The 115343-nt window shown below is 67.7% G+C and carries 92 protein-coding genes and 1 tRNA gene (2 of these 93 running past the window's edge); 44 read left to right on the top strand and 49 right to left on the bottom strand.

Features of this window, described 5'->3' with window-relative positions; all coding sequences use genetic code 11:
- From HEP75_RS05585 to HEP75_RS05575, 3 genes are all read right to left on the bottom strand, one after another.
- Nucleotides 1-274, bottom strand: partial view of a hypothetical protein gene (locus HEP75_RS05585; RefSeq protein ID WP_185825732.1) — the 5' portion only. It extends 1325 nt beyond the left edge of the window; 274 of the gene's 1599 nt are visible here — the first part of the coding sequence; the start codon lies at nucleotides 272-274; its stop codon lies beyond the left edge, outside the window.
- Nucleotides 275-381: 107 nt separating this feature from the next.
- A complete protein-coding gene (locus HEP75_RS05580) occupies nucleotides 382-843 on the bottom strand; it encodes a GNAT family N-acetyltransferase (protein ID WP_255424009.1) in 462 nt (153 codons plus the stop codon).
- 46 nt (nucleotides 844-889) lie between these two features.
- Nucleotides 890-1369, bottom strand: coding sequence for a DUF3574 domain-containing protein (locus HEP75_RS05575; RefSeq protein WP_185815530.1), 480 nt, complete (start codon nucleotides 1367-1369; stop codon nucleotides 890-892).
- A gap of 239 nt (nucleotides 1370-1608) precedes the next feature.
- Between HEP75_RS05575 and HEP75_RS05570 the strand changes: the two genes are divergently transcribed.
- Nucleotides 1609-4047, top strand: a complete 2439-nt coding sequence (locus HEP75_RS05570; RefSeq protein ID WP_185825731.1) for a TonB-dependent receptor — start codon at nucleotides 1609-1611, stop codon at nucleotides 4045-4047.
- Between the two features lie 179 nt (nucleotides 4048-4226).
- On the opposite strand, the gene HEP75_RS05565 is transcribed toward HEP75_RS05570, so the two are convergent.
- Nucleotides 4227-5009 carry a hypothetical protein gene (locus HEP75_RS05565; protein WP_185825730.1) on the bottom strand — a complete coding sequence of 261 codons (783 nt, stop codon included), beginning with the start codon at nucleotides 5007-5009 and terminating at the stop codon, nucleotides 4227-4229.
- A 119-nt stretch (nucleotides 5010-5128) separates the two neighbouring features.
- Complete coding sequence (locus HEP75_RS05560; protein WP_185825729.1) at nucleotides 5129-5689, bottom strand: hypothetical protein; 561 nt, start codon at nucleotides 5687-5689, stop codon at nucleotides 5129-5131.
- A gap of 701 nt (nucleotides 5690-6390) precedes the next feature.
- Here HEP75_RS05560 and otsB point away from each other — a divergent pair.
- The 3 genes from otsB (at nucleotide 6391) to otsA (ending at nucleotide 10354) form a co-directional block, all read left to right on the top strand.
- The gene (gene otsB / locus HEP75_RS05555) at nucleotides 6391-7143 is read left to right on the top strand and encodes a trehalose-phosphatase (RefSeq protein ID WP_185825728.1); all 753 of its coding nucleotides are present in this window, start codon (nucleotides 6391-6393) and stop codon (nucleotides 7141-7143) included.
- A gap of 68 nt (nucleotides 7144-7211) precedes the next feature.
- Nucleotides 7212-8993, top strand: a complete 1782-nt coding sequence (locus HEP75_RS05550; RefSeq protein ID WP_185825727.1) for a glycoside hydrolase family 15 protein — start codon at nucleotides 7212-7214, stop codon at nucleotides 8991-8993.
- Nucleotides 8990-10354: an alpha,alpha-trehalose-phosphate synthase (UDP-forming) gene (gene otsA, locus HEP75_RS05545; protein WP_185825726.1), complete on the top strand. Its 1365-nt coding sequence runs from the start codon at nucleotides 8990-8992 to the stop codon at nucleotides 10352-10354. The genes HEP75_RS05550 and otsA overlap by 4 nt, the downstream gene beginning before the upstream one ends.
- A gap of 377 nt (nucleotides 10355-10731) precedes the next feature.
- Here the strand turns inward: otsA and HEP75_RS05540 are convergent, their stop codons facing one another.
- Nucleotides 10732-11076: a hypothetical protein gene (locus HEP75_RS05540; RefSeq protein WP_185825725.1), complete on the bottom strand. Its 345-nt coding sequence runs from the start codon at nucleotides 11074-11076 to the stop codon at nucleotides 10732-10734.
- 13 nt (nucleotides 11077-11089) lie between these two features.
- Nucleotides 11090-12121 carry a peptidoglycan recognition family protein gene (locus HEP75_RS05535; protein WP_185825724.1) on the bottom strand — a complete coding sequence of 344 codons (1032 nt, stop codon included), beginning with the start codon at nucleotides 12119-12121 and terminating at the stop codon, nucleotides 11090-11092.
- Nucleotides 12122-12638: 517 nt separating this feature from the next.
- Here HEP75_RS05535 and HEP75_RS05530 point away from each other — a divergent pair.
- Nucleotides 12639-15068 carry a membrane-bound PQQ-dependent dehydrogenase, glucose/quinate/shikimate family gene (locus tag HEP75_RS05530; protein WP_185826509.1) on the top strand — a complete coding sequence of 810 codons (2430 nt, stop codon included), beginning with the start codon at nucleotides 12639-12641 and terminating at the stop codon, nucleotides 15066-15068.
- A gap of 315 nt (nucleotides 15069-15383) precedes the next feature.
- Nucleotides 15384-17240 (top strand): methyl-accepting chemotaxis protein, encoded by a 1857-nt coding sequence (locus HEP75_RS05525; RefSeq protein ID WP_185825723.1) that lies wholly within the window; start codon nucleotides 15384-15386, stop codon nucleotides 17238-17240.
- 71 nt (nucleotides 17241-17311) lie between these two features.
- Here the strand turns inward: HEP75_RS05525 and HEP75_RS05520 are convergent, their stop codons facing one another.
- The 4 genes from HEP75_RS05520 to rluD all read right to left on the bottom strand — a co-directional run bounded on the left by HEP75_RS05520 (nucleotide 17312) and on the right by rluD (nucleotide 20288).
- The gene (locus HEP75_RS05520) at nucleotides 17312-17755 is read right to left on the bottom strand and encodes a thiol-disulfide oxidoreductase DCC family protein (RefSeq protein ID WP_185825722.1); all 444 of its coding nucleotides are present in this window, start codon (nucleotides 17753-17755) and stop codon (nucleotides 17312-17314) included.
- Nucleotides 17742-18284 (bottom strand): DUF4166 domain-containing protein, encoded by a 543-nt coding sequence (locus HEP75_RS05515; protein ID WP_255424008.1) that lies wholly within the window; start codon nucleotides 18282-18284, stop codon nucleotides 17742-17744. Before HEP75_RS05515 ends, HEP75_RS05520 begins: the two co-directional genes overlap by 14 nt.
- On the bottom strand, nucleotides 18269-19042 hold the full coding sequence (pgeF, locus tag HEP75_RS05510) for a peptidoglycan editing factor PgeF (protein ID WP_185825721.1): 774 nt from the start codon (nucleotides 19040-19042) through the stop codon (nucleotides 18269-18271). The genes HEP75_RS05515 and pgeF overlap by 16 nt, the downstream gene beginning before the upstream one ends.
- Nucleotides 19043-19280: 238 nt before the next feature.
- The gene (gene rluD, locus HEP75_RS05505; protein ID WP_185825720.1) at nucleotides 19281-20288 is read right to left on the bottom strand and encodes a 23S rRNA pseudouridine(1911/1915/1917) synthase RluD; all 1008 of its coding nucleotides are present in this window, start codon (nucleotides 20286-20288) and stop codon (nucleotides 19281-19283) included.
- Nucleotides 20289-20403: 115 nt separating this feature from the next.
- Here rluD and HEP75_RS05500 point away from each other — a divergent pair, with 115 nt between their 5' ends.
- From HEP75_RS05500 to HEP75_RS05485, 4 genes are all read left to right on the top strand, one after another.
- A complete protein-coding gene (locus HEP75_RS05500; protein WP_185815519.1) occupies nucleotides 20404-21282 on the top strand; it encodes an outer membrane protein assembly factor BamD in 879 nt (292 codons plus the stop codon).
- 346 nt (nucleotides 21283-21628) lie between these two features.
- Nucleotides 21629-22582 (top strand): glycosyl hydrolase 53 family protein, encoded by a 954-nt coding sequence (locus HEP75_RS05495; protein WP_255424079.1) that lies wholly within the window; start codon nucleotides 21629-21631, stop codon nucleotides 22580-22582.
- A 61-nt stretch (nucleotides 22583-22643) separates the two neighbouring features.
- Nucleotides 22644-23381: an ATP-binding cassette domain-containing protein gene (locus HEP75_RS05490; RefSeq protein WP_185825719.1), complete on the top strand. Its 738-nt coding sequence runs from the start codon at nucleotides 22644-22646 to the stop codon at nucleotides 23379-23381.
- Nucleotides 23381-24877: a glycine betaine ABC transporter substrate-binding protein gene (locus HEP75_RS05485; RefSeq protein ID WP_185825718.1), complete on the top strand. Its 1497-nt coding sequence runs from the start codon at nucleotides 23381-23383 to the stop codon at nucleotides 24875-24877. The genes HEP75_RS05490 and HEP75_RS05485 overlap by 1 nt, the downstream gene beginning before the upstream one ends.
- Nucleotides 24878-25617: 740 nt before the next feature.
- Here HEP75_RS05485 and HEP75_RS05480 read toward each other — a convergent pair.
- Nucleotides 25618-26814: an aminotransferase class V-fold PLP-dependent enzyme gene (locus HEP75_RS05480; protein ID WP_185825717.1), complete on the bottom strand. Its 1197-nt coding sequence runs from the start codon at nucleotides 26812-26814 to the stop codon at nucleotides 25618-25620.
- Nucleotides 26815-26968: 154 nt separating this feature from the next.
- On the opposite strand from HEP75_RS05480, the gene egtB reads away from it, so the two are divergent.
- On the top strand, nucleotides 26969-28258 hold the full coding sequence (gene egtB, locus HEP75_RS05475) for an ergothioneine biosynthesis protein EgtB (protein ID WP_185825716.1): 1290 nt from the start codon (nucleotides 26969-26971) through the stop codon (nucleotides 28256-28258).
- Nucleotides 28255-29238, top strand: coding sequence for an L-histidine N(alpha)-methyltransferase (egtD, locus tag HEP75_RS05470; RefSeq protein WP_185825715.1), 984 nt, complete (start codon nucleotides 28255-28257; stop codon nucleotides 29236-29238). The genes egtB and egtD overlap by 4 nt, the downstream gene beginning before the upstream one ends.
- Before the next feature lie 153 nt (nucleotides 29239-29391).
- On the opposite strand, the gene HEP75_RS05465 is transcribed toward egtD, so the two are convergent.
- From HEP75_RS05465 to sucC, 5 genes are all read right to left on the bottom strand, one after another.
- Entirely contained in the window at nucleotides 29392-31029 is a 1638-nt protein-coding gene (locus tag HEP75_RS05465) for an NAD+ synthase (RefSeq protein WP_185825714.1), read from the bottom strand.
- A 291-nt stretch (nucleotides 31030-31320) separates the two neighbouring features.
- Entirely contained in the window at nucleotides 31321-33423 is a 2103-nt protein-coding gene (locus tag HEP75_RS05460; RefSeq protein WP_255424007.1) for a pyrroloquinoline quinone-dependent dehydrogenase, read from the bottom strand.
- A gap of 320 nt (nucleotides 33424-33743) precedes the next feature.
- Complete coding sequence (locus HEP75_RS05455; protein WP_185825713.1) at nucleotides 33744-35651, bottom strand: acyltransferase family protein; 1908 nt, start codon at nucleotides 35649-35651, stop codon at nucleotides 33744-33746.
- 82 nt (nucleotides 35652-35733) lie between these two features.
- Nucleotides 35734-36606 (bottom strand): succinate--CoA ligase subunit alpha, encoded by an 873-nt coding sequence (gene sucD, locus HEP75_RS05450; protein ID WP_179566644.1) that lies wholly within the window; start codon nucleotides 36604-36606, stop codon nucleotides 35734-35736.
- Nucleotides 36607-36629: 23 nt separating this feature from the next.
- Nucleotides 36630-37793 (bottom strand): ADP-forming succinate--CoA ligase subunit beta, encoded by a 1164-nt coding sequence (gene sucC, locus HEP75_RS05445; protein WP_179566646.1) that lies wholly within the window; start codon nucleotides 37791-37793, stop codon nucleotides 36630-36632.
- A 299-nt stretch (nucleotides 37794-38092) separates the two neighbouring features.
- Between sucC and HEP75_RS05440 the strand changes: the two genes are divergently transcribed.
- The gene (locus tag HEP75_RS05440) at nucleotides 38093-39706 is read left to right on the top strand and encodes a HAMP domain-containing sensor histidine kinase (protein ID WP_185825712.1); all 1614 of its coding nucleotides are present in this window, start codon (nucleotides 38093-38095) and stop codon (nucleotides 39704-39706) included.
- A gap of 73 nt (nucleotides 39707-39779) precedes the next feature.
- Complete coding sequence (locus HEP75_RS05435) at nucleotides 39780-41168, top strand: sigma-54 dependent transcriptional regulator (RefSeq protein ID WP_185822434.1); 1389 nt, start codon at nucleotides 39780-39782, stop codon at nucleotides 41166-41168.
- Nucleotides 41169-41261: 93 nt separating this feature from the next.
- On the opposite strand, the gene pilB is transcribed toward HEP75_RS05435, so the two are convergent.
- Complete coding sequence (gene pilB, locus HEP75_RS05430; RefSeq protein WP_185825711.1) at nucleotides 41262-43001, bottom strand: type IV-A pilus assembly ATPase PilB; 1740 nt, start codon at nucleotides 42999-43001, stop codon at nucleotides 41262-41264.
- A gap of 150 nt (nucleotides 43002-43151) precedes the next feature.
- Between pilB and HEP75_RS05425 the strand changes: the two genes are divergently transcribed.
- The 4 genes from HEP75_RS05425 (at nucleotide 43152) to HEP75_RS05410 (ending at nucleotide 48226) form a co-directional block, all read left to right on the top strand.
- The gene (locus HEP75_RS05425) at nucleotides 43152-44009 is read left to right on the top strand and encodes a glycosyltransferase family 2 protein (RefSeq protein WP_185825710.1); all 858 of its coding nucleotides are present in this window, start codon (nucleotides 43152-43154) and stop codon (nucleotides 44007-44009) included.
- 241 nt (nucleotides 44010-44250) lie between these two features.
- Nucleotides 44251-45399, top strand: coding sequence for a glycosyltransferase (locus HEP75_RS05420; protein WP_185825709.1), 1149 nt, complete (start codon nucleotides 44251-44253; stop codon nucleotides 45397-45399).
- Nucleotides 45400-46308: 909 nt separating this feature from the next.
- Nucleotides 46309-47007 carry a class I SAM-dependent methyltransferase gene (locus HEP75_RS05415; protein WP_185825708.1) on the top strand — a complete coding sequence of 233 codons (699 nt, stop codon included), beginning with the start codon at nucleotides 46309-46311 and terminating at the stop codon, nucleotides 47005-47007.
- Between the two features lie 7 nt (nucleotides 47008-47014).
- Nucleotides 47015-48226, top strand: coding sequence for a hypothetical protein (locus HEP75_RS05410; protein ID WP_221899305.1), 1212 nt, complete (start codon nucleotides 47015-47017; stop codon nucleotides 48224-48226).
- Here the strand turns inward: HEP75_RS05410 and HEP75_RS05405 are convergent.
- The 4 genes from HEP75_RS05405 to HEP75_RS05390 form a co-directional block, all read right to left on the bottom strand.
- Complete coding sequence (locus HEP75_RS05405) at nucleotides 48213-49373, bottom strand: DegT/DnrJ/EryC1/StrS family aminotransferase (RefSeq protein ID WP_185825706.1); 1161 nt, start codon at nucleotides 49371-49373, stop codon at nucleotides 48213-48215. The two genes, HEP75_RS05410 and HEP75_RS05405, sit on opposite strands and share 14 nt — an antisense overlap.
- Before the next feature lie 90 nt (nucleotides 49374-49463).
- Entirely contained in the window at nucleotides 49464-51368 is a 1905-nt protein-coding gene (locus HEP75_RS05400) for a hypothetical protein (RefSeq protein ID WP_185825705.1), read from the bottom strand.
- Nucleotides 51369-51411: 43 nt separating this feature from the next.
- Nucleotides 51412-51834 (bottom strand): pilin, encoded by a 423-nt coding sequence (locus tag HEP75_RS22395; RefSeq protein ID WP_185825704.1) that lies wholly within the window; start codon nucleotides 51832-51834, stop codon nucleotides 51412-51414.
- 82 nt (nucleotides 51835-51916) lie between these two features.
- On the bottom strand, nucleotides 51917-52321 hold the full coding sequence (locus tag HEP75_RS05390) for a pilin (RefSeq protein WP_185825703.1): 405 nt from the start codon (nucleotides 52319-52321) through the stop codon (nucleotides 51917-51919).
- A 382-nt stretch (nucleotides 52322-52703) separates the two neighbouring features.
- On the opposite strand from HEP75_RS05390, the gene HEP75_RS05385 reads away from it, so the two are divergent.
- The 3 genes from HEP75_RS05385 to coaE are packed head-to-tail and all read left to right on the top strand — an operon-like array spanning nucleotide 52704 to nucleotide 55467.
- Entirely contained in the window at nucleotides 52704-53963 is a 1260-nt protein-coding gene (locus HEP75_RS05385) for a type II secretion system F family protein (protein WP_185825702.1), read from the top strand.
- 6 nt (nucleotides 53964-53969) lie between these two features.
- Nucleotides 53970-54833, top strand: coding sequence for an A24 family peptidase (locus tag HEP75_RS05380; protein ID WP_046978035.1), 864 nt, complete (start codon nucleotides 53970-53972; stop codon nucleotides 54831-54833).
- A 13-nt stretch (nucleotides 54834-54846) separates the two neighbouring features.
- Nucleotides 54847-55467, top strand: a complete 621-nt coding sequence (gene coaE / locus HEP75_RS05375; protein WP_185825701.1) for a dephospho-CoA kinase — start codon at nucleotides 54847-54849, stop codon at nucleotides 55465-55467.
- A 247-nt stretch (nucleotides 55468-55714) separates the two neighbouring features.
- On the opposite strand, the gene HEP75_RS05370 is transcribed toward coaE, so the two are convergent.
- The 4 genes from HEP75_RS05370 to rimK all read right to left on the bottom strand — a co-directional run bounded on the left by HEP75_RS05370 (nucleotide 55715) and on the right by rimK (nucleotide 59357).
- Complete coding sequence (locus HEP75_RS05370) at nucleotides 55715-57055, bottom strand: HAMP domain-containing sensor histidine kinase (RefSeq protein ID WP_185825700.1); 1341 nt, start codon at nucleotides 57053-57055, stop codon at nucleotides 55715-55717.
- Entirely contained in the window at nucleotides 57048-57725 is a 678-nt protein-coding gene (locus HEP75_RS05365; protein ID WP_046978044.1) for a response regulator transcription factor, read from the bottom strand. The genes HEP75_RS05370 and HEP75_RS05365 overlap by 8 nt, the downstream gene beginning before the upstream one ends.
- A gap of 14 nt (nucleotides 57726-57739) precedes the next feature.
- Nucleotides 57740-58198 (bottom strand): hypothetical protein, encoded by a 459-nt coding sequence (locus HEP75_RS22260; protein WP_255424006.1) that lies wholly within the window; start codon nucleotides 58196-58198, stop codon nucleotides 57740-57742.
- Nucleotides 58199-58463: 265 nt separating this feature from the next.
- Nucleotides 58464-59357 carry a 30S ribosomal protein S6--L-glutamate ligase gene (gene rimK, locus HEP75_RS05355; protein ID WP_185822423.1) on the bottom strand — a complete coding sequence of 298 codons (894 nt, stop codon included), beginning with the start codon at nucleotides 59355-59357 and terminating at the stop codon, nucleotides 58464-58466.
- Between the two features lie 294 nt (nucleotides 59358-59651).
- Here rimK and HEP75_RS05350 point away from each other — a divergent pair, with 294 nt between their 5' ends.
- On the top strand, nucleotides 59652-61949 hold the full coding sequence (locus tag HEP75_RS05350; RefSeq protein ID WP_185825699.1) for a TonB-dependent receptor: 2298 nt from the start codon (nucleotides 59652-59654) through the stop codon (nucleotides 61947-61949).
- 516 nt (nucleotides 61950-62465) lie between these two features.
- Here the strand turns inward: HEP75_RS05350 and HEP75_RS05345 are convergent.
- Nucleotides 62466-64553, bottom strand: a complete 2088-nt coding sequence (locus tag HEP75_RS05345; RefSeq protein ID WP_185825698.1) for a phospholipase C, phosphocholine-specific — start codon at nucleotides 64551-64553, stop codon at nucleotides 62466-62468.
- Nucleotides 64554-64827: 274 nt separating this feature from the next.
- On the opposite strand from HEP75_RS05345, the gene HEP75_RS05340 reads away from it, so the two are divergent.
- Complete coding sequence (locus tag HEP75_RS05340) at nucleotides 64828-65988, top strand: serine hydrolase domain-containing protein (RefSeq protein WP_221899304.1); 1161 nt, start codon at nucleotides 64828-64830, stop codon at nucleotides 65986-65988.
- A gap of 409 nt (nucleotides 65989-66397) precedes the next feature.
- On the opposite strand, the gene HEP75_RS05335 is transcribed toward HEP75_RS05340, so the two are convergent.
- Together HEP75_RS05335 and HEP75_RS05330 are read right to left on the bottom strand one after the other, a co-directional pair.
- Nucleotides 66398-66471, bottom strand: a tRNA-Gly gene (locus HEP75_RS05335).
- Nucleotides 66472-66742: 271 nt separating this feature from the next.
- Nucleotides 66743-68563 carry an autotransporter domain-containing protein gene (locus HEP75_RS05330; protein WP_185825697.1) on the bottom strand — a complete coding sequence of 607 codons (1821 nt, stop codon included), beginning with the start codon at nucleotides 68561-68563 and terminating at the stop codon, nucleotides 66743-66745.
- 154 nt (nucleotides 68564-68717) lie between these two features.
- Here HEP75_RS05330 and thiS point away from each other — a divergent pair, with 154 nt between their 5' ends.
- From thiS to HEP75_RS05310, 4 genes are all read left to right on the top strand, one after another.
- On the top strand, nucleotides 68718-68918 hold the full coding sequence (gene thiS / locus HEP75_RS05325) for a sulfur carrier protein ThiS (RefSeq protein WP_003477142.1): 201 nt from the start codon (nucleotides 68718-68720) through the stop codon (nucleotides 68916-68918).
- 55 nt (nucleotides 68919-68973) lie between these two features.
- Nucleotides 68974-69768 (top strand): thiazole synthase, encoded by a 795-nt coding sequence (locus HEP75_RS05320; protein WP_221899303.1) that lies wholly within the window; start codon nucleotides 68974-68976, stop codon nucleotides 69766-69768.
- Between the two features lie 10 nt (nucleotides 69769-69778).
- Nucleotides 69779-70564, top strand: a complete 786-nt coding sequence (trmB, locus tag HEP75_RS05315) for a tRNA (guanosine(46)-N7)-methyltransferase TrmB (protein ID WP_185825695.1) — start codon at nucleotides 69779-69781, stop codon at nucleotides 70562-70564.
- A gap of 66 nt (nucleotides 70565-70630) precedes the next feature.
- The gene (locus HEP75_RS05310) at nucleotides 70631-72499 is read left to right on the top strand and encodes an SLC13 family permease (RefSeq protein WP_185815499.1); all 1869 of its coding nucleotides are present in this window, start codon (nucleotides 70631-70633) and stop codon (nucleotides 72497-72499) included.
- 7 nt (nucleotides 72500-72506) lie between these two features.
- On the opposite strand, the gene HEP75_RS05305 is transcribed toward HEP75_RS05310, so the two are convergent.
- Entirely contained in the window at nucleotides 72507-72848 is a 342-nt protein-coding gene (locus HEP75_RS05305) for a Rieske (2Fe-2S) protein (RefSeq protein ID WP_185825694.1), read from the bottom strand.
- Between the two features lie 197 nt (nucleotides 72849-73045).
- Between HEP75_RS05305 and HEP75_RS05300 the strand changes: the two genes are divergently transcribed.
- The 5 genes from HEP75_RS05300 (at nucleotide 73046) to HEP75_RS05280 (ending at nucleotide 77281) form a co-directional block, all read left to right on the top strand.
- Entirely contained in the window at nucleotides 73046-73318 is a 273-nt protein-coding gene (locus HEP75_RS05300) for a hypothetical protein (RefSeq protein WP_185815497.1), read from the top strand.
- A 120-nt stretch (nucleotides 73319-73438) separates the two neighbouring features.
- Entirely contained in the window at nucleotides 73439-74146 is a 708-nt protein-coding gene (locus HEP75_RS05295; protein ID WP_185815496.1) for a fumarylacetoacetate hydrolase family protein, read from the top strand.
- 102 nt (nucleotides 74147-74248) lie between these two features.
- Nucleotides 74249-74668, top strand: a complete 420-nt coding sequence (mscL, locus tag HEP75_RS05290; RefSeq protein WP_185815495.1) for a large-conductance mechanosensitive channel protein MscL — start codon at nucleotides 74249-74251, stop codon at nucleotides 74666-74668.
- Between the two features lie 63 nt (nucleotides 74669-74731).
- Nucleotides 74732-76144, top strand: a complete 1413-nt coding sequence (locus tag HEP75_RS05285) for a M28 family peptidase (RefSeq protein WP_185815494.1) — start codon at nucleotides 74732-74734, stop codon at nucleotides 76142-76144.
- A gap of 66 nt (nucleotides 76145-76210) precedes the next feature.
- Nucleotides 76211-77281 (top strand): LacI family DNA-binding transcriptional regulator, encoded by a 1071-nt coding sequence (locus HEP75_RS05280; RefSeq protein WP_185815493.1) that lies wholly within the window; start codon nucleotides 76211-76213, stop codon nucleotides 77279-77281.
- Nucleotides 77282-77808: 527 nt separating this feature from the next.
- Here the strand turns inward: HEP75_RS05280 and HEP75_RS05275 are convergent.
- Together HEP75_RS05275 and HEP75_RS05270 are read right to left on the bottom strand one after the other, a co-directional pair.
- Complete coding sequence (locus tag HEP75_RS05275; RefSeq protein ID WP_343203503.1) at nucleotides 77809-79239, bottom strand: carboxylesterase family protein; 1431 nt, start codon at nucleotides 79237-79239, stop codon at nucleotides 77809-77811.
- 71 nt (nucleotides 79240-79310) lie between these two features.
- Complete coding sequence (locus HEP75_RS05270) at nucleotides 79311-80150, bottom strand: TrmH family RNA methyltransferase (protein WP_185815492.1); 840 nt, start codon at nucleotides 80148-80150, stop codon at nucleotides 79311-79313.
- A 581-nt stretch (nucleotides 80151-80731) separates the two neighbouring features.
- Between HEP75_RS05270 and HEP75_RS05265 the strand changes: the two genes are divergently transcribed.
- Nucleotides 80732-81796 (top strand): hypothetical protein, encoded by a 1065-nt coding sequence (locus tag HEP75_RS05265; protein ID WP_185815491.1) that lies wholly within the window; start codon nucleotides 80732-80734, stop codon nucleotides 81794-81796.
- Between the two features lie 83 nt (nucleotides 81797-81879).
- On the opposite strand, the gene HEP75_RS05260 is transcribed toward HEP75_RS05265, so the two are convergent.
- The 3 genes from HEP75_RS05260 to HEP75_RS05250 all read right to left on the bottom strand — a co-directional run bounded on the left by HEP75_RS05260 (nucleotide 81880) and on the right by HEP75_RS05250 (nucleotide 85802).
- On the bottom strand, nucleotides 81880-83397 hold the full coding sequence (locus HEP75_RS05260; protein ID WP_185815490.1) for an alanine/glycine:cation symporter family protein: 1518 nt from the start codon (nucleotides 83395-83397) through the stop codon (nucleotides 81880-81882).
- A 437-nt stretch (nucleotides 83398-83834) separates the two neighbouring features.
- A complete protein-coding gene (locus HEP75_RS05255; RefSeq protein WP_185815489.1) occupies nucleotides 83835-84674 on the bottom strand; it encodes a C1 family peptidase in 840 nt (279 codons plus the stop codon).
- A gap of 573 nt (nucleotides 84675-85247) precedes the next feature.
- Nucleotides 85248-85802 carry a GNAT family protein gene (locus HEP75_RS05250; protein ID WP_185815488.1) on the bottom strand — a complete coding sequence of 185 codons (555 nt, stop codon included), beginning with the start codon at nucleotides 85800-85802 and terminating at the stop codon, nucleotides 85248-85250.
- A gap of 249 nt (nucleotides 85803-86051) precedes the next feature.
- Here HEP75_RS05250 and HEP75_RS05245 point away from each other — a divergent pair, with 249 nt between their 5' ends.
- On the top strand, nucleotides 86052-86798 hold the full coding sequence (locus HEP75_RS05245) for a polysaccharide deacetylase family protein (protein ID WP_185815487.1): 747 nt from the start codon (nucleotides 86052-86054) through the stop codon (nucleotides 86796-86798).
- Nucleotides 86795-87916 (top strand): glycosyltransferase family 4 protein, encoded by a 1122-nt coding sequence (locus tag HEP75_RS05240; RefSeq protein WP_185815486.1) that lies wholly within the window; start codon nucleotides 86795-86797, stop codon nucleotides 87914-87916. Before HEP75_RS05245 ends, HEP75_RS05240 begins: the two co-directional genes overlap by 4 nt.
- Nucleotides 87917-88029: 113 nt before the next feature.
- Here the strand turns inward: HEP75_RS05240 and HEP75_RS05235 are convergent, their stop codons facing one another.
- From HEP75_RS05235 to cysD, 3 genes are all read right to left on the bottom strand, one after another.
- Nucleotides 88030-88455, bottom strand: a complete 426-nt coding sequence (locus tag HEP75_RS05235; protein WP_255424004.1) for a hypothetical protein — start codon at nucleotides 88453-88455, stop codon at nucleotides 88030-88032.
- Between the two features lie 171 nt (nucleotides 88456-88626).
- Nucleotides 88627-90612: a sulfate adenylyltransferase subunit CysN gene (gene cysN, locus HEP75_RS05230; RefSeq protein WP_185815485.1), complete on the bottom strand. Its 1986-nt coding sequence runs from the start codon at nucleotides 90610-90612 to the stop codon at nucleotides 88627-88629.
- Nucleotides 90612-91520 (bottom strand): sulfate adenylyltransferase subunit CysD, encoded by a 909-nt coding sequence (gene cysD, locus HEP75_RS05225; RefSeq protein WP_185815484.1) that lies wholly within the window; start codon nucleotides 91518-91520, stop codon nucleotides 90612-90614. The genes cysN and cysD overlap by 1 nt, the downstream gene beginning before the upstream one ends.
- A gap of 204 nt (nucleotides 91521-91724) precedes the next feature.
- Here cysD and HEP75_RS05220 point away from each other — a divergent pair, with 204 nt between their 5' ends.
- The 3 genes from HEP75_RS05220 to HEP75_RS05210 all read left to right on the top strand — a co-directional run bounded on the left by HEP75_RS05220 (nucleotide 91725) and on the right by HEP75_RS05210 (nucleotide 96178).
- Entirely contained in the window at nucleotides 91725-93596 is a 1872-nt protein-coding gene (locus tag HEP75_RS05220) for an assimilatory sulfite reductase (NADPH) flavoprotein subunit (RefSeq protein WP_185825693.1), read from the top strand.
- A gap of 123 nt (nucleotides 93597-93719) precedes the next feature.
- On the top strand, nucleotides 93720-95441 hold the full coding sequence (cysI, locus tag HEP75_RS05215) for an assimilatory sulfite reductase (NADPH) hemoprotein subunit (protein ID WP_185825692.1): 1722 nt from the start codon (nucleotides 93720-93722) through the stop codon (nucleotides 95439-95441).
- Nucleotides 95438-96178: a phosphoadenylyl-sulfate reductase gene (locus tag HEP75_RS05210; protein WP_185825691.1), complete on the top strand. Its 741-nt coding sequence runs from the start codon at nucleotides 95438-95440 to the stop codon at nucleotides 96176-96178. The genes cysI and HEP75_RS05210 overlap by 4 nt, the downstream gene beginning before the upstream one ends.
- 629 nt (nucleotides 96179-96807) lie before the next feature.
- Here HEP75_RS05210 and HEP75_RS05205 read toward each other — a convergent pair.
- The 3 genes from HEP75_RS05205 to HEP75_RS05195 form a co-directional block, all read right to left on the bottom strand.
- On the bottom strand, nucleotides 96808-98271 hold the full coding sequence (locus HEP75_RS05205) for a PepSY domain-containing protein (RefSeq protein ID WP_185825690.1): 1464 nt from the start codon (nucleotides 98269-98271) through the stop codon (nucleotides 96808-96810).
- Complete coding sequence (locus tag HEP75_RS05200) at nucleotides 98271-100331, bottom strand: TonB-dependent receptor (protein WP_255424003.1); 2061 nt, start codon at nucleotides 100329-100331, stop codon at nucleotides 98271-98273. Before HEP75_RS05200 ends, HEP75_RS05205 begins: the two co-directional genes overlap by 1 nt.
- Nucleotides 100332-100399: 68 nt before the next feature.
- Nucleotides 100400-100765 carry a DUF2946 family protein gene (locus tag HEP75_RS05195; protein WP_185826503.1) on the bottom strand — a complete coding sequence of 122 codons (366 nt, stop codon included), beginning with the start codon at nucleotides 100763-100765 and terminating at the stop codon, nucleotides 100400-100402.
- A 385-nt stretch (nucleotides 100766-101150) separates the two neighbouring features.
- Here HEP75_RS05195 and HEP75_RS05190 point away from each other — a divergent pair, with 385 nt between their 5' ends.
- From HEP75_RS05190 to HEP75_RS05175, 4 genes are all read left to right on the top strand, one after another.
- Nucleotides 101151-101483, top strand: a complete 333-nt coding sequence (locus HEP75_RS05190) for a metalloregulator ArsR/SmtB family transcription factor (protein WP_185825689.1) — start codon at nucleotides 101151-101153, stop codon at nucleotides 101481-101483.
- A gap of 35 nt (nucleotides 101484-101518) precedes the next feature.
- Nucleotides 101519-101944, top strand: a complete 426-nt coding sequence (gene arsC, locus HEP75_RS05185) for an arsenate reductase (glutaredoxin) (RefSeq protein ID WP_185825688.1) — start codon at nucleotides 101519-101521, stop codon at nucleotides 101942-101944.
- Nucleotides 101934-102671 (top strand): arsenical resistance protein ArsH, encoded by a 738-nt coding sequence (gene arsH / locus HEP75_RS05180; RefSeq protein ID WP_185825687.1) that lies wholly within the window; start codon nucleotides 101934-101936, stop codon nucleotides 102669-102671. Before arsC ends, arsH begins: the two co-directional genes overlap by 11 nt.
- A gap of 68 nt (nucleotides 102672-102739) precedes the next feature.
- Nucleotides 102740-103948: a GAF domain-containing sensor histidine kinase gene (locus tag HEP75_RS05175; protein WP_185825686.1), complete on the top strand. Its 1209-nt coding sequence runs from the start codon at nucleotides 102740-102742 to the stop codon at nucleotides 103946-103948.
- Nucleotides 103949-103992: 44 nt separating this feature from the next.
- Here the strand turns inward: HEP75_RS05175 and HEP75_RS05170 are convergent, their stop codons facing one another.
- Together HEP75_RS05170 and HEP75_RS05165 are read right to left on the bottom strand one after the other, a co-directional pair.
- Entirely contained in the window at nucleotides 103993-104580 is a 588-nt protein-coding gene (locus HEP75_RS05170; RefSeq protein ID WP_185822397.1) for a phospholipid scramblase-related protein, read from the bottom strand.
- 201 nt (nucleotides 104581-104781) lie between these two features.
- Nucleotides 104782-105765, bottom strand: coding sequence for a LysR family transcriptional regulator (locus HEP75_RS05165; protein WP_185825685.1), 984 nt, complete (start codon nucleotides 105763-105765; stop codon nucleotides 104782-104784).
- Between the two features lie 168 nt (nucleotides 105766-105933).
- Here HEP75_RS05165 and cobA point away from each other — a divergent pair, with 168 nt between their 5' ends.
- Nucleotides 105934-107151: a uroporphyrinogen-III C-methyltransferase gene (cobA, locus tag HEP75_RS05160; RefSeq protein ID WP_185825684.1), complete on the top strand. Its 1218-nt coding sequence runs from the start codon at nucleotides 105934-105936 to the stop codon at nucleotides 107149-107151.
- Between the two features lie 29 nt (nucleotides 107152-107180).
- Nucleotides 107181-108140 carry a cysteine synthase A gene (gene cysK / locus HEP75_RS05155; RefSeq protein ID WP_185815471.1) on the top strand — a complete coding sequence of 320 codons (960 nt, stop codon included), beginning with the start codon at nucleotides 107181-107183 and terminating at the stop codon, nucleotides 108138-108140.
- A gap of 516 nt (nucleotides 108141-108656) precedes the next feature.
- On the opposite strand, the gene xdhC is transcribed toward cysK, so the two are convergent.
- The 6 genes in view from xdhC to uraD are tightly spaced (at most 17 nt apart) and all read right to left on the bottom strand, a layout consistent with a single transcriptional unit that may run on beyond the window.
- Nucleotides 108657-109715 (bottom strand): xanthine dehydrogenase accessory protein XdhC, encoded by a 1059-nt coding sequence (xdhC, locus tag HEP75_RS05150; protein ID WP_185825683.1) that lies wholly within the window; start codon nucleotides 109713-109715, stop codon nucleotides 108657-108659.
- A complete protein-coding gene (gene xdhB / locus HEP75_RS05145) occupies nucleotides 109705-112035 on the bottom strand; it encodes a xanthine dehydrogenase molybdopterin binding subunit (RefSeq protein WP_185825682.1) in 2331 nt (776 codons plus the stop codon). The genes xdhC and xdhB overlap by 11 nt, the downstream gene beginning before the upstream one ends.
- Complete coding sequence (gene xdhA, locus HEP75_RS05140; RefSeq protein ID WP_185825681.1) at nucleotides 112028-113497, bottom strand: xanthine dehydrogenase small subunit; 1470 nt, start codon at nucleotides 113495-113497, stop codon at nucleotides 112028-112030. Before xdhA ends, xdhB begins: the two co-directional genes overlap by 8 nt.
- Nucleotide 113498: 1 nt before the next feature.
- On the bottom strand, nucleotides 113499-113864 hold the full coding sequence (gene uraH, locus HEP75_RS05135; RefSeq protein ID WP_185825680.1) for a hydroxyisourate hydrolase: 366 nt from the start codon (nucleotides 113862-113864) through the stop codon (nucleotides 113499-113501).
- Nucleotides 113828-115249 carry an FAD/NAD(P)-binding protein gene (locus tag HEP75_RS05130; protein WP_185826502.1) on the bottom strand — a complete coding sequence of 474 codons (1422 nt, stop codon included), beginning with the start codon at nucleotides 115247-115249 and terminating at the stop codon, nucleotides 113828-113830. Before HEP75_RS05130 ends, uraH begins: the two co-directional genes overlap by 37 nt.
- 17 nt (nucleotides 115250-115266) lie before the next feature.
- On the bottom strand, nucleotides 115267-115343 hold the final stretch of the coding sequence (gene uraD / locus HEP75_RS05125; RefSeq protein ID WP_185825679.1) for a 2-oxo-4-hydroxy-4-carboxy-5-ureidoimidazoline decarboxylase. Its footprint extends 415 nt past the window's final position; 77 of the gene's 492 nt are visible here — the last part of the coding sequence; its start codon lies off the right edge, out of view; the stop codon is at nucleotides 115267-115269.

Here is a 115343-nt window from a genome sequence, read left to right as displayed (position 1 = left end):
CCAGCGGCATCGCGGTGACGTCGCTGCGCCCGCTGCGCGCGGCCAGCCGGCGCGCCATCCAGGTGTAGAGCAGGTTGCCGATCAGCACGCCGAACGCGGTGCCGGGAATCATCCGCGTATAGATCACCTCGGCCGGGAATTGGAACAGGCCGACCAAGGCCAGGGTGATGAAGCCGAGGATCGACAGGTTGTCGACCACCAGGCCGAAGAAACCGTTGAGGTCGCCGGCGACGAACCAGCGCGGGCGCGACGAAACAGGAGCGTTGCTGGGCATGCGGGCGATGGCTTGGTGAGGGATCGATGGATGGTAATGGAAGCGGCGCTTGCGGATTGGCGCGCGAACAGGGATGCAGCATCCCGGCCTGCGCGCGTGCGACGCGGCTACAGCGTCAGATGCAGGAACTGGTTGAACGCGCTCGGCACGTAATCGGCGAACGCCGGTCCATTGCGGAAGCCGCGTCGCCGGTACAGGCCCTGCGCCGCCTCGAACGCCGCGCCGCTGCCGGTCTCCAGGCTCAGCCGGTGCAGGCCGGCAGCGCGTGCGGCGGCCACGATGTGCTCCAGCAGCGCCGCGGCCGCGCCCTGGCGCAGGAAATCCGGATGGGTGCGCATCGACTTGAGTTCGCCACCGCCGTCGTCGAGCACGCGCAACGCACCGACCGCGGCCAACGCCTCGCCGCGCCAGACGCTCCACACGGTCACATCCGGACGCTGCAATCCGGACAGGTCCAGCGCATACACGCTGCCCGGCGGCGACTGCGCATGCATCTGCTGCAGGTGATACGCGAGCAACGCACGCACCACCTCACCAGACAGATCGTCCCGGCGGATCGAAAACGTCACCGCCCCGCTGTTCCGAATCCCCAATCCCAACTCGCGAATCCCGGCTTCAAAACGACACCTCCACCGGCGACCGCGCCCACAGCACCGACTGGTGCCCGGTCGCCTGCTTCCACGCCAGCCGGATCGCCTCGATGTCGGCGCGGCGCTGCGGGGTGTCCTCGTGCAGGATCACCAGCACCTTGGTGCTGAGCCGGTTCGGCTCCTTGGCGCCGCGGAACAGCCACTGCCCGTAGGCGTCGAACACGGTCAGGCCATCGGGGAAACGCGGCGTGACCTGCTTGTCCAGGAACGCGCGCCATTGCGCCTCGCTGATCGGCTCGGCCTGCGGGCGATCGGCTGGGCCGCTCTCCTCGCCGACCCCGAAGTACAGCTCGCTGCGCACCCAGCCGCTGGCCTGCGCCGGCCGCGCGGCATCGCCCTGCATGGCGGCAGCGACCTTGGCCGGCGCGGTGGAAGCGGACGGCGCCACGCTGGCGCAGGCGGTCAGGGCCAGGAACACGGCAAGCAAGGGGGCACGCAGCAGCATCGGCAAGTCTCGGAAGCGGAACGGAAGGACGCGATGGTAGGCGACCGCGGCAACGTGCGCCCGATAACCGCCGGGCATCAGCTCATGCCGAACGCGGTGGCACGGACGGCTCGCCGCCGCGTTAACGATAAGATAATATATCGCTTCATCCGGATGGATGTACCCGAATTGTATTCCGCCTGCGCGGCACGGACGACCGCTGCAGCGGTCTTTGCGTCACCGCAGGAGAGAGCCCCCCCATGTCGTATCCGTTCGCCCGCCCGCTGAGCCTGGCCATCGCCCTGGCCCTGTCGGCCCCCGCCCTGGCCCAGCAAGCCGATCCCAGCACCGCGACCAACCTGGACACGGTGATCGTCACCGGTACCCGCGCCAGCGGCCGCACCGTGCTCGAGTCCACCGCGCCGGTGGACGTGCTCAGCGCCGAGGACATCCGCAAGGCCGGCGTGGTCAACGGCGAACTGGGCAGCGCGCTGCAGGCGCTGCTGCCGTCGTTCAACTTCCCGCGCCAGTCCAACTCCGGCGGCGCCGACCACATCCGCGCCGCACAGCTGCGCGGGCTCTCGCCCGACCAGGTGCTGGTGCTGGTCAACGGCAAGCGCCGCCACACCTCGGCGCTGGTCAACACCGATAGCAAGATCGGCAAGGGCACCACCCCGGTGGACTTCAACTCGATCCCGATCAGCGCGATCAAGCGCATCGAAGTGCTGCGCGACGGCGCCGGCGCGCAGTACGGTTCGGATGCGGTGGCCGGGGTGATCAACGTGATTCTCGACGACGATCCGGACAGCGGCGCGCTGGAAGCCAGCTTCGGCGCCAACCACACCGACGTGAAGCCGATCGACCGCACCGTCACCGACGGCCAGACCGGCTACGCCAGCGCCAAGGTCGGCACCCGCCTGGGCGACGACGGCGGCTTCTTCAAGGTCGGCCTGGAACTGAAGAACCGCGAGGGCACCAACCGCGCCGGCTACGACCAGATCCCGCCGTTCGAGGCGCAGACGCCGGCCAACCTGGCCCTGGCCGGCAAGCGCAACTACGTGCTCGGCGACGGCGCCAGCAAGGACCTCAACGCCTGGATCAACGGCAAGCTGCCGTTCGGCCAGAGCAGCGAGTTCTACTTCTTCGGCACCTACAACCAGCGCGACACGCAGGGCGCCAACTACTTCCGCTATCCCGACAGCGACGCCAACTGGACCGAGGTCTACCCGAACGGCTACCGCCCGGTGTCGCTAGGCGAGAACCGCGACATCCAGAGCGTGGCCGGCGCGCGCGGGCAATGGGGCGAGTGGGCCTACGACGCGAGTTTCGACTACGGCCGCAACGACTTCACCTACCGGTTGAAGAATTCGCTCAACGCCTCGCTCGGCCCGGGCAGCCCGACCCGCTTCAAGACCGGCGACTACGCCTTCGAACAGAGCGTGGCCAACCTCGACCTGAGCCGCAGCTTCGACGCCGCCGGCGCCACCCACACCGTCGGCAGCGGCGTGGAATTGCGCCGCGAGCACTACCGTACCCGTCCCGGCGACCCGGCCAGCTATGCCGCCGGCGCCTTCACCGATCGTCCCACCGGCGCCCAGGCCGGCGGCGGGCTGACCCCGCAGGACGCGGCCGACCTGTCGCGCAACGTCGCCAGCGCCTACGCCAGCGTGTCCAGCCAGTTCGGCGACAAGTTCTCCACCGACCTGGCCGCACGCTACGAGCACTACCAGGATTTCGGCGGCGAACTGACCGGCAAGCTGGCCGCGCGCTACGAGTTCGTCCCCGCGTTCGCGCTGCGCGGCGCGATCTCCAACAACTTCCACGCCCCGTCGCTGAGCCAGATCGGCTACGAAGCCACCTCCAGCGGCTACGACGCGGCCGGGCAGCTGCTGCAGGGCCGACTGCTATCGGTCAACAATCCGATCGCGCAGGCGCTGGGCGCGAAGGAACTGAAGCCGGAGAAGTCGGTCAACTACAGCCTGGGCTTCACCAGCCGCATCGGTCCGCACTTCGACCTGTCGCTGGACCTGTTCCAGATCGACATCGACGACCGCATCGCGCTGTCCGAAGACATCAGCGGCGATGCATTGACCGCGTTCGTGGCGCAGAACTTCGGCGTCACCGGCCTGCAGAGCGCCAGCTTCTTCGTCAACGCCGCCGACACCCGCACCCGCGGCGCGGAACTGGTCAGCAACTGGCGGCAGGCGCTGGGCGACGGCCAACTGCAGTTGACCGGCACCTGGAGCTACGCCAAGACCGAGCTGAAGAACGTGGTCGCCACGCCGGCGCAGCTGCTGGCGCTGAACCCGGACTACGTGCTGTTCGGCGTGGAGGAGAGCAACACCCTGACCGACGCCGCGCCGCGCACCCGCGCCCAGTTCGCGGTGAACTGGAACAACGACCGCTGGGCGCTGCAGACCCGGGTCAGCCGCTACGGCAGCGCCACCCGCGTGTTCGACTTCGGCGGCGGCTACGTGCCGCGGCAGACCTACGGCGCCGAGTGGCAGCTCGACGCCGAGGTCGAGTACCACATCACCGCGCAGTGGAGCATGGCGCTGGGCGGGCAGAACCTCACCGACAACTACTCCGACCGCTCCAACACCGACATCTATTACTTCGGCAACCTGCCCTACGACGTGCTGTCGCCGGTCGGCAGCAATGGGGCGTATTACTACGGGCGCGTGCGGTTCACATTCTGACGAAGGTGGGATTCGGCATTGGGAATTCGCAAGCGCGTCTCACGTCGGCGGGCAATGCGCCGACGTGAGCGCCGGGGCGCCAGCAAACCGATGGCCCTGCCCTCAGGGCCAGGCTCGCTTCCGCTCCGGATGCCCGCTGCCGCAACCGCGGAGGCGATGCGCTGCCAGCCGTGTCGCCGTCAGCGCGACACGGCTGCCTGCAACGCAGCCACGCCTGCCGGGTTCGGCCATCCCTCGAAGGAGTCGAGCACCTGTCCGTCGCGGACCACGTAGAAGGTCGGCGTGTCCAGACTGTCCAAGGCCTTCCAGTCCGCACGCAAGTACATTGGGTGCATCGGCAGGCGCGGATGCGCCGTGTTCCAGGCAAGGATGCCGTCGAGTGGCAGCGATGCATCTGGCGGCACGACCAACAACACGTTGTCGCGCAGCCAATGCAGTTCCGCTCGCTGCTCAATCTCCGACAAGGCACGGACCGAGAAGGCGCAAGCCGGATGGACCACGGCAACGATATGCGCACGGTGGGCGTCCGGATTCCATGCCTGCACCTGTGCATGCAGACGATCCTGTATCGAAAGCATGCGCCAGCCCTGGCGGGCATCGGCCCAAGAAACCTTCAACTGCGGCAACACCGGCAAGCCTGGCGCCGCGGCACGCTGACGCAGTGCGTTGGCTTCGGCATAGCGCGAGACGGTCGCCAGTGCGCCAGCATAGGCTTGCGCATGCCAGTTGGTCGAAACGCCGGCAGCCGCCAATTTGCGATACAGGCAGCCCAGTGCGTCGACGTCGGCGACATCGAGGGAATACAGTTCCGCGAACGCCGTTGCCCTGAAAAGATCATCGTTGTTGAAATCGCCAGCCGCCGCCTGAGAGCACGGATGAACATCGGCGGTCAGCCGGCGATAGAGACGCACCACCGCGTCGCCGCGCGATTGTCCGGTCTCGCCACGCAGTTGTGCGTTCAAGTCGGCCAACTGCCCATACAGCGTATCGGCAGGCGCATCCCCAGGCGCAGCGGATACAGCGGACGCGAAAAGCACCGCCACCCAGAAGATGGCGGCACCAACGCATGCTGCAAATCGCATCAGCAGTTACCCGTGCAAATTGAACCGATATTGCGCGAGCAGGTGGCGCGGCCGCTGCACCAGTAGTCGTTATGGTCCTCAGGGAGCGGAATGCCCGGCGTGCCGCTGCCGAAGGCGCGCATGATCTCCCGGTCGCTGTCGCTGTCGACCCGGATGTTCGGCATGAATTGCAGCGTCCCCTGCAAGCCGAACAGCGACAACAGCGCGTATGCCTGGCTGCCGGTCAGCTCCGACTCGATGTCGGCGTAGTAGAACGACGTGACGCCGCCTTCGTTGAACTTGAGCGAGTCGACGAAACGCGCACGCGCTGCGGGAGAAAGCGAATCGAGCGGCGAACCGCTGCCCTTGGGCGCAGCTAGGTACGCGGCAAGCTGTGCCGCTGAATGCACTGGAGCATTTTTTCGAAGGATTTTCTGTTGCTCGTTATAGTTGCTGCTGAGCTGCGCGGCCACATCCTCGGCGGCGCCATCGCCGACCTGGGCCGCCTGCAACGCGGCGGAATCGCCCAAAAAAATACCGAGGCCCAACACCATACAGGCGACAGTCAATTGCCATTTCATAAGAACTCCTTCCTCTACGAGTTGGAATAAATTAGCCACTATCCAACTTGGCCATGCAGCGGCCAGACCGACAGCCAAGCCGGCGGAAAAACGCTACTAGCGGGCACTTCTGCAAACAATTGGAACGGGCTCGGAAATTTCAATTTGTCTACGACGGGAGACGACCGCAGGCAGCCGATAGGAGCTGCGGGTTGGCGCGACGGCATGGACGCTTGCGGCCTGGCCATCGCGTATGACATGCCACTCACACCAGGCGTGGCATGCCGGCTTGGAAGCAGAAGACATCGGCTGTCGCTGAAAGCGAGCGACAAGCCATTAGAGAAGCGCACAGAATGCAGGTGCTAGCAGTGCAGCGAAGATCGGGGTGCGCAGACGCTTCATTTGGGAATCGTGCAGCGGTCTTCCTGCCAAGTGCAATTTATGCCCAAGCCGGGAAGCACGGCATCACAGGTCGCATGAAACTCATTTGGGAATGTCCAGGCCGGATGTCTCAGCAGTGGTCATAGCGATTGGCTTCGGTCGCAGCCTGGTCGGTGCCTGACTGGATGACGCCCAGGCAGTCCTGCTCCTCGAGTTCGGCGGGCGGGTGCGCTTCTTCGTCCTGTAAGGTCGGCACGAGTTGGGCACGCGTTCGCCCCTGCCACTCCCCCAATCCCGGCCACTCCACCTGGCCCTAACGCTGTCTCGTTCATCATGAACGGATGGCAGACGCGCTCCCCCTCCGACCGCCGCCGCCGCGCCTGGACGATGCCTGCGCATTGTTCCTGGACGTGGACGGCACCCTCATCGAATTCGCCGATCGTCCCGACGGCGTGCACCTGCTGCCCGAGGTGCGCGAGGCGATCGGCCGCATCAGCGACCGCCTGCATGGCGCGCTGGCGCTGGTCAGCGGCCGTCCGCTTGCGCAGTTGGACGCGCTGTTCGCGCCCCTGCGCCTGCCGGCCGCCGGCCTGCACGGCCATGAACTGCGCAGCGACGTGAACGCCCGCGCGGCGATGCCGGCCGACACCTCGCAATGGCTGCACGGCCTGCACCAACGCGCCGCGCACCTGCGCCAGGCGCATCCCGGCGTACTGGTCGAAGACAAGGGCGCCAGCCTGGCATTGCACTGGCGCGCCGCGCCGGAAGCCGGCGCGCAGGTCTTGGCCTTCGCCCAGTCACAGATCGAGGCGCTGCCCGGCTACCGCCTGCAGCCCGGCGACCACGTGGTCGAGTTCGTGCCCGAGGGCAGCGACAAGGGCCTGGCGCTGACCGCGCTGCTGCGGCAGCCGCCGTTCCAGGGCCGCCGCCCGGTGTTCGTCGGCGACGACCTCACCGACGAGTTCGGCTTCGCCGCGGCCAATGCCGCCGGCGGCTGGAGCGTGCTGGTCGGTACGCGCGAACACAGCGTGGCGACGTACGCCTTGCCCGATCCGCGCGGCGTACACGCCTGGTTGCGCGACAACGCCGCATGAGCACCGCGCCCAGCGGCAACGCCCCGCTTCGCCCCCTCCCCGACCGCGCACAAGGATCCGCTTCCTCCATGAGCTCCCCCACTCTCGACCTCGGCGTGATCGGCAATGGCAGTTTCGGCGCGCTGGTCGACAAGCAGGCCCGCGTGGTGTGGAGTTGCCTGCCGGCGTTCGACGGCGACCCGGCGTTCTGCGCGCTGCTGTCGCCGCGCGACCACGACGGCGGCGATTTCAGCATCGAACTGGAAGATTTCGCCGACAGCGAGCAGCACTACCTGGCCAACACCGCGATCCTGCGCACCGTGCTGCGCGACGCGCACGGCGGCGCGGTGGAAGTGATCGACTTCGCGCCGCGCTGGCGCAACAACGGCCGCTTCTACCGGCCGGTCAGCATCATCCGCCAGGTGCGGCCGCTGTCCGGCAACCCGCGCATCCGCGTGCTGGCGCGGCCGCTGGCCGACTGGGGCGCGCGCAAGCCGGAAAGCACCTGGGGCAGCAACCACGTGCGCTGGCTGCTGCCCGATTTCACCCTGCGCCTGACCACCGACGTGCCGGTGCGCTTCATCCGCGACGAACTGCCGTTCGTGCTCAGCCACCCGGTCAACCTGATGCTCGGCGTGGACGAATCGCTGACCCGCTCGCTGACCGGCTACATCCAGGAAGCGCAGGAACGCACCGAGGAATACTGGCGCGAGTGGGTGCGCTACCTGTCGGTGCCGCTGGACTGGCAGGACGCGGTGATCCGCAGCGCGATCACCCTCAAGCTGTGCCAGTACGAGGACAGCGGCGCGATCATCGCGGCGATGACCACCTCCATCCCCGAAGCGCCGGACACCCCGCGCAATTGGGACTACCGCTATTGCTGGCTGCGCGACGCCGCGTTCGTGGTGCGCGCGCTGAACCGGCTCGGCGCCACCCGCACCATGGAGCAGTTCCTCGGCTACATCTTCAACATCGCCACCACCGACGGCAGCCTGCAGCCGCTGTACGGCATCGGCTTCGAGGCGGCGCTGGAAGAACACGAAGTGCCGTCGCTGGCCGGCTACCGCGGCATGGGCCCGGTGCGGCGCGGCAACCTGGCCTGGATCCAGAAGCAGCACGACGTGTACGGCAGCGTGGTGCTGGCGTCCACGCAACTGTTCTTCGACCTGCGCCTGAAGGATCCCGGCGACAAGGACACCTTCCTGCGCCTGGAGCCGCTGGGCGAGCACGCGTTCGCGCTGCACGACGTCCCCGACGCCGGGCTGTGGGAATTCCGCGGCCGCGCCGAGGTGCACACCTACACCAGCGCGATGTGCTGGGCCGCCTGCGACCGCCTGGCCAAGATCGCCGCGCGGCTGGGCCTGGACGCGCGCGTCGCGTACTGGCGCGAACGCGCCGACCGCATCCACGCGCGGGTGCTGGCCGAGTCGTGGAGCGCCGAGCGCGGCCACTTCACCGACACTTTCAACGGCCATCGCCTGGACGCCTCGCTGCTGTTGCTGGCCGACATCGGCTTCATGGCCCCGGACGATCCGCGCTTCGTCGCCACGGTCGAGGCGATCGGCCGCGACCTCAAGCACGGCGACGCGCTGTACCGCTACGTGGCGCCGGACGATTTCGGCGCGCCGGAAACCAGCTTCACCATCTGTACGTTCTGGTACATCGACGCGCTCGCCGCGATCGGGCGCAAGGACGAAGCGCGCGAGCTGTTCGAGCGCATCCTCGCGCGCCGCAATCACCTGGGCTTGCTGTCGGAGGATCTAGCCTTCGACAACGGCGAGGCCTGGGGCAATTTCCCGCAGACCTACTCGCATGTCGGGTTGATCATCGCCGCGATGCGATTGTCGCGCAGCTGGCAGGAGGCTTCATGAGCAGACTCGTAGTGGTATCCAACCGCGTGGCGCTGCCCGGCGAGAACCGCGCCGGCGGCCTGGCGGTGGGCTTGCTCGCCGCGTTGAAGGAACGCGGCGGGGTGTGGTTCGGCTGGAGCGGCAAGACCGTGCGCGGCGACAGCGGCGCGATGCACGAGCAGACACAGGGCGACATCCGCTTCGTCACCATGGACCTCAACCGCGCCGACCTGGACGCGTACTACAACGGCTTCGCCAACCGCACGCTGTGGCCGCTGCTGCATTTCCGCCTGGACCTGGTCGACTACGACCGCGCCACCCGCGAGGGCTACCGCCGGGTCAACGCGATGTTCGCCGAGAAGCTGGCGCCGCTGCTGCGCGAAGACGACACGGTGTGGATCCACGACTACCACCTGATCCCGCTGGCCTCGCTGCTGCGCGAGCGCGGCATCGGCTGCCGCATCGGCTTCTTCCTGCACGTGCCATTCCCCTCGGCCGACCTGATCCAGGCCCTGCCCGACCATGCGCGGCTGTTCTCCGGCTTCTACGCCTACGACCTGGTCGGCTTCCAGACCCAGCGCGACGTGGACCGCTTCCAGGCCTACGTGCGCCTGTTCGGCGGCGGCAAGGTGATCAAGGCCGGCGTGCTGGAGGCGCCCGGCGGGCGCCGCTTCCGCGCCGAGAAATTCCCGATCGGCATCGACACCGAACTGATCGCGCAACAGGCGCGCGCGGCGGTGGCCAAGCCGGCGGTGCGCGACCTGCGCAGCAGCCTGCGCGATCGCCAACTGGCGATCGGCGTGGACCGGCTGGACTACTCCAAGGGCCTGCCCGAACGCTTCCTCGGCTTCGAGCGCTACCTGGAGCGGCATCCGGACCAGCGCGGCAGCCTGACCTATCTGCAGATCGCGCCGGTCTCGCGCGGCGACGTCACCGAATACAAGCAGCTGCGCAACCAGCTCGAACAGATCGCCGGGCACATCAACGGCGGCCACGCCGAGCCGGACTGGACGCCGCTGCGCTACGTCAACCGCAACTTCACCCACGCCACCCTGACCGGCTTCTACCGCGCCGCCCAGGTCGGCCTGGTGACGCCGCTGCGCGACGGCATGAACCTGGTGGCCAAGGAATACGTGGCCGCGCAGGACCCGGAGAATCCCGGCGTGCTGGTGCTGTCGCTGCTGGCCGGCGCCGCCGACGAACTGAAGGAAGCGCTGCTGGTCAATCCGCACGACCTGGACGGCGTCGCCGATGCGATCGCCACCGCTGCCTCGCTGCCCAAGGCCAAGCGCATCGAACGCTGGCAGACGATGATGGAGCACTTGCGCAAGAACGACATCGGCGTGTGGCGGCAGCGCTATCTGCAGGCGCTGGAGCGCTGAGGCTAGAAGTTCGGCGCGACACCGGTCGCGCCGAACTCGTCCGCATCGAACAGCACGGAGAGGCACTCCTGCACGGGCAAAACCTGCCGCTGCCGTATCGCTTCCTCAGCCTGCCGAACAATGCGCCGATACGTGCCGACGCCGGCGCCGCGACGCGCGCGACACCACAATACCTGCAGCCCCGGATGGGAAATCCGCAACCTACGCGCGACCGCCGACCTCCAGCAGACCTTTCGCGAACGCCCCGACCACGTGTCCTGTCGATTGCCGGCGCCCCGCACGATCCGCAGTTCGACGACGATTGGCCAGGCGGAGGCAGGGCGTGGAGATCGTCCACGCGGAACAGATGCCGAGGCAAACCGGACCGGCCTGCGCGATTACTGCCCTCCGGCCTCCGGCATCAACACCACGAACGGCTCGCATGCAGCTTGCGAGCATCCCAGCATCCGCGCCTGGTCGCCGTTGCGCCAAGTGCTGGTGCCCGCGGCGTTGATTTCGAACTCCCAGACCCGCCCTTGCGCCCGCACGCGGCCCTTGATCGAGCAGGGCAGCCAGTCGAAGTCGTGCAGCTCTCCCTCGCCCAGTTCCTTGCTCAGGCCGAAAAAGGCTTCCGCCTGCGTCCGGTCGAGCGACCACGCGCTGCACATCGCTTCCTCCTCGGCCAGCCTGGCGGCTCCGCGCGCAGGCTGGTAGACCGCCTTCGAAATCTCGAGGACGGTCAATTCCGACGCACCGCTATCTGCTCGGACCTGCGGGTGACACCCCAGGAGCATCGGCAGCAGGAGCAGCAGGCGCGACAGGCGTGTAAAGGCCTGCTCCTTCGCCAGGGGTTTTGCGCGAGATGACATCATGCTGATACACGTCATGGTCGTTTAGCCCGAAGTTGTTCTGCAACGTTCCCACCAGCCGTTGAATGGACGCCGTCTGCGCGGCTGTCGGCGGGTCCCAAGTTTTCGTTGCCGCGTCGTAGCGGCCGACGACCTCGATCCCGACACTGTCGCCGTTGGTCGGATAGCGCTCAGGATACGGCCGTGTGGATTCTAGGCCGCTGACCGCGCGCACCGCGGTCGCCCGCCACGCGGGCGTCGTGCCCCTGGCGGCATCGAGTTCACGCTGGTCGCCGGGCGTGATCGTCCCCTCCACTTCGCCGCGCGAACGCACCGGGCCCACGTGCCAGGCCTGTCTGTCAACGCTGACGGTTTGGTGGATGGTGCCGTCGGTGTCGATCAGGAAGTGGGCACCGGTCGCTTCCGCACGCGTCCGCCATGTACTCAGCGTGCTTGCTGCCGTGTTCGATTCGGTCCGGTGCAACACGATGCCATTCACCTGCGACATGGCGCCATGTTCGATTTTTGCGACCGGCGTGTGGGTGATGCCCGGATCGGTCAGGAAGCCATCCTGACCGATCGTGGTTTCGCGTCCGAACGGCGCCAGCGATTGCTGCGCGGGCCGCGAGGCTGCTTCCATCGGCACGCCGAATCGCAAGGCGGCAGGATCAGGATCGTGCGTGTGGTAACCCGCCCTCGGCAGCGCGAGCACGGAAGGGTGTCGCGCGCTCGGATCGCCCGCCACGACCTGACCGATATCACGCGCCGCCATATGCGGTTGCCGCGTGCGGATATCGGCGTACAAGGCAGCCGCCAGGTTGGCATTCTGCTCGGGCGTGCCACGATGCAGGTCCTGTACTCCAGTCAGTAGGCGCTGGTACATCTCGTGGTCGGGATGCAGCGGATCGCTGGGAAGTCGAACAGTCGGCGAATTGGCCATACAAGATCCTTCTTGGGTCGGCACAACATGACCAGGAGCATAGAGCACGGGAGCAGCGAGACTGTCAACAGCCTGGTCGCCTGAGCGCTGCCCGTATGCGACATGTGCGTGCTGAATCGGCTCCGCGCCACACGCACATGGAGCAGTTCCTGCGCCCTCGCTCACTCCACACAGGCGACGCACCGGCACGAAAGATCGGCGTGCGCCCCAGGCGACGCCCGTTCCCATCTTGCTGCCTGTTGCGCATCGCCGCCGAACAGGACGCAAGGTTCCGCCTGCCGTCACGGCTCGATGACCTGCATTCCTTAAAATTGAGCCACGCACCGCGCTTTTCTGCACCCTGGGAGGGGTAGCGCGGTGTTCTCGTTGTGCGCAGGACCACCGCCGATGCGGCCATGCCCTCGCCTGCCCCTCCACGACCCGCCTATGCCGCAGCACCTCCGCGACGCGCCCGGGTCCCTCTCGGACTCCCCATCCCATGAACGATCGCACTCCTACCCCAGGACCCGGCAGCTGGCTGTTCGTCGCCTATGCCGTGGTCATCGCCCTGATCGGCGCCGCCCTGGCCGCGATGGGCGGCCAACTCGTCGCCGCCGGCGGCTCCTGGTACTACCTGCTCGCCGGCCTGGCCCTGGCCGTGTCCGGCGTGCTGCTGGCGCTCGGCCGCCGCGCCGGGCTGTGGCTGTTCGGCCTGACCCTGGCCGCGACCATCGCCTGGGCGCTGGCCGAAGTCGGCCTGGACGGCTGGGCGCTGATCCCGCGCCTGGCGATGATCTCGGTGCTGGGCCTGCTGCTGTTGCCGTTCTGGAAGGTGGCACGCCGGCGCCTGGCGCCGCTGTCCGGGCTGGGGTATGCGCTGGTCACCGGCGTGCTGCCGGTCCTCGGCGCGCTGCTGGTATTCGTGCCGCTGTTCTTCCCGCGCACCGTCGAATTGGCCGACCCCGCGCTGGCCGCGCAACGGCCACAGGTCGCCTTCAGCCGCGCCGCGGTGAGCAGCCCCGACGGCAACGTCGCCGCCAACCACGACGCCGGCAACTGGACCGCCTACGCCGGCTCCAACCTGTCCAACCACTACAGCCCCGGCGCGCAGATCACCCCGGACAACGTCAAGGACCTGAAGATCGCCTGGGAATTCCATACCGGCGACCTCAAGCCCGCCGGCTCCAAGCTCGGCTACGCGTTCCAGAACACCCCGCTGAAGGTCGGCGACCTGGTCTACATCTGCACCCCCACGCAGAAGGTGATCGCGGTCGAGGCCAGCACCGGCAAGGAGCGCTGGCGCTTCGATCCCAAGACCAACCCCAAGGCGATGGCCGGCGTCGCCGCCACCACCTGCCGCGGCGTGTCCTATTTCGAGGCCACCACCCCGGTCGCCGAATGCGCCAAGCGCATCTTCTGGCCGATGGTCGACGGCCGCCTGGGCGCGCTCGACGCCGCCACCGGCAAGCTGTGCGAGAGCTTCGGCGACCACGGCTATGTGGATCTGAACAAGGACACCGGCAACACCAAGCCCGGCTTCGTCGGCCCGACCTCGCCGCCGGTGGTGATGCGCGGCGTGGTGATCCAGCCCACCGGCCAGGTCCGCGACGGCCAGGAACGCGATGCGCCGTCCGGCGTGGTGCGCGCCTTCGACGCGATCAGCGGCCAGCTGCGCTGGGCCTGGGACCTGGGCAACCCGTCCATCGACGCCGCGCCGCCCGCCGGCCAGACCTATACCCGCTCGACCCCGAACGTGTGGTCGCTGATGGCCGCCGACGACGAACTGGGCCTGGTCTACCTGCCCACCGGCAACGCCTCCGGCGACTTCTTCGGCAAGGGCCGCACCCCGCAGGAAGAGGAATACACCGCCTCGCTGGTCGCCGTGGACGCGGCCACCGGCAAGGAGCGCTGGCACTTCCGCACGGTCAACCACGACCTGTGGGACTACGACATCGGCCCGCAGCCGAATCTGGTCGATTTCCCGATTCCCGGCGGCGGCACGCGCCCGGCGGTGATCCAGGCCACCAAGTCCGGCCAGGTGTTCGTGCTCGACCGCGAGACCGGCAAGCCGATCATGCCGGTGCAGCAACTGCCGGTGCCGCAGGGCACCGACCACGGCGACTGGACCGCCAAGACCCAGCCGGTGTCGCCGGGCATGCCCAACACCGTCGGCGCGCCGAGCAAGGGCTACGAGACCATCGTCGAATCCGACGCCTGGGGCATCACCCCGTTTGACCAGTTGGCCTGCCGCATCCAGTTCAAGCAGCTGCGCTACGAAGGCATGTTCACCCCGCCCAGCCTGCAGGGATCGCTGTCGTTCACCGGCAACCACGGCGGCATCAACTGGGGCGGCGTATCGGTGGACCTGCAGCGCGGCATCATGGTGATGAACAGCAACCGCCTGCCTTACACCGAACACGTCTACCCGCGGCAGGAGATGAACGCACTGGGCGTGGTCTCGGTGTTCAACGGCAAGAGCAAGACCCCCGGCTACATGGCGCAGGAAGGCCTGGCCTACGGCGCGCGCAAGGAACCGTGGATGTCGCCGCTGAACACGCCATGCATCGCCCCGCCATGGGGCTACGTCTCCGGCGTGGACCTGCGCACCCAGCAGGTGATCTGGCGGCGTCCGCTGGGCACCGGCTACGACCAGGGCCCGATGGGCATCCCGTCGAAGATGAAGTTCGAGCTGGGCACGCCGAACAACAGCGGCTCGCTAGCCACCGGCGGCGGCGTCACCTTCATCGGCGCGGCGCTGGACAACTTCCTGCGCGGCTACGACACCCAGACCGGCAAGCTGCTGTGGGAAGTGCGGGTGCCGGCCGGCCCGCAGGCCGCGCCGCTGAGCTATACGGCGAACGGCAAGCAGTACATCGTCGCCGCGATCGGCGGCCACGACCGCATGGAAACCAAGCCCGGCGACAGCGTGATCGCCTGGACCCTGCCGGACGCCGCGCCGGCGAAGTAACGCCGGCCCGCTTCCGCTGGACCCGACCGGCCGTCGTAAGACGGCCGGTTTTTTGTGCCCGGAGCGCTGCCAGCCAGCGGCGGCGCGTTCGCGCATGTCCGCGTTGCGGGCGCAGCCGTCGCCGGGCGGTCTATTGCACTGCAGCAAAAAATACAGTGTTTTCAGCGACCTATCTCGCCTATTCAGGCGCGATATTTCCGACGAGCGGTCTTTACCGCGGTCAAGCCCGAGACCCTGCCGGCCGATACTGGAAGGCACATTCATCTATTTTTCGACGCGCACGAATTGCGCCGATCTCTCCAGCCGGTAGCCGCCATGACCTTGCCAGACGCCGCATCCCCTCGCCCAATCGGCGGCTCGCGCCTGCCCCCGCGCGCCTTGCTGTTCGCCCTGGCCTATGCGCTGGGCCTGTTGGCAATGGCGTTGTACGCGTTGCACCTCGGCCGCCAGCTCGGGCCGAACGGGCCGGCGCTGGCGCGGCTGGCGCCGGCGCTGGCCGCCGCGGCGCTGCTGGTGGCGGCGCTGTCCTGGGCCGGCACGCGGCGCGCGGCGCCGTCGCAGCGCGCGCTGCAGGCGGTGCAGGCGCTGGGCGAAGGCCGCTTCGAGCAACGCCTCGATCCCGCCGGCGATGCGGCCGACGCCGCGCTGCTGCGCGTGATACAGACGGCGCAGGCGCGGCTGGCCGCACGCCAGGCCGAGACCGAGGCCGAACTGCGCCGCGGCCGCTTCGTGCTCCAGGCGCTGGACGACCTGGACACCATGGTCCGCATCGCCGACGACGACGGCCGCGTGCATTTCGCCAACCGCAAGCTGCTGCAGATGCTGCGCGCGATCGAGCCCGACGTGCAGAGCTTCCGCCCCGAATTCAGCGCCGAGCAGTTCGTCGGCGGCAGCATCGGCGACATCTATCCGGACAGCCAAGCCGCGATCGACCGCATGCGCGCGCTGACCGGTTCCAAGCGCGTGCGCGCGCCGTTCTTCGGCCGCCAGATCGACTTCGTCTACAGCCCGATCACCGGCGCCGACGGCGTACGCCTGGGCACCATCGCGCAGTGGGAGGAAGTGACCGCGCAGGTCAATGCCGAGCAGGCACTGACCGCGGTGATCGACGCCGCCGCGCATGGCGATTTCAGCCGCCGCCTGGATACCGCGTCGATGGACGGCGTGCTCAAGTCATTGGCCGAGGGCGTCAACCGCATCTCCGATTCGGTGGAGAGCAACCTGGCGGCGCTGGCCAGTGCGCTGGCGGCGCTGGCCGAAGGCGACCTCACCCATCGCGTCGACGGCGACGCGCAGGGCGTGTTCGCGCGGCTGCGCGAGGACACCAACCGCACCGTGGCCAAGCTGACCGAGATCATCGTCGGCATCCAGGGCGCGGTCGAGGCGATCCGCCGCGCGGCGATGGAAATCGCCGCCGGCAACACCGACCTGTCCGACCGCACCGAGCAGCAGGCGGCCAGCCTGGAGGAAGCCGCCAGTTCGATGGAGGAACTGACCTCGGCGGTGAAGCAGAACGCCGACAACGCGCAGCAGGCCAACGGCCTGGTGCACGGCACCGGCGAGATCGCCCAGTCCGGCGGCAAGGTGATGGACGAGGTCGTCGCCACGATGAGCGCGATCAGCACCTCGTCGCGGCGCATCGGCGAGATCATCAGCGTCATCGACGGGATCGCGTTCCAGACCAACATCCTCGCGCTCAACGCCGCGGTCGAGGCCGCGCGCGCCGGCGAGCAGGGCCGCGGTTTCGCCGTGGTCGCCTCGGAAGTGCGCTCGCTGGCGCAGCGCTCGGCGGATGCGGCCAAGGAGATCAAGCATCTGATCGAGGACTCCACGAACAAGGTGACGCTGGGCTCGGGGCTGGTGAACCGCGCCGGCGCCACCATGCACGAGATCGTCGGCTCGGTGCAGCGCGTGACCGGGCTGATCGGCGAGATCAGCGCCGCCAGCGCCGAGCAATCCAGCGGCATCGAGCAGGTCAACCGCACGGTGATGCAACTGGACGAAGTGACCCAGCGCAATGCCGCGTTGGTGGAAGAAGCCACCGCCGCAGCGCGCAGCATGGAAGAACAGGCCGGCGGCCTGGCCACCGCGGTGGCGGTGTTCCGGATCGAAGCCAATCGCGCGCAGCCGGGCAGCGGCAAGGTCACCCCGCTGCTGCGCGGCGCCCGCTGAGCTGGGGCGTATGCGGCAAGCGGGTCCAGACGCGACGTCGCGCAGCTAGACCCGCAGCGGCCGCACGCCGCTCACTCCAGAAAGCGCGAGCGCTGCTGCGGATCGGGCAGGAAACACTGCGTCGAAGTGCCGAACCAGCGGTAGCGGTTGCGCGCCAGCACCCGATAGCCGGCATCGCGCCAGCGTCGCGGCAACAGAAGCAACACCGTCGCGACACGCCATGCGCCGCCGAGGCCGGCGATCACGCCGATCGCCGCGTCCGAATCGGTCAACGCACGCTGCGGCGTCAGCAGCAGGAACGACAGCGGGTCGTCCGGATCCAGCCCGTGGCCGACCAGCAAGGCGCGGCCGCTGGCCGATTGGATCGACGCGAACCGGTAGCGGCCGCGGCGGTCGAAGCGCAGCAGGAAACGCACCCAGCGGCTGCACAGCAGGCATACCCCGTCGAACACCACGATCGCGCTGTCGGCGCCCGCCGCGGGCACTGCGCCGCGCGCGGGGTCAGGCCGGTTCAAGCCAGCCCTTGTAACGGATGAATGGACCGATCCACGGCAGCGCCACCTCGACCAGAAACGCATAGCGGCCGTCGCGCTCGCTTTCGCGGCAATGCACGCCGGCCAGCCAGCGCCGCGGCAGCGGCAACACGCCGAACGCCCAGGCGCGCGCGGCGCTCCAGACGATCGCGGCCCCGTCCACGCGCAGCGCGAACTCGAATTCGACCGCGCCCAAGCGCTCGCGCAGCCGGCCGTCCTGCAGCCATAGCCGCGACGGCATCGCGTGCGTGCCGAAACGGCGCTGCCAGCGCTCGCCCTGCGCGTCGGCGCTGAAGGTCACCTCGATCGGCAGCGTGGCGCTGGCCGGCGGCAGGCGCGCCAACCACGCGCACAGCGGTAGCAACGGATGCCGGCCGCGGCGCACGTCGGCCTGGCCGCGGTAGCGCTGCCGCTGCGGCACCGAATGCAACGTGCGCAGCGCCGGCGGCAGCCGCGCGAACGCCGGCCCCAGCAGCTGCGCGAACAGCGGCGTACTCAGTGCGCGATCCACGCCAGCGTCGCCATGCGCCCGCTGCGGCGGTCGCGCCGATAGGAAAAGAAGCGCTGCGGGTCGGAAATCGTGCACAGGCCGCCGCCGTGCACCTGCGCCGGGTCGATCCCCGCGGCGGCCAGGCGCTGCCGCGCCAGCGCATACAGGTCCACCCGCCAGTGTCCGGGGCGGGTGGCGACGAAGGCGCTGGCCGCGGCCGGATCGTGGCCGAGGAAGGCATCGCGCACGTTCTCGCCGATCTCGTACGCCTGCGGCCCGGCGGCCGGGCCCAGCCAGGCCTGCAACTGCGTCGGCGGCGTGCGCAGGGCGGCGACGGTGGCTTCCAGCACGCCGCCAGCCAGGCCCTGCCAGCCGGCATGCGCGGCGCCGACTTCGCTGCCGTCGCGGGCGGCGAAGGTCACCGGCAGGCAATCGGCGGTCAGGATCGCCAGCACCACGCCGGGCACCGCGGTGACCGCTGCGTCGGCGGTCGGCTCGGCGTCGATGCCGGCCGCGGCGGGCGGCCGCTCGAAGCGCAGCACCTGCACCCCGTGCACCTGCCGCAGCCAGTGCGGCGGCGACGGCAGCGCCAGGCGCGCGGCGAGTTCGTCGCGGTTGCGCTGCACCGTGACCGGATCGTCGCCGTCGGCCGCGCTGCGGTTGCCCAGGTTGAACCGGTCGAACGGCGGCGAGGATGTCCCGGCGCCGGTGCGCAGCGTGGTCAGCGCGCGCACCCGCGGCGATGCCGGCCAGTCGGCGGCGAGGGCGAAGTTGGTCATGCGCATTCGGACCGTGTCGGAGCAGCGCCGGCAAACGCCGCGATCAGGCGCAGCATTGCGCTTCCGGCGGCGACAGCCCAGGCTGCGACCGCCGCGCGGGCGTAGCGGAAACCACTACGCCGGCCGCGCGTCCGCGCCGCCTGCACCGGCAAGCGAAGCCGTGTCGCCCATTCCCGCGCAGGTCCGCTCGGGAATGGCTGCAAGGCGTCCGGCCTGCCCTCGCCTACCGGCGCCATGCTCAGCGCCGCGCCTGCTCGGCGGCCAGCCGCGAATCGACGCGCAGCGCGGCCAGCAGGCGCAGCAGGTCGGCCGGCACCGCGGCGGTGGCGCGCACCAGCTCGCCATGGGTGGGGTGCTTGAACTCCAGCGTCTCGGCATGCAGCGCCTGGCGCTTGAAACCGCGCAATTCGGCGATCAGCTCCTCGGTCGCGCCCTTGGGCAGCTTCAGCGGGCCGCCGTACAGCGGATCGCCGATGATCGGGTGTTTCAGGTGCGCCATGTGCACGCGGATCTGGTGGGTACGTCCGGTCTCCAGGCGGCATTCCAGCGCGGTATGCGCGCGGAAGCGCTCGCGCAGCCGGTAATGGGTGACCGCGTCGCGGCCGTCCTCGCGCACCGCCATGCGCAGGCGGTCGCGCGGGTGGCGGTCGATCGGCGCATTGGCGGTGCCGCCGGAGACCAGCGGCCCGGCCACCACCGCCAGGTACTGGCGGTGCACGTCGCGCGCCGACAGCTGCGCCACCAGCGAGGTGTGCGCCGGCAGGGTCCGCGCCACCACCATGGCGCCGCTGGTGTCCTTGTCCAGGCGGTGCACGATGCCGGCGCGCGGCAGCGACGCCAGCGACGGATCGAAGTACAGCAGGGCGTTGACCAGGGTGCCGCTGGGGTTGCCGGCGCCCGGATGTACGACCAGCCCGGCCGGCTTGTTCAGCACGATGACCTGGTCGTCCTCGTACAGCACCTCCAGCGGGATGTCCTCCGGCAGCGCATGGGTCTGGGTCTCCAGCACCGCATGCAGGCTGGCGATCTCACCGCCGCGCAGGGCGTCGCGCGGCCGCGCCTGGGCGCCGTCCAGCAGCGCGTCGCCGGACTTGATCCATTCGGCCAGGCGCGAACGCGAGAATTCGGGAAACAGCTCGGCCAGGACCGCGTCGAAGCGGCGGCCGGCGGCGTGATCGGGCACGCGCGCCTGGCGCGGGCCGTCGGAGACGGCGTCCTCAGGGGTGTCCGGGAGGGTATTGGGCATGAAAAGGGCACGGCTACGTCGGAAAGGGAGGGTCACGGCGGCCATAGTCAGTCGCCGGACAGGCCACTAGGCTATCATCGCCCCTTCGTATTCCTGACGTGTCCTGCCCGAACCCATGATCCGACGCTCCGTCCCGCTCTCCGCGCACGTCCGTTTCATCGCCCTGATGCTGGTCATGGTCGTCGTGGCAACGGGTTGCCACCGCCAGAAGAACAAGAATCCCGAAGAAGGGATGCCGGTGGAACAGCTGTACCAGAAGGCGCACACGCAGATGCAGACCGGCAACTGGGCCGGCGCCGAGGGCAGCTTCAAGCGCCTGATCGCGCAGTACCCCTACGGCCAGTACACCGAACAGGCGATGATCGAGTCCGCCTACGCCCAGTACAAGGCCGGCAAGCACGACGACGCGGTGTCCAGCATCGACCGCTTCATCCGCACCTACCCGACCCACCGCAACATCTCCTACATGTACTACCTGCGCGGGTTGTCCAACTCCAACCGCGACACGGTGTTCCTGCGCCGGGTGTGGTCGCTGGACCCGAGCCGCCGCGACCTGTCCACGCCGCAGCAGGCCTACGCCGACTTCAACATCGTCGCCGAGCGCTATCCGAACAGCCGCTACGCCGCCGACGCGCGCCAGCGCATGATCGCGCTGCGCAACGTGTTCGCCCAGCACGAGCTGGACAACGCGCTGTACTACCTGCGCCGCAACGCCTGGGTGTCGGCCGCCGGCCGCGCCACCTACCTGCTGGAAACCTACCCGCAGAGCGCCTACCAGTACGACGCGGTGGCGGTGCTGGCCGACGCCTACACCCACCTGGGCAACAAGCCGCTGGCCGACGACGCGCGCCGGGTGCTGGAACTCAACGATCCCAAGCATCCGTGGCTGACCGGCCATTGGCCGAAGTACCCGTGGATGATCCGCAAGCTGAACCCGTTCGCCGGCGAGAAGTCCGCCTCCACCGGGCAGTCCAACTCGCAGATGGCCAACTGAGCCAGCCTGCCGGGTGCAAGAAAACAGGGGCCGTGAGGCCCCTTTTTCGTTTGGCCGCCAAGGCATGCCGGCGCGCGGTCGCCGGCCCGGCTGCGCCGCCTGCGTCCAGGCAGGACCGCGGCTGTCCGGGCAGCCGCCAGCGACAGCGGCCTGGACATGCGCCCCCGGCCACTGGCGCAGGCCGACACCAGTGGCGCGATCTGTGGTGCAGCGCCCAGCCGCTGCGCGCCGAGCGCAACCGCCGCTTGCTAGGCTCGACCGACCCACCCGCCGCCGCTGTGTCCCCACGGCACCGCCCGTCGCCACAGCGCTCGCCGGCCCTGCCAGGAGACGCGCCATGCCCCGCTTGTCCGCCCCACTGCTACTCCTGTTAGTCGCACTCGCCGCCGGCGCCCTGCCCGCCGGCGCCGCCGAGCGCAGCGCCGCCGCGCCGGCCATCGTGTTCGGGATCAACGGCCACGACGACCGCCCCGCCTATCCGCTGAGCCAAGCCGAGGCGGTGTTCCAGTTGCTCGACCGGCGCAATCTGCGCAGCTACCGCTTCGACGTGGACCCGCGCAACTTCGCCGTGCTCGACCGGCTGGTGGCGCTGTCGCGCCAGTACCGCATCGCCTTGCGGCCGATGGTGTACCCGATGTCGCGCGAGATCGGCTACCAGCTGGCGCGGCGCTATGCCGCCGACATCAAGCTGTGGGAGATCGGCAACGAGCAGGACTACAGCCGCGACGGCGCGCAGGCGCGCATCGATGCGATGACCGCGATGTACCGCGGCATGAAACAGGCCTCCGACGAACTCGGCGCCGGCCTGGAATTCACCATCAACATCACCGCCTGCAACAGCGACGACCATTCGGCGACCGCGCGCTGCCCCGGCGACCGCCGCGGCTCGCTGTGGTTCCTGGACATGGCCAAGGCCTCGGGTTTCGATTTCGACCACATCAGCTTCCACTACTACCCGTTCCACCACGATCGCGGTTACTGGATGGACCTGTACCTGGGGCAGATGCGCAGCGCGGCGCAGAAGTACGGCGGCAAGGTGTTCTTCAACGAGGTCAACTGCGCCGAGGTCTACGCCGGCAACAGCGACGGCGGCCATGCCGGCGACGGCGCCTGCTACGACAGCGTGGCGCAGATCGTGCGCACGCTGCAGAGCGACTACGCCGACGTGGTCGCCGAGATCAATCTCTACGAACTGCTCGACCAGACCAATCTGCAGGGCGTGGAAAGCCACTTCGGGCTGATGTACGACCTGGCGCGGCCGAAGCCGACGTTGCAGCTGCTGACCGATTTCGCCGATTGAGCGCGCCAGCCGCGCGCTGCCTTCGCGCGCCATGCGCCGCGGCCCGGCTATGCTTGGGCGCATGTTCGAACTGCATCGGGTCACCCGCCGCTACGGCGACGCACTTGCGCTGGACCGGGTCGATCTGCGCATCGCCCCGGGCCGCACCACCGCGCTGATCGGGCCCAGCGGCGCCGGCAAGTCCAGCGTGTTGCGCATGCTGCTCGGGCTGGAATGGCCGGACACCGGCGAGGTGCGCTTCCAAGGCGAACCGCTGCGCCGGGACACCTTGTTGGCGCAGCGCCGCCGCATCGGCTACGTGATCCAGGAAGGCGGGCTGTTCCCGCACCTGAGCGCGCGCGACAACGCCGCCCTGCTTGCGCAGACCCTGGGCTGGGCGCGGCCGCGGATCGACGCGCGGCTGCACGAGCTGGCCTCGCTGTGCCGCCTGCCCGAGGCCTTGCTGGCGCGCTATCCGGCCGAACTGTCAGGCGGCCAGCGCCAGCGCGTGGGCCTGATCCGCGCGCTGCTGCTGGACCCGCCGGTGCTGCTGCTGGACGAACCGCTGGGCGCGCTCGACCCGATCGTGCGCCACGAACTGCAGACGCAGATGCGCGAACTGTTCGCGCTGCTCGGCAAGACCGTGGTGCTGGTGACCCACGACGTCGCAGAGGCCGCCTACCTGGGCGACACTCTGGTGCTGATGCGCAACGGCCGCGTCGTGCAGGAAGGCAGCGTGCGCGAGCTGCTGGATGCGCCCGCGGAGCCGTTCGTCGGCCAGTTCCTGCACGCGCAGCGCACGCTGGAGGATGCGCGGTGATGGCATCGGTGCGGCGCCGCGTTGCCGCGCTGCTCGTGCTCGCGGCGGCGCTCGCCCTGCTCGCCGGCAGCGCTGCGGCGGCGCCGGAGAAGGTGGTGGTTGGCTCGAAGAACTTCACCGAGGCGGTGGTGCTCGGCGAGATCGCCGCTGGCGCCGGACGTCAGGCCGGGGTGGAGGTCGAACACCGGCGCCAGCTCGGCGGCACCCGCATCCTGTGGCGCGCGCTGGAGCAGGGTTCGATCGACGCCTATGCCGAATACACCGGCACCCTGGCGACCGAATTGCTGCAACTGCCCGATGCCGACGATGCCGCGCTGCGCCGCGCCCTGGCCCAGCGCGGCCTGGCGATGAGCGCACCGCTGGGCTTCGACAATACCTACGCGTTCGGCATGCGCCGGCAGCGCGCGCAGGCGCTGGGCATCGTCCGCATTTCCGACCTGGCCGCGCATCCGTCGCTGAAGTTCGGGCTCAGCAACGAGTTCGTGTCGCGCGCCGACGGCTGGCCGGGGGTGCGCGATGCCTATCGGCTATCGCAGACGCCGACTGGGCTGGACCACGACCTGGCCTACCGCGCGCTGGACAGCGGCGCGATCGACCTCACCGACCTGTACAGCACCGACGCCGAGATTCCGGCACACGACCTGCTGGTGCTGCAGGACGACCGCCGCTACTTTCCGCGCTACGCCGCGGTGTTCCTGTATCGCAGCGACTTGGCGCAGCGCGCGCCGCGGTTCGTGCAGGCGCTGGATGGCCTGGGCGGACGCATCGACGCGGCGACGATGCAGCGGCTCAATGCCGAGGCGAAGCTGGACAAGCGTGCCGAAAGCGCGATCGCCGCGCACTGGCTGGGCATCGCCGCGCCGGCGCAGGACACCAGGCTGACGCGCCTGCTGCAACGCACGCGCGAACACCTGGCGCTGGTCGGCCTGTCGCTGGGCCTGGCCCTGCTGGTGGCGCTGCCGCTGGGCATCGTGGCGGCGTATCGGCCGCGGCTCGGCCAGGTCGTGCTGTCGTTGACCGGGGTATTGCAGACGCTGCCGTCGCTGGCGGTGTTCGTGTTCATGATCCCGCTGTTCGGCATCGGCGCCAAACCGGCGATCGCCGCGCTGTTCCTGTACAGCCTGCTGCCGATCGTGCGCAACACCCATGCCGGCCTGACCGGCATCGCCCGCGAGTTGCGCGAGACCGCCGCAGCGATCGGCCTGCCGCCGGGCACCCGGCTGTGGCGGATCGAGTTGCCGCTGGCCTTGCGCACCATCCTGGCCGGGATCAAGACCGCGGCAGTGATCAACGTCGGCACCGCCACCCTGGGCGCGCTGATCGGCGCCGGCGGCTACGGCCAGCCCATCCTCACCGGCATCCGCCTGGACGATATCGGCCTGATCCTGGAAGGCGCGGTGCCGGCGGCGGCGCTGGCGCTGCTGGTGCAGGCGTTGTTCGAGGGCCTGGAGCGCTGGCTGACCCCGCGCGGTCTGCGCCTGGCGGCGCGCCGCTGAAGCCGGCGCGTCCAGGCCGCCGCTCATCGGCGCGGCAGGGCAAGCGATCTGCGCTCAGCCCATCGATCGCACCGCGGTGCCGGCCAACGCTCGGCTTCGGAACCCGTCGGGACTAAAGTCCCTCCCACAGTGCACCCACCCGACTAGTCGCAAGTTCCTGTAGGAGCGGCTTCAGCCGCAACGAACGAAGTTGGAACCCGTGTGGTTTTGGCTATCTGTCGGGGCTGAAGCCCCTCCTACAAGTGCATCATCAGGCACCGCAGTCCCTGTAGGAGCGGCTTCAGCCGCGACGAACGAAGTGACAGACCTGCCCAGGCCGGTCACTGTCGGGGCTGAAAAACCTCCCCCCAGTGCACCCCAGCAAGCCCACCGCAAACTCCCTGTGGGAGCGACTTCAGTCGCGACGAGCGAAGTCGGAACCCGCGTGGTTTCGGCTATCTGTCGGGGCTGAAGCCCCTCCTACAAGTGCATCATCAGGCACCGCAGTCCCTGTAGGAGCGGCTTCAGCCGCGACGAACGAAGTGACAGACCTGCCCAGGCCGGTCACTGTCGGGGCTGAAAAACCTTCACCCCAGTGCAACCCAACAAGCCCACCGCAAACTCCCTGTGGGAGCGACTTCAGTCGCGACGAACGAAGTCGGAACTCGCGTGGTTTCGGCTATCTGTCGGGGCTGAAGCCCCTCCTACAGTGCACCCAGCAGGCTAGCCAAAAGTTCTTCCAGGAACGATCAAGCCACCGCTCACCCGCGCGCCGCAGCAACCATCTCCCGCGCCAGCCCACGCATCGCCTCCGGCGTCAGCTGCAGGTACGGCGCGATGCGCAACGCACCGTGGCGATGCGTACAGATCACCTGCGCGCGCTGCAGCCAGGGCAGCAACCCCTGCATTGCCGCTGCAGGCGGACGCAGCGCGCCAAGGTGCGGCGCATGCCCAGGCACGGTCCAATCGCCAGCACCCTGCGCCTGCAACTCATCCTCGAACGCCGCGCCGAGTTCGCCCAGCCGCGCCGCGATCCGCGCCGGCTGCCAGTGCTGCAGCTGCTGCAGCGCCGCAGTGGCCATCGCCAGCCGCAGCGGCTCGGCCACGCCGCCGGCATCGAAGCGGCGCGCGCCGGTGCGGAACGGCGGCGGCGCCTCGACCGGGAAATTCCAGTCGGCGCCGGGATCGCGGGCCTGCCAATGGTGTTCGATCGGCACGCCGTGCGCGCGCCAGTGCGGCGCCGCCCACAACCAAGCCAGCCCCATCGGCCCCAGCAGCCACTTGTGCCCGACCGCCACCACGAAATCCGGCCGCCACGCCGCCAGCCGCGCCGGCAGCACGCCCAGGCTCTGGCTCAGGTCCAGCACCAGCGCCGCACCCGCCGCATGCACGCGCGCGGCGATGCGGTCCAGGTCCAGCAGCGCGCCGTCGCGCCAGTAGGCATTGGGCAGTGTCGCAATGCGCACCCGCGGCTCCGCGTCCAAGGCCGCCAGCACCGCTTCGGTCCAGTCCTGTTGCGGCCCGCGCCGCACCACCGCCAGGTGCGCCCCGGTCTCGGCGCAGCGCTGCTGCCACAGCAACAGGTTCGACGGGAACTGGCCGTCGAGCAGCAGCACCGCCTCGCCGGCGGCCAACGGCAATTGCCGCGCTGCGGTGGCCAGGCCGTAGGCGGCCGAGGGCAGCATCGCCACGCCGTCGACGTCGCCTTCGAACAGCGTGGCGGCGGCCAGGCCGCGCAGGGTCTCGATCTGCCCGCGCCAAGCGTCGAAGGACAGCGTCCACGGCGCGATCGAATCGGCCAGCGCCGCCTGTCCGGCGGCAAGCACGCTGGCCAGCCGCGGGCCCTTGCTGGCGGTATCCAGATAGCGCACTCCCTCGGGGAGAACGAAGGCGTGCGCCGCCTCGGCAAGATCGAGCACGCCGGCCGGCGCGGCGGCGCCGGCCACGGATGCTGGCATGAATGCGTGGGATGGGTCTGGCGTGGACATGTGCGGTCGGGCCGGTTGGCGCGATCGGGAGAAGGAGGCTCCCATCGCATGAACAGGCGCTAGCGTAACGCGACGTTCCACTACGCATGACGGCATGTTCACGGTCTTCCCCTAAGCTTGCCCGATGCAAGCGACCTCCTCGGCGGCATCCCCCTCGCCCGCAGCGTCCAGCGTGCCGCTGGCGACGCGTTTCCGCAGCGTGCGCCAGCGCACCAGCCTGCTCGCCGCGCCGCTGAGCGAGGAAGACGCGATGGTGCAGAGCATGGACGACGCCAGTCCGGCGAAATGGCATCTGGCGCATACCACCTGGTTCTTCGAACGCTTCGTGCTGGCCGCCGACGCCGGCTACCGCGCGATCGATCCGCAGTGGGACTATCTGTTCAACAGCTACTACCAGAGCGTCGGCCCGATGCATGCGCGGCCGCGCCGCGGCGTGCTGTCGCGCCCGTCCATGGCGCAGGTACGCGACTACCGCGCCGAGGTCGAGGCGCGGGTGCTGGCGCGGCTGCAGGCCGGCGACCTGTCGGCGCAGACGCTGCAGGTGCTGGAACTGGGCCTGCACCACGAGCAGCAGCATCAGGAGCTGCTGCTGACCGACATCAAGCACGCGTTCTGGAGCAATCCGCTGGCCCCGGCCTATCGCGACGACCTGGCCATGGCGCAGGCGCCGGCGCGAACCCTGCGCTGGATCCAGCGCGACGAGCAGCTGTGCGAGATCGGCGCGCCCGGCTGGCCGGCGCACGCGGCCTTCGCCTATGACAACGAGTCTCCGCGGCACCGCGTGCTGGTGCCGGCGCATGCGCTGGCCAGCCGTCCGGTGAGCAATGCCGAGTACGCGCAGTTCATCGCTGACGGCGGCTACCGCAACGTCGCCCTGTGGCTCAGCGATGGCTGGGCGCGGCGCAACGCCGAGGACTGGCAGCGGCCGCTGTACTGGCATGCCGACGGCGTGCGCGAGTTCACCCTGGGCGGCTGGCGCGAGCGCGATCCGCATGCGCCGGTCTGCCACATCAGCCTGTTCGAAGCCGACGCCTACGCACGCTGGGCCGGCGCCCGGCTGCCGACCGAAGCCGAATGGGAACAGGCCGCTACCGGCGTGGCCATCGACGGCAATTTCGTCGATGCCGACGCGCTGCATCCGCAGTCCGCCGCGCAGGGCGAGGCCGGCCTGCAGCAGTTGTTCGGCGATGTCTGGGAATGGACCGGCAGCGCCTATCTGGCCTACCCCGGCTTCCGCCCGTGGTCGGGCGCGCTGGGCGAATACAACGGCAAATTCATGAACGCGCAGTGGGTGTTGCGTGGCGGCAGCTGCGCGACGCCGCACGACCACATCCGCGCCAGCTACCGCAACTTCTTTCCCTCCGATGCGCGCTGGCAATTCGCCGGCGTCCGCCTGGCCAAGGATCCCGCATGAACGCTGCGACCGCCCGCGCACTGACCGAAGCCGCGCTCACCGACCTGCATCCGCAGCCCGACGACATCGCCGCCGACGCGATCGCCGGGCTGTCGCGCAGCCCGAAGCAATTGCCGTCCAAATATTTCTACGACGCCGAAGGCTCGCGCCTGTTCGAAGCGATCACCCGCCAGCCCGAGTACTACCTGACCCGCACCGAGCTGGCCCTGCTGGAAGCGCGGATGCCGTCGATCGCGCAAGCGGTGGGGTCCGGCGCGCACGTGGTGGAGCTGGGCAGCGGCAGCGGGCGCAAGACCGAATTGCTGCTGGAAGGCCTGCGCGAGCCGGTGGCCTACACCCCGATCGAGATCTCGCGCGACATGCTGATGTCCAGCACTGCGCGCCTGGCCGAGCGCTTCCCGCGCATCCAGATGCTGCCGGTCTGCGCCGACTTCACCGCGCCGGTGGCGCTGCCGGCGCCGCAGCGCAGCGCGCGCCGCACCCTGGTGTTCTTCCCCGGCTCCACGCTGGGCAACTTCACCCGCGACGACGGCATCCAGCTGCTGCGCTCGATGCGCGAGACCATGCACCACGACGGCTGCGCGCTGATCGGCATCGATCTGGACAAGGATCCTGCGGTGTTGGAAGCGGCCTACAACGATGCGGCCGGCGTCACCGCCGAGTTCACCTTGAATCTGCTGCGCCGCCTCAACCGCGAGATCGGCAGCGATTTCGACCTGGCGCAGTTCCGCCACCGCGCGGTGTATGCGCGCGAGCGCCAGCGCATCGAGACCTTCCTGGTCAGCCAGCGCGCGCAACAGGTGCACGTGGCCGGGCACCGCTTCGACTTCGCCGCCGGCGAAGCGATGCAGGTCGAATACAGCCACAAGTACAGCGACCAGAGCTTCGGCGAAATGGCCGCAGCCGCCGGCCTGCGCGTCAGCCACGGCTGGAACGCGCAGGACGATGCGTTCGGGTTGCGGTTGTTGCAGGCGGTGTGATTAAAGCCGGGACTGGGGACTCGGAAAGCGGCGAATCCCAGATGCGGATGCTGCCGCGGCCCGCTCCTGTAGGAGCGGCTTCAGCCGCGACCCACACCCATCCATCCTGGAAACTGCAACGCAGCGCCGCAAGACCGCGACGTCGTCCTCCGCCTACGCCTGATACCCATTGGTGATCGGATAACGCCGTTCGCGGCCGAACGCGCGGCGCGACACCTTCGGTCCCGGCGCGGCCTGGTGCCGCTTCCATTCGGTGATGCGCACCAGCCGCACCACGTGATCGACCACCTCCGCGGCGTAGCCGGCGGCGACGATCTCGTCGCGCGATTCCTCCTGGTCGACATAGCGATACAGGATGCCGTCGAGCACGTCGTACGGCGGCAGCGAATCCTGGTCGGTCTGGTTGGCGCGCAGTTCCGCCGACGGCGGCCGCGCGATCACCGCCGGCGGGATCACCGGCGCGCCGCCGACCGTGTTGCGCCATTTCGCCAGCCCGAACACCTCGGTCTTGTACAGGTCCTTCAGCGGCGCATAGCCGCCGCACATGTCGCCGTAGATAGTGGCGTAGCCGACCGCGTACTCGCTCTTGTTGCCGGTGGTCAGCAGCAGCCCGCCGAACTTGTTGGCCAGCGCCATCAGGATCACGCCGCGGCTGCGCGACTGCAGGTTCTCTTCGGTGACATCGGGCTGGGTGCCTGCGAACAACGGACCCAGCGCCTGCAGCAGGCCCTCGAACGCCGGCTCGATCGCCACCGTCTCCAGCTTCACCCCCAGCGCGCGGCACTGCTCGTCGGCCAGGTCGTTGGACATGTCCGCCGTGTAGCGCGACGGCAGCCGCACCGCGGTGACGTTGTCCGCGCCCAGCGCGTCCACCGCCATCGCCAGCACCAGCGCCGAATCGATGCCGCCGGACAGGCCCAGCCACACCTTGGAAAAGCGGTTCTTGCCGCAGTAGTCGCGCAGCCCACGCACCACCGCGCGCCAGGCCAGCGCGTCCATGCTCTCGTCGCCGTCGTCGATCCAGCGCAAGGGAGTGAACGCACGCGTCTGCGTCGCGTAGTCCACCACCAGCCATTGGTCGGTGAACGCCGCCGCGGCCGGATGCACGCTGCCGTCGCCGTCGGCGACCACCGAGGCGCCGTCGAACACCAGCGCATCCTGGCCGCCAACGACGTTGAGATAGGCCAGCGCCACGCCGGTCTCGCGGGTGCGCTCGGCCAGCAGCGCGTCGCGCTGCGCATGCTTGCCGCGCTCGTAGGGGGAGGCGTTGGGCACCAGCACCAGTTCGGCGCCGTGGCGTGCGGTATCGGCCAGCGGCTCGGGGAACCACAGGTCCTCGCAGATCACCAGGCCGACCTGGGTGCCCTTGACCTCGAACACGCAGCTGCCGCCGTCCGGATCGACATCGAAATAGCGGCGCTCGTCGAACACCGCGTAGTTGGGCAGTTCGCGCTTGCGGTAGGTGGTTTCGATCTGCCCGCCGCGCAGCACGCTGGCCGCGTTGTAGACCACGCTGCCGGCGCTCTGCGGCCAGCCGACCACCGCCACGATGCCGTGCACGCGCACCGCGATGCGCTGCACCGCCAGTTCGCAATCGGCAAGGAAGCCGGGCCGCAGCAACAGGTCCTCCGGCGGATAGCCGCTGACTGCCAGCTCCGGAAACAGCACGATGTCGGCGCCGTACTCGTCGCGCGCTTCGTCGATCATCGCGATGATGCGATCGGTGTTCTGGGCCACGGCGCCGACCGGAAAATCGAACTGGGCCATGGCGATGCGAAGGGAAGAAGACATGGGCAACCTTGCAGAAGCGGGAGGGGGAAAAGCGCGGCGGTCGCGCCGATGCCAGCCGCCGACGGCGCAGCGCCAGCAGCAGCGGAGCCGACACATGCGCACGACGGCATGCGCAGTGTAGCGCCGCACCGCGGCCGACGATCCGGCTCGCCCATCTCACGCTATGCCCTTCGCCGGAGGGGTGCGCTGCGGGAGGGATTTCAGTCCCGACTGGCTCCGAAGCCTGCCGCTGACAGACTCCGCGTCGCGACTGAAGTCGCTCCCACAAGGAGCGGCATGTCGCGCATTGCCTCATCCGTTGCCGCGACTGCCAGCCCGCGCACGGCGCCGCCGGCGCCAACGCCGCCATAGCGCCACCACGCTCGCGAGCAGCGCCAGCGCGACGATGCCCAGGGTCGCCATGCGCGCGGCCACGCCGTGCTGGAACACCACCTCTTTGCCCTCGCCGTCGAGCGTATAGGCGACCACGTAATCGCCCATCGTGCCCATGCCCTCGCGGCCGCCGGCGGCGATCACCACGTACTGTTTGCCGCCCACCGCATAGACCGACGGTGTGGCCTGGCCGCCGGCCGGCAGCTTGGCATCCCACAGGGTATTGCCGCTGGCGCTGTCGAGCGCGCGCAGGCGCGAGTCGGCGGCCGCGGCGATGAAGGTCAGGCCGCTGGCGGTGGTCACCGCGCCGCCGAGCAGTGGCGTGCCCACGTCCAGCGGCAACCACGGCAACTTCTCTTCCAGCGTGCCGAGCGGGCGTTCCCAGGCGATCTTGCGCGTGCGCAGGTCCACCGCGACCAGCCGCCCCCACGGCGGCTTGACGCAGGGAATGCCGCGCGACGAGGCCAGCATGCCGCGGCGCATGTAGTACGGCGTGCCTTGCATGTCGTTGAACTGCTGGTCGGGATGCCGCGCGTGATCGGCCTCGCTGAAACGTTCGCGCGGGATCAGCGCCACCTGCATCGGCAGGTCCGACACCGGCATGATCGCCAGCTGGCGCTGCGGGTCCACCGCGATGCCGCCCCAGTTCACCCCGCCAGCCCAGCCCGGCAGCGCGATCGTGCCGCGCACGCTGGGCGGGGTGAACAGACCTTCCGAACGCAGCCCGGCGATCAGCGCCTCGCACTCGCGGCGCGCGCCCGGTGTCGCCCCCCAGGCATCGGCGGCGGTCAACGGCGTGTGCCGGGCCAGGCGCAGCGCCGGCTCGGGCATCGGCTGGGTCGGCGAGATGCGCTCGCCAGGCACGTCGGTGGCCGGCACCGGCACTTCGCTGATCGGGAACACCGGGCTGCCGTCGCGGCGGTCAAAGGCGAACAGGAAACCGGTCTTGGTCGCCTGCAGCACCGCCTCGCGCGGCCCCTGCGCGGTCTGCACCGTGGTCAGTACCGGCTGCGAGGCCAGGTCGTAGTCCCACAGGTCGTGATGCACCAGTTGCTGCGCCCACACCCGGCGGCCGCTGTGCAGGTCCAGCGCCACCAGCGAATTCGCATCGCGGTTGTCGCCGAGCCGCTCGCCGCCGTAGTAGTCGGGACTGGCCGAGCCGGTCGGCACGTACACCAGCCCCAGCGTCGGATCCACCGCCAGCGGCGCCCAGGCATTGCCGCCACCGACCGTGGCGGCCTGCTGCGGCTGCCAGCCGGCCGCGGCCGCGGCGGCCGGATCGCGCGGCACCGGATCCCAGCGCCACAGTTCGCGGCCGCTGCGCGCGTCGTAGCCGCGCACCACGCCCTGCTCCAGCGCATGCCCGCGGTTGTCGCCAATCGAGCTGCCCACCACCAGCACGTCGCCGGCCACCACCGGCGGCGAGGTCACCGCATAGTTGGCCCAGGCGTCGCCGGGCGCATCGTGCACGTCGATCCCGGTGTGCAGGTCGATCGTCCCGCCACTGCCAAACCCGGCGCAAGGCCGGCCGTCGACCGCGTCCAGCGCGATCAGCCGCGCATCCAGGGTGCCGAACACGATGCGCTCGCGGCACGCCCGTGACGCGGCCTGCGTGTCGCGCCAGAAACTCACCCCGCGCGAGGCCGGATCGCTGTAGTGCTTGCCGCGCGACACCTTGGCGTCGAACGACCACAGTTCGCGGCCGCTGGCCGCATCCAGCGCGAAGGCGATGCCGGTGCCGGTGACCAGGTACATGCGCCCGTCCAGCACCAGCGGATTGGCCTCGAAGCGGCGCCGTTCCGGATCCGGCAGGCCCGCGCCGAGTTCGCCGGTGCGGAACGACCAGGCGATGCGCAGCCGTCCCACGTTGTCCGGGGTGATCTGGGTCAGCGGCGAATGCTGGCCGCCGCCGGGCGCGCCGGCATAGCTGGGCCAGTCGCCCGGCGCCGCCGCACAGATCCCGCCGACGCCGAGCGCCAGTCCCGCCCCACACACTGCCGTTCGCCATCCGCTGATCACCATGCCGTTCCCGTCGCATCCGAAGTGCCGAGCAGTATCGGCAACACCCGCTCGTCCGCAGCGGCAGAGGGAGCACCCGGGTCGTCCCGGTGACCGGTGGTGGCCCGGCAGGGACGAATGGCAAGGCGGAAAGACCGGGTACTCGACTCACGCGCGCCGGCGGCCACGATCCGACCGCTGCTTACCGGCCGGGGTTCGAAACAGAAGTGACGGTGCGGTTGCTTCGTCCACGGCCAGGATCGCAGGCTAGGGCAGCTCATGGAGCCCATCGCACGCCATGGTGCGTCGGTCCGACGCCAGGCCGTGTATCACGCCGGCCACCTTCAATGGACAGAGGGCGGATCCAGTGCAGCCTCCAGTACTGGCGCCAGTTGCAGAACATAGTTCGCGTTGAGATGTTGGCCATCCCGATACAACAGCAAGCCGTTGCGCTCGGCCGAGCAGGTCTGCACTGGGCAGACCGCGTCTCCCAGATCGACCAGTCGCACCGCTGGATGGCCTGCGACAGCGGCCTGCAGCCGCGCGATGAGCGCGCTCGGCCGAGCCTGCCGCAACGGCACGCTGCATTCCTGCGCCAAGTTCCCGTGCTCTCCGCGATGCGCCAATGCGCACTGCGGGCCGTCGAACGGCAAAAGCGGCGTCGGCGCGAGCAGGATGGTGCGCTCCGAAGCGCCCTCGATCCGCGTCAGGAACCGGCGCGTCCCGCGCTCCCAATCCGCCGGATCGATCGCATAGGCAGCCGAAGAGCCCAGCACCAGCAATGTCGGCTGCCGCTCGTGCAGATACGCCACCACGCGATCCCGCCAACGCTCGCACTCGATGTAGCGTCGGTTGATCCGAGGATAGACAAATGGGTGATCGATCATCGGACACGACGACTTGGTCAGAACTACGAGGTTCCAGCCGCGCGCACGGGCGATGCTCTCCAACGCGGTCGACCATTGCGCCGCTACGCTGTCGCCCGCCAGCACCACGACCGGAGCGTCTTCGGACGTGGCACGAACCAGGGAGCAAGGGACGAGGCGGTCGGCATGGAACCATTCGTCACAGCCGGGCTGTCGGTACAGCGCCGGTGTGGTGAGGGTCGTCAGCAAGGCCTGGTTCCGCGTATCCGGTTGCTCAGGCACGAACGCCGCCTGCTCCCACACCATCGTCGCATAGGCCAACAGTGCCGATACCAGCAAGCCCGCCAGCACCCAAGTGGTTCCCTGGCCTCGTTCCATCATGCGAACGCGCTGTTCGACGAATCTCCAACTAAGCCAGGCGGGAACCAGCGACAGCGCCGCGGCTGCGAGCCCGACCGATGGAGTGCGGCCGACCAACGAAAATCCCAGGACCAGAACAGGCCAGTGCCAGAGATACCAGCTGTACGACAAACGACCGAGGAATCGCAGCGGTTTCACGTCCAGCCAAGCGTCCCGCCAGCCTTCCGGGCCGTTCAGCAACAGCAACGCAGCGGCCACCGTGGGCAACAGCGCCCACGCCCCCGGATACGAGATCCGATCCGGTGCCAGCCAGAGTGCGGCAACGACCAGCAGCATGCAGCCGACGGCACGAGCGGCATGGATCCGCCGCAGCGAAAGACGCGCCTGGCCGACAGAAAGCTGGACTCCCGCACCCAACGCCAATTGCCAAAGGCGACACGGCATCTGGTAATAGGCATGCAACGGCGCCAGCGCGGTAGCCGCTACCGTCAACACGAAACCCAGCACCACCAGCGTCCAGACCAGCGTCGTCGCGCCACGCCAGCGTCCGAGCTTCCAGGCAAGGCCGATGAGCGCGGGCCAGATCAGGTAGAACTGCTCCTCGGCGCTCAGCGACCAGGTATGCAGATAGAGATTGGCTTCGGTCCCTTGATCGAAATAGCCGGAATCGGCACCCGCGAAAAATATGTTCGACGCCCACAGTGCGGCCCAGCGCGCGGCTTCGGCTTGCGCACCCCAACTGCTCCTAGGCAGCAACCAGAGCGCAAGCGCCGCACTCGCCAGAAGCATGACGCCGAATGCCGGAAGCAACCGTCTGATGCGGCGTGCATAGAACTGCCGGACATCAATGCTGCCGGTCGCCTGCGATTCCTGCTGCAACAAGCCGGTGATGAGAAAGCCGGAGATGACGAAGAAGACATCCACGCCCACGTAGCCGCCAGGCAGAAAGAGAAGCTTGGCGTGGGCCAGCACCACCATCAGCACCGCGATGCCGCGTAGACCTTCGATCTCGTTACGGAACCTCACCCCTGCCCGCCCCCTTTTGACTCCGGACATAAGAAGGCCCGCACGAGGGCGGGCCTTCTGACTGCTACATCCAGACTTCGAATTACTTCACCAGCGAAGCGATCGCCGCGCCCAGGTCGCCCGGCGAGCGGACGGTCTTGACGCCAGCGGCTTCCATCGCCGCGAACTTGCCGGCAGCGGTGCCCGAACCGCCCGAGGCGATCGCACCGGCGTGGCCCATGCGCTTGCCCGGAGGGGCCGAGGCGCCGGCGATGAAACCGACCACCGGCTTCTTGACGTGGGCCTTGATGTACTCGGCACCGGCTTCCTCGGCGTCGCCGCCGATCTCGCCGACCATGATGATGCCCTGGGTCTGCGGGTCTTCGTTGAACAGCTTGAGGCAGTCGACGAAGTTCAGGCCGTTGATCGGATCGCCGCCGATGCCGATGACGGTGGACTGGCCCAGGCCGGCAGCGGTGGTCTGCTTCACGGCTTCATAGGTCAGCGTGCCCGAGCGCGACACGATGCCGATCTTGCCCGGCATGTGGATGTGGCCCGGCATGATGCCGATCTTGCACTCGCCCGGGGTGATCACGCCGGGGCAGTTCGGCCCGATCAGGGTCACGTCCGGGTGCGACTTCAGCACGTTCTTGACCCGCAGCATGTCCAGCACCGGGATGCCTTCGGTGATGCAGACGATGACCTTGATGCCGGCCGAGGCCGCTTCCAGGATCGCGTCGGCCGCGAACGGCGGCGGCACGTAGATCACCGACGCGTCGGCGCCGGTGGCGTCGACCGCTTCGCGCACGGTGTTGAACACCGGCAGGTTGATGTGGGTGGTGCCGCCCTTGCCCGGGGTCACGCCGCCGACCACCTGGGTGCCGTACTCGACCATCTGGGTCGCGTGGAAAGTCCCCTGCTGGCCGGTGAAGCCCTGCACGATGACCTTAGTATTCTTGTTGATCAAAACAGACATGAATTCTTCCTAGTCTCGTGGGTTCAGGCAGCGACAGCTGCGACGACCTTCTTGGCGCCATCGTTGATGTCGTCGGCCGGGGTGATGGCCAGGCCGGATTCGGCCAGCAGCTTCTTGCCTGCCTCGACGTTGGTGCCTTCCAGACGCACCACCACCGGCACCTTGACGTCCACTTCCTTGACCGCGGCGATGATGCCCTCGGCGATCATGTCGCAGCGCACGATGCCGCCGAAGATGTTGACGAAGATCGCCTTGACCTTGTCCGAGGACAGGATCAGCTTGAACGCCTCGGTCACTCGCTCCTTGGTGGCGCCGCCGCCGACATCCAGGAAGTTGGCCGGCGAACCGCCATTGAGCGCGATCACGTCCATGGTGGCCATGGCCAGACCGGCGCCGTTGACCATGCAGCCGATGTTGCCGTCCATGGTCACGTAGTTCAGGTCGTACTCGCTGGCGCGCACTTCGGCCTCGTCTTCCTGGGTCTTGTCGCGCATGGCGGCCAGATCCTTGTGGCGGAAGGTGGCGTTGTCGTCGGAGTTGACCTTGCCGTCGAGCGCGTACAGGTCGCCGCTGTCCAGGATCGCCAGCGGGTTCAGTTCGACCAGCGCCAGGTCCTTTTCGTTGAACAGGGTGTACAGGCCACCCATGATCTTGGCCAGCTGGTTGGCCTGCTTGGCGTTGAGGCCGAGCTTGAAGCCGATCTCGCGCGCCTGGTAGGGCTGCAGGCCTTCGACGAAGTTCACGTTGAGGGTCTGGATCTTCTCGGGGGTCTCGGCTGCGACCTGCTCGATGTCCACGCCGCCTTCCGACGAGGCGATGTAGGTGATCGACTGGGTGCCGCGGTCCACCAGCACCGACAGGTACAGTTCCTTGGCGATCTCGCCGGCCTCGGTGACCAGCACCAGGCTGATCGGCAGGGCCACGCCAGCGGACTGGTAGGTTTCCATCGAGGTGCCGAGCATCTTGGCCGCAGCGGCCTTGACGTCGTCGGTGGTCTTGCAGAACTTCACGCCGCCGGCCTTGCCGCGGCCGCCCGCGTGGATCTGGGCCTTGACCATCCAGGGGCCATTGCCCAAGGCATTGGCCGCTTCGACGGCTTCTTCGGGCGTGGACGCGACGCGTCCGGCCGGGACCGGGATGCCGTAGTCGGCAAACAGTTGTTTCGCCTGGTATTCGTGGAAATTCATGCGTCACCGTGGGAAGAGGAACGACCGTCCCGCAGCGATCCGGGCCTGGAAGGGCAGCCGGAATGGTACGGACGGGCCGCATATTGTGGCTGACCCTGGGCGGCGGCGCAAAAGCGCCGGTCCGGGCGCCGCCGCGGACGGCCCTGCGGACCTGGCCCGGCGAGGTCGCAACACGGCTCGGGCGGTAGTTAGCAGCCCGTCCCCGGCCATGCGCCGGCCGCCACCGGCGCGCCCCTGCCATCGCATTCCCCGGCGCGACGCCTATACTCGCGCCGTCCGTCGCCTGGCTGGAGTCCGGCTTGCCCACAAGCGCCTCGCTCATCGACCGCATCGAATCCATCCCGCGCCGCGAGCTGTATTTCTTCGCGCTGTACCGGGTGCTGGTGGCCGGACTGATCGCCGCGCTGGTGTTCAGCCCGTTGAGCGTGCTGGTCGGCGCGCCGCGCTTCCCGCAATTGGCGGTCGGGCTGGCCGGCGCCTACCTGCTGGTGGCGCTGCTGCTCCTGCTGTGGGGCCGCAACGAACGCCACCTGATCCCGATCGTGTTCTGCAGCGCGACCGCGGACATCGCCGCGGCCACCCTGGCCGCGCACGCGCTGCCGGCGGCCAGCGCCGGCATCGCGATGATGCTGCTGTTCAATGTCGCCGCCGCGGCGATGCTGCTGCCGTTGCGCTACGGCTTCGGCGTCGCCCTGACCGCGGCCGCGGCGACCCTGCTGGAGTACCTGTGGACCTCGCTGGACGGCGGCGAGAGCACCCGCAGCCTGGCCGAACTGGCCATGTTCGCCACCAGCTACCTGGCGGTGTCCTACATCTGCTACCAGATCGGGCAGCGCGCGCGCAGCAGCCAGACGCTGGCCGACCGGCGCGGCGCCGAAGTGGCAAATCTCTACGAAATCAACGAGTTGATCATCCGCCGCATGCGCACCGGGGTGCTGGTGGTGGACGCGCAGAACCGCGTCACCCTGGCCAACGAGGCCGCCTCGGCCCTGCTCGGCGATGCCGACGGCAACAGCGCCAGCGGCCGCCTGGACCTGCTCAGCGCCGCGCCGGAGCTGGGCAGGCGGCTGCAACGCTGGCGCAACGGCTGGAACCAGGAAGAGACCCCGCTGCAGCTGTCGCCGGACCAGCCCGAGGTGCAGCCGCGCTTCGCCCGGCTGCTGATGGAAGGCGACCTGACCCTGGTGTTCCTGGACGATGCGACGGTGGTGTCGCGGCGCGCCGAATCGCTGACCCTGTCGGCGCTGGGCCGCTTCTCGGCCAGCCTGGCGCACGAGATCCGCAACCCGCTGGCCGCGATCAGCTACGCCTCGCAGCTGCTCGAGGAGTCGCCGGCGATCGGCGATGCCGACCGCCGCCTGCTGCAGATCATCCACATGCAGTGCCAGCGCACCAACGGCATCGTCGAGAGCGTGCTGGGGCTGGCCCGGCGCGAGCGCTCCAATCCGGAGAACCTGGATCTGGGCGTGTTCGTGCGCCGCTTCGTCCTCGAATACCGGCAGACCCTGTCGATCGAGACCGACAGCCTGGAAGCGATCCTCGCCCCGCAGCCGGTGCACGCGCTGGTCGATCCCAAGCACCTGCACCAGATCCTCAGCGCGCTGGTGCACAACGCGCTCAAGTACGGCCGGGTGATGGAGGAACCGGCGCGGGTGCGGCTGCGCGTGGCGATGCAGGAACGCAACGCCATCGTCGATGTCATGGACCGCGGCCCCGGCATTCCCGAGACGGTCGCCGCGCAGCTGTTCCGCCCGTTCTTCACCACCTCCGAGCACGGCACCGGGCTGGGCCTGTATATCGCCCGCGAACTGTGCCGGGCCAACCAGGCGCGCCTGGAATACGTCCCGGTGCCGGCCGGCGGCGCCTGCTTCCGCGTAGTCCTGCCTGGTCCGCACACCATGCTCTCCGGTTGAGACGCACGTCGCCGAGACCCTGCCGCGTCGATAATTTGGCGCTACCCCCGCACCTGGGCTATCTTTTCCGCACATGAACGAAACCCGAAGCGCCCTGGTCGTCGACGACGAACGCGACATCCGCGAGCTGCTGGTGCTGACCCTGGGCAGGATGGGGCTGCGCATCAGCACCGCCGCCAACCTCGCCGAAGCCCGCGAACTGCTGGCCAGCAATCCCTACGACCTGTGCATCACCGACATGCGCCTGCCCGACGGCAACGGCATCGAGCTAGTCAGCGAGATCGCCCGCCACTACCCGCGCACGCCGGTGGCGATGATCACCGCCTTCGGCAGCATGGACCTGGCGGTGGAAGCGCTGAAGGCCGGCGCCTTCGACTTCGTCAGCAAGCCGGTGGACATCCACGTGCTGCGCGGCCTGGTCAGGCACGCGCTGGAACTCAACAACAGCGAACGCGCCGCGCCGCCGGCGCCGCCGCCGGAACAGGCCAGCCGCCTGCTCGGCGCCTCGGCGGCGATGGACGTGCTGCGCGCCACCATCGCCAAGGTCGCGCGCAGCCAGGCGCCGGTCTACATCCTCGGCGAGTCCGGGGTCGGCAAGGAACTGGTCGCACGTACCATCCACGAACAGGGCGCGCGCGCGGCCGGGCCGTTCGTGCCGGTCAACTGCGGCGCGATCCCGGCCGAACTGATGGAAAGCGAGTTCTTCGGCCACAAGAAAGGCAGCTTCACCGGCGCCCATGCCGACCAGGCCGGTCTGTTCCAGGCCGCGCACGGCGGCACCCTGTTCCTGGACGAAGTCGCCGAGCTGCCGCTGCCGATGCAGGTCAAGCTGCTGCGCGCGATCCAGGAGAAGTCGGTGCGCCCGGTCGGTGCCTCGATCGAAGTGCCGACCGACGTGCGCATCCTCTCGGCCACGCACAAGGACCTGGCCGACCTGGTCGCCGACGGCCGCTTCCGCCACGACCTGTACTACCGCATCAACGTGATCGAACTGCGCGTGCCGCCGCTGCGCGACCGCGGCGGCGACCTGCCGCAACTGGCCGCGGCGATCCTGGCGCGGCTGGCCAAGAGCCACGGCCGGGTCACCCCGCTGCTGTCGCCGTCGGCGCTGGACGCGCTGAACCGCTACGCCTTCCCCGGCAACGTGCGCGAACTGGAGAACATCCTCGAGCGCGCCCTGGCGATGGCCGAAGACGACCAGATCAGCGCCGCCGATCTGCACCTGCCGCAGCCCGGCAACAGCGCCCGCGCCGCCGCCGAAGCCGCCCCCGCGCTGCCGCCCGGCGTGGTCGACATCGACCCGACCTCCTCCGCCCTGCCCTCCTACATCGAGCAACTCGAGCGCGCCGCGATCCAGAAGGCGCTGGAAGAGAACCGCTGGAACAAGACCCGCACCGCGGCGCAGCTCGGCATCACGTTTCGTGCGCTGCGCTACAAGCTCAAGAAGTTGGGGATGGAGTAGGGAAGCCGGGAATAGAGAATGGGGAATGGAGAATCGGAAAAGCCTGCCTGCGCTTCTCCCATTCCCTAGTCCCGATTCCCTATTCCCGGCCTTTCAGTCCTTGGTAACGCGATTGATCTCGGCCAGGCTGGTGATGCCGGCGCGCGCCTTGATCAGCGCCGACTGGCGCAGGTCCTTGACCCCGATCTTCTGCGCCGCGTCGGCGATGTCCATCGCGTTGCCGCCCTGCAGCACGATCGCCGCGATCTCGTCGTTCATCGGCATTACCTGGTAGATGCCGGTGCGGCCCTTGTAGCCCTCGGTGCACTCGTCGCAGCCCACCGCCTCATACAATTGGATGCCGGCGGCGATTTCGGCCTCGGTGAAGCCTTCCTTCAACAGCGCGTTCTCCGGCATGGCCGGGGCCAGCCGCTTGCAGTTGTTGCACAGCCGCCGCGCCAGGCGCTGCGCGATCACCAGCGTCACCGAGCTGGTGATGTTGTACGGCGCGATGCCCATGTTCATCAGGCGCGCGATGGTCTGCGGCGCGTCGTTGGTGTGCAGCGTGGACAGCACCATGTGGCCGGTCTGCGCCGCCTTGATCGCGATCTCGGCGGTTTCCAGGTCGCGGATTTCGCCGACCATGATGATGTCCGGATCCTGGCGCAGGAACGAGCGCAGCGCCACGGCGAAGGTCATGCCGCGCTTGTTGTTCTGCTGCACCTGGTTGACCCCGGGCAGGCGGATTTCGACCGGATCTTCGGCGGTGGAGATGTTGCGGGTATCGTCGTTGAGGATGCCCAGCGCGGTGTACAGCGATACCGTCTTGCCCGAACCGGTCGGACCGGTCACCAGCACCATGCCGTAGGGCTTGTGGATCGCGTCCAGGAACAGCTTCTGCTGCTCCGGCTCATAGCCGAGCTTGTCGATGCCCAGCTTGGCCGCGCTGCCGTCGAGGATACGCAGCACGATCTTCTCGCCGAACAGGGTCGGCAGCGTACTGACGCGGAAGTCGATCTGCTTGCTCTTGGACAGATTGAGCTTGATGCGCCCGTCCTGCGGCACGCGCTTCTCGGCGATGTCCAACTGCGACATCACCTTCAACCGCGCCGCGATGCGCTGGTTGAGCTTGACCGGCGCCTTGGCCACGCTCTTGAGCAGGCCATCGATGCGCAGGCGCACCCGGTAATCGTCCTCGTATGGCTCGAAATGGATATCCGAGGCGCCGCGGCGGATCGCATCGACCAGCATCTTGTTCACGAACTTGACCACGGGCGTATCGTCGCCCTTGGCATCGACGCCGGTATCGCCGCCGCTGCCCATGTCTTCGTCGCCAGCACCGACTTCGAGGTTATCCATACCCTCGTCGTCGCCGCCCAGGCTGTTGCCGATCGCATCGTTGCTCGCCTGCCACTGCTCCAGCGTGCGCCGGATCTGGTCCTCGTCGACCAGGATCGGCTCCACCGTCAGATTGGTATGGAACTTGATGTCGTCCAGCGCCCGGGTCTGGGTCGGATTGCTGACCCCGACGAACAGCCGGTTGCCGCGCTTGAACAGCGGCAGCACCTGGTGCTTTTGCAGCAACTCCTCGCTGACCAGCTTCATCGCGTTCTGGCTGGCATCGAACACCGACACGTCCAGCAGCGGCATCCCGAACTCGACGGCATTGGCGGCGGCCAGCTGCGCCGCGGTGACCAGCTTCTTGTCCGAAAACCATTGCGGCAGCGGGATCTTGGCCTCGGCGGCATGCGCCATGGCGGTGCGCGCGACCGCTTCCTCCAGCGCGCCGTCCTGAACCAGGCGGCGCGCGATGCCGGTGATGCCGACCAGGTTGGCCGAGACAGCTGCGTTCATGTGAAAAGCCCCCATTCTTACCGACCAAAGATACTTCAATTCCAACGCAACCGCCTCTGGCGCAGCTACACAGCCGGCGTTGCCGCCACACGCCATGAATCCGGCCGCGACTGCGATTAACATAGCGAACGGGGAACTAGGGGTCGACCTTTGGACAAGATCAGCATCATCCTGCCGGCCAAGAACGAGGTGGCCGGCCTGTCGCGTACGCTGCCCCGGCTGCGTGAGGAAATGCCGGATGCCGAGATCATCGTGGTCGACGACGGCTCTACCGATGCGACCGCGCAGGTGGCGCGCGACCAGGGCGCCCGGGTCATCGGCAGCCCCTACTCGATGGGTAACGGCGCTGCGATCAAACGCGGCGCACGGGCCGCTACCGGCAACATCCTCGTGTTCATGGATGCTGACGGCCAACACGATCCCGGCGATATCCAGAAACTGCTCGCTGTGCTTGGCCAGGGCTACGACATGGTCGTCGGCGCACGCGACAGCAGCGGCCAGGCCAGCGTGCATCGCGGCCTCGCCAACCGCTTCTACAACTGGCTGGCGAGCCGCATGACCGGCTTCGAAGTGAAGGACCTCACCTCAGGCTTTCGCGCCGTCCGCGCTGACAGGTTTCGCGAATTCCTGCACCTGCTCCCGAATGGGTTCAGTTACCCCACCACCAGCACGATGGCGTTCTTTCGAAGCGCCTATCCGGTCGCCTACGTGCCGATCCCCGTCGCGAAGCGCGTCGGTAACGGCAGTCATATCCGCCCCATGAAGGACGGCATCCGCTTCCTGCTGATCATCTTCAAGATCGCCACGCTGTATTCGCCGCTGAAGCTGTTCGTCCCGGTCTCGATGGCGTTCTTCGCCCTTGGACTCACCTACTATGGCTACACCTTCGCGACGATGCACCGATTCACCAATATGAGCACCCTGTTGTTCAGTGCGGCGGTGATCATTTTTCTGATCGGCCTAATTTCCGAGCAGATTACCAATCTGACGTATAGACGCGACGCCTGAGCATGCACTCGCAGTGCTTTTTGCCTATGGTTGAAACGCCTTTCATAGATCCCTTTTCATCGGCAACGACTGCTCGGCAATTCGAGCCTAGGAATATAGATTGGCAGCATGCACACGCCCTGGCGCTAGACATGTTGTACCGACCGAGAAGGGTGAACATTGCTGCTGCAGATGCGCCAACCCGCCAGATGGACATTTGCGCACCGCCAGCTCCGAAGGATGGTCTTAAGGCCTACCGACCATGACAAAACCCTGCACCGTCGTGATCATCACCTCATCCTTTCCGACTTCGGGTGACGGAAGCGAAGCAGCCGGCGCATTTGTTGCTGACTTCGCCATTGAACTAGGCAAGTTAGTGAACGTGCGCGTCGTAGCACCAGGCCCCAAAAAAACCAAAGAACTATGGTGCGAAAGTATCGAAATCTTTCGTTACCCCACCCCCGAGCGTCCTCTATCAACCCTCAACCCATTGAATCCCGCTGACGCATGGAGGATTGCAAATGTGATGCGTGCTGGATATTTGGCGACCGAGGCGGCATTGGATGAGGGATGTGTGCAACATATTCTAGCGCTTTGGGCGCTGCCTTGTGGAGAATGGGCCAGATCCTGCGCGCAAAAATACGGAGTCAACTACTCTGTATGGACGCTGGGAAGTGACATATGGAGCCTGGGACGTATACCAATAGTTAGATCTTTCCTGCGCAAAGTACTCAGAAACGCCAAACACTGTTGGTCTGACGGATTGAAACTGGCTCACGATACCGAAGCCATAGCTGGGCGAGAAGTTCACCTATTGCCCAGCACACGGCGCACCTCTCGTAGCCGTAACCAGCCACTTAGCGAATGCCCGCCATACAGCCTGCTTTTCCTAGGCCGCTGGCATCCCAACAAGGGAATCGACCTTCTTTTTGAAGCCATTGACCTATTGACCGAGAATCAATGGAAGAGAATCAAAAAAATTCGGATTTGCGGTGGAGGCCCCCTGCAAAGGGAAGTCGAATCCAACATAAGGAGGCTGAGCGAAGCAGGCCGGCCCGTGCTTCTGAGCGGCTTCCTTGATCGCGAGTCAGCAGAGGAGGCAATAATCGATGCTGACTGGCTACTCATCCCATCAAGAATAGAGAGCATTCCAGTGGTCTTTTCCGATGCAATGAAACTAAAATGTCCAGTAATAGCCACACCCGTAGGCGATCTCCCTGCTCTTTTGCAGGGCAAAACTGGCGGGGTGGTTGCCAAGGATCTGAGCGCAAAGTCTTTCCATAAGGCCATGGAAGCTGCATTGCTTTCATCCCCTTATGATCTTTCGTCTGGAATTCGGGAACTCGCGGCCCAATTCGACATCTCCGACATTGCCGCGAAAGTGTACAGTTCGCTGGTGACTAATGACTGATCGACGCAGCCGCTGGCGATGGCTATTTGCTCCGCTCGCACTTGCCTCAATGATGTGGGCTGGCTGGCTGCTATGGGATTCACTTCCATCGCTGAGCAAGAGCATTCCGCGCCTGCGAATCGGCTGGCTGTCCCTAGCATTGATAGGAGTGCCAATATCCAGCTATTTGGCATTCGAGGGATTCCACACTCTGTTCAGGGAGATGCGACAAAATCTCTATAAGCGTACGACGTTGGCACATCTCTACTTTACCGGCCAACTGATGAAGCACCTCCCCGGACGCGTCTGGGGTATCGCCTATCAATCGGGCACAGGAACATCAGCCACTCTTGCGGAGTGGATCAGTGTCAACGCGACCTACATGGCATTAACTACAGCTTTCGCTATATGGATCTCTATTACGGTAGTCGGCACGATGCTCCATTGGTGGCTTGGACTCGCGTTGCTCGGCACAGGGTCGGTTATATATGCGTACTGCTGGCATCCCCGCCCCATTAATGCGGCACTTGATCTAGCAAGACGAATACCGAGCCGAGCCGTAGCCCGCCTATGCGATGCACTAAGGCCGTTCGCTACAGCCTCTGCGCGGCTAAAAGGGGAGGTTTGGGCCTGGCTCACTGCAAGCTGGCTAGTCTATTTGTTGGCGTGGTCTGCCTATGGTGTCGCTTGGCCCGGTCTAACCGCCGTCGATGGAATATGGTTGTGCGGCATATATACTGCCGCATGGTTCGTCGGGTACATCAGCCTGATAACTCCCTCTGGAATTGGCGTTCGAGAACTGATGTTCGTGCTGATGGCCAGTCACTTCCCTTCCGATGCGGTCGCTGGCCTAGCTGTCCTAGGGCGGATATCACTATTGATAGCAGACATTTCACTCGGATTGATCTTCGCGCCGTATCGGGTGCGCTCATGAGTGCCGACCGTGCAAACGTCCCAGCGTTTGACGACCATGGGAACAACTTAGCAGACCCCCATGATCGACTCGGAAGAAAAAGTGACTACATTCAACTATTACAGCAGCGGGCACTTGAGAAGTATTTGAAGCCTGGAACTGGCTACGCGTTGGACGTAGGGTGCGGACTAGGCCGGATGGGTGAAGCCCTGGGAAGAATCGGCTACAGCGTAGTTGGCCTAGATCCATCTTTACGCATACTCCGTGCGATGCCTGAGAAATCAAGATATGCAGGGATCCTCAATGCCTCGCTTCCTCAGCTTCCGTTCCGTGACGAATCATTCGATTTGGTCTGCCTTTTTGGAGTCGCGCGCATGACGCTCCTTTTAGGCAAGGCTGATATCTGCCGCAGCGCCCCCAGATTGGTCAAGCCTGGAGGACAGTTGGCGGTCATTGACAACCTTAAGGTTGGTGATGGGCGCTACCTCCAAGAGCCATGGTTCGACGAGACCTTTGCTCGTAACGGGCTGCGAAGAGTGCTAAAGCTACCGATCCGCAATAGCCGATGGCCGGTAGTCTATCTAATTCGATATGGGCTCATCCCAACACATTGGCTTGCGGCGATCGCAGAGTGGGAATTGAAGCGCATGGCAAAGAAGCGCATGCCATCTCGGCTTAGTTACTACAATTATCTTTTCATCTATGAAAAATCGTGATCTCCCCGTGCCCGAACTTCTGATTATAAGTGGAGGATCAGAGATTGTTGGGCTAGCCTTGGCTGAAGCAGCCCATATCGCAGGGAGAAACTATGCGGTTTTCTCTCTAGTGCCTCACAGCCTATTAAAAAATGCGCCTGGCTGTATCGACTTCATGGACCTCTCGCCTCTGTTAGAAGACTGGAACGCACTCCAAGACGGTTTCCTTAAGGCGCTAATGCACGCAACCGCTCTGGCGGGAGAAAAGCTACCCATCTTTCCTACGGAAGATGGCGGACTTCGCCTGCTAAACGAATGCCGAGATGATGTCCTGAGATATGGCGAGTTTTCGCGAGCTCGAGCCCTAAAAATGGGAGGACTCGACAAAGCAGAACTAGTCGAATTTTCACTGAAGCATTGCGCAAGCGACTATCTCGCCACTTCAATCGTGCTGGATGGCCCCGAGCAGGCGATCCTTGCCCTAGAAAAACTCGGGCCGGACGCCATCTTCAAGCCGGCCTTAAAGCCTATACACATGGACTTGTCTCCGCTTGGCGGAGGCGGTACGAAAGTAGTTACAAGGCAAGACCACAAGGAAAATGCGTCTTCTATAGTCAATCGCCTCACCAGAGCATGGTCAGTTAGCGAACGTTGGATTGCACAACCTCGTCTCGTCACAGGGTCAAGTCAAGAGCGAAGCGTCTGCGCAGTTCGTGATACCAATGGTTACGTCCACGCCAACCAAGTAGTTGAAAAGGCCAAGCATCCCGCAATGGGGGGAACGGCTTATTGGGTCTCCACCGAAGAAACGACAGATCTTCTTTCCCCGGCAAGCAATCTTATGGAAGCACTGGAAATAGTAGGTATCTGCGAGCTCGCGCATCTACCAGACGGGAGCGGGAAACCGCATATGATTGAGTTAAACACCAGGCCATGGCTACAAATCGGCCTGATTGAAAGTGCCGGAGTTCCGATTTTGGACAAAGCAATCTTGGCTTTGCGCGGAAAAAGCTTACCGAAAGAATCAACTTCCGCCAAGAATCATCAATGGGTCCAAATTGAACGATTTCTAATGGCACTCATTACCGGAAGTTGCCCACCGGCGCTCGCATTACAGATCCTAGGCTCGCTCACCAAAGCGTCAACCACAATAGCCGGCTTTGGAACCTCATCTCCCGGAATAAAACAACGACTGATCCGAGGCCATCTTCGCAGGATCTTCAGAACTACATCAAAATAGAATGCACTGCGTCAATAACACGACCAACATCCCCATGCGTAAGCTTTGGAGAAAGGGGAAGACTGACAGTATTGCGCCCTATCTCCATGGCGTTCGGCCACGCCTCAGGCTTCCAACCAAATCGCCCCTGATAATATGGGTGCTCAGGAACCGAAAGATAATGCACGCCAGTGCCAATTCTTCTAGCGTTCATTTCCCCCAGGAATGCATCCCGAGATATTCCGCATTTTTTCGGATCGATCATCACCGTAAAGAGATGATAACCGTGCACCGTATTCAGCGCAGGTGGAAGCGGCAAAGTGATCGGCAGATCCGAAAGCTCCTCCATGTATCGGCTCCAAATTAACTGTCGGAGTCGCCAGCTGGGCGCCACCCTTGCCAACTGATGAACTCCAATGGCAGCCTGCAAATCCATCATGTTGTACTTAAAGCCGGCCTCCACTACTTGATAGTGTTTGTACCCATCATCACCAAATCGATGCCAAGCATCTTTACTCATCCCATGCAACGCTAGAACGCGCACCCTAGAAATGGCACTTTCGTTCTTTCCAATAACCATCCCGCCTTCGCCAGTGGTAATATTCTTTGTCGCGTAAAAACTGAAGCAACCAAAGTCACCAAAGGTACCGGCTTTCCGGCCATGGAATTCCGTTTCGATGGCGTGAGCGCAGTCCTCTATCACTATTAACCCATGCCTTTCAGCGACTTTCATGACCTCATCCATCTCGCAAGGCCTGCCGGCAAAATGAACAATCAGGATAGCGCGCGTTCTTGAGGTAATCGCACGTTCAATAGCCTCAGGGGAAATGCACTGCGTCCGCAGGTCTACATCCGCAAGCACCGGAGTGAGCCCCGCATGGATTATCGCGTTGACAGTGGCGCAAAAAGTCAATGGCGTAGTTATCACCTCTGCCCCTGGCTCCAAGCCAGCCGCAATCATGCTGACATGCAGTGCCGCAGTGCATGAGTTAACCGCCGCCACATGAGAAGCATCGACTCCTTTATAGAACGAGAATTCGGATTCGAAGCGAGCAACCCGGGGGCCGGTTCCAAGCCAGCTCGACTTCATGCAAGCAACAACCTCCTCAATCTCTTCCTCTTGGATTAGGGGAGACCCAAAAACGAGAAAATCATTCGCCGCTGTCATTTTATCATCTCAACTGCGTGATTAAGCGCGACACTCATACGCTTGGCCTTGGCCGCACGTCCCTAGTTACTTGGGAAAAGTTACTTCATTTTATTGCGCCGTTGTCGACGGCGACTTGCCAACAGGCAACTCACCCGCTTCAAAGAGCCCAAGCTGTCTACCACGCAAGAAGACTTTCTCAGCTTGCCGCACGTGCCCATCTTTCAACAATCCCGAAAGGACGATATGTGCATAAGCCTTGTCGTTCGTCGAATGATTTAACGCCTCGACAAACATCCTGTCTGCCAGATTCTCATCTCGCAGATATCTCAACGCATAGTCCCCGAACTGGGCATATAGAAACGCTTGTTCTGGCTTTCTGTCCAACAATGCCATATATGCACTGGACAATTTAGAGTCGTCGAGCTGCACGCCCTCATATCGCTGCTTCAGCAATCCACTTACCGCCATCAGTTCTTCAGGCGAGAGCGGCCGACTCCTTACTTTCCGAGTCAGAGTCTCCCACCAAGCATCTTCCACTGGCTGCCCGTGCACAGCCGCCATTAAGATCAAGCCCTGCTCGGCCAGAGGCGAGGACCCAGGCAAGCTCGCAACGCGCTCAAACTGCTGCCTACCCATGCTGTAAAACGGCGAGGTCGGATCACCATTGGCCATGGCGACTAGCAGCGCAGCAAGATCGCTCCCAGCACGAGGGGAGTTCGGATTTATGTCAACCAGTTCATTACGCAGCAAGAGCTCGTTGCCCCAAGTCGCTGAGCGGATCAAAGAAAGGCACGTCACCGTTATTAGTACCGCCCCCAAAGCGACGTACTTGAGTGCGGGACCATCTCGAAGCCGGATTCTGCTGACCAGATCACCGATTGCCAGCAAGACCCCCAGAATAGCGAAATAGTTGCGATGTTCAAATGCCAACTCTAGATTGAGTACATTGCTTGTCAAGAAATGCGCAGAAAAGAACCAAAGAATGCCGAGCGAGAAAAGCGGCATTTTTTTTCGAACAATCCAAGCGGCGGCCAAAAGGCTGAGAAGCAGGGCACCACCCAGCGCAGTCGTTGCGGGAGAGAATAGACCCGTGGACTTCGGATATGCATCATAGTAAAAGGGCAGCCGCGAAGGAATCGGCAGCACTATTTGCCCGAGATACATTGGGATTATTCTAAGCTGACTCAGCAGACGCTCGATCAAGCTGAAGCTACGATTGCTGAAGGCCCCATCCGCGATCGCGGACGGAATTATCCACGCAAAAAACACGATAGCGCCAAGCGTCGCGACCAGAAGATAGAATAGCTTGTAGAACCGGGTTATTCGCGCGTCCTGTGCATCAAAGCACAAGACAGTCAACTCCAGCGCGAGCACGTACAAGGGAAAAAGTGCAGCCGTCTCTTTTGAGGCCAAACCTACTCCGGCGACCATGGCCGAAAGCAATACAAACCAGCTACCGCTCCCACCTTCAATCTGCCGGCGACGGCCAGCAACGTACAATATCAATCCGGCAAGCACGAATGTAAGCGAAAGAATTTCCATTCGCTGCACGACGTAGAGAACAGTCGACACCTGCAGCGGATGTATTGCCCAAAAAATAGCCACTACCGCGCAAAACACAACACTATTATGTCGACTTAGCGACCGGGCCTTCACGAGGCTCAAAAGTAAAGCAAACACTAAAAGCGCATTAATGCCGTGAATGACCACTCCGGTTAGCTTGTAGGCCCAGGGGTCATCGCCAGAGAAATAGTAATTTATTGCAAAACTCACAGTAGCTAGCGGCCTGCCTATTTTCCCTGGCTCGTACGCCTTGGCTGCCTCGATCAAACTCGACAAATCCAAACGCTGCGCGTGAATTCTGGCATTGGTTACAATATTCGAGTAGTCATCAAAAACAAAAGGGCCAGAAAGACCTGGCCAGTACACAAGCATGGCTGCCAATGCAACGATCACGCCCATCGGCCAAAAAAGCCATCCAGAACCACTCTTTTCAAGAATTATTTTAGGCATTATTTACCTATCCAGAACCATTTCGACGCGCGAGTGAGCCACGTTAGCTGCAACCATCGGGCCGATAGCTTGCTGGCAATCCGCCGGCATCACAAGCCCAATATCCAGAGGCACTACGCAGCAACCTGATGTCTCTGCCTGCGACTCCATCGTTGCCGCGCAAAGTGCACGATATCGATCCCTCGCCAGTCGCCGAAAGCAAGGCCGTTGTCGTAGAGCAGCGCGGTGTGGATGCTTGCAACCCGATATAAGCGGCATCCACGTCTGCAGCGTGTCCTTCATTGAGCGCCAACTCGACGCCCATTTTTCCACCCCTGATTTCGTCGAGCCCTGCCACAACTTGCGATCTGCTCACATACATTGCGTACCCCTGCAACGCGATGGCGGCCAAGATCGCGACGATAGCGACAACAATCATAAGTTCCACCAGAGTGAAACCATGTATTTTTTCTTTTGAAACGCCCATCTCGCTCCCCCCTAGGCTCGATGACGGCTTATCGGTAAAAAAAAAGGCCCCGCCACGGCGGGGCCTTTTTAGGCAACAATTATTACTGCGCGCAGGTGCTGGGACGGTACTTAGCATCCGCAGTGGTGGAACAGGTCCAGTTGCCGGAAGCGTTACGCGTCCAGGCAATCGTGGTGCCGCCCACACCGGCGCCACCAATCATGGTGCAGGTGATGTTGCCGGTGTCGCTCGGGCTGACAGTGATCGCGGAACAACGGCTGGTGGTGTTCTGCAGACCAACGGCGCTGCCCGTGGTGCCAAAACCGCTGCCTTCGTTGATCTTGACTTCGAACTGCGTCTTGCCCGGGGTGATGTCGGACAGGGCCGCGGTGACCTGCGACTTGCGCACGTAGTTCTGGTAGGCCGGCAGCGCGATGGCGGCCAGGATGGCGATGATCGCGACGACGATCATCAGTTCGATCAGGGTAAAGCCCTGCTGCTTCTTCATGGTGAATCCCCTAGAGATGGTGTGTAAGTTGGCAGACACTCGGCCCGCGGAGCTTGCTACCCCTCGAGCGCCGCGCGGCAGAGCGCCACGTGCGGGTGATACAAGCAGGCCGCGTGCCAACTTCCCCACGCGCGCCTTATGTTCCCCAGGAGCCATGATGCCCCATTGAATGCCGTCCGGTATGGGCAAAGAAAGAATTTGCGACGGGCTTTCCTCTCTGCCAGGATGGGTCACAAAGTGACGCACAGCGTCACACCGCCGAAACCTTGATCCTCTGCGCCCGGAGCTCGACTGTCCATTGAGCGCTGATGCCAGACGCCACGGAAACCGATACCATGCCTGGCATGTCCGCCTGGGGATGGCTGGACGGGGAGCACACCTGATGTCCGCAACTCGTAGCGCAGTACCCAAAGAGCCCGTCGCACGCAATACCAGCCAGCAGTTGCCGTTCGTCTGGGAAGGGACGGACAAGCGCGGCGTCAAGATGAAGGGCGAGCAGACCGCCAAGAACGCCAACCTGCTGCGCGCCGAGCTGCGCCGCCAGGGCATCACGCCCTCGGTGGTCAAGCCCAAGCCCAAGCCGCTGTTCGGCTCAGCCGGCAGCAAGATCAGCGCAAAGGACATCGCCTTTTTCAGCCGCCAGATGGCGACGATGATGAAGTCGGGCGTTCCCATCGTGGGGTCGCTGGAAATCATCGGCAGCGGGCACAAGAACCCGCGCATGAAGAAGATGGTGGATCAGGTCCGCACCGACATCGAGGGTGGCTCGTCGCTCTATGAAGCGATCAGCAAGCACCCGATCCAGTTCGACGAGCTTTACCGCAATCTGGTCAAGGCCGGCGAAGGCGCCGGCGTGCTGGAGACCGTGCTGGAGACGGTGGCGACCTATAAGGAAAACATCGAAGCGCTGAAGGGCAAGATCAAGAAGGCGCTGTTCTATCCGGCCATGGTCATGGCGGTGGCGCTGCTTGTGAGTTCGATCCTGCTAGTCTGGGTAGTGCCGCAGTTCGAGGACGTTTTCAAGGGCTTTGGCGCAGAGTTGCCCGCGTTTACCCAAATGATCGTGGCCGCGTCGCGCTTCATGGTCGCCTATTGGTGGATGCTGTTGCTCGTGCTGATAGGCACTATCGTCGGCTTCATCTTCGCCTACAAGCGCTCGCCGTCGATGCAGCACGGCATGGACCGGCTGATCCTGAAAGTGCCGATCATCGGCCAGATCATGCATAACAGCTCCGTAGCGCGCTTCTCGCGGACTCTGGGCGTGACCTTCCGCGCCGGCGTTCCGTTGGTGGAGGCCTTGGACATCGTCGCCGGCGCCACCGGCAACAGCGTCTACGAGAAAGCGGTGTTGCGCATGCGAGACGACGTCTCGGTAGGCTACCCGGTCAACGTAGCGATGAAGCAAACCAACCTGTTTCCGCACATGGTCATCCAGATGACCGCGATCGGCGAAGAGGCCGGTGCGCTGGATGCGATGCTGTTCAAGGTGGCCGAGTACTTCGAGCAGGAAGTGAACAATGCGGTGGATGCGTTGAGCAGCCTGATCGAGCCGCTGATCATGGTGTTCATTGGTACCATCGTCGGCGGCATGGTGATCGGCATGTATCTGCCCATCTTCAAGCTGGCCTCCGTCGTTGGATAAGCATTAATGGCATTTCTCGATCAACACCCCGGCCTCGGCTTTCCCGCCGCGGCGGGGCTGGGCTTGCTGGTAGGCAGTTTCCTCAACGTGGTGATCCTGCGCCTGCCCAAGCGCATGGAGTGGCAGTGGAAGCGCGATTCGCGCGAGATCCTGGAGTTGCCGGACATCTACGATCCGCCGCCGCCCGGGATCGTGGTCGAGCCGTCGCACTGCCCGCACTGCAAGCACAAGCTGTCCTGGTACGAGAACATCCCGCTGTTCAGTTGGCTGGCGCTGCGCGGCAAGTGCCGGCATTGCCATGCACCGATCTCGATCCAGTACCCGCTGGTGGAGATGCTGACCAGCCTGCTGGTGGTCGCCAGCGTCTGGCGCTTCGGCTTCGGTTGGCAGGGGTTCGGCGCGATCGTGTTCAGTTGTTTCCTGGTCGCGATGTCTGGGATCGACCTGCGCACCCGCTTGTTGCCGGACCAGCTGACCCTACCGCTGATGTGGCTGGGCCTGGTCGGCAGCATGGACAATCTGTACATGCCGGCCAAGCCGGCGCTGCTCGGCGCAGCGGTCGGCTATGTGTCGCTGTGGTCGGTGTGGTGGCTGTTCAAGCAGATCACCGGCAAGGAAGGCATGGGCCATGGCGACTTCAAGCTGCTGGCGGCCATCGGCGCCTGGTGCGGGCTGAAAGGCATCCTGCCGACGATCCTGATCTCCTCGCTGGTCGGTGCGGTGCTCGGCTCGATCTGGCTGGCGGCCAAGGGTCGCGACCGGGCCACGCCCATTCCGTTCGGGCCGTATCTGGCCATCGCCGGCTGGATCGTGTTCTTCTGGGGCACGGAAATCATCGACACCTACATGCGCTGGTCCGGGCTGCGCTGAGCGGAGCCACGTCTTGAGCGACTTCATCGTCGGCCTCACCGGCGGCGTGGCCTCCGGCAAGAGCGAACTGAGCCGGCGCTTCGAGGCCAAGGGTATCGTCGTGGCCGACGCCGACGTGACCGCGCGCGCGGTGGTCGCGCCCGGGCATCCGGCGCTGGCGCAGATCGTGATCCGTTTCGGTGCGCAGATCCTGCGCGAGGATGGCAGCCTCGATCGCGCCGCGCTGCGCCAGCGCATCTTCGAAGATCCCGTGGCGCGTCGCGACCTGGAAGCGATCACGCACCCGGCGATTCGTACGCTGATGCAGCAGGCGTGCCGCGAGGCCGCCAGCCCCTATGCCGTGGCGGCGATCCCGCTGTTGGCCGAAGTCGGCGCGCGCGCCGCGTATCCGTGGCTGGACCGGATCGTGGTGGTCGATGCGCCCGAGGCGCTGCAGCATGCGCGCCTGATGCAGCGCGACGGCATCACTGCCGAACTGGCGCAGCGGATGATCGCGGCGCAGGCCACGCGCGCGGCGCGGCTGGCGATCGCCGACGATGTGGTGGTGAACGATGGCGACGCCGAGCGGCTGCAGGATGCGGTGGATGCGGTGGATCGGCGTTATCGCGCATTGGCGGCGGCGAAGATCGCTTAGGCCGTTCCGATCGGTAGGCCTTGCGAGCGTCGGGGCTGAAGCCCCTCCCACAGTGCATCCAGCGAGATGACCGCGAGCGCTTTTGGGAGCGACTTCAGTCGCGACGAGCGAAGCGGTCTACCCGACGGCTTCGGACAAAGTCGGAGCTGATACCCCAAGGCCAATCGGAGTCCTTAGATCTATCTGCATCAAGTGCGGCGGCAGCAAGCCCCCAAGCACGCCGCGGACTGGTCCTGCGAAGCCTACCTCACCCCGCCGCCGGCCTGAACCACAGCGTCGCCACCACGCCCTTGGACACGCCCGGGCGCACGTTGACCTGCCAGCCGTACAGATCGCACAGGCGGCTGACGATCGACAGGCCGATGCCGCCGCCCTGCGAGTGTCCGGCGTGAGTACCGCGATAGCCGCGCTGGAACAGTTTGGCCGCGTCTTCCGCGCTCAGGCCGGGGCCGGAGTCGATCACCTGCACAGCATCGCTCAGCACCCGCACCACCACCTGGCCTTCCTGGGTGTACTTGACCGCGTTGCCGATCAGGTTGCCCAGCGCCACCGACAGCGCCGACTCCGGTGCGTCGATGGTCAGGTTGCGCTCGCCTTCCAGCAACAGTTGCAACGGCTTGCCGCCCAGCTGCGCGCGGTGCGATTCGATCAGCTGCTCGGCGACCTTGGCCACGTTGCTGCTGCCCTGCCCACGCTCGTTGCGCGACAGCAGCAGCAGCGAGCCGATCAGGTCGCTGCATTGCTGTTCGGCGCGCTGGATGCGCTGCAGGCGCTGCAACACCTTCTCGTCGAGATTGGGACGGGTCAGCAGCAGTTCGGTGGCGCCGCGGATCACCGCCAGCGGCGTGCGCAGTTCGTGGCTGACGTCGGCGTTGAACTCGCGGTCGCGCTGCACGACTTCGGTGAGCCGGCCCGAATAGTCGTCCAGCGCCTCGGCCAGCTGGCCGACTTCGTCGTCGGGAAAATGCGGCGCCAGCGGCTTGGGATCGCTGCTGCCGCGGTAGGCGCGCAGCCGCGCAGCCAGATCGGAGACCGGGCGCATCACCCGCGACGCCGACCACCAGCCGATCACCAGCGACAACGCGCTGAACACCAGTACCGACAGGATCAGGGTGCGGTTGAGCTGCACCTCGCCCTGGATGGTCTGGGTCATGTCGTAGGCGAGGAAGAACCAGACGTCCGGGGTCTTGCGCACCGCGACCTTGTAGGAAAACGGCTTGCCCGATTCGTCGCGCCCGGAGACGGTGTGGATGCCGTCGGAGAAGTTGTACCACTCCGGCTGCTCGCGCTTGAGCGCCTCGAAGCGGTCGCTCTTGACCACCCGCCCGACCATCTGCTGCACCGGCATGTCGGGATTCTTCGACGGCTCGGAAAAATACCGGCGCGAATACTCGTCGATGTTGCGGTTCAACACCACTTCGACGAGCTGATTCTCCACCCGCGCGCGCGCCCAGTTGGTGGCGAACGCGAACAGTGCGGTCAGGCCGAAACCCAACAGCACGAAGGACAGGATGATGCGGCTGCGCAGGCGGCGGCGGTAGCGTCCGCGCCGCCGCACCGCCCGCGGCAACTCTCCAGCTTCAGGCATCGGGCGCGGCGATGCGGTAGCCGATGCCGTGGCGAGTCTGGATCATCGGCACCTCGAACGGCTTGTCGACCACCGCGCGCAGGCCGTGGATATGCACGCGCAACGAGTCCGAATCCGGCAGCTCTTCGCCCCACACGCGGGTTTCCAGTTCCTGCCGGGTCACCACCGCGGGCGAGGCCTCCATCAGCGCCTGCAGGATCTTCAGCGCCGTCGGGTTGAGCTGCAGCAGCTTGCCCTGGCGCCGCACTTCCAGCGTGTCCAGGTTGTATTCCAGATCGCCGGTCTCCAGCACGCGGGTGTGCACGCCCTTGCCGCGGCGCGACAGCGCGTTGAGCCGCACTTCCACTTCCTGCAGCGCGAACGGCTTGATCAGGTAGTCGTCGGCACCAGAATCGAAGCCTGCCAACTTGTTGTCCAGAGAGTCGCGGGCAGTGAGCATCAGCACCGGGGTCTGCTTGCGCGCTTCGTTGCGCAGCTTGCGGCACACTTCGATGCCGTCCATGCCCGGCAGGTTGAGGTCGAGCACGATGGCATCGAATTCGTGCACTACCGCCAAATGCAGGCCGGTGACGCCATCGGCGGCGAAATCCACCGTGTGCCCGCGGTCTTCGAGGTAGTCGCCCAGGTTGGCAGCGATATCGCTGTTGTCTTCGATCACTAGAATTCGCACCAACATTTACCCCGTCAGTCGTACTTGCCAGTTGGATTGCGCCGCATCAATTCCTGCGCATCCTCGTTGTCGCGGCGGCGTTCCGCCACGGTCTTGCATTGCGTTGTGGTACGCAGCGATCCGAGGACCGCTTCGCGCCTGCAGATCATCCGGCTGTCCGACGACGCCTTGGACAGCAGCGTATTGACCGTTTCCTGATCGTTGAACAGCACTACCTTGTCTTCCTCGCGCAGCGTATCGACGTCGGGATGGGAATTGAGCACCGTCGCCATGCGCGACAGCGCGGCTTCCACCTTGCTGCGATTTTCTGCACTGAGTTCGGAGTAGGTCTTGCCATCGTCCAACTGCTGGCGAATTGTACTGAGTTGCTGTGCGAACGATTTCTTCACGTTCATGGGCGCCTCACCTTTCGGTGCCGCCGCCGCACTGCACGCAAGCGCCATCCCCAGCATCAAACCGATCACCTTCTTCATCCCCGTCCCCTATGCGATTGGTGGTGTGAATCACAATGTAGCCGCCCCGCGAACGGGGCCGCAAGTTGCGTACGACGCAGGCTCGGGGTTGTGCCGACAGCAATGCCCCGCGCAAAGAAAAAGACCCAAGCGGCAAGGCCGCTTGGGCCGAAAGATATATCCCGATTACCGTTCCTGCTGAGGAGGGCAGAGCTGCGGTCCGAAGAAGCATACGCAGGCAGGAATTAAACCCGTGTTAAGCCAGAACGGAGAGCGGAACATCGCCCTAAGTTGCTGATTTCTTTCGAATCAGACTGGCTTCGAGATGCTCGATGACCTTGCCGGCGATGTCCAGCCCGCAGACCGCCTCGATCCCTTCCAGGCCGGGGGTGGAGTTGACTTCCAGCACCAGCGGGCCGCGCCGCGAGCGGATCAGGTCGACCCCAGCCACGCCCAGGCCCAGGGCCTTGGCCGAGCGCACCGCCACCTCCTGCTCGCCGCGGCTGGCGACCGCCAACTGCGCGCTGCCGCCGACATGCAGGTTGGAGCGGAAGTCCCCTTCCGGCGCCTGCCGGCGCATCGCCGCGACCACCTGATTGCCGACCACGAAGCAGCGCAGGTCGGCCCCTTCGGCCTCGCCGATGAACTCCTGCACCAGGAAATTGGCATACAGGCCGCGCAACGCCTCGACCACCCCGCGCGAGGCGCTGGTCTTCTCGGTGAGGATCACGCCGGTGCCCTGGGTGCCTTCGTTCAACTTCACCACATGCGGCGGCGGGCCCAGCATCGACAGCAGATCGCCGGTGTCGTCGGGGTTGTCGCCGAACACGGTCATCGGCATGTCGATGCCCTTGGCCGCCAGCAACTGGTGCGCGCGCAGCTTGTCGCGGGCGCGCAGGATCGCGTCGGACGGGTTGGGCGTACGTACGCCCATCATCTCCAGCTGGCGCAGCACCGCGGTGCCGTAACGGGTGACGGAGTTGCCGATGCGCGGGATCACCGCGTCGTAGCCGGTGATCGGCTTGCCCTTGTAGTGCATGGTGAAGGCGCCGGCGGCGATGCGCATGTAGCAGCGCAGCGGGTCGAGCACGCGCACCGTATGCCCGCGCTCGCGGCCGGCCTCGACCAGGCGCCGCGTCGAATACAGCTTGGTGTTGCGGGACAGGATGGCGAGCTTCATCGAGGCGCGACGGCGGTGGCTGGCTCGGCATCATACGTTGCGCCGTCGGCGCTGCGGGGCCGGCGCCATGCCGGATAGCTCGCGCGCGAACGTGGCGGCGGCGCGTGACCGGCGTTGGCATGCCCGCTCGGCCGTCGGCATCTGCAGACACGCTGTCCCACAGACGACACGGAACCGCCCCGAAACGTTCACAAAACCGTTGCATCGTGGCGAGCGGGCCGCAAGGCCGTGTGTTGGCTGTCACGCATCGCACGCCGGCCCCAACGCCTCCCCCCATTTTATTGGTGAATTTCGATGACCCCCACCTCCAGATCCTTGCGCCTGCATGCGCTGGTGCTCGCCGTCGCGTCCGCGCTGCCGGCCTTCGCCGCGCTGGCCGAGACCGCATCGGCCGACGCCGATGCCACGGCCACCAACGGCAGCAGCGACGCGACGATGCTCGATGCGATCACCGTGGTGTCCACCGGCACCACCCGCCAGGTGCAGCGCATCACCCGCGAGGACATCGGCATCACCGCGCCCGGCACCAGTGCGCTGAAGGTGCTGGACAAGCTGCCCGGCGTGCAGTTCCAGTCGGCCGATGCGTGGGGTTCCTACGAGTGGTCGACCGCGATCACCCTGCACGGTTTCGACCAGAGCCGCCTCGGCTTCACCCTGGACGGCGTGCCGCTGGGCACCATGAACTACGGCGTCAGCGACGGCCTGCAGGTGACCCGCGCGATCATCTCCGAGAATGTCGGCTCGGTGGAGCTGTCGCAGGGTGCCGGCGCACTGGGCACCGCCTCGAGCAGCAACCTCGGCGGCACCGTGCGCTACTACTCCGACGATCCGGACGCCACGCCGGGCATCCGCTTCAGCCAGACCTTCGGCTCCGATTCCACCCGCCGCACCTACCTGCGCGGCGACATCGGCGACATCAACGGCTTCTCGATGTACACCTCGATCGTGCACGGCGAAGTGGACAAGTGGAAAGGCTACGGCAACAACGAGTACAACCAGGCCAACGTCAAGGCGCTGTACCAGTGGGGCGACGGCAACCGCGTCAGCCTGTTCCTGGACAGCTCCAAGCGCAAGGAATACGACATCATGGACCTGTCGCTGACCTCGCAGAAAGCGCTGGGTTGGAACTGGGACTACCTGATGCCGGACTGGAACAGCGCGGTGCAGATCGCCAACGCGCTCAACGGCAACGGCAGCTACCCGGCGTCGTTGAACGCCCTGCCCGCCGACTACGGCAAGGCCGACGCCACCTACTACTCCGGCGCCGGCCTGCGCGACGACAACCTGGCCGCGCTCAGCGGCGCGTTCAACCTGGGCGGCAACGCCACGCTGAACCTGGCCGGCTACTACCACGACAACAATGGCGAAGGTCAATGGACCACGCCGTACCTGGCGTCCTCGGCCACGGTACCGCTGTCGATGCGCACCACCGACTATCGCCTCAACCGGCATGGCGTCACCGCGTCGCTGAACTTCACCGTCGCCGGCAACGAGATCGAGATCGGCGGCTGGTACCAGAACGCCAAGACCGTGCAGGAGCGCAATTACTTCCTGCTCGATGGCCCGTTCACCGATCTGTTCTACTTCAACAAGGCCGGCACCCGGTTCGAGCGCGGTTTCTCCCAGCACTACGAAACCGACACGCGCATGTTCTACGCGCAGGACACGCTGCGCCTGCTCGACGACCGCCTGACCGTGAACTTCGGCGCCAAGAAGCTGCAGGTGGACACCACCTCGCAGTCGCTGGTGCCGACCACCTCGTACGCGGTCGGCGAGATCAAGGCCGATTCGGATCTGCTGCCGCAGGTGGGCGTGAACTACAAGCTCGACGAGCACCAGGAAATCTACGCGTCCTACAACAAGAACATGGCCGGCTTCGGCTTCACTCCGTTCCAGGAATCGCAGGCGGCGTTCGATGCGATCAAGAGCTCGCTGGAGCCGGAGACCGCGCAGACCTACGAACTGGGCTACCGCGTGCGCGGCGACGCCATCGAGGCATCGCTGGCGCTGTACCACACCACCTTCGACGACCGCCTGCTGGTGACTTCGCCGTGCACCGCGATCCAGACCTGCGCGGCCACGCTCAACAACGTCGGCTCGGTACGTAGCCAGGGCGCCGATCTGGCGGTGATGTGGCGTCCGATCGCGCAGCTGCGCTGGCTCAACTCGCTGTCCTACGACGACTCCACCTACCAGGACGACTACCTCAGCGGCGGCGTGGTTGCCACCTCGGGCAAGCGCGTGGTCGGCATTCCGGAATGGATGTTCTCCAGCAGCCTGGCCTACGAAAACGCCGGCTGGCACGCGGCGCTGGACGGCAAGTACACCGGCCGCCGTTACATCAGCTACCTCAACGACTCGTCGGTGCCGAGCTACTGGCGCTTCGACCTGAGCGCGGGCTACGACTTCGGCGAAGTCGGCATGTTCCAGAACCTGGGCCTGAGCGCCAACGTCACCAATCTGCTCGACAAGCGCTACTTCGCCACCGTCGGCACCAACGGCTATGTGGTCTCCGATCCGAACGGCTACAACCAGACGCTGATGGCCGGCGCGCCACGGCAGTTCTTCGTCACCTTCAGCGGCAAGTTCTGAGTTGACGCCTCGCCAGGGAAGGCGATCGCGCCGCCGTTGCGGAAGCAGCGGCGGCGCCTTGCGTTTGAGCGCCGCAAAATCGCACGCATGAAGCCGCCATCTGGCGGCTTTTTCGATTGTGCGTGGTGATGTTGGAGGTCGCGCCGACGGCGACATCGGTCGCGGCTGAAGCCGCTCCTACAAGAGCCCACGCACCGCGCGTTCTTGTAGGAGCGGCTTCAGCCGCGACACAAGGTTTGAAGCGCCGTCTTATTGAAGGGACCGACAGCTAACCGACGACAGCGCGGCCGATCGCCGGATCGCTCATGCTCGGACGGCCCGTCTCGATATGTCCGGCCAGGCGCCGCCGCCACTGCGGCAGGGACGCGCTCGCGATCTCCAGGTCGTACTAGTGATGCTGCGCCGCCAAAGGCAGGCGCAGCACCCACAAGAACTCGGCACTGCGCGCTCTTGTAGGAGCGGCTTCAGCCGCGACACACGGCCTGGCCGCCACCTTCTTATTGATTGGACCGACAGCTAACCGGCGACAGCGCGGCCGATCGCCGGATCACTCATGCTCGGACGGCCGGTCTCGATATGCCCGGCCAGGCGCCGCCGCCACTGCGGCATGGACGCGCTCGCGATCTCCAGGTCGTACCAATGATGCTGCGCCGCCAAGGGAAAACGCAGCAGCTGACGTGCGCCAGCCGCGAGTTGAAGCGCCTGCTCCGCCCTATCGCGATAGCCATCGCGGATCTGCAGCCGGCACGCCTGCGCACCGGCATTGCGCAGCTCCAACAGCAGGCATTGGCTAGCGGCGTCGTAGTCGGCATCGGCCTGCAGCCCCACATCGTTCACGCCATCGCCATGAAACTCGCGCAGGAACCCATTGGGGCCATGCACGCGCAACGCGTAACCGGGATCGGTAGCCGCGCCGCGCCAGTCGCGCGCATCCTGCAACTCGCTGCCCGCCGCGATCGTGTAGAACCACGGGCCGGCGCTGCCGCCATCGGCATAGGCGTTCAGCGCGACGCCGACGCTGCTGCGGTTGACCATGCGCAACGTCGATTGCTGCGGGCCCGCCTGCAAGCGCACGTCGAAATCGTAGGGCAGCGCGCGCGCCGGGCGCTGGCCCGGCTCTTGCACCGGCAAGGCCTGCTGCTCGGGTCGCTTCGGCACCGGCAAGGCCGCGGTCGCGTCGACCCGGGCGATGAAGTCGCGGGTGTCCGGCAAGGCGACGCGGGCGTCGTCGTGCCCGGCGAAATCCAGCGCCGAAGTCAGGTCGCCGGCGATCGCGCGGCGCCACGGACCGATGTTGGGCTCGGCGACGCCGAAGCGGCGCTCCAGGAAACGGATCACCGAGGTGTGGTCGAACACTTGCGAATCGACCCAGCCGCCGCGGCTCCACGGCGACACCACCAGCATCGGCACGCGCGGACCGAGGCCGACCGGAACGCCGCGGTAGTCCTCGCCGCGCAGATCCACATTGCTGGCGCCGATGGCCGGATCGGTCGCCGGCAGCGCCGGCGGCACGTGATCGAAGAAACCGTCGTTCTCGTCGTAGTTGATCAGGAACACGGTCTTGGACCAGACCTCCGGCGAGGCCGCCAGCGTCTCCAGCAGGCGCGCGCTCAGCGATTCGCCATACGCCGGCGTGCCCTGGGGATGCTCGCTGAGCAGGTACGGCGCCACGATCCACGACACCTGCGGCAGGTTGCCGCTGCGCACGTCGCGTTCGAACGCCGCGATCAGGTGCTCGCCGCGCGAGGCCTTGGCGTTGTCCGCGGTGGAACCCGGCACGATCGCGCGGCCGCGCCGGTACAAGGGCGAGTTGCGGTCGAGATTGCGGAAATTGGCGAAGTATGGGTGGCTGTTGTCGCCGTAGTTGTCGAATTCCTGGTAGACCTGCCAGCTGACCCCGGCCTGCTGCAGACGTTCGGAATAAGTGGTCCACGTGTAGCCGGGAAACGCCGGGTTGTCGCGCGCCATGTCGGCGGTCCAGTTGCCGTCGTCGAGGTTGTTCACCGCCTGCTCGCCATCGTTGCCGACGCTCAGGCCGCTGGTGCCGGTGAACATGTACATGCGATTGGGATTGGTGGGGCCGAACAGCGAGGCGTGGTAGCCGTCGCAGATGGTGAAGGCGTCGGCCAGCGCGTAGTAGAACGGCAGGTCCTCGCGCTGGAAATGCCCCATGGTCATCGCCGTCTTCTGCGCGATCCACGCGTCGTGGTGCTTCCAGGTCTCGTGCGAGCCCTTCCAGTGGTGGTCGAGGCCCTCCATCGACTGCGCGCTGCTGGTATTGCCGTTCAGGCGGAACGGCAACACGTAGCGATCGCCGGCGCCAGCCTCGGGCTGGTACCAGACCGGGCGCCCACTGGGTAGCTGCAGCGGTCTTGGATCGTCGAAGCCGCGCACCCCGCGCAGGCAGCCGAAGTAGTGGTCGAACGAGCGGTTCTCCTGCATCAGGATCACCACGTGCTGCACGTCCTGCACGGTGCCGGTGACCCGCGCTGGCGGCACCGCCAGCGCGCTGCGGATGGCGCCGGGCAGCAGCGGCATGACCGCCCCCGCGCCGAGGGCCAGCGATGCACTGGCGAGGAAACGGCGACGACTGTGTTCGACCATGGGGGAGAAACCGGCGACGAGCATGCGCTCACTGACCGGCCAGCGTAGGCGCCGCAGATGAAGCGGGTTTGACAGGCCGCGCCGCGGCGGACGCGCAGGGCAACGACGCGCGCCATGGTCCGGTTATGCTCTTGGCCATCGGCGCATCGTCGGCTTACTGCGCTGGACCGAGACCGGATGAGGGGAACCGAATGGAAGTGGGTGCCCGTACTGCCATCATGTTTGGCGCCATCGCCTGGCTGACAGCGCCGCTCGCAGCAGCGCGATTGGCGCCATGGACGCCAGTAACTGTCGCGTCCGGCGCAGCGTGCTTCGCCGGCACCGATCATCCGGAGACGATGCCATGAGCGATGCCCCCATCATTGCGCCGATACCGCGGCGATCCTTCCTGGCCGCTTCCGGTGCGGCGCTGCTGCTGGCCGCGTTGCCTGGCCGCGCATCGGCGGCCGCGAAGGACGCGCCCGCCATCATCGACACGTGGGCGAAGGCGAACGCCTTCCAGGGCGTGGTCCTGCTCGCCCGCGGCGGCAAGGTCGCCTACGCGCGGCCCTTCGGCATCGTGGACGTGGAAGCGCAGCGGCCGGCGAAGCTCGACGACGTCTACGGCATCGCCTCGATCTCCAAATGGCTCACGACGCTGGCGGTGCTGCGCCTGGTCGAACGGCGCAGGCTCGACCTCGACCGGCCGATCACCGCCTGGCTGCCAGGCTATCGTGCCGACACCGGCGCCCGCATCAACCTGCGGCGCCTGCTGTCCAACAGCAGCGGCCTGACCGAGCAGTACGGCCCAGCCGCCAAGGCCGATCCATCGCTGATGACGCTCGAGCTGCCGGCCGCCGAGGCGGTACGCCGGTTCGCCAGTGCCGACCTCGCGTTCGAGCCGGGCGCGAAGTTCGACTACATCTTCGCCAACTGGATCGTCGTCTACGCCATCGTCGAAGCGATCGCCGACATGCCCTTCGCGGACGCGATCCGCAGCCTGGTCCTGAACCCGCTGGAGCTGCGTAATACCGGCACCGGCGCGGCGATCGCGACCGCGCCGACCACGGTGCCCTCCTATCGGACGCTGTCGCCGCCCGAGCGTCGCACCTACGACCGGCCAGGCTTCATCGCCGCGGCGGGCGGGTATTTCAGCAATGCACAGGACCTGATGCAGGCCGCGCACCGCGTCTACGACAAGGGCTTTCTGTCGCCAGCGTCGCTGCACCAACTCAACACGGTGGAAATGCCGGAGGAATATGCGCTCGGCGGCCGAGTGAAGACGCTGACGCTACAGGGCAAGCGCCGCACCTATGCCTGGGAAACCGGCAACACCGCCGGCTATCGCTCGCTGCTCGCGCACCGCCTGGACACGCGCGAAACGGTGGTGATCCTCAACAACAGCAGCATGTCGCAGCGCCAGCTCGACGAGTTCGCGATCGCTACGCAGTCCTGAGCGCGAGCGCTCGCCAGTTGCGGCGCGCATCCCGCGACACGCCGGAGCACCAGTGTGGAATGCAGGCCGGCTTCCTGTGATCGAGAACGCCTTCGAAAGCACGAGGCGGTGGGCGCTGGCACTGTGCCGCCATTGACGACGTATTCGAGGCCCGTAATCGATGCGGCACGCAGCCAGACCAGGAAAACGCTCAAGCCGCCAGCTTCTCGCGGCCAAGCCGGGCTGCCCACTGGGAAGATCGGGCACGAACAAGCGGATTCGGCTCAAGACATGCGCGATGCGCAGGCCCAGCGCAGGCATTCATCGATCAATACGACCGAGATCCGAGTGCGAAACGAAGTTAGGTTCCAAGGGCGCGCCTGGCAGCGAATTGCGGAGCGCGCAGATTTGCCGAGTGCCTTGCAACGACTGGAGCGGGCGAAGGGAATCGAACCCTCGTCAGTAGCTTGGGAAGCTACAGCTCTACCATTGAGCTACGCCCGCGTCGCCGGTGCAGTCTATTCGGTGGGCCGGCGGTTGCGCAAGAAATCGGTGTGACCCAGCGGCAGCGATGGTGCACCAGCACCCACGCTATCGCAATGCCGATACTTGCAGATGGGATTTTTGTGGGAGCGGCTTCAGCCACGACGCCTTATCGGTAAAGCGTCGCGGCTGAAGCCGCTCCTACAGTGCGGCGTTTTCGATGTCGCTGGGTGTGCTGTCCCCGTCGTGCCCGGCGCATGGCCGGGCACGACAGGCAGCAGCGATGCCGTGCTTAGAAGCTGCCGCCGAAGTTCACGAACAGCGAGGTGTCGTGCGCGCGGCTCTGGCCGGTGGTGGCGGCGATGCCGACATTGCTCTCCAGGCCCCACACCTTGGTCCGCGCGCCCAGCACCACCGAGGCGTAGTTGCGGTCGATGGCCAGGCCCGGCACCGCGTAGGCGCCCAGGTCGGGCATGGTCTGCAGCCACGCGGTGGCCTGCTCGCCCTTCTTGAACTCGTGGTCGTAGGTCGCCTGCAGGTACGGCTTCACCGCGCCGGCGTCGAGGCTGGCCTTCCAGCCGACGCGGCCGACCAGCGACTCGACGTCCTGGTCGTAATAGCCCAGCGCGCTGGAGTTCGGGTTGCTCTCGGTGTAGCCGTCGAGCTTGACCTTCTGCCAGATCGCCGCGGCCACCGGGCCGTGCTTGAACGCGCCCTCGCCGAACTCGTAGCCGCCCTGCAGTGCCGCGGTCAGGTTGCTGCCGTCCGGCGAGCCGTTGTGCTCGATGGTGGCCGCCGCCAGATTGACCTTGCGCTTGACGTCGTAGCTCAGCCAGCTGTAGCTGACCTGCGCGTTGACCCAGGCGTGCTCGCCATACCAGCCGGCGAAGCCGCCCAGGGTGCTGTCGTCCTGGGTGTAGTCGCCGCCGCGGTTGCCGAAGTCGGCATCCACGCGGCCGAAGCCGCCGAAGCCGCCGAACACCCACTCGCCGCGCGACCAGTCCACGCCGAACAGGCCGGCCGGGGCCAGGCCGTCGTACAGGTCGCCGTGCGAATAGCGCTGCATGTCGCCGCGCAGGTTGCCCCACCAACGCATGCCGTCCGCTTCCGGGCGGCCATCGACGTGCCAGGCGACCTGGTCGGCGCGCGAGCGGCCGGTGACCTCGGCCGAGTGGCTCAGCACCTGCTGCAGGCGCGGGCCTTCCAGGATCGACAGCGCGTACTGCGCGAGCAGCTCGTGAGTGCGGCCGGTGGGATGGATGCCATCGGCGAACACGTAGCTGTCGGCGGCGTCGGCGCTGACGTAGCTGGTCGGGTTGCAGGTCAGCGACTGCGCGGTGATCTGCGGCTGGCAGGCGGTGCCGGTGGAGTTGCTGAAACCGTAGGTGGACGGGCTGGCGATCACTTCCTGCAACAGGTGGAAGGTATCCACTGGAATCACCTGCAGCCCGGCGCTCTTCAGCCCGGCGAACAGCGCGCTGTTGTAGCTGCCGGCCAGCGCGGTGCCCTGTGCCATCGTCGTGGCGCCGCCGGCGCGGAAGCGCGGGGTGAGGCCGACATCGGGAATGGTGGTGACCATGACGTAGCGTGCGCCGGCGTTCTGCAGGTTGGCGACGATGCCCACCTGCGCGGCCACCGAGTTGCCGATCGTGGCCTGAGCCGGTGCGCCGGCCGCGACCGCGAGCAGGTCGTTGGCGCCGCCCCACACGCTGTACAGCGCGTTCGGGTCGGCCTTGCCGCCGTTGGCGGACAGGTAGTTGCTGGTCTGCGTCGCCAGCGACGGCGCCACGCCCAGCGCGCTGGGGTTGGCCACGCCGACGCGGGCATTGCCGGCCGCGTAGTTGTCGCCGATCTGGCCGTTGCCGTTGGCGTGGCCGTCGGTGTGGTAGTAGTCGGCGATGTACTGCGCCCAGACCCAGTCCGGATTGGTCGTGAACTGGCCGGTCACCGCCTGCGCCGAGGCCGGCAGCAGCGGCCGGTAGTAGCCGGCGTCGGTCAGGCTGTCGCCGAAGAACACGGTGCGGCTATAGGTCTGTTGCGCGAACGCGGGCGCAGCGGCGAGCACGATCGCGGCGGCCAGCAGCGAGCGGAGTGGACGGATGGACGAAGTCATGGATGCCCTCCCGGGCGATAATGAAGGTGACTCGGGGCACGGCCAGAACATACGCAGCCGCATGGCAGGCATGATTTCACCTCTGCCCCTCACGCTCACGTTGCACTGCCGCAATACATCGCGCGCCAGACGGCACGCACTGCACAATGATGACATGAACATCGAATTGAACGGTCAGGTCCGCCCGCTGCAGCCCCACACCACCGTCGCCGCCCTGCTGCTCGAGGAAGGGCTGGCGCAGCGCCGCGTCGCGGTCGAGGTCAACGGCGCGATCGTGCCGCGCGGCGCGCATGCCGAGCACGCGCTGCGCGACGGCGACCGGGTCGAGATCGTGCACGCGCTGGGCGGCGGCTGAATTCCGCGCGGCGTCCGACTCGGCAGCGCCGGGTGCGATGGGCGATAATCCGGCGATGAACGCTCACGCCCCCCACGACGCGCTGGTGATCGCCGGCAAGCCCTACCGTTCGCGCCTGCTCACCGGCACCGGCAAGTTCGCCGATCTGGAACAGACCCGGCAGGCCACCGAGGCCGCCGGCGCCGAAATCGTCACCGTGGCGATCCGCCGCTCCAACATCGGCCAGAACCCGGGCGAACCCAACCTGCTCGACGTGCTGCCGCCGCAGCGCTACACCATCCTGCCCAACACCGCCGGCTGCTACAGCGCCGAGGACGCGGTGCGCACCTGCCGCCTGGCGCGCGAGCTGCTCGACGGCCACAACCTGACCAAGCTGGAAGTGCTGGGCGACCAGCGCACCCTGTTCCCGGACGTGGTGCAGACCCTGAAGGCCGCCGAGATCCTGGTCGCCGACGGCTTCGAGGTGATGGTCTATACCAGCGACGACCCGATCCTGGCCAAGCGCCTGGAAGAGATCGGCTGCGTGGCGGTGATGCCGCTGGCCGCGCCGATCGGCTCCGGGTTGGGCATCCAGAACCGCTACAACCTGCTGGAGATCATCGACAACGCCAAGGTGCCGATCATCGTCGACGCCGGCGTCGGCACCGCCTCGGACGCGGCGATCGCGATGGAACTGGGCTGCGACGGCGTGCTGATGAACACCGCCATCGCCGGCGCGCGCAACCCGGTGCTGATGGCCAGCGCGATGCGCAAGGCGGTCGAGGCCGGGCGCGAGGCATTCCTGGCCGGGCGCATCCCGCGCAAGCGCTACGCCAGCGCGTCGTCGCCGGTCGACGGGCTGATCGGCTGAGGCCGCGCGCATGACCGATCCGTTCTCCAGCGCCGGTGCCAAGACCCCGCCCAAGCCCTTCACCATCGAGGAAGGCCGCCGCCAGGTACGCAGCTTCGTGCTGCGCCAGGGCCGCTTCACGCCTGCCCAGCAGCGCGCGTTCGACGAGCTGTGGCCGCGCTTCGGCCTGGACTACAGCGGCCAGCCGCGCGATCTCGACGCCACCTTCGGCCGCGCCGCGCGCAAGGTGCTGGAGATCGGCTTCGGCAACGGCGAGGCGCTGCGCTTCGCCGCGCGCCACGATCCGGCCCGCGACTACATCGGCATCGAAGTGCATGCGCCCGGCGTGGGTCGCGTGTTGAACGCGCTGGCCGCCGACGGCAGCGAGCACGTGCGCCTGTACCACCACGACGCGGTGGAAGTGCTGGAGCACGAGATCGCCGACGGCGCGCTCGACGAAGTGCGCATCTATTTCCCCGACCCGTGGCACAAGAAACGCCACAACAAGCGCCGCCTGCTGCAGCCGGCCTTCGCCGCGCTGCTGGTGCGCAAGCTGCGCGACGGCGGCCGCCTGCACGCGGCCACCGACTGGGCCGACTACGCCGAGCAGATGTGGGACGTGCTCGATGCCACCACCGGCCTGGTCAACCGCGCCGGTCCGCGCGGCCATGTGCCGCGCCCGGACTGGCGCCCGCAGACCCATTTCGAGACCCGCGGCCAGAAGCTGGGCCATGGGGTGTGGGATTTGCTTTACGACCGGGAATCGGGAACGGGGAATCGGGAATCGGAACAGCAACCGCCCCCGGCATCCGCGTAGCGCCAGCCTGCGTCAGACCATCGCTTCTGCCATTCTCCATTCTCGATTCCCCATTCCCGGCCCCGCATGGACACCGCGCTGACGCTGACCACCGATATGAAGCTCGTGCTCGGGCTGGTCGGCTTCACGATGGCGATGTTCGTGTTCGAGCGCATCCGCGCCGACGTGGTCGCGCTGGTGGTGCTGGTGGTGCTCGGCGTCACCGGGCTGATCGCCCCGGAAGAGCTGTTCAGCGGCTTCTCCGGCAACGCGGTGATGAGCATCATCGCCACCACCATCCTCGGCGCCGGGCTGGAGCGCACCGGCGCGCTGAACCGGCTGGCGTCGTGGCTGCTGCGCCGCGCGCACGGCGTGGAAGAGCGGCTGATGCTGCTGACCACCGGCATCGCCGGGCTCAATTCCTCGTTCATGCAGAACCCCTCGGTGATGGCGCTGTACCTGCCGGTGGCCTCGCGCCTGGCCGCGCGCACCGGGCTGACCCTGCAGCGGCTGCTGCTGCCGATCGCCGCGGCGATCGTGATGGGCGGCGCGCTGACCATGGTCGGCAACTCGCCGCTGATCCTGCTCAACGACCTGCTGCAGTCGGCCAACAACAACCTGCCCTCGGGCATGGCCACGATCGAGCCGCTGCGCATGTTCGCGCCGCTGCCGATCGGCGTGGCGCTGCTGCTGGCCTCGCTGATCTACTTCCGCGTGCGCGGCGACCGCACGCTGATGGAAGAAGAACAGCTGATCAACAACGGGGTCACCCCGGCGCGCACCGAGAGCTACTTCGCGCGCACCTACGGCATCGAAGGCGACGTGTTCGAGCTGATCGTCAGCGCCGACAGCCCGCTGGTCGGCATGACCCTGGGCGAGGCCGAGACGGTGCACGACGCGCCGCTGCTGCTGGCCCTGAAGACCGGCAACGACACCCGCCTGGCGCCGCCGGCGGACATGCGCATCTGGGTCGGCAGCGTGCTCGGGGTGATGGGCGCGCGGCAGCAGGTGGCCGATTTCGCGCAGAACCAGTTCCTGCGCCTGTCCTCGCGGCTGCGCAACCTCGGCGACCTGTTCAATCCCAGCCGCGCCGGCATCTCCGAGGCGGTGATCCCGCCGACCTCGCGCTTCATCGGCAAGAGCGCGGCCGAGCTGCGCCTGCGCAAGCAGGCCGGGATCAGCCTGCTGGCGATCAACCGCGACAAGCAGGTGATCCGCGAGGACGTACGCAAGGTGCCGCTGCGCGCCGGCGACATGCTGGTGTTCCACAGCATCTGGCAGGACCTGGCGCAGGCCTCGGAGAGCCGCGACTTCGTCGTCGTCACCGACTATCCGAAGGGCGAACACCGCCCGCACAAGTTCAAGATCGCGATGACGATCTTCGCCCTGACCATCCTGATCGCGCTGACCAGCAAGCTGCCGGTGGCGCTGACCCTGATGACCGGCGTGGCCGGCATGCTGCTGACCGGCGTGCTGCGCATGGACGAGGCCTACGCCTCGATCAACTGGAAGACCATCTTCATGATGGCCGGGCTGATCCCGCTGGGCTGGGCGATGGACAGCAGCGGCGCGGCGGCCTGGGTCGCCGGCCACACCATCGCGCGGCTGCCCGAGGGCGTGCCGGTGTGGGCGCTGGAGATCGCGCTGGCGCTGCTGACCACCGCGTTCTCGCTGGTCATCAGCCACGTCGGCGCGACCATCGTGATGGTGCCGATCGCGGTCAACCTGGCGCTGGCCGCCGGCGGCAATCCCACCGCGTTCGCGCTGATCGTGGCGCTGTCGGCGTCCAACAACCTGATGACCGCGTCCAACCCGGTGATCTCGATGATCACCGGCCCGGCCAACTACCAGCCGCGCGAACTGTGGCGCGTTGGCGCGCCGCTGTCGCTGATCTACACCTCAGTGGTGGTGCTGATGGTCAACCTGATGTCGATGGCCTGGTGGGGCGCGTTCTAGGCACCACTCACGCCAGGAACACCTGACCCTCGCGCACCGCTACCGGCACCGCGAGCAGGCTCTGGCCGCGGCACGGCCCGGACACGCAGCTGCCGTGCTGCAATTCGAACGTGGCGCCGTGCGCGGCGCAGACCACGTGCCCTTCGCGGCTCTTCAGGAACTGCCCCGGCGCCCAGTCGAGCCGCCGTCCCGCATGCGGGCACACGTTCAACCAGGCGCGCACGCCGTCGCCGTCGCGGTACAGCAGCAGCGATTCGATCTCGCCGCCAATCGAGGCCTCGGCTTCGATCAGGCTGCCAGACTCGATCTGCTCCAGTTGCGCCAGCACGGCGGAAGATGACTCGGTCATGGGAAACGGCGGCAACGCGGAAAGGGCCGCCATTCTTGCATGTCCGCGGTTCGCGCCCGCATCGCGCTTCACCTGGCGACGACATGCAACACATTGACCGGGCAAGTGTTAATTTTTCGCTTAACGAACTTTTCACTCCGTCACAGAAGACTGCGTCGATACTGCGCCCTCGGTTCCAACTGACACAGACTTCTGCCATGCGTGTACGCGCTTTCAATTTCGATCAGTTCCGGCATGTCTTCGCGCCGCGCAAGCCGCGCCATCCGCTGGTGAAACTGGCCGTCGGCTTGCTGGGCCTGGCGATCCTCGCCGGGCTGGTGTTCGTCAGCGTGTTCGTCGGTGCGGCGATGATCCTCGGCGGCATCGCGATGAAGCTGCTGAGCCAGCGCGGCAAGCGCCCGTCCGCGGCGCGCCAGCATGTGGTCGATGGCGAGTACCGCGTGTTGCGCAAGCCGGCGTTGCCGTTGTAAAGCCGGGATTGGGGAGTTGGGATTGGGGATTCGTGAAAGCGACATCCGCACGCCTGCCGGAGTCGGGTCGAACCTGACGCGCTAAACTGCCGCATCCCGTTCTTCTCTGGATGCGTGCCCATGAAAGACCTTTTCGCCGCTGCCGAAGCTCCGCGCGTGCCCGTGCGTGGGCTGGGGCTGTTTCCGGTGCATCGCATCTATTGCGTGGGTCGCAATTTCGCCGACCATGCACGCGAGATGGGTGCCAGCGCTCCGGCCTCCAAGGCCGAGCGCGGCCAGCCGACGTTCTTCATGAAGCCGGCCGATGCGCTGGTGATCGGCAGCGAATCCATTCCCTACCCGTCCGCGACCCAGGACCTGCACCACGAAGTGGAGCTGGTGGTAGCGCTCGGCCAGGATGCGCCGGCCGGCGTGCTCGGCGTCGAGGATGCGGCGTCGCTGGTGCTGGCCTATGGCGTCGGCCTGGACCTGACCCGCCGCGATCTGCAGGCCGCGGCCAAGGCCAAGGGCCTGCCGTGGGACATCGCCAAGGGCTTCGACCATTCCGCGCCGATCAGCGAACTGATCCCGGCCGGCGAAGTCGGCGCGCTGGAGGCGTTGAACCTGTCGCTGGAGGTCAACGGCCAGGTGCGCCAGCAATCGCTGCTCGACCAGATGATCTGGAACGTGCCGGAGATCCTGCACGAACTGTCCAAGCTGTTCGCGCTGCGCGCCGGCGACCTGGTGTTCATGGGCACGCCGGCCGGCGTGGCCGCACTGCAACCCGGCGATCGTTTCAGCGCGCGGCTGGAGAACGTCGCCGAGCGCCACGGCACGATCGTCGCGTGAGCGAACGCGCGGCTGCGTTGCGCAGCGTGATCCGCGGACGACGGCGATTGCGCTAGGCTTGCACCGCGGCGACAGGCCCGCGCAACGTTCGAGGAAGCTCCAATGGGCATGATCCGCGAGTTCAAGGAATTCGCCATGCGCGGCAACGTGCTGGACCTGGCGGTCGGCGTGGTGCTCGGCGCCGCGTTCGGCAAGATCGTCACCGCGCTGGTGGAGAAGATCATCATGCCGCCGATCGGCATGCTTGCCGGCGGCGTGGATTTCTCGCGCTGGGCGTGGACGCTGAAGGCGGCGACGGTGGACGCGGCCGGCAAGGAAGTGCCGCCGGTGGTGATCGGCGTCGGCGATTTCCTCAACACCATCCTCCAGTTCGTGATCGTGGCCTTTGCCATCTTCATGGTGGTCAAGGCGATCAACCGCATCGCGCGCAAGGAACCGCCTGCGCCCAAGGCGCCGAGCGAGGAAGTGCTGCTGCTGCGCGAGATCCGCGATGCGTTGAAGAACGACGCCACCCCGCAGTAAGTGCCGTGCGCAGGCGCGCCACGCGCTGCTAAGCTCGTGGTTCCCCCTGTCGCGGAGTCCTCCATGCGCCGTCTTGCCGTCGTCATCGCCGCCATGCTCGCTGCCGCGTCCGCCGCCGCGGCCGAGACCACCCGCATCCCGGATGCGGCGCTGTCCACCGCCGCCACGCTGCGCGAGCAGGCGCTGGCCGACGACACCGGTTGGAAGGTGGTCGAATCGCTGACCACCGAAGTCGGCCCGCGCATGGCCGGCAGCGAGGCCGATGCGCGCGCGGTCGCGTGGGCCACCGCCAAGTTCAAGGCGCTGGGCTTCGACAAGGTGTGGACCGAGCCGGTGACGTTCCCGAAATGGGAGCGGCGCAGCGAACACGCGCAAGTGCTCGGCGCCAATGCGCAGCCGCTGAGCGTCACTGCGCTGGGCGGCAGCCCGGCCGGCACGGTCGAGGCCGACGTGGTGCGCTTCGCCGATCTGGCCGCGCTGCAGGCCGCACCCGCCGGTTCGCTGCGCGGCAAGATCGCCTTCGTCGATTACCAGATGGTCAAGGCGCGCGATGGCAAGGACTACGGCAACGGCGGCGCGGTGCGCAGCAAGGGGCCATCGGAGGCGATCCGCAAGGGCGCGATCGGCTTCGTGATGCGCTCGGCCGGCACCGATTCGCACCGCGTGCCGCATACCGGCATCACCCGGTTCGACGAGGGCCTGACCCCGGTGCCGGCGGCGGCGCTGGCGGTGCCCGACGCCAACCAGCTGGCGCGGCTGGTCGCGCGCGGCCCGGTGCGGCTGCGCCTGGCGCTGGACTGCGGCTGGGACGGCCAGGCCACCTCGTACAACGTGATCGGCGAGATCACCGGGCGCAGCAAGCCCAAGGAAGTGGTGGTGATCGGCGGCCACCTGGATTCGTGGGACCTGGGCACTGGGGCGATCGACGACGGGGCCGGCGTCGGCATCAGCATGGCCGCCGGGCACCTGATCGGCCAGCTCAAGCGCGCGCCCAAGCGCACGATCCGCGTGGTGGCCTTCGCCAACGAGGAGCAGGGGCTGTACGGCGGCAAGGCCTATGCGCAGGCGCATGCCAAGGACGTGGCGCTGCACCAGATCGCCGCCGAGAGCGACTTCGGCGCCGGCCGCATCTATGCGTTCAACACCGGCTCGGGCGATGCGGCGGGCTCGCGCGAGGCGACCCGGCAGATCGCCGAGGCGCTGGCGCCGCTCGGCATCGCCTACGCGCCCGACACCGGCGGCCCCGGCCCCGACGTGGGCCCGCTCGCGGCCAAGGGCGCCGCCTGGGCGTGGCTGGCGCAGGACGGCAGCGACTACTTCGATCTGCACCACACCGCCGATGACACCCTGGACAAGATCGACCCCAAGGCGCTGGCGCAGAACGTCGCCGCCTACGCGGTGTTCGCCTACCTGGCCGCGGAGGCCGACGGCGGCTTCGGCAGCCAGGCCAAGACAGTGGAACCGCCCAAGGAGTAAGCTGGCTGGCCTGCCGCGGGGATGCGCGCAGGCTTTCCCTCTTTCGCAGCATCGCCAGGACCCACGATGGGCAAACGGCAAGGTCGTGCAGGCTCCGCGGTGACGCTGCTGGATGTGGCGCGGCACGCGGGCGTCTCGCCGATGACCGCCTCACGCGTGATCAACCGCCACCCGCGCGTGGGCGCGGCGATGCGCGAGCGCGTCGAGGCCTCGATCAAGACGCTCGGCTACCGTCCCAACCTGGCCGGGCGTTCGCTGCGCACCGCCAGCCTGGCGCGGATCGGCGTGCTGTACAGCAATCCCAGCGCGGCCTATCTCAACCAGTTCATGCTCGGCATCCTCGAGCAGAGCAGCCTGGACGGCAGCCAGGTGCTGGTGGAAAAAAGCGACGACATGGGCAGCCAGCGCGCCGCCACCGAGCGCCTGCTCGACGCCGGCGTGGACGGGGTGATCCTGCCGCCGCCGCTGTGCGATTCGCGGCAGACCATCGAGGAACTGGACGCGCGCGGCATCCCGGTCGTGGCCGTGGCCACCGGCACGCCGATGCAGGGCGTCAGTTCGGTGCGCATCGACGACTACCAGGCCGCCTGCGCGATCACCCGGCACCTGATCGAACTCGGCCATCGCGACATCGGCTTCATCAGCGGCGATCCCAAGCACACCCCGAGCGCGCTGCGCAGCCGCGCGTTCTTCGACACCATGGCCGCGGCCGGACTGCCGGTCGCCGACACGCGCGTGGCCGAAGGCCTGTTCACCTATCGCTCCGGGCTGGTCGCCGCGACCGCGCTGCTGCACGCCGCGCCGCGCCCGACCGCGCTGCTGTGCAGCAACGACGACATGGCCGCCGCCGCGGTCGCCATCGCCTACGGCCTGCGCCTGCGCGTGCCCGAGGACCTGTCGATCGCCGGCTTCGACGACACCCCGGTGGCGACCACGATCTGGCCCGAGCTGACCACCATCCACCAGCCCGTCACCGCAATGGGCCGCGCCGCGGTCGCGTTGCTGCTCGGCGAGATCCGCCAACGCCGCGACGGCCTGCCCAACCGCGGCATCCACCAGGTGATGAAGTACACGCTGGTGACCCGCGGCTCGACCGCGCCGCCGGCGGACCCGGCATTGCCGCAGGCGGCGGGCTAGCGCTTTTCTTCGCTGTGTTTAAAGGCGACGCACGTCGTAGGCGCGACGGCAGGTGGCTTCGGGCCATCAGTCGCGATGCGCTTTCCTGGTAAAGCCCGTCGCGACTGAAGTCCCACAACAAACTTGCGGATTGCTCACAGGGTGCACTGTAGGAGCGGCTTCAGCCGCGACAGAAAAGCAAAACCGCCAGGGTTCCCGACTTCGTTGGTCGCGGCTGAAGCCGCTCCTACAGGACCTTGCGGGACGCCCGCTGGGTGCACTGTGGGAGGGACTTCAGTCCCGACACTGTCCGGTCGCGGCACCTCCACCGCTTCGCTCGTCGCGACTGACGTCGCTCACAAGATTCGGTCGACTGCGAATATCCGGGTCGAAAATGCTCAAGGCACAGTCGACTCCAGTTGTGCAGCGATCCAACTGCATCTGATCCGCACGCATCGCGATCGGGCCACGGCGCCGCAACCCGCATTAAAGGGCCACGGCGGACCGCCCCGACGGCAAGCCGCTATGAGCAGCAGCGGCAATCTCGCCTACGGCAGATCGAGCAGCGCGCACACCTCGCTACGCAAACCTGTCACTGCCTGCGCGCCGTCCTGGTCGAAGCGCAGCGATGCCTGGGTCGGCGCGAACGCCGGCCAGCGCGGCAGGCCGGCGACGTTCGGATCGCCGCTGCGCGCGAACGCGGCCCAGTAGCGCTGCAGGTTCAGCGGCGGCTGGCCGATCGGCAGGCCCTTGAACACGAACGGCAGCTCGGCACTGTGGGTCACGCGGCCGCCGGGCGCGGCCAGGTCGAACTCGTAGTGCCACACCGGCACGCCCTGCCGCGCCTGCGCGCGCGCCACCGCCAGCGCTGGGCAGCGGAAGGTCAGGTCGGTGGCCAACCGCACCGCCGCATCGCCATAGCGCGGATCGGGCTCGGCCGCCGCGTCGCGATACGGCGCCAGCACCTGCGCGGCACGGGCTGGATAATCGCGACGCAGCCGCGCCTCGGCGCCATCAGCGCCGCCATAGGTCAGTTCCTGCGCCACGCTGCCGAGCAGCAGCGGCACCCGCTGCTGCGCGCCGTCGGCCAGCAGCGCCGCCGGTGCGCGCGGCAGCACCTGGCCATCGACGATCGCCTGCAGCCAGATGTAGCCGTCGTCGTCCAATGCCGGCACGTCGACGCCCTGCGCCGCCTTCAACAACTGCGCGAACGGCAAGCGCCGCAATGCCGGCAGGCGCTGCGTCGCGCCGATCCCGGCACGCTGCGCGATCGCCGCGCCGAGCGCCTCGTTCTCGCCCAGGCTGCGCGCCGGCAGGCCGAAGCCGGCGGTGCCGCTCTGTTCGATCGCCGCGCGGAACAGCCCTTTCGACAGCGGCGACAGCTGCAGCAGGCCCACGTTCTGTGCGCCGGCCGATTGGCCGAAGATGGTCACCTGCGCCGGGTCGCCGCCGAAGCGGGCGATGTTGTCGCGCACCCAGCGCAGCGCCGCGATCTGGTCGAGCAGGGCGTAGTTGCCGGAGGCATGGCGTGCGGACTCGGCGCTCAGCTCGGGCAGCGACAGGAAGCCGAACACGCCCAACCGGTATTGCACGGTGACCAGCACCACGCCCTGCTGCGCCAGCGACGACGGCAACACGTCGGCACCGCCGGCGACGTTGGCGCCGCCGTGGATCCACACCATCACCGGCTGTTTCGCCGCCGGGTCCAGGCGCGGCGTCTGCACTTCCACGTACAGGCAATCTTCGCTGGAGCGCTGCGCCAGCGCATTGTTCCAGCCGATCGCCGGCTGCGCGCAGGTCGGCGCCGGCTGGCTGGCGTCGCGCACGCCGCGCCAACGCGCCGGCGGCTGCGGCGGCCGCCACCGGTTCGCGCCGGTCGGCGGGGCGGCGAACGGGATCGCGCGGAACAGCAAGCTGCCGTCGGCCTGGACCTGGCCGCGCACGCTGCCCGCGGCCAGCGTCACCTGCGGCGCAGGCACGGCGGCGGCGGGCGCCTGGCGCGCATTCGCCAGCGGTGCGAGGCCCAGCAGCAGGCACAGCAGCGCCGGCTTCACCGCGCGGCTCCCGACGCCGCGACGCGGCTGCGCCAGGCGCCGAGCAGCACCGCGGTGGCGGCGGCGACGTTGAGGCTTTCCACCGCGCCGCTGCCAGGGATCGACAGGCGCAGTTCGCAGGCCTGGGCGAAGTCGCGGTCCATGCCCTCGCTCTCGGCCCCCATCACGTACACCAGGCGCGGCGGCAGCGCGGCGGCGAACACGTCGTCGCCGCCGTCGACCAGCGTCGCCGCCAGCGCGAAGCCGGCCGCGCGCAATTGCGCCAGCGCCTGTTCCGTCGGCGGCAGCCGCACCAGCGGCAGCGCCTCGGCGCCGCCTTCGGCCACGCGCGTGGCAGCGCCGGACAGGGCCAGCGTCGCGGTGTCAGGCAGCAGGATCGCCGCGGCGCCGAAATGCGCGGCCGAGCGCAGGATCGCTCCGAAGTTGTGCGGGTTGCCCACGCCGTCCAGCCACAACGCCAGCGCCGGACCCGGCGCCAGCCCCTGCAGCCACGCCGCCAGCGGCAGCGGTTCGGCGCGCAGCACGTCGGCGACCACGCCTTCGTGGTGCGCGCTGGCCGCGAGCTTGTTCAGATCGGCCTCCTCCACCACCCGGTAGCCGACGCGATTGGCCGCGCACCACTTGAGCAACGGCTGCAGCGCGGGAATCCGCGCCTCGGCCAGGTACAGCTTGCGGATCGCCTCGGGCCGGCGCGCGTACACCGCGCGCACCGCGTTGAGACCGTACAGGCGCAGCTCGCCGCGGTTGGCGTCGGCCGCGCGCGGCACCGGCGCGGCGCGTTCGGGCGGCGCGGGCGGACGCGGGCCGCGCGGGCTCTTGCCCCAGGGACTGTTCATCGCGGCACGCTCGGCAGCGCAGCGCATGCGGCGGCAAGGCGCGGGAAAGAAAGGTCATGACGCATGGGAAAGGTCTCCTGGACCGCAATGGCAACGCACCGTACCGGCGCGACCCGGTGATTTTCGCTCATCCCTGCCCTGTAGGTGCGGTTGGCGTCGTTCGCGCGACCAAAACCTGCGCAGCGGGGTTCGACCGCGGAGTCCGGCCCGGCATTTCCGCCCGTCGCGGCGGCGGCTTCCGGCGGCGGCGCATCGATTGTCTACCCAGCGCGCCGAGAAGAGGAATAGCGGCCCGACTGAGACCGTGAAGCCGTTCGCCGTTGCCCGGCACCATGCCGCATTCGCGGCGATAGGCGACGAATTCTCACAATCACGCCGCTGCGGCAAGGCACATCGTCGCCGCACCTCGGCACGACAACGGACAACGCTATCGACCATAACCACGACCGCAACACCCGGCTTCGCATCGCGGGACACCATCGCCTCGACATCGACACCACCGCTTCAGTGCAGGCGGATGCAGCGAGCCGAACGGGATCCCACAACAATCCTCTCTGCCTCATCATCACAAGGCGATCCCAATGAAATCCTCTGTCCGCAACGCAAGCTGGACACTGCGTCGTTGTTCCACCACCGCATTGATGCTGCTCTCCCTGCTCGGCGTGGCCGGCGCCGCGTCGGCGGCGACCCAGGACGGCGCGCCGGATGCCCGGCTCGCGCGAGTCGGCAGCATGAGCGCAATGCACAAGCCGGCCGGCATCCCGGACGACTACGTCGCGACCCCGTTCGGCTACTTCGCGCCGGCCTGCGTCCGCCAAGTCCACAGCGGCGAGCGCATCCTCGAGGACGGCAGCCTGCAACACGTCAATGGCGTGCGCGAACAGACGCAGGCCTGTAGCCAGGACAACTTCACTCCCAGCGGCGCGCGGGTGCGGCCCGACGGCCGCGGCAGCGATGGTCGGCAGGTCCGCAGCAGCGCCGCGCTGACAGCGTCCAGCGCACGCGGCGCGGTGCCGCCACCGATCACGCACGACTGGGTCCAGTCGGCTATCGACGTGACCGGCGCCAAGATGGGCCGCATCGTCGCGAGCTGGAAAGTGCCGCAGAATCCGACCAACGTGGCGCATCAGACGGTGTACTTCTTCCCGGGCATGCAGAGCGACGATCCGACGATCCTGCAACCGGTGCTGGGCTACCGCGGCGACAGCAACACCTGGGATCTGAGCAGTTGGAACTGCTGCCAGAATGGCATGGTGTGGTCCAGCGATTTCATTCCGGCCAAAGCCGGCGACCAGATCGTGGGCGACACCTACGCCACCTGCAACAACGGCAGGCCCTGCGCGAACTGGAACGTCGACACACGCAACATCACCAGCGGCAGGAGCGTCCGGCTCAGCACCACCTACGACATCAATTCGAATACGCACCTGGTGATGGGTGGCGCGCTGGAGGTGTACTCGGTGGACAGTTGCGACCAGTATCCGCCCGACGGTCGCATCACCTTCAACTCGATCGGCGTGTACGACTACAAACTGGGACGCGTTCCGTCGCCGGCATGGGTTTCGTACAGCGACAGTTCCGGCCTGGACGTGCAGTGCAACTACGATGTGCAGACCACCTCCACCTCGGCGACGATCTTCTACTGATCGCGCCCTGTCCCGAGGGCAAGACACCGCTGCCGGCCACAGGCCGGCAGCGTGTCATCACGGCACCTACTGCCGCGTGGCGATCATTCGCCGCGCGGCGCCGGCGGCACCAGCCGCTCGCGCCATAGATCGGCGTTCTTGATGCCCAACGGCAGCGGATCGAACACCGGATCCAGGCCGGCCTTCTTCTGCCGCTCGTAGTCGCGCAGCGCCAGCAGCGCCGGCTTCTGCAGGATCAGGATGGCGATGATGTTGAGCCAGGCCATCAGGCCCACGCCGATGTCGCCCAGCGACCACGCCAGCTTGGCGTCGTGGAACGCGCCGAACACCACCATGCCGAGGATGCCCAGCCGCAGCACCAGCACGCTGAGCGGACGGCGGCGGTTGCCGTTGATGTAGTTGAGGTTGGTCTCGGCCATGTAGTAATAGGCCATGATCGTGGTGAAGGCGAAGAAGAACAGCGCCAGCGCCACGAAGCCGGCGCCCCAGCCGGGCAGGATCGCGTCCACCGCGGCCTGCGCATAGCCCGGGCCTTCCTGCACGCCGCGCAGGCCGGAGAACAGCGGCTCGCCGCCGCCCGGCGCATACACGTTGTACTTGCCGGTGGCCAGGATCAGGAACGCGGTCGCGGTGCACACCATCATCGTGTCGAAGTAGATCGCGAAGGCCTGCACGTAGCCCTGCTTGGCAGGATGCGAGACCTCGGCCGCGGCCGCCGCATGCGGGCCGGTGCCCTGACCGGCCTCGTTGGCGTAGATGCCGCGCTTGACGCCCCATTCCACCGCCAGCCCCAGCAGCGCGCCGAACGCGGCGTGCGAGCCGAACGCGCTGCGGAAGATGATCGAGAACATCTCCGGCACCCGCTCGGCGTTGAGCACCATCACCACCACCGCCATCAGGATGTAGCCCAGCGCCATGAACGGCACCACGATCTCGGCGAAGTTGGCGATGCGCTTGACCCCGCCGAAGATGATCACCGCCAGCAACAGCGCCACCGTCACGCCGATGCCCAGCTTCAGCGCCTGCACCGCCGGCAACCCCATCCACAGTCCGTCGAGCGGGCCGCACAGCGGACCGCCGCGGCAGGCGTTGACCACGCTGTCGGCGATCGCGTTGGCCTGCACCCCGGGCATCAGGAAGCCGGTGGCGACGATGGTGGCGAGCGCGAACAGCAGCGCGTACCACTTCAGCCCCATCGCCTTTTCGATGTAGTACGCCGGGCCGCCGCGGTAGCGCCCGTCGGCGTCCTTGACCTTGTAGATCTGCGCCAGGGTCGATTCGATGTACGAGGTGGAGGCGCCGAAGAAGCCCATCACCCACATCCAGAAGATCGCCCCCGGCCCGCCGAAGGCGATGGCGGTGGCCACGCCGGCGATGTTGCCGATGCCGATGCGCCCGGCCATCGACATCGCCAGCGCCTGGAACGAGGACACGCCGGCATCGGATTTCTGCCCGCCGATGGTCAGCCGCAGCATCTCGGCGAAGCCGCGCACCTGCATGAAGCGGGTGCGGATGGTGAAGTACAGGCCGGCCGCCAGGCACATGAAGATCAGCGCCTTGCTCCAGATCAAGCCATTCAATGCAGTGATGATCGATTCCACGCAGTTCCCCGAAGCACAAGAAGGACGCCCCGCGAGCGGGGGCTGGCTCGATTGTGCATGAATCGGTGCTGACTGCGAAACGTATCTCGCTCCAGAGGTGCACGCGGTGAGCGGGCGCTACCGTGCCAGTGCGAGCTGCGCATAGGCCGCCGCCGCATCCTCGTGCGTCCGAAGCGTGCCTGGCACTCAACCAGCTCGCGCGATCCGGCCACATGCGCATGCCGCGGAGAGACGGGATAGGAATCGTGCTCGCGGCAGACCGCCGCACGAACGCTCACCAAACCGGCGAGACAGCGCAGGAACGCCCCCGATCACGGCTCCGGCATGACCGGCCGGACGGAAGGATCGTGCCTGCGCCGATCCTTCCGCATCCCGCATGCACAGCGTGTACTCAGCACGGTGCTCCGGTGCGCAATGCACCAGCCGTGGCATTCACTTCAATGATTCGCTGTGGCGACGATTGCCTGATCGATATCGTGCTCCACCACGCTCCAGGCGAGGATGCCGTAGCCCTTGTTGCCCCACTGCGTGCCCCAGTGGTTCTGGATGAGCAATCCATCGGCGTTGTAGCCGACCGCGAGAACTTCATGATAGCCCCGGATCGTGCCGCTGCTGTCTCGATCGACCGGATTGCTGGGAGACATATTGTCGAATCCGGGGCGCACCGGAAAGCTGATCGCGACCGGCTGACGATTCGCCAGCGCCACCTTCAGCGCGTTGCTGAGCGCACTGCCGCCGTTGGCGTTGCCGTCGGAGAACAGCACGGTATAGTCCTTGAACAACTGCGGCTTGAATCTTGCCGCATTCGCGCGCTCGGCGTCGGTCGGCAGATCGTTCCAGTCGTAGTTGCCCTGGAAATAGTCCTGCTCGGTGTCGATCCCCTGCTTGACCGAGAGACGAAACGCGTCCATCGGATCAGCCCCCTCGTCGACGCCGCCGTTTATCTGGGAATAGACGTACATCGGGGCGAACAGGTTGACGCTTTTGCCATTGAAATTGGCATACCAACCGGCGAGGTCGTGGGCGACGGTCCACCCCACGCATGAGTTGACAGCGCCCTGATCGCCGATCGCCACCGCCCAGCGGCTCAGGTCGACGCTGCTCGGCGGTGCCGACGCGATGTTCGCGGCGCTCATCTCGGGCATGGTCACCGGCTGCCGCAGCTTCGGCAGCATTGCGCCCATGCCGTGTCGCGCGTTGTCGGCCATCGCCAGGCTCGCGCAAGACAAGCCCGCGAGGCAGATAAGGCCGGACCAGGTCAGACGTGTGTTCTTCATTATGTTCTCTCCGTTGAAAAGTCATTGTTTCGACAACCGGCGGTTGCCAGAGGAGGTGTCGCGGTCGCAACGGCCATGCATGTCCTCGTCGCTGAGCGCGCACATGGCCGGCGCGGCGAAGCGTGGCGGAAGCGCGAAATGAAGGATTGGCCGAATACGCCTTGAAACGCGATAATTCAGCACAACTTCCGCAAATCGAGATATCGTCACGACGACTTCGCAACTGGCGTCACGCCCATGCGAAACAAACCGTAGACAAATGCCACGGCCGCGCTCGCCGCAGGCGGCAACGCCGTGTTCGCTTGAAGTCGCGCGACACCGCAACAACGGACAGCACTGAACCGTCATGCGACGGGCGCAAGTGACACTCCCAGCCATCTCGACAGGCGCACCGGCTCACTGTCCGCACGCGATCGCCCGCCACAGAAGCCTCCGCGTCGCGCGGGCGACGCGCGCCGACCCTAGAGCGTCTGGCACCCGTGGTCACGCCCATGCGCCCTCGCCAGCCGCATAGCGAGCCGGAAAACCCGCATCCAGGCGTCCATCATTGCCGGCGGCGGTACGGCACCCCCACTAAGGCGCCTGTATGCGGCCGAACAAGTGCAAATCGTGCAAGCGGCCGAGCTTGCGCAGTGCGCTGCGGCGTACGCCTTCGCGCGCGAAGCCATTCTTTTCCAGCACCCGCATCGACGCCGGATTGCTGTCCAGCACGCTGGTCTCGATGCGCAGCAGCCCAAGCGCGGGGACCGCCCAGTCCAAGTACGTGGAGACGATCCGCGTCATCCGTCCCTGCCCCCAGTGGCGGCGCCCCAGCCAATAGCCCAGCTCGGCGACGTGCGCGCGCTCGCCGCGGCCGGGACGCAGGCCGATGCTGCCGCAGGCCTCACCATCGATCTCGATCGCCAGCACCGGATGCGCCAGGTCCACCACGCGTCCGCCCAGGAACGCCTCGCCGTCGGCACGGGTGTAGGGATGCGGAAACCGCTCGCTGAGGCCGCGCACCACCTGCGCATCGTCGGCATGCCGCAGCAGCGCGTCGAGATCGTCGCCGCGCCAGCGGCGCAGCTGCATCCCGTCGATGCTCAGCCGCAGTGCGCGCCACGCCATGGCGTTGGGGTCATCGGACATAGGCCGCACTCCTGCAGATCGGCAGCCGAGCATACCCGGCGATCGCGCTCACCTGCAGCATCACCGATTCCCGCGCGGCATGTGCGCGCCGCGCAGAACCGCGCAACGACAAACGAGCGCAACGATGCGCCGCCGCGGTGCGTCTTGCCACGCGCTGACTCGATGCCGGCGCACACGACAGGCCGCCGAAAGGTTCGCGCGCGCTAATGCAACGCGTCCCTCCTTCCGCGATCGTCCCGAGCCGTCCCGATGCATTCCGCGACCTCCCCCGCTGCGGCACGTATTCCGATCTTCATGTACCACAACATCGCGCAGGCGCCACGGCAGCTGCAGGTGTACCGCAGCCTGTACGTCAGGCCTGCGCGTTTCGCACGGCAGATGCGCCTGCTGCAGCGGCTGGGCTACCGCGGTGTGTCGATGTCCGACGCCATGCCCTACCTGCGCGGCGAACGCCACGGCCGGATCGCGGTGGTCACCCTGGACGACGGCTACCTCGACAACCTGCATGCGGCGCTGCCGGTACTGCAACGCCTGGGCTTCAGCGCCACCGTGTACGCGGTCAGCGGCAGCATCGGCCGCCACAACACCTGGGATGCGCGCAAGCTCGGCATCGAAAAGCCGCTGATGAGCCTGGCCGAACTGCGCCAATGGCGCCGCGGCGGCATGGAGATCGGCGCGCACACCCGCTCGCATCCGCGACTGACCGCGTGCAGCGATGCCGAGTTGCGCGAGGAGATCGGCGGCTGCAAACGCGAGCTGGAAGATCGGCTCGGCGAGCCGGTCACCCAGTTCTGCTACCCATACGGCGACGTGGACGCGCGCGTCGCCGCGACCGTGCAGGAGGCCGGCTATGTCGCCGCGACCACCACCCGCCGCGGCCGTGCCGTGCCTGGCTCCGATCCCTGGCGCTATCCGCGCATCCAGGTGGCGCGGCATCACCTGCTGCCGCAGTTCGCGCTGCGTGCCTTGACCGGCTACGAGGATCGGCGCGCATGAAGTTCCTGTTCGTCGGCACCAATCCCGAGAACACCGGCGCGGCGACGCACTTCGTGGCGTTGGCGCAGGCGCTGGCCGGCGCCGGCCATCGCGTCGAGGTGATCGCCTGCCAAGGCGGGCTGATCGCCGAGGAATTGCAACGCAGCGGGGTCGGCGTGCACTTCGGCCACTTCCGCAACGCGCTGGATCCGGCCGGCTACGCGCCGCTGCTGCGCCTGGCGCGGCGCCTGCAACCGGACTGGCTGGTCGGCAATTTCGGCAAGGAATACTGGCCGTTGCTGCTGGTCGGCCGCGCGCTCGGCATCCGCGTGGCGCTGTTCCGGCACCGCGCGCCGGCGATGCGCGCCTTCTCCGGCTATGCGATCCCGCGCCTGGCCTCGCGCTTCTTCGCGGTGTCGCGCTATGCGCGGCAGGCCTACCTGGACCGCGGCGTGCCGGAGGCGCTGGTACAGGTGCTGTACAACCCGGTGAACATGGGCAACCTGCGTCCGGACCCGCGCCGCGGCCGCGAGATGCGCGCCCTGCTCGACCTGCCCGAGAACGCAATCGTGATCGGCTACAGCGGCCGCCTGCAGCACGGCAAGGGCATCTTTCCGTTGCTGGAGGCGGCGTCCACGGCGATGGCGATCGAACCGGCGCTGCACTGCCTGTGGCTGGGCGACGGCCCGGATGCGGCGCGCCTGCACGCGCAGGCCGGTGGCCAGGCCACGGCCACACGGCACCGCTTCGTCGGCTGGGTCAACGACGCTACGCCCTACTACAACGCGATGTCGATGCTGGCGTTTCCCTCGCTGGCGCCGGAAACCTTCGGCCGGGTCTCGGTGGAAGCGCAGGCCAGCGAAGTGCCGGTGCTCGCCAGCCGCGTCGGCGGCGTGGCGGAAACGCTGGATGCAGACGTCAGCGGCGAACTGCTGCCACCGGGCGACGTGCGCGCCTGGCGCGACGCGATCCTGCGCATGTGCGATGCGCAGCGCCGCCAGCGCATGGGACAGGCCGGCCGCCAGTTCGTGCAGCGCCACTTCGCCGGCGCGGTGATCGCCGCGCAGTTCGTGCAGGCGCTGCAAGCGCCGCGGCGCGCGCCGCAGCGGCTGACCCAGGCGCAACCCGGCGCGCATTGATGCCGACCGCCGGCGACCAGCGGCGTAACCGTGACGGGCCGTACGCCAACCAGCGCCGCTTCGCCTTGCCAGCCTCAGCAGTAGCGACGCGGCGCGCATACGCGCCGCATGCATCAGCCGGCGGCGGAACCGCGGCGACGGGTGAAATACGGGTACGCCACGATGAATGCCAGCGCAGAAGCGGTCCCGAACAGCGTGCGTAGCGCGTCGCCGACGGTGTGCGGGATCTTCCAGGCATGCAGCGCGGCGTCGTACCAGACCAGTTGCAACAGCATCAGCCCGAACAGCGCCATCGGCACGCCGAACACCAGCCAGCCGAACGCCCGCACTGCCGGCTTGGTCTTACGGTCCTGCAGCTTGCCCACGATCTCGGTCGTAGCGAGGTGGTACTGGAACGGATCGGCCGTGGAATACAGCGGCCGCTGCGCTGGCGGCGGCTCGGGCCGCACCGGCTGGTGAGTCACCTCTTCCACCGCTACTGGCGCGACCAGCTCGGTGACATTCGTCTTGGCCAGCAAGGCCTGCATCTTCGGATCCACACGTTCCCCCTGAACGTTGCCGCAAGAATTCGGCCCCAGGGTGCCCCTGGATCCACACCGCCTCCCTGCACGCATAGGATGCGCACCGGAGCGGCCGCAGGCAACTCCCGCCGCGCAGGCCAGCGTGCGGCAGCATGCACGGCTGGAGCCGCCGAGAGGCGGCGTCCGCGCTCAGTCGTGCGCGTCCAGCCACCCCAGCACCTGCGCCGCCAGCGCCTCGGCGTTGTCGCCGTCGGCGCGCAGGTGCAGTTCCGGCTGCTCCGGCGCCTCGTACGGCGAATCGATGCCGGTGAAGTTGGGGATCTGCCCGGCGCGGGCCTTGGCGTACAGCCCCTTCACGTCGCGCGCCTCGGCCACGTGCAATGGCACGTCGACGAACACCTCGACGAATTCGCCCGCGGCGAAGCGCTCGCGCGCCATGCGCCGTTCGGCACGGAACGGCGAGATGAAGCTGACCAGCACGATCAGCCCGGCGTCAGCCATCAGGCGCGCCACCTCGGCGACGCGGCGGATGTTCTCCACCCGGTCCTCGTCGGTGAAGCCCAGATCGCGGTTCAGCCCGTGCCGCACGTTGTCGCCGTCGAGGATGAAGGTGTGATAGCCGAGCGCATGCAGGCGCTTGTCGACCAGGTTGGCGACGGTGGACTTGCCGGCGCCGGACAGGCCGGTGAACCACAGCACCTTCGGCGCCTGTCCCTTGATCCGCGCGCGCGCGGCGCGGTCCACGTCCAGGTGCTGCCAGTGCACGTTGCCGGCGCGGCGCAGCGCGAAATCCAGCGTGCCGGCGGCGACGGTGGCGTTGCTCTGCCGGTCGATCAGGATGAAGCCGCCGAGCGCACGGTTGCGCGCGTACGGCTCGAACACGATCGACTCGTCCAGCGACAGGTTGCAGTAGCCGACCTCGTTCAATTCCAGGCGCTTGGCCGCCAGCCGCTCCTGCGTGTTGACGTCGATGCGGTGCTTGATCTCGCTGACGCTGGCCGACACCGTGCGGGTGCCGAGCTTCAGCCAGTACGGGCGCCCCGGCAGCAGCGCGGCATCGTCCATCCACAGCACATGCGCGGCGAACTGGTCGGCCACTTCCGGCGGGTCGTCGGCGGCGGCGATCACGTCGCCGCGGCTGATGTCGATCTCGTCGGCCAGGGTCAGCGTCACCGCCTGCCCGGCCACGGCCTGGTCCACGTCGCCGTTGCCGTCGAGCACCCTGGCGACGGTGGAGCGGCGCGCCGAGGGCAGCACCACCACCGCATCGCCCGGCCGCACCTGGCCGGCCGCGAGCGTGCCGGCGAAACCGCGGAACTGCTGGTTCGGGCGATTGACCCATTGCACCGGCAGGCGCAGGCCGCTGTCGGCATCGCGCGCGGCCAGGTCCAGGCCTTCCAGGTATTCGAGCAAGGCCGGACCGCCGTACCACGGCGTGCGCGCCGACCGCTGCGACAGGTTGTCGCCGTCCAGCGCCGACAACGGGATGCATTGCACCTGCGCGATGCCCAGTTGCGCGGCCAGCGCGCGGTAACTGGCGACGATCGCATCGAAGCTGGTCTGGTCGAAATCGACCAGGTCCATCTTGTTGACCGCCAGCACCACGTGGCGGATGCCCAGCAGCGAGACGATGTAACTGTGGCGGTGGGTCTGGGTCAGCAGGCCCTTGCGCGCATCGACCAGCACCACCGCCACGTCGGCGGTGGAAGCGCCGGTGGCCATGTTGCGGGTGTACTGCTCGTGGCCGGGGCAATCGGCGACGATGAACTTGCGCTTGTCCGTATCGAAGTAGCGGTAGGCCACGTCGATGGTGATGCCCTGCTCGCGCTCGGCGGCCAGGCCGTCGAGCAGCAGCGCGTAGTCGATCTCGCCGCCGCGGGTGCCATGGCGCTTGCTGTCGGCGCTGAGCGCGGCGAGTTGGTCGTCGAACAGGCGCTTGCTGTCGTACAGCAGGCGCCCGATCAGCGTGCTCTTGCCGTCGTCGACGCTGCCGCAGGTGATGAAGCGCAGCAGTGGCTTGTGTTCGTGTTGCTGCAGGTAGGCGGCGACTGCGTCGCCGCCGGGATTGGGGAGTCGGGATTGGGGATTCGCAACGGCGTCCCCTCCCGCTACCGCGTTCGCCGCGACGCGCCGCTCTTGCGAATCCCCAATCCCGAATCCCGAATCCCGGCCCATCAGAAATACCCTTCCAACTTCTTCTTCTCCATCGACGCGCCCGGATCCTGGTCGATCACCCGTCCCTGCCGCTCCGAGGTGGTGGTCAGCAGCATCTCGGCGATGATCTTTTCCAGCGTGTCGGCCTGCGACTCGACCGCGCCGGTCAGCGGATAGCAGCCCAGCGTGCGGAAGCGCACCTGCCGCAGCTGCGGCACCTCGCCCTCGCGCAGCGGCAGCCGTGCGTCGTCCACCAGGATCAGCGCGCCGTCGCGCTCCACCACCGGGCGTTCGGCGGCGAAATACAGCGGTACCACCGGAATCGATTCGCGGTAGATGTACAGCCAGATATCCAATTCGGTCCAGTTGGACAGCGGGAACACGCGCACGCTCTCACCGGCATGGACCCGGGCGTTGTACAGATTCCACAGCTCGGGACGCTGGTTCTTCGGGTCCCAGCGATGCTTGTCGTTGCGGAACGAGAACACCCGCTCCTTGGCCCGCGCCTTCTCCTCGTCGCGGCGCGCGCCGCCGATCGCCGCATCGAACCTGCCCTGGTCCAGCGCCTGCTTCAGGCCCTGGGTCTTCATCACGTCGGTATGCACGGTCGCGCCGTGGGTGAACGGGCCGATGTCCTGGGCGATGCCGTCGGGATTGATGTGCACGCGCAGGTCCACCCTGGTCTCGGCGGCGCGGCGGTCGCGGAACGCGATCATCTCGCGGAACTTCCAGCGCGTGTCCACGTGCAGCAGCGGGATTGGCGGCGGCGCCGGCGCGAACGCCTTCAGCAGCAGGTGCAGCAGCACCGAACTGTCCTTGCCGACCGAATACAGCAGCACCGGATTGCGAAACTCGGCGGCCACCTCGCGCAGGATATGGACGCTTTCGGCCTCGAGCCGGTCGAGGTGGGACAGGGCGGAAGAACGCATCGGGGACAACGCAAGGCTCATGGGAAGGGGCGTGCCGAGGGTAACAGTGCCCGCGGCGCCTGGGGCGACCGGGGCCGGCAGTGTGTGATGGGCCGGGCAGGCACTGAAATAAGCGGGGGGCATAAGCCGATAACCCCTGCTCCTTTCTGCCCCGCGCAACGAATCCCTAACATCGGTCATCCCTTCTTCCCACCCGGACCGGTCATGACCGCCGCCTCGCCCGCGTTGCCGCCCAGCCCCTTGCCCGACGAGCGCAAGGCGCTGCTGGCGCGGACGGTGGAGGGGCTGGATGCGGCCAGCCTGTGGTGGCTGTCCGGCTATGCCGCCGGCCTGGCCCAGGGCCAGGGCCATGCGCCGCCGTCGCTGGCGGTGTTGCCGGGTGGCGCGGCGGCCAGCCAGGGCGCGCAGCGGCTGAGCATTGTCTACGGCAGCCAGACCGGCAACGCCCGCCGCGCCGCCGAACAACTGGCGGCCGACGCCGAGGCCGCCGGGCTGACGGTCCGCCTGCTGCGTGCCGATGCCTACCCGACCCGCGACCTGGCCAGCGAGCGCCTGCTGTACGTGGTCATCAGCACCCAGGGCGAAGGCGATCCGCCGGACGACGCGATCGGCCTGGTCGAGTTCCTGCAAGGCCGCCGCGCACCCAAGCTGCCCGAGCTGAAGTACGCGGTGCTCGGCCTGGGCGATTCCAGCTACGCCGACTTCTGCGGCATCGGCAAGCGCATCGACGCGCGCCTGGCCGAACTCGGCGCGCAGCGGCTGCTGCCGCTGGGCGAGGCCGACCTGGACATCGACAGCGTGGCCGCGCCGTGGCGCACGCAGGCGCTGGCGCAGGCGCGCGAGCTGCTGAAGAGCGCGGCCGCGCCGTCGGCGACGGTGACTCCGCTGCGCAGTGCCGCCGCGGCGGCCTGGAACCACGAGCGCCCGTTCGCCGCCGAGGTGCTGGCCAACCAGCGCATCAGCGGCCGCGACTTCAAGGGGCCGCGCTACGCCGCGCATGGTGCCGCCGACAAGGACGTGCGCCACCTGGAACTGTCGCTGGCCGGCAGCGGCCTGCACTACGAGCCTGGCGACGCGCTGGGGATCCGCCACCGCAACCCGCCGGCGCTGGTCGAGGCCATTTTGACGGCGACGCGACTCGACGGTCATGCCCACGTCACCGTCGATGCGGAGACTCTGCCCCTGCACGAGTGGCTCGCCGCGCATCGCGAACTGACCCGGGCCTCGCGGCCGTTCCTGGCCGCGGTCGCCCGCCGCTCAGCCGCAACCACGCTGGAACAGCTGCTCGATCCTACCCAGACCGCCGGTCTGGCGGCGTTGCTGGCCGATCACCAAGTGATCGACGTGCTGCGACGCTGGCCGGCGGATTGGGACCACAGCGCGCTGCTGGAGGCGCTGCGGCCCTTGGCCCCGCGCCTGTATTCGATCGCCTCCAGCCGCAAGCGGGTCGGCGACGAAGTCCATCTCACCGTCGATGTCCTGGACTACCAGGCGCACGGCCACGCCCATGGCGGCGCGGCCAGCGGCTTTCTGGCCGCCCTGGCCGAAGGCGACAGCGCCCCGGTCTACATCGAACCCAACGAACGCTTCCGGGTGCCGGCCGACCCCAGCCGCGACATCCTGATGATCGGTCCCGGCACCGGCGTGGCGCCGTTCCGCGGCTTCGTGCAGGAACGCGCCGAGAGCGGCGCCGGCGGCCGCAACTGGCTGTTCTTCGGCGCCCGCCACTTCAACCAGGACTTCCTGTACCAGGCCGAGTGGCAGCAGGCGCTGCGCAGCGGCGAACTGCAGCGCCTGGACCTGGCGTTCTCGCGCGACGTGCAACCGCTGCGCGACGGCGACGTACCGGACAAGGTGTACGTGCAGCAGCGCCTGCGCGAGCACGGCCGCGACGTCTACGACTGGCTGCAGAACGGCGCGTACCTGTACGTGTGCGGCGCGATCGGCATGGGCAAGGACGTGCACGCCACGCTGCAGCAGATCGTGGTCGAACACGGCGCGCGCAGTGCAGAAGACGCAGCTGCCTACCTCACCTCGCTGCAGCGGGAGGGGCGGTATGCGCGCGATGTGTATTGAGGCCGGGATTGGGGATTCGGGATTGGGGATTCGTAAGAGCGGGTTCCCATGGTTTTCGTGTTGTCGCGCCGGTGTCGTCGTCTCTGCTTTGCCAATCCCCAATCTCCAATTACGAATCCCGCGATGAGCAACGTCGAAGACATCAAGGCCGAAAGCCGCCGCTTGCGCGGTTCGCTGCTGCAGAGCCTGGCCGATCCGGTCACCGGGGCGCTGCGCGAGGACGATCAGACGCTGATCAAGTACCACGGCAGCTACCAGCAGGACGATCGCGACCTGCGCGACGAGCGGCGCCGGCAGAAGCTCGAACCGGCCTACCAGTTCATGATCCGCACGCGCACGCCGGGCGGGGTGATCACGCCTGAGCAGTGGCTCAAGCTCGACGCCATCGCCACCACCTACGGCAACCACTCGCTGCGCGTCACCACGCGCCAGGCGTTCCAGTTCCATGGCGTGATCAAGCGCGAACTGAAGGCGACGATGCAGGCGATCAACGCCGCGCTGATCGATACCCTGGCAGCCTGCGGCGACGTCAACCGCAACGTGCAGGTCGCCGCCAACCCGCTGGCCTCGCGCGCGCACGCCACGCTGTACGCCGATGCGGCACGCGTGTCCGAACACCTGCTGCCCAATACCCGCGCTTACTACGAGATCTGGCTGGATGAAGAGCAGGTGGTCGGCAGCGGCCAGGAAAACGAACCGATCTACGGCGACAAATACCTGCCGCGCAAGTTCAAGATCGGCTTCGCGCTGCCGCCGATCAACGACGTGGACGTGTTCGCCAACGACCTGGGCTTCATCGGCGTGCTCGATGCGGACGGCGAACTGGCCGGCTACAACGTCAGCATCGGCGGCGGCATGGGCGCCAGCCACGGCGATGCCGAGACCTACCCGCGCGTGGCCAACGTGATCGGTTTCATCGCGCGCGACCAGTTGCTCGATGTCGCCACCGCGGTGGTCACCACCCAGCGCGATCTCGGCAACCGCAGCGTGCGCAAGCGCGCGCGCTTCAAGTACACCATCGACGACCATGGCCTGGAGGTCGTCGTCGCCGAGATCCAGCGCCGCGCCGGCATCGCGCTGCAGCCGACCCGTGCGTTCGCGTTCGAGCACAACGGCGACCGCTACGGCTGGAGCGAAGGCGAGGACGGCCGCGCGCACCTGACCCTGTCGCTGCCGGCCGGACGCATCGCCGACCACGACGCCGGCGCGCGCCATCTCAGCGGCCTGCGCGAGATCGCCGACCTGTTGCAGCGCGACGGCGATGGCGCGCACTTCCGTATGACCTCCAACCAGAACCTGGTCATCGCCGGCATTCCGGCCGCGCAGCGCGACGCGATCGACACCCTGGTGCGCGCGCATGCGCTGGACACCGGCAACCAGGCGCGCACCGCGCTGGCGCGCGCGGCGATGGCCTGCGTGGCGCTGCCCACCTGCGGCCTGGCGATGGCCGAGGCCGAGCGCTACCTGCCCGACTTCGCCGGCAAGCTGGAACCGTTGCTGGACCGGCACGGGCTGCGCGAGGCGCCGATCCTGTTGCGCATCTCCGGTTGCCCGAACGGCTGCTCGCGGCCGTATCTGGCCGAGATCGCGCTGGTCGGCAAGGCGCCCGGCCGCTACAACCTGATGCTCGGTGCCGATCACCGCGGGCAGCGCCTGAACACGCTGTACCGCGAGAACATCACCGAGCCGGAAATCCTCGACGCGCTGGACCCGCTGTTCGCGCGCTATGCCGGCGAGCGCGATGCCGACGAGGGCTTCGGCGACTTCCTGCACCGCAGCGGCCTGGTCGCGCTGCCCGCCTATCCCACCCATCGCCATCTCATTCCTTCGGAACTGCACGCATGAGCGCCCTGCCCGCCTCCGCCCACCACGATTCCGCCAACGCGCCGGCGACGGCATGGGACCTCGACGCGGTCAACGCGTTGCTGGCGCCGATGAGCGCAGTGCAGCGCGTGGCCTGGGCGCTCGAACACGGGCCGGCCGAGGCCGCCCTGTCGTCGAGCTTCGGTGCGCAGTCGGCGGCGACGCTGCACCTGCTGACCCAGCAGTTGCCGGAGATCCCGGTGATCCTGATCGACACCGGCTACCTGTTCGCCGAGACCTACCGCTTCGCCGACGCGCTCAGCGACCGGCTCAAGCTCAACCTCAAGGTGTACCGGCCGCTGGTCAGCCGCGCCTGGATGGAAGCGCGCCATGGTCGCTTGTGGGAACAGGGCATGGTCGGCATCGAGCAGTACAACAACCTGCGCAAGGTCGAGCCGATGCGTCGCGCGCTGGACGAACTGAAGGTCGGCACCTGGTTCACCGGCCTGCGCCGCAGCCAGTCCGACAGCCGCGCGCAGACCCCGTTCGTGCAGAAGCGCGGCGAGCGCTACAAGATCAACCCGATCGCCGACTGGAGCGACCGCGACCTGTGGCAGTACATGCAGCAGCACGGCCTGCCCTACCACCCGCTGTGGGAAGAAGGCTACGTGTCGATCGGCGACTTCCACACCACGCGCCGCTGGGAACCGGGCATGCGCGAGGAAGACACCCGCTTCTTCGGCCTCAAGCGCGAGTGCGGCATCCACGAGGACATCTGAGGCGGGCTTGCCGCAGCTCTTCGGCGGACCCGCGCAAGATTTTTTGTAGGAGCGGTTTCAACCGCGACGAACGAAGCGGTGAACCTTCCGACTTCGGACACAGTCGGGACTGAAGTCCTTCCTACAGTGCACCCAGAGGCACCTCACGCAGCCTCCCCTGTAGGAGCGACTTCAACCGCGACGAACGAAGCGGCGAACCTTCCGGCTTCGTACACAGTCGGGACTGAAGTCCCTCCTACAGTGCACCCAGAGGCACCTCACGCAGCCTCCCCTGTAGGAGCGGCTTCAACCGCGACGAACGAAGCGGCGAACCTTCCGGCTTCGTACACAGTCGGGACTGAAGTCCCTCCCACAGTGCACCAGCAGGCACCTCGCGCAGCTCGCCCCCCTGTAGGAGCGGCTTCAGCCGCGACGAACGAAGCGGCGAACCTTCCGGCTTCGGATGCCGTCGGGACCGAAGTCCCTTCCACAGTGCACCCGGCGAGCTGACCGCGAGCCCCTTGTGGGAGCGAATTCAGTCGCGACGAGCGGAACGAGGAACGTTCCCGATTCTGCTGTCATCGGGATCAAAGTCCTGCCGAAGTGCACCCATCGAGTCCGCGAGCCCCTCGTGCCCAAACAGCACCGCCTCACTCCCGCCGCAGCACCCACCACCAATCCAGCGCCAACATCAGCAACAACGACACCCCGACCAGCGGGAACAGCACGCCGCCGATCGCCAGCAACACCAGCACGCCGCGCAAGGTGCGCCGGTCGGCCGGCAGCGGCGGCACGCCCAATCCGCCGGCCGGGCGCCGCTTCCACCACATCAGCCCCGCGCTGACGCACAACAGCAGGATGCCAAGACACGAGACGATCAGCAGCAGCTGATTGAACGTGCCGTATTGCTGCCCCAGGTGCACGTTGATGCCCCATTCCAAGGCCTTCGCCATGGGACCGTAATCGGTGTAGCGCATGTCCAGCAGCACCTTGCCGCTGTACTGGTCGAGGTGGATCACCCGCTGCTGCGCCAGGTCCGGCGGATACACCGACGCGGTGTAGACGCCGCGCACGCCGCGCGGCAGCGCCACGCTGTAGCCGGCACCGATCCCCCGCGCCTGGAACCGCGCCACCGCCGCGTCCAGGCCGATCGCGCCCGGCTCGGGCGCCATCGCATCCATGGCATCCATCGCCATGCCGCCATGCGCGGCATGCTCCGCATGCGCAGCGCTGCGGTCGTCCGCCACGTTCGATGCCGAAGCCGCATCCGCCGGCATCGGCATCGAGGCAGCCTGCGGCAGCTGCGACTGCGGCAACCGCGCCTGACGCAGCGACCAGGCCGGCACCTCTGCGTCGCTCAGGTGCTGCGTGGACATCGGCACGTCCACGCGCAAGCCAGCCGGATAGCCATAGTGGTGGCCATTGGCGAGACGGTTGACCTGCGCGCCCCAGAACCACGACCACGGCATCCCGGTCAGCGCCAGGAACAGCAGCATCGCCCCGACCACGCTGCCGGTCAGCGCATGCGTATCGCGCCAGAACACGCGCTGCGGCGGCCGGCCGCGCACCGTGGTGACGCCGCCGCCGCGGCCGCGCGGCCACCACAGATACGCACCGGTCAGCACCAGCAGGATCGCCCAGCCGGCGGCCACTTCGATCAGCGCGCTGGCCCATGGCCCGACCAGGGCGAGGCTGTGCAGGCGCCGGATCGTCCACGCCACGGTGCCGTGCTCGGGCAAGCTGCCCAGCACCCGCGCCCGGTACGGATCCACGTACACCACCGCGCGACGTCCATCGGCGGTGCCCACGGTCACTTCTGCCGACGCGTCGCGCTGCGCGGGTGTGGTGTAGCGCAGCGCCTGTCCCGGTTGCGCCGCCAACGCAGCGGCGAGCAAGCGCTGCGGCGCCACAGCCTGCGCTTGTGCCGGCACCGCGACCGTCTTCAGCGCACGATGGAAGTAGCCATCGATCGGCTGCTGGTAGACGAAGGCGGCGCCGGTCAGCGCCAGCCACGCCAGCAACGGCAGCACCAGCAGGCCGGCGTAGAAATGCCAGCGCCACACGGCGCGGTAGAAGCGCGCCGGCGGCGCCGCTGCCGGGTTCGGCGTGGCCATCACCAGCTCCAGCTCAGGCTGGCGTACAGCGCGCGGCCGTCGCCCGGCGAGTAGCCGGAGGAGCCGCTGTCGTACCAGGCGTAGACGTAGTGGCGATCGGCCAGGTTCTTCAGCTGCAGCGACAGTTCGCGCTGCGCGCGCCACGCCCAGGTCGCGCCGACGTTGGCCAGCGCGTAGCCGCCGTAGCGCCCCAGCGTATTGCTGCGCTCCACGTAGTAGTCGCCCTGCGCATTGCCCCAGGCGGACAGCTTCAGCCGCGGCGTGGCCTGCCAGTCGATGCCGGCGCTGGCCAGGTAGTGCGGCACGTTCTCGATCTCCTTGCCGCGCGTGGCCGGCGCGCTCGGATCGGGCGTGACGATCAGCGCGCGCTGCCGCGAATAGGCAAGCCACAGCGTCCAGCGCTCGTCCGGACGCAGGTTCAGCTGCGCATCCCAACCGCGGCGCAAGGTCTTGCCGACGTTGCCGACCTCGCCAGTGCCGACCGTGCCATCGACGCCGAGGATGGTCGCCACCTCGTCGGACGCGCGCTGCTCCCAGTAGGCAATGCGCGCATCCAGGCGCCTGGCGTCGGCGAACTTCAATCCGGCTTCCCAGCCGTCGTTGTACGAGGGCGCCAGGTTGCCGGGCTGGCTGCGGTAGGCACCGTTGCCGCTGCCGATCTGGAAGGTGCGGCCGATGTTGGCGTAAGCGCTGGTCTGCGCGGTCAGCGCGAACACTGCGCTGAGCTTGGGCTGCTTGATCGCGCCATAGGCGTAGGCCGGGTAGCGCGCACCACCAAGGCGATCCAGGAAGCTGCCATCGACCCAGTCCACGCGGTAGCCCGGCACCAGTTGCAGGCGCTCGAACGGACGGATCACCGCCTGCACATAGGCGCCGCGCGTGTCCAGATCGAAATCCCAGTCGCGCAACGGCGCGGTGCGCAACCGCGCCACGGTGCGATAGCGCTGCGACGTGTTGTCCTGCCATTGCCCGTCGATGCCGCCTTCCAGCGCGAACGACGTCGCCCAGTCCACCTCGGGACGCCAGCTGGCCTTGGCCAGGAAACCGCGCTGGGTCTCGTCGGTATCGCGTTCCTGCTGCGCGCCGGCTTCGGTGAAGCGCACCCATCGCTGGTTCTGGTAGCGATTCCAGTACAGCTTGGCGCTGCCCTGCACGGCATCGGCCAGTTGCGCATCCAGATGCAGGCTCACCTGCCCGGTCTGGCGTTCGCTGCGGTCGTCGCGCGCATAGTCCGGCGAACTGCGCGGCGCGCGTTGCGCACTGGCGTAGTCCAGATAGCCCGCTTCCAGCGCTTCGTTGCGGTAGTAGCGCGCACTGAGCCCGGCACGCCAGGAGGCGTCCGGCGCGGTGTAGAACCACTTGCCGGCGAAGGCGCGCTTGCGCGCGTCGGCATGGTCGCGGTAGCCGTCGCCGTCGCGCCAAGCGGCGAAGTAGTTCTGGCTCCAGCCGCCGCGTTCGATGCCCTGGCTGGCCTGCACCTCGCGCGTGCCGAAGCTGCCGGCGGTGACGCTGACGCGGCCATCGTTGCCGCCGCTGCGGGTCAGCACATCGACATTGCCGGCGATGGCGTTCAAGCCGTAGCGCGGGTCGTTGGTGCCGCGCACGATCTCGATCGCGGCGATGTCCAGCGGAAACACCGCATCCAGGTACGGCATGCCGCCGGCGTTGTCGTTGCTGGGAATGCCGTCGATCAGCAGCTTGACCGCGTTGACCCGGCCTTCGCCGTTGAAGCCGCGGAACGAGAAGCGGCCGGCGTCGGTACCCATCTTGAACTGGGTGACCTGCACCCCGGGCGCGCGCATCAGCAGCTCCCAGCTGTAGTCCACGTGCTGGTCCTGCAGCAGGTCGCCGCCGAGGATGTCCACGGAACTCAGGACGCTGCGCGCAGTCGGCAAGGACAGCGGATCGGCGTTGACCTGGACCCTGCCCAGGGTCAATGCGGAATCGCCGGGGGGAGGTTGCACGCCGCTATCGGCCGCGCGCGTCGGCGCGGTCACGCTGACCGCGAGACACACGCAGCTGTACGCCGCCATCCGCGGCAGGGAAAAGAAACGGATCATCGATGGCTCCATCAGCACGAAGACGTACCGCGGCGACGCCACGGCACGAAAGAACAGCCGTTCGTGTTTCAGGAGAACAAAGGAGGCCCGCGTGCGGCGTGAGCGCGCCAGACGCCAGAGTCCACCACCGGCGCGCGCGGCGCGGCCAGCGGCGCGTACGGGCGCAACCACGGCAACACCAGCAACAGCACAGCCAGCAAGGGCAGCAGGCGCGCGGCCAGCAGGCAGTAGTCGCACGCCTGTTCGTGCGCCATACCGCCTTCGTCATGGGCGCCGGCGTGGGCAGGCGACGACAGCGCAGACAACGCAAGCACCGATTGCAGGCCGCTGCTGGTGCACAGCGCACTCGCCGCGGCAGCGGCCCAGTCGCCGGACCGCGCCTGCTGCCAGCGGCTCAGCAACGGCGCAGCCAGCATCAGCACGATCGCCAGCATGGCGAGCGTTGCCCAGAACGACGTTGGCAGGCGGCGGCGGATCACCGCGGCAGTCTAGTCGAGACCCCGCGGCACGCCAACGCGACATAAGCGCGCATCTTCCGGCACGCGGAACATCCGCCGGCCATGGGCACCAAGGCCAACTACGGTCCTCCATCCGCTGGCTTGGTCATCCGCAATTGATTCGTCCGCATTGCAGCGGCGCGCGAAGCGTGAGCGAAGCGGATGGCGCCTTCGAAGCAACCCCGCCTGCCGCATGCCACGCGAGGCTCGACGCACGCTAGCTCCCCGCGTCCCACCCGACAGGGCACAGCACGCCAGATGCCGGCCGCAACCTGACTGCAGTCGCTTGCCTCATTTCGTAATTTCTGGAATTATCGAAACGATGAACGCCGACAGCACCGTTTCCGCTCTGCGCGCCCTCGCCCACGGGCACCGCCTGGCCGCCTACCGTGCGCTGGTCCAGGCCGGGCCGGACGGCATGGCGGTGGGCGAATTGCGCGCCGCATTGGGACTGCCCGCGGCCACGCTGACCGCGCACCTGCACGTGCTGCGCGGCGCCGGCCTGATCGCCGACGAACGCCAGGGCCGGGTGATCCGGCTGCGCGCCGACTACGCGCGCATGTACGCGCTGATCGGCTTCCTGACCGAGAACTGCTGCGGCAACGGCAGCTGTTCTCCCGACGCTGCAGCGCCCGCCGCCGCACGCACGCCATAACGCGGCGCCCTCCTCCCTATCGCACCGAGTCCCCGATGAGCGCCATCACGATCCACCACAACCCCGCCTGCGGCACCTCGCGCAATGTCCTCGGACTGATCCGCAACAGCGGCGCGGAACCGACCGTGGTCGAATACCTGAAGACCCCGCCGGACCGTGCCACCCTGCAGGCGCTGATCGCGGCGCTGGGCATCCCGCTGCGCGAGGCGATCCGGCAGAAAGGCACGCCCTACGCCGAACTGGGCCTGGACGACCCCACGCTGAGCGACGACGCACTGCTCGACGCAATGCTGCAGCACCCCATCCTGATCAACCGGCCGATCGTGGTCACCGCCCTGGGCACGCGCCTGTGCCGGCCGTCAGAAACGGTACTGGAGATCCTGCCCTCGCCGCAGCGCGGCGCCTTCGCCAAGGAAGACGGCGCCCCCCTGATCGATGCGGACGGCCGCCATGTCGGTTGACCTGTCCGAGCTGCCGAACCTGGACCCGGCCGCGTTCGTGCGCCCGGATCCGCTGGCGCTGGGCGCCATCCGCGCCACGCATGCGCCGCGCATCCTGCTGCTGTACGGCTCCTTGCGCGAGCGCTCCTACAGCAAGCTGCTGGCGCTGGAAGCGGCGCGGCTGCTGCAGGCGATGGGCGCGGACACGCGCCTGTTCGATCCGCGCGGCCTGCCGCTGCCCGACGCCGCCCCCGACAGCGATGCGAAAGTGCAGGAACTGCGCGAGCTGACCCTGTGGAGCGAGGGCATGGTCTGGTCGTCGCCGGAACGGCACGGCGCGATGAGCGGCGTGCTCAAGGCGCAGATCGACTGGATCCCGCTCAGCCAGGGCGCGCTGCGCCCCACCCAGGGCAAGACCCTGGCGCTGCTGCAGGTGTCCGGCGGCTCGCAGTCGTTCAATGCGCTCAACCAGATGCGCGTGCTCGGCCGCTGGATGCGCCTGCTGACCATCCCCAACCAGTCGTCGGTGGCCAAGGCCTGGCAGGAATTCGACAGCCCCGGACGGATGCGCCCCTCGCCCTATTACGACCGGCTGGTGGACGTGATGGAGGAACTGCTCAAGTTCACCCTGCTCACCCGCGACCTGGCGCCGTACCTGGTCGACCGCTACAGCGAACGCCGGCCGGGCACCGATTCACTGGCCGCGGCGTCGGGCGCGGCACCGCCTGCGGTCGTTGCGCCGACGTGAAGACGGCGTCGTCGAGATGTGTGCCCGGTACCCTAGACTGAGGGACTTACCGCCGCCGAGCCGCTCGCATGTCTTCCGTCGCATCCGCTGCCGGCCCGGTCTATTGCGCCGCCAAGCCCGGCAACGAAACGCTGCGCCTGGACGCGCTGCATAGCTACGCGATCCTGGACACGCCGCGCGAGCCGGCCTTCGACGACATCACCCGCCTGGCCGCGATGATCTGCCAGACCCCGATCGCGGTGGTCAACCTGATCGATAGCGAGCGGCAGTGGTTCAAGAGCGAGATCGGCCTGGGCGCCAGGGAAACGCCGCTGGCCACCTCGATCTGCGCGCATGCGCTGCTCGAGGACGACCTGCTGCTGGTACCGGATACGCGCGAGGATCCGCGCTTCGCCTCCAATCCGCTGGTCACCGGCGCAGAACGCCTGCACTTCTACGCCGGCGCCTTGCTGAAGACCTCCGACGGCCTGCCGCTGGGCACGGTCTGCGTGCTCGACCGGCGCGCACGGCAGCTGACCTACGACCAGATCGAAGCGCTGCGCGCGCTAGCGCGGCAGGCGATGGCGCAGCTGGAACTGCGCAAGGCGCTGGCGCTGGCGCAGGAATCCAACCACTACCGCAGCCGCCTGCTGGCCATCGCCGGCCACGACCTGAAGACGCCGCTGCGCACCGCCTCTTATGCGCTGGCCAAGGTCCAGCGCCAGCTCGACGCGGTCAGCGGCGTGCCGCTGGACGAGGCGCGCAAGGCGCTGAACCAGGTCGCCGCCGGCCTGGACGAGCTCGCCGCCAGCGCGGTCGTTGGCGGCGAGCACAGCCTGCCGGTGCTGCGCGACGTCGCCCTGGCCGACCTGCTCGGCCCGATCCTGGACACCTGGCGGCCGCAGGCCGCGGCGAAGGGACTGCGGCTGCGCTACGTGCCGACCACGCTGCGCGTGCGCAGCCACGCCACGCTGCTGGCCACCTTGCTCGGCAACCTGCTCGGCAACGCGGTCAAGTACACCGAGCACGGCTCGGTGCTGATCGGCTGCCGACGCCGCCGAGACCAGGTGGTGGTGGAGATCATCGACAGCGGCATCGGCATGGACGCCGACAGCCTGCGCCACCTGTTCCAGGCCTTCCGCCAGGCCGATCCGCGCAGCGAAGGCCTCGGCCTGGGGCTGTGGATCGTACGCCGCACTGCCGAAACGCTGGGCTGCAGCGTCGAGGTGCGCAGCCGCCCGGGCCAGGGCAGCCGCTTCTCGGTAACGCTGCCGCTGGCGAGCGCGACCAACGCCTGAGCGCGGCCGCACCGCGCGCGCCGTAGCGCGCGCGGCACTGTGGGTTATTCCTTCAGCACCATGTCGATGCACAGCACCGCGGCCATGATCAGGATGCGCACGTCGTCCTCGGCCGGCACCGCGTTCTCGATCGCGAGCATGTAGTTGTCGGCCGAGGTGAACAGCTCCTTGCCCAGCCCGGCCCACTTCTTGGATACACGCGCCAGTTCGCGCTCGCCCTGCACGAAGCGGAAATCCCAGCTGGTCCACTTGCCGCGCAGCGTGCACACCAGCTTCTCGCGTGCATCGAGCACGTCGAACTTGCCGCCGATGGAGAAGAACTTCTGGCTGAAGGAACCGACCAGGCGATCGTGCTCGTCCAGCACCTCGACCTTGGACAGGAACAGCGAAAACCCGCGCTTGACCGTCAGCACCTTCTGCCCGTTCGGCGTGCGCACTTCGACCTGGAACGGGGTCATGCGCTTGTAGTCGGTGAACCGGAAGATCTTGGTGAACACGCCCAAGTTCGGCTCGCGGCACTCGAGCACCTGCTGGTTGCTCTGCGGATCGAACACGTCGTAGTTGTTGGCGGCCTTGAACATGCCGACCTGCTCCTTGACGAAGAACAGGTTCTGCTGGAGGACGGGGTGCATGGACATCCTTGTTTCGGCTAAAAGAGCGCGCACCGTAGCGGCCGCGCGCGACGATGGCAATGGCAAGCCCAACCGCGCGGCTTTTTAGCGCGCAGCGACGAGCGCGTCGTTTGCGCGGCGCCGTCGGCGATCGCCGCTGCGGATGCCGTCCGAGCGGAGCGGCCAGCGCCAGGCGCGGCGAAGACGCCGTCGCGCCGCCGCTCAGCTGGTGATGGTCTGGGTCAGCTCTTCCCAGCTCGGCGGGGTCGGCCAGTCCGGTTCCTGGTTGCCTTCCATGACCCGGCGCAGGTCGCGGGTGTCGATCTGCGGCGCCAGCACGTGCACCAGTTCCAGCGCGTAGTCGCGCAGCACGCGGTCGCGCGGCAGCACCGCCCAGGCGATGCACTCGGGGATCTCCGGCGGCGCCGGCCAGGCGCGCAGGTCGGTGTCGCCGGCATGCACCGCCATTTCCGCCAGCAGGCCGACGCCGAGGCCGGCGCGCACGTAGGTCTTGATCAGGTCGGCGTCGAGCGCGGTCAGCGCGATACTCGGCTCCAGCCCGAGCCGGGCGAAGGCGCGCTGCAGCGAGGAGCCGGAGCGGGTCGAGGATTCGTAGCTGATCAGCGGCTGCACCGCCAACGCAGCCATGTCCGGCACCCGCTTGGGCACGTCCAGCGCATGCCCGCGCGGCACCAGCACCAGCCGCCGCCAGCGGTACAGCGGCACCGCGATGCCGGCGCCCGGCTCGCTGCCGGCGGTGCTGACGATGGCGATATCGGCATCGCCCTGGCTGAGCAGGTCCAGCGCCGCGCTCTCGGCGGCCTGCTGCAGATGCACGCTGACCTGCGGATACGCCTGCTTGATCTGCGCCACCGCCGGCGGCAGCACGAAGCGCGCCTGGGTGTGGGTGGTGGTCAGGGTCAGCTGGCCCTGGCTCTCGCGGCGCTGGTTGGCGGCATAGGTGCGGATGTTGTTGGCCTCGGCCAGCACCGCGCGGGCGCGCTCGATCACTTCGCGGCCGGCCGGGGTCACCGTCTCCAGGCTGCGGCCCTTGCGCACGAACAGCAGGAAACCGAGTTCGTCCTCCAGTTGCTTGAGCTGCTTGGACAGCCCCGGCTGGGTGGCGTGCACGCGCGCCGCGGCCAGGGTGATGTTGAGATCGGCATCGGCGATGGCGACGAGGTAGCGGAGTTGGGTCAGCGTCATCGGAACGAGGGCGAGGCGCCGCCTGGCGGGAGCAGCCACGACTGTAGTGGAAATGGGCCTCTCACCTTATAACCGAAAGCTATCTGGTAGAGGCATGAAGTCATTTCCGGAGGCTATAAGCCGGCGCTACGGTCACCCCTCCCACCTCCTTCCTGCGTTGCGACCGCCGTGAGCCCTGCCCCGATTGCGTTGTATCCGGACCTACGCGAGCGGCCCGTGCTGGTGGTCGGCGGCGGTGCCGCCGCCGAGCGCCAGGTACAGGCGCTGCTCGCGGCTGGCGCTCTGCCGCGGCTGGGTGCGCCAGCACTGACTCCGGCGCTGCAGGCCTGGGCCGATGCCGGACGTGTCCAGTGGCTGCGCGGCCGTTTCGATGGCGCTTGGCTGGACGAGGTGTGGTACATGGTCGCCGCCAGCGACGACCCAACGCTGAACCGGCAGGCGCTGCAGGCGGCCGCCGCGCAGCGGGTGCTGGCGCAGGACGCATTAGGCACAGCCGATACGGTCGCAGCCACGCCGTCGGCTGACGACACCGGCGACGGCATCGGCGCATCCGTCGCTGCAGCGCAGACGCACGCGATCCGTCCCGGCACGGTGACCTTGGTCGGGGCCGGCCCCGGCGATCCCGGCCTGCTGACGCTCAACGCGCTGCGCGCGCTGCGCAGCGCCGATGTGGTCCTGCACGACCGCCTGGTCAGCGCCGCGATCCTGGAGCTGCTGCCGGGCACCGCCGAGCGGATCGAAGTCGGCAAATCGGCCAGCGGCCACAGCGTGCGCCAGGAACAGATCCACGCCCTGATGCTCGAACACGCGCGGCGCGGGCGCCGCGTAGTGCGGCTGAAAGGCGGCGATCCATTCGTGTTCGGCCGCGGCGGCGAGGAACTGGAATATCTGCGCGCGCACGGCGTGCCCTACGCGGTGGTGCCGGGCATCACCGCGGCGCTGGCCTGCGCGGCCTACGCCGGCATCCCGCTGACCCATCGCGAGCACGCGCAGTCGCTGCGCCTGGCCACCGCGCACTGCAAGGAATCCTTCGATACGCTGGACTGGGCCGCGCTGGCGCAGGAACGGCAGACCCTGGCGGTGTACATGGGCGTGGCCGGGCTGGACACGGTGCGCGAACGCCTGCTGCGCGCCGGCCGCGCCGCCGACACCCCGTTCGCCCTGGTGGAAAACGGCTCGCGCCCGCAGCAGCGGGTGGTGGTCGGCACCCTGGCCGACCTGCCCGACACCGCCCGCGCGCACCAGGTGCGTTCGCCGGCGCTGCTGATCCTGGGTGAGGTGGCCGCGCTGGCGAGCACCCTGCACTGGTTCGGCGCCGCGCCGCTGACCGCGCCGCCCTCACCTTTCCCGAAGCCGGCCGTGCCTACCCTGGCCCACGCCGCCTGACCCGCATCCCTTTTCCGGAGACCCTGCGCATGGCCATCTACGACAACATCCTCGACACCATCGGCCACACCCCGATCGTCAAGCTGCATCGCCTGCCGCCCGCGCAGGTCGAACTGTACGTCAAGGTCGAGGCGTTCAATCCCGGCGGTTCGGTCAAGGACCGGCTGGCGCTGGCGATCGTGCTCGACGCCGAGGCCAAGGGCCTGCTCAAGCCCGGCGACACCATCGTCGAAGCCACCTCCGGCAACACCGGCGTGGCCCTGGCGATGGTCGCCGCCGCGCGCGGCTACAAGTTCGTGGCGACGATGGTGGAGACCTTCTCGATCGAGCGCCGCAAGCTGATGCGCGCGTACGGCGCCAAGGTGATCCTGACCCCGGCCGCCGAGCGCGGCAGCGGCATGGTGCGCAAGGCCGAGGAACTGGCCCAGCAGCATGGCTGGTTCCTGGCCCGCCAGTTCGCCAACCCGGCCAACCCGGCCTACCACCGCAGCACCACCGCCGCGGAAATCCTGCGCGATTTCGCCGGCCGCCGGCTCGACCATTTCGTCAGCGGCTGGGGCACCGGCGGCACCCTCACCGGCGTCGGCGAAGTGCTGCGCGTTGCCCGTCCGGACGTCCGCATCACCGCCACCGAGCCGGCCGGCGCCGCCTTGCTGCAGGGCCAGGAATGGAAGCCGCACAAGATCCAGGGCTGGACCCCGGACTTCGTGCCCGAGGTACTCAACCGCGAGGTCTACGACGAAGTGCTGAGCGTGGAGGACACCGACGCGATCTCCGTCTCGCGCCGTCTTGCCGCCGAGGAAGGCATCTTCACCGGCATCTCCGGCGGCGGCACCGTGGCCACCGCGCTGCGCGTGGCCGAGACCGCGGCCCCCGGCTCGGTGATCCTGGCGATGCTGCCCGACACCGGCGAACGCTACTTCTCCACTCCGCTGTTCGCCGACATCAACGAAGGCTCCGACGACGACTGGCTGGCCGGGCTGCCGTAAGCGCCATGGCGACGCGGGAATCCAGCCGCTTCGACACGCACTTGCGGCGCGTGAGCAGGATGCGCTTGTGGGAGGGACTTCAGTCCCGACGCGTTGTGCCGCCGGAAAGCGCACCGCTTCGCTCGTCGCGGCTGAAGCCGCTCCTACAGGAACTTGCGGCGAGCCAACTGGGCACACTGTAGGAGGGGCTTCAGCCCCGACAGGCTGTGTCCGACGTCTGGACCTCCCACACTTCGCTCGTCGCTGCTGAAGCTGCTCCTACAGGGACTTGCGGCGAGCCAACTGGGTGCACTGTGGGAGGGACTTCAGTCCCGACGCGTTGTGCCACCGGAAAACACACCGCTTCGCTCGTCGCGGCTGAAGCCGCTCCTACAGGAACTTGCGGCGAGCCAACTGAGTGCACTGTAGGAGGGGCTTCAGCCCCGACAGGCTGTGTCCGACGTATGAACCTCTCACACTTCTCTCGTTGTGACTGATCGCCCGAGGCCATGCAGCGCCGCTTCCACGATGGCGATGTCAGCGCGCAGCGAGCGCGGATCGCTGCGGCAGCGATGCGGCGTCCTCCGCCTGCGGACGCTGCGCGTCCAGCGCCGACGCACGCAGCAACAACTGCGCGGCCACCGCCAGTGCGATCACCGCCGGTGCCTTGCCGTCGATGCCGGGCAGACCGATCGGGCAGGTCAGCCGCGCCTGCGAGGCCGCGCCCAGGCCGTCGTGGCGCAGCCGCGACAGGAACCGCGCGCGCTTGGACGCCGAGCCGATCAGGCCGACGAAGCCGGCCTGGCCGCTCAGCGCCGCCGAAGTGAGCCGATAGTCCAGCGCGTGGTCGTGGGTCAGGATCAGCAGCATCGCATCGGCCGGCGCCGCCGCGGCACGCGCGAGCAATGCCGTTTCCTGTAGATGCTCCGCGCCGGCGGCAGCGGCCAGGTCGGCGCGCGGATCGGACCAGGTCAGCGCGAACGGCAGGCTGTGCAACGCCCGCGCGATGGCGATGCCGACATGACCGGCACCGAACAGATACAGCGGCGTGCACCGCGGGCCGATCGCCTGTGCCAGCAAGGCGCCGGCCACGGGCGCCGGTGCACGTAGCGATAGCGCTTGCGGCGGCGCATCGCCGATGCGGTGTTCGAGAGTGCCGAGGCGCAACCGGGTCAGCAGCGTGCGGCCCAGCATCGCCTGCCGCAGCCAGTCGCTGCGCGCCGGGTCCAGCCGCTCCAGCAGCAGGCGCACGCGGCCGCCGCAGCACTGGCCGAGCAGGTCGTCGGCCTGGGCCTGCGCCGCGCATTCGCCGCACCTGCCGCTGCAGCGCACCGCGCGCGTCGGCGCGGCCGCGCCCAGCGTGTAGTCCTGTACCTGCCAACTGCCCGGCGGCTGCGCGAGGAGTTCGCGCGCCAGCGCGCAGGCGCGCCACTCGAGCACGCCACCACCGATGGTGCCGATGCTGCCGTCAGCGCTCACCAGCATGCGCGTGCCGGCCTCGCGCGGGGTCGAACCGGCGGTGGCCAGCACCGTGACCAGCGCGGTCGCGCCGCGCGCCAGTGCCGCTTCGGCCTGCAGGCTCCAGTCAGCGCGCATCGGCGCGCCGTGCCGCGATCGCGGCCAGGATCCGCTCCGGCGTGGCCGGCGCATCCAGCGCCGGCAGTCCCGCGCCCGGAGCCGCCGCGGCCACCGCCTGGGTCAGCGCCGAGAACACCGAGATCGCCAGCATCAACGGCGGTTCACCGACCGCCTTGGAACGGTGGATGGTCGCCTCGTTGTTGCGGCCGGCCTGCCACAGGCGGATGTCCATCCGTGCCGGGCGGTCGCTGGCGGTGGGAATCTTGTAGGTGGAGGGCGCATGGGTCAGCAACCGGCCGTGCGCGTCGTAGACCAGTTCCTCGGTGGTCAGCCAGCCCATGCCCTGGACGAAGCCGCCCTCGATCTGGCCCAGGTCGATCGCCGGATTGAGCGAGCGGCCGACGTCGTGCAGCACGTCCACCGCCAGCACCTTGTGCTCGCCGGTCAGCGTGTCGATCACCACTTCGCTCAGCGCCGCGCCGTAGGCGAAGTAGTAGAACGGGCGGCCGCGGTGGCTGGCGCGGTCGTAGTGGATCTTCGGCGTGGCGTAGTAGCCGCTGGCGGCCAGCGAGATGCGCGCCATGTGCGCCTGCCGGCACAACGCGCCGAATTCCAGCTCCAGGCTGCCGGCGATGACCTTGCCGGCGGCGAAGCGCACCTGCGCCGGCGCCACGCCGCCGCGCTCGGCGGCCAGCGCGGCCAGGCGTGCGCGGATCTCGCTGGCGGCGTTGTACGCGGCCATGCCGTTGAGGTCGGTGCCCGAGGACGCCGCAGTGGCCGAGGTGTTGGGCACCTTGTCGGTGCGCGTGGCGGTGATGCGCACGCGCTCGACGCCGATGCCGAACACGTCGGCGACGATCTGCGCGACCTTGATCATCAGCCCCTGGCCCATCTCGGTGCCGCCGTGGTTGAGCTGTACCGAGCCGTCGGCATAGACCAGCACCAGCGCGCCGGCCTGGTTGAGGTGACTGGTGGTGAAGCTGATGCCGAACTTCACCGGGGTCAGCGCCAGGCCTTTCTTCAACACGCGGTGGCGCGCGTTGAACGCGGCGACCGCCGATTGCCGCGCGGCGTAGTCGGCATGCGCGGCCAGTTCCTCGATCAGCGCCGGCGCAACGTTGTCCTCCACGGTCATGCCGTACGGGGTGACGTTGCGATCCGGCGCCGCATACAGGTTGATGCGGCGCACCGCCAGCGCATCGCGGCCGAGCGCGGCGGCGACCGCGTCCAGCACCCGCTCGATCGCCAGCATGCCCTGCGGCCCGCCGAAACCGCGGAACGCGGTGTTGGACACGGTATGCGTGCGCAGCCGGTGCGAGACGATTTCCACCACCGGCAGCCAGTAGCAGTTGTCGGCATGGAACATCGCGCGGTCGTTGATCGCCAGCGACAGGTCGGTGGTGGCGCCGCAGCGCGAAGCCAGTTCCAGGCGCAGCGCCAGGATGCGGCCGTCGTCGTCGAAGCCGGCGCGGTAGTCGACCACGAAGTCGTGACGCTTGCCGGTGATGCGCATGTCGTCGTCGCGGTCGTAGCGCAGCTTGGCCGGGCGCCCGGTCAGTGCGGCGACCAGCGCGCAGGCCGCGGCCGGCGCCGCCGCCTGGGTCTCCTTGCCGCCGAACGCGCCGCCCATGCGCCGCACTTCCACGGTCACGTCGGCGCTGCTCAGCCCGAGCAGTTCCGCGATCAGGTGCTGCACCTCGCTCGGGTGCTGGGTCGAGGACAGCACATGCAGCTGCCCCTGCTCGCCGGGCAAGGCCAGCGCAACCTGCCCTTCCAGATAGAAATGCTCCTGCCCGCCGATCTCCAGCGCGCCGCTGCACTGCCGCGGCGCCGCGGCCAGGGCGGCATCGACATCGCCGCCGCGCGCCATGCGCTGCGCCGGCTCCAGCACCGCGCCGGCGGCACGCGCCTGGGCGATGCTGAGCAGCGCCGGCAGCGGCGCGTATTCGACCAGCGCCAGCCGCGCGGCGCGCCGTGCCGCGGCATGGCTATCGGCGGCGACGACGAACAGCGGCTGGCCGTGATAGAGCGCTTCGTCGCGGGCGAACAGCGGGTCGTCGTGCGCGACCGGAGCGACGTTGTTCTCGCCCGGAATATCGGCGGCGGCGAACACCGCCACCACCCCGGGCGCCGCGCGCACCGGCGCCAGATCCACGTGCAGCAAGCGCGCATGCGCGTGTTCGCTCAGGCCGAACGCCAGATGCAGCAGGCCCGGCGGCTCCGGCAGATCGTCGATATAGCGCGCCTGGCCGCTGACGTGCGCCTGCGCGCTGTCGTGGCACAACGAACGGTGCACCTGCGGCAACGCCGCGTCGCTGGCGGCCGGCCCGTCAGCCATCGACCAGCTCCAGCGCCAGCACCGACAGCGGTTCGTGTGGATGCGCGTGTCCGATCCACAGCCGCCGCAGCAGGTTCGCGGCGACCGCCAGCCGATACGCCGCCGAACCGCGCGCATCGCTGAGCGGGCTGAAGTCCTGCGCCAGCGTGGCCGCGGCGGCTTCGACCGTTACCTCGCTCCATGGCTGGCCGAGCAAGGCCTGTTCGGCGCCACGCGCACGCTGCGGAATGCCGGCCATGCCGCCGAAGGCGATCCGCGCCTGCGTCACCACGCCATCGGCGATACGCAGCGCGAACGCGCCGCAGACCGCGGAGATGTCGCTGTCGAAGCGCTTGCTGAGCTTGTCCACGCGGTACAGCGTGGCCGCCGCCGGGCGCGGCACGTACACGCTCTCCACGAACTCGCCCGGCTGCCGTGCCTGGCGGCCGTAATCCAGGAAAAACTCCTCCAGCGGCAAGCTGCGTCGCGCATCGCCACGGCGCAGGGTCAGGGTGGCGCCGAGCGCGATCAGCGCCGGCGGCATGTCGCCGATCGGCGAGCCGTTGGCGATGTTGCCGCCGATGGTGCCGGCGTTGCGCACCTGGGTCCCGCCGATGCGCCGCACAAGTTCGCCCAGCGCCGGGTGCAACGCGGCCAGCGCGGCCTGCGCTTCGCTGTAGCGCACGCAAGCGCCGATGTGCAGGCCGTCGGGCGTGTCGTGCAATTCGCGCAATTCGGGGATGTCGCCGATGAACACCACATCGTCGAGCACGCGCTGCTGCTTGGTCACCCACAGGCCGACATCGGTGGCGCCGGCGACCAGGCGCGCGTTGGGACGTTCCAGCAGCAACGCGGCCAATGCGTCGGCGCTGCGCGGGGCCGTGCTGCGGCGCACGCGGCCGGCGGCCGCATCGGCGTGCGTCTGCAGCAACGCGGTCTGGCGGCGCAGCGCGCGCAAGCCGGCGAGCGTGGCCGCGTCGTCGCGGGGCGCCACCGGCACCGCCGCGCCGGCGTCCAGGATCGGGCCATAGCCGGTGCAGCGGCACAGGTTGCCGGCGATCACGTCGGCCACCGCCGCCTGCTCGGTGCCCAGCGCGCCGATGCTGCGCGCGTACAGCGACATCACGAACCCCGGCGTGCAGAAGCCGCACTGCGACCCATGGCGCTGCACCAGTTCTTCCTGCAGCGGATGCAGTGCACCCCCGGTAGCAAGGCTCTCCACGGTCAGCAGCGCCTTGCCGTCGAGCATCGGCACGAACAGGATGCAGGCGTTGAGCGCGCGCCAGCGCACCCGCTCGTCGCCCTCGGCACCGGCCAGTTCGCCGACCAGCACCGTGCACGCGCCGCAATCGCCCTCGGCGCAGCCTTCCTTGCTGCCGGTGCGGCCGAGCCGGTAGCGCAGCAGATCGAGCACGCTGGCGGTCGGGTCCCCGGCATCCAGTTCCAGCACTTGCCCATCCAGCAGGAACCGCACCGCGTCCATCTCAGCTGCCCCGGTAGGTGGAATAGCCGAACGGCGAGACCAGCAGCGGCACGTGGTAGTGCCCGGCATCGGCCAGGCCGAACGCGACCGGCACCACGTCCACGAACGGCGGCTCGGGCAAGATCACGCCCTGGCCGCGGAAGTAGTCGGCCACTGCGAATTCCAGTCGATAGCGCCCCGTCGCCAGGCTCAGTTCGCGCAGCCCCGGACAGCGCCCATCGGCATCGGTGACGCCGGCATGCAGCAGCGTCTCGCCGGCGAACAGGCGCACCGCGACGCCGGCGGCGGGCACGCCGCGGCTCAGGTCCAGCACATGGGTCGATAGCGTGCTCATCCGACGCGTTCCTCCAGTTGCGGCAGCGGCCATTGGCCAACGAATTCGGGTTCGGCGTAGTCCAGGTAGGCGCCGACGATCGCTTCGCGCTCGTCCAGGAACAACTGGTCGGCGACCGCCTTCACCAGCCGCGGCAGCGCGTGCTTGAGCCCGGACAATGCCGCCGCCGACAGGCCCAGGCTCAGCAGCGCCGAATAGTTGAACGCGAACAGCCCGTGCAGCGCCGGCGCATGCGCGGGCGTGCGCGGCAGCAGTTCGAAGCCCGGCCCCAGGTAGGGGTGCGCGTCGAGCAGCGGCACGCCCTGCCCTTGCGGCGGCCGGTAGCGGTCCGACCAGCGCACGATGCCGTCGGCCACCGCGGCCAGTTCCGGGCGCAGCGCCGGATCGGTGACCAGGCCGGTCGACAGCACCACGAAATCGAACCGCAGGCGCGCGTGCGGCGTGGTCACCACCACGCCGTCGGCGTCTTCGGCCACGTGCTGCCACGGGCTGCCCAGATGCAGGCGGAAATTGGGCCAGGCCGCGGCGCGCTCGAAGGTGTCGTTGGTCGGCGGCTGGTTGTGGCGGAAGAAGCTGGCCATCATCGCGTACTTGTCGGCATCGGGCAGCGCGGCGAAGCGCGGGATGATGCCGCTGCGCTCCATGTGCCGGATCGGATTGACCCGCGGCAGTTCCGCGCGGCGCAGGAACACGTGCACCTCGCCGACGCCTGCGGCCAGCGCGTGCTGGGCGTTGTCGAAGGCCGAGGCGCCGCCGCCGAGAATGCCGATGCGTCGCCCGGCCAGGGCCGCGTAGTCGATCGCCTCGGAGGTGTGCGCGTAACGCGAGCGCGGCAGCGTCTGCGCCACCAGCGGCGGCACGTGCCATTGCCCGCCGCCCTGGATCCCGGTCGCCAGCACCACCTTGCGCGCGAGCAGGCTGTCGCCGCCGGCCAGGTGCAGCCGCTGCAGGCGCTGCGCCGGCAGCGGTTCGATGCGCAGCAGCCGCGCCCGGTTGCGCACCGGCAGGCCCAGCACCTCGCGGTACCAGCGCAGGTAGTCCATCCAGTCGGCGCGCGCGATCTTGCCCAGCGCGTCCCAGGCGGCCGCACCGTGGCGCGCTTCCCAGTAGGCGCGGAAGGTCAGCGACGGCATGCCGAAGTCCAGCGCGCTCAGTTCCTTCGGCGTGCGCAGGGTGACCATGCGCGCGTAGGTGACCCACGGGCCTTCCTGGCCGGCCGGATTCTCGTCGATCACCAGCAGGTTGGAGATGCGCTCGCGCAGCAGCCCGAACGCCGCGCCCAGACCGCTCTGCCCGCCGCCGACGACGACCACGTCGTAGACATGTTCGGCGCCGTGCCGCTGCGGACGGGTCCAGTCGGGGCCGCCATGCCCGAGCCACTGCAGCTCGCGCGCGACCTGCGCCGACAGCGCCTGCAAGCCGCCGGCCGCGGCGCTCACCGCAAGGCCTCCAGGCGCAAGCGCACGATCTTGCCGATCTCGTCGAGCGCGGTGGCGATCTCGGCCTCGCGCG

The sequence above is a fragment of the Xanthomonas sp. SI genome (assembly GCF_014236855.1).
GTDB lineage: Bacteria > Pseudomonadota > Gammaproteobacteria > Xanthomonadales > Xanthomonadaceae > Xanthomonas_A.
The sequence above is the reverse complement of the archived record's forward strand: the minus strand, read 5'-3'. Positions and strand labels throughout refer to the sequence as shown.

Bases quoted from the DNA above. Each gene is read 5' to 3' on its own strand.
- HEP75_RS05575 (WP_185815530.1), bottom strand. From the start codon at position 1,369: ATGCTGCTGCGTGCCCCCTTGCTTGCCGTGTTCCTGGCCCTGACCGCC.
- HEP75_RS05570 (WP_185825731.1), top strand. From the start codon at position 1,609: ATGTCGTATCCGTTCGCCCGCCCGCTGAGCCTGGCCATCGCCCTGGCC.
- HEP75_RS05560 (WP_185825729.1), bottom strand. From the start codon at position 5,689: ATGAAATGGCAATTGACTGTCGCCTGTATGGTGTTGGGCCTCGGTATT.
- otsB (WP_185825728.1), top strand. From the start codon at position 6,391: ATGGCAGACGCGCTCCCCCTCCGACCGCCGCCGCCGCGCCTGGACGAT.
- HEP75_RS05550 (WP_185825727.1), top strand. From the start codon at position 7,212: ATGAGCTCCCCCACTCTCGACCTCGGCGTGATCGGCAATGGCAGTTTC.
- otsA (WP_185825726.1), top strand. From the start codon at position 8,990: ATGAGCAGACTCGTAGTGGTATCCAACCGCGTGGCGCTGCCCGGCGAG.
- HEP75_RS05535 (WP_185825724.1), bottom strand. From the start codon at position 12,121: ATGGCCAATTCGCCGACTGTTCGACTTCCCAGCGATCCGCTGCATCCC.
- HEP75_RS05525 (WP_185825723.1), top strand. From the start codon at position 15,384: ATGACCTTGCCAGACGCCGCATCCCCTCGCCCAATCGGCGGCTCGCGC.
- pgeF (WP_185825721.1), bottom strand. From the start codon at position 19,042: ATGACCAACTTCGCCCTCGCCGCCGACTGGCCGGCATCGCCGCGGGTG.
- rluD (WP_185825720.1), bottom strand. From the start codon at position 20,288: ATGCCCAATACCCTCCCGGACACCCCTGAGGACGCCGTCTCCGACGGC.
- HEP75_RS05500 (WP_185815519.1), top strand. From the start codon at position 20,404: ATGATCCGACGCTCCGTCCCGCTCTCCGCGCACGTCCGTTTCATCGCC.
- HEP75_RS05490 (WP_185825719.1), top strand. From the start codon at position 22,644: ATGTTCGAACTGCATCGGGTCACCCGCCGCTACGGCGACGCACTTGCG.
- HEP75_RS05485 (WP_185825718.1), top strand. From the start codon at position 23,381: ATGGCATCGGTGCGGCGCCGCGTTGCCGCGCTGCTCGTGCTCGCGGCG.
- HEP75_RS05480 (WP_185825717.1), bottom strand. From the start codon at position 26,814: ATGCCAGCATCCGTGGCCGGCGCCGCCGCGCCGGCCGGCGTGCTCGAT.
- egtB (WP_185825716.1), top strand. From the start codon at position 26,969: ATGCAAGCGACCTCCTCGGCGGCATCCCCCTCGCCCGCAGCGTCCAGC.
- egtD (WP_185825715.1), top strand. From the start codon at position 28,255: ATGAACGCTGCGACCGCCCGCGCACTGACCGAAGCCGCGCTCACCGAC.
- HEP75_RS05465 (WP_185825714.1), bottom strand. From the start codon at position 31,029: ATGTCTTCTTCCCTTCGCATCGCCATGGCCCAGTTCGATTTTCCGGTC.
- HEP75_RS05460 (WP_255424007.1), bottom strand. From the start codon at position 33,423: ATGGTGATCAGCGGATGGCGAACGGCAGTGTGTGGGGCGGGACTGGCG.
- sucD (WP_179566644.1), bottom strand. From the start codon at position 36,606: ATGTCTGTTTTGATCAACAAGAATACTAAGGTCATCGTGCAGGGCTTC.
- sucC (WP_179566646.1), bottom strand. From the start codon at position 37,793: ATGAATTTCCACGAATACCAGGCGAAACAACTGTTTGCCGACTACGGC.
- HEP75_RS05435 (WP_185822434.1), top strand. From the start codon at position 39,780: ATGAACGAAACCCGAAGCGCCCTGGTCGTCGACGACGAACGCGACATC.
- pilB (WP_185825711.1), bottom strand. From the start codon at position 43,001: ATGAACGCAGCTGTCTCGGCCAACCTGGTCGGCATCACCGGCATCGCG.
- HEP75_RS05420 (WP_185825709.1), top strand. From the start codon at position 44,251: ATGACAAAACCCTGCACCGTCGTGATCATCACCTCATCCTTTCCGACT.
- HEP75_RS05415 (WP_185825708.1), top strand. From the start codon at position 46,309: ATGAGTGCCGACCGTGCAAACGTCCCAGCGTTTGACGACCATGGGAAC.
- HEP75_RS05405 (WP_185825706.1), bottom strand. From the start codon at position 49,373: ATGACAGCGGCGAATGATTTTCTCGTTTTTGGGTCTCCCCTAATCCAA.
- HEP75_RS05400 (WP_185825705.1), bottom strand. From the start codon at position 51,368: ATGCCTAAAATAATTCTTGAAAAGAGTGGTTCTGGATGGCTTTTTTGG.
- HEP75_RS22395 (WP_185825704.1), bottom strand. From the start codon at position 51,834: ATGGGCGTTTCAAAAGAAAAAATACATGGTTTCACTCTGGTGGAACTT.
- HEP75_RS05390 (WP_185825703.1), bottom strand. From the start codon at position 52,321: ATGAAGAAGCAGCAGGGCTTTACCCTGATCGAACTGATGATCGTCGTC.
- HEP75_RS05385 (WP_185825702.1), top strand. From the start codon at position 52,704: ATGTCCGCAACTCGTAGCGCAGTACCCAAAGAGCCCGTCGCACGCAAT.
- HEP75_RS05380 (WP_046978035.1), top strand. From the start codon at position 53,970: ATGGCATTTCTCGATCAACACCCCGGCCTCGGCTTTCCCGCCGCGGCG.
- HEP75_RS05370 (WP_185825700.1), bottom strand. From the start codon at position 57,055: ATGCCTGAAGCTGGAGAGTTGCCGCGGGCGGTGCGGCGGCGCGGACGC.
- HEP75_RS22260 (WP_255424006.1), bottom strand. From the start codon at position 58,198: ATGAAGAAGGTGATCGGTTTGATGCTGGGGATGGCGCTTGCGTGCAGT.
- rimK (WP_185822423.1), bottom strand. From the start codon at position 59,357: ATGAAGCTCGCCATCCTGTCCCGCAACACCAAGCTGTATTCGACGCGG.
- HEP75_RS05350 (WP_185825699.1), top strand. From the start codon at position 59,652: ATGACCCCCACCTCCAGATCCTTGCGCCTGCATGCGCTGGTGCTCGCC.
- HEP75_RS05345 (WP_185825698.1), bottom strand. From the start codon at position 64,553: ATGGTCGAACACAGTCGTCGCCGTTTCCTCGCCAGTGCATCGCTGGCC.
- HEP75_RS05340 (WP_221899304.1), top strand. From the start codon at position 64,828: ATGGACGCCAGTAACTGTCGCGTCCGGCGCAGCGTGCTTCGCCGGCAC.
- HEP75_RS05330 (WP_185825697.1), bottom strand. From the start codon at position 68,563: ATGACTTCGTCCATCCGTCCACTCCGCTCGCTGCTGGCCGCCGCGATC.
- thiS (WP_003477142.1), top strand. From the start codon at position 68,718: ATGAACATCGAATTGAACGGTCAGGTCCGCCCGCTGCAGCCCCACACC.
- HEP75_RS05320 (WP_221899303.1), top strand. From the start codon at position 68,974: ATGAACGCTCACGCCCCCCACGACGCGCTGGTGATCGCCGGCAAGCCC.
- trmB (WP_185825695.1), top strand. From the start codon at position 69,779: ATGACCGATCCGTTCTCCAGCGCCGGTGCCAAGACCCCGCCCAAGCCC.
- HEP75_RS05310 (WP_185815499.1), top strand. From the start codon at position 70,631: ATGGACACCGCGCTGACGCTGACCACCGATATGAAGCTCGTGCTCGGG.
- HEP75_RS05305 (WP_185825694.1), bottom strand. From the start codon at position 72,848: ATGACCGAGTCATCTTCCGCCGTGCTGGCGCAACTGGAGCAGATCGAG.
- HEP75_RS05300 (WP_185815497.1), top strand. From the start codon at position 73,046: ATGCGTGTACGCGCTTTCAATTTCGATCAGTTCCGGCATGTCTTCGCG.
- HEP75_RS05295 (WP_185815496.1), top strand. From the start codon at position 73,439: ATGAAAGACCTTTTCGCCGCTGCCGAAGCTCCGCGCGTGCCCGTGCGT.
- mscL (WP_185815495.1), top strand. From the start codon at position 74,249: ATGGGCATGATCCGCGAGTTCAAGGAATTCGCCATGCGCGGCAACGTG.
- HEP75_RS05285 (WP_185815494.1), top strand. From the start codon at position 74,732: ATGCGCCGTCTTGCCGTCGTCATCGCCGCCATGCTCGCTGCCGCGTCC.
- HEP75_RS05280 (WP_185815493.1), top strand. From the start codon at position 76,211: ATGGGCAAACGGCAAGGTCGTGCAGGCTCCGCGGTGACGCTGCTGGAT.
- HEP75_RS05270 (WP_185815492.1), bottom strand. From the start codon at position 80,150: ATGAACAGTCCCTGGGGCAAGAGCCCGCGCGGCCCGCGTCCGCCCGCG.
- HEP75_RS05265 (WP_185815491.1), top strand. From the start codon at position 80,732: ATGAAATCCTCTGTCCGCAACGCAAGCTGGACACTGCGTCGTTGTTCC.
- HEP75_RS05255 (WP_185815489.1), bottom strand. From the start codon at position 84,674: ATGAAGAACACACGTCTGACCTGGTCCGGCCTTATCTGCCTCGCGGGC.
- HEP75_RS05250 (WP_185815488.1), bottom strand. From the start codon at position 85,802: ATGTCCGATGACCCCAACGCCATGGCGTGGCGCGCACTGCGGCTGAGC.
- HEP75_RS05245 (WP_185815487.1), top strand. From the start codon at position 86,052: ATGCATTCCGCGACCTCCCCCGCTGCGGCACGTATTCCGATCTTCATG.
- HEP75_RS05240 (WP_185815486.1), top strand. From the start codon at position 86,795: ATGAAGTTCCTGTTCGTCGGCACCAATCCCGAGAACACCGGCGCGGCG.
- cysN (WP_185815485.1), bottom strand. From the start codon at position 90,612: ATGGGCCGGGATTCGGGATTCGGGATTGGGGATTCGCAAGAGCGGCGC.
- cysD (WP_185815484.1), bottom strand. From the start codon at position 91,520: ATGCGTTCTTCCGCCCTGTCCCACCTCGACCGGCTCGAGGCCGAAAGC.
- HEP75_RS05220 (WP_185825693.1), top strand. From the start codon at position 91,725: ATGACCGCCGCCTCGCCCGCGTTGCCGCCCAGCCCCTTGCCCGACGAG.
- cysI (WP_185825692.1), top strand. From the start codon at position 93,720: ATGAGCAACGTCGAAGACATCAAGGCCGAAAGCCGCCGCTTGCGCGGT.
- HEP75_RS05210 (WP_185825691.1), top strand. From the start codon at position 95,438: ATGAGCGCCCTGCCCGCCTCCGCCCACCACGATTCCGCCAACGCGCCG.
- HEP75_RS05205 (WP_185825690.1), bottom strand. From the start codon at position 98,271: ATGGCCACGCCGAACCCGGCAGCGGCGCCGCCGGCGCGCTTCTACCGC.
- HEP75_RS05200 (WP_255424003.1), bottom strand. From the start codon at position 100,331: ATGATCCGTTTCTTTTCCCTGCCGCGGATGGCGGCGTACAGCTGCGTG.
- HEP75_RS05195 (WP_185826503.1), bottom strand. From the start codon at position 100,765: ATGCTGGCGATCGTGCTGATGCTGGCTGCGCCGTTGCTGAGCCGCTGG.
- HEP75_RS05190 (WP_185825689.1), top strand. From the start codon at position 101,151: ATGAACGCCGACAGCACCGTTTCCGCTCTGCGCGCCCTCGCCCACGGG.
- arsC (WP_185825688.1), top strand. From the start codon at position 101,519: ATGAGCGCCATCACGATCCACCACAACCCCGCCTGCGGCACCTCGCGC.
- arsH (WP_185825687.1), top strand. From the start codon at position 101,934: ATGTCGGTTGACCTGTCCGAGCTGCCGAACCTGGACCCGGCCGCGTTC.
- HEP75_RS05175 (WP_185825686.1), top strand. From the start codon at position 102,740: ATGTCTTCCGTCGCATCCGCTGCCGGCCCGGTCTATTGCGCCGCCAAG.
- HEP75_RS05170 (WP_185822397.1), bottom strand. From the start codon at position 104,580: ATGCACCCCGTCCTCCAGCAGAACCTGTTCTTCGTCAAGGAGCAGGTC.
- HEP75_RS05165 (WP_185825685.1), bottom strand. From the start codon at position 105,765: ATGACGCTGACCCAACTCCGCTACCTCGTCGCCATCGCCGATGCCGAT.
- cysK (WP_185815471.1), top strand. From the start codon at position 107,181: ATGGCCATCTACGACAACATCCTCGACACCATCGGCCACACCCCGATC.
- xdhC (WP_185825683.1), bottom strand. From the start codon at position 109,715: ATGCGCGCTGACTGGAGCCTGCAGGCCGAAGCGGCACTGGCGCGCGGC.
- xdhB (WP_185825682.1), bottom strand. From the start codon at position 112,035: ATGGCTGACGGGCCGGCCGCCAGCGACGCGGCGTTGCCGCAGGTGCAC.
- xdhA (WP_185825681.1), bottom strand. From the start codon at position 113,497: ATGGACGCGGTGCGGTTCCTGCTGGATGGGCAAGTGCTGGAACTGGAT.
- uraH (WP_185825680.1), bottom strand. From the start codon at position 113,864: ATGGCCGCTGCCGCAACTGGAGGAACGCGTCGGATGAGCACGCTATCG.